105 protein-coding genes and 1 other RNA gene (1 of these 106 only partly in view) are annotated in these 114,228 nt (G+C 58.0%); 43 read left to right on the top strand and 63 right to left on the bottom strand.

Annotated elements, in window-relative coordinates; translation table 11 throughout:
* From IM304_RS00525 to IM304_RS00425, 22 genes are all read right to left on the bottom strand, one after another.
* Window positions 1-2,219, bottom strand: the 5' portion of a protein-coding gene (locus tag IM304_RS00525) for a phage tail tape measure protein (RefSeq protein WP_193355014.1). The gene continues 229 nt to the left of window position 1, outside the view; only the first 2,219 of its 2,448 coding nucleotides appear in the window; it begins with the start codon at window positions 2,217-2,219; the stop codon falls past the left edge of the window.
* On the bottom strand, window positions 2,212-2,367 hold the full coding sequence (locus IM304_RS00520) for a GpE family phage tail protein (protein WP_322091054.1): 156 nt from the start codon (window positions 2,365-2,367) through the stop codon (window positions 2,212-2,214). Before IM304_RS00520 ends, IM304_RS00525 begins: the two co-directional genes overlap by 8 nt.
* Window positions 2,364-2,672 (bottom strand): phage tail assembly protein, encoded by a 309-nt coding sequence (locus tag IM304_RS00515; RefSeq protein WP_038420626.1) that lies wholly within the window; start codon window positions 2,670-2,672, stop codon window positions 2,364-2,366. The genes IM304_RS00520 and IM304_RS00515 overlap by 4 nt, the downstream gene beginning before the upstream one ends.
* Before the next feature lie 55 nt (window positions 2,673-2,727).
* Entirely contained in the window at window positions 2,728-3,246 is a 519-nt protein-coding gene (locus tag IM304_RS00510) for a phage major tail tube protein (protein ID WP_014833332.1), read from the bottom strand.
* A gap of 11 nt (window positions 3,247-3,257) precedes the next feature.
* Window positions 3,258-4,451, bottom strand: a complete 1,194-nt coding sequence (locus tag IM304_RS00505) for a phage tail sheath protein (protein ID WP_193355015.1) — start codon at window positions 4,449-4,451, stop codon at window positions 3,258-3,260.
* 352 nt (window positions 4,452-4,803) lie between these two features.
* Window positions 4,804-5,235: a tail fiber assembly protein gene (locus tag IM304_RS00500; protein WP_148418424.1), complete on the bottom strand. Its 432-nt coding sequence runs from the start codon at window positions 5,233-5,235 to the stop codon at window positions 4,804-4,806.
* A gap of 1 nt (window position 5,236) precedes the next feature.
* Window positions 5,237-7,429, bottom strand: coding sequence for a phage tail protein (locus IM304_RS00495; RefSeq protein WP_193355016.1), 2,193 nt, complete (start codon window positions 7,427-7,429; stop codon window positions 5,237-5,239).
* Between the two features lie 11 nt (window positions 7,430-7,440).
* Window positions 7,441-7,971, bottom strand: a complete 531-nt coding sequence (locus IM304_RS00490; protein WP_176609451.1) for a phage tail protein I — start codon at window positions 7,969-7,971, stop codon at window positions 7,441-7,443.
* Window positions 7,964-8,872 (bottom strand): baseplate assembly protein, encoded by a 909-nt coding sequence (locus IM304_RS00485; protein WP_176609450.1) that lies wholly within the window; start codon window positions 8,870-8,872, stop codon window positions 7,964-7,966. The genes IM304_RS00490 and IM304_RS00485 overlap by 8 nt, the downstream gene beginning before the upstream one ends.
* Before the next feature lie 5 nt (window positions 8,873-8,877).
* Entirely contained in the window at window positions 8,878-9,228 is a 351-nt protein-coding gene (locus tag IM304_RS00480) for a GPW/gp25 family protein (RefSeq protein ID WP_193355017.1), read from the bottom strand.
* Window positions 9,225-9,866 carry a phage baseplate assembly protein V gene (locus IM304_RS00475; protein WP_193355018.1) on the bottom strand — a complete coding sequence of 214 codons (642 nt, stop codon included), beginning with the start codon at window positions 9,864-9,866 and terminating at the stop codon, window positions 9,225-9,227. Before IM304_RS00475 ends, IM304_RS00480 begins: the two co-directional genes overlap by 4 nt.
* Before the next feature lie 126 nt (window positions 9,867-9,992).
* Complete coding sequence (locus IM304_RS00470) at window positions 9,993-10,460, bottom strand: phage tail protein (RefSeq protein WP_193355019.1); 468 nt, start codon at window positions 10,458-10,460, stop codon at window positions 9,993-9,995.
* Window positions 10,423-10,668, bottom strand: coding sequence for an Rz1-like lysis system protein LysC (gene lysC / locus IM304_RS22200; protein ID WP_255517705.1), 246 nt, complete (start codon window positions 10,666-10,668; stop codon window positions 10,423-10,425). The genes IM304_RS00470 and lysC overlap by 38 nt, the downstream gene beginning before the upstream one ends.
* Window positions 10,568-10,981, bottom strand: a complete 414-nt coding sequence (gene lysB / locus IM304_RS00465) for an Rz-like lysis system protein LysB (protein WP_193355020.1) — start codon at window positions 10,979-10,981, stop codon at window positions 10,568-10,570. Before lysB ends, lysC begins: the two co-directional genes overlap by 101 nt.
* Entirely contained in the window at window positions 10,978-11,487 is a 510-nt protein-coding gene (locus tag IM304_RS00460) for a lysozyme (protein WP_148418415.1), read from the bottom strand. The genes lysB and IM304_RS00460 overlap by 4 nt, the downstream gene beginning before the upstream one ends.
* The gene (locus tag IM304_RS00455) at window positions 11,471-11,692 is read right to left on the bottom strand and encodes an HP1 family phage holin (protein ID WP_020689436.1); all 222 of its coding nucleotides are present in this window, start codon (window positions 11,690-11,692) and stop codon (window positions 11,471-11,473) included. Before IM304_RS00455 ends, IM304_RS00460 begins: the two co-directional genes overlap by 17 nt.
* Window positions 11,683-11,886 carry a tail protein X gene (locus tag IM304_RS00450; protein ID WP_176611170.1) on the bottom strand — a complete coding sequence of 68 codons (204 nt, stop codon included), beginning with the start codon at window positions 11,884-11,886 and terminating at the stop codon, window positions 11,683-11,685. Before IM304_RS00450 ends, IM304_RS00455 begins: the two co-directional genes overlap by 10 nt.
* A 178-nt stretch (window positions 11,887-12,064) precedes the next feature.
* Entirely contained in the window at window positions 12,065-12,505 is a 441-nt protein-coding gene (locus IM304_RS00445; protein WP_148418413.1) for a DinI-like family protein, read from the bottom strand.
* A 109-nt stretch (window positions 12,506-12,614) separates the two neighbouring features.
* Window positions 12,615-14,804 carry a replication endonuclease gene (locus IM304_RS00440; RefSeq protein WP_193355021.1) on the bottom strand — a complete coding sequence of 730 codons (2,190 nt, stop codon included), beginning with the start codon at window positions 14,802-14,804 and terminating at the stop codon, window positions 12,615-12,617.
* A 1-nt stretch (window position 14,805) separates the two neighbouring features.
* Window positions 14,806-15,027, bottom strand: coding sequence for a TraR/DksA family transcriptional regulator (locus IM304_RS00435; protein ID WP_148418411.1), 222 nt, complete (start codon window positions 15,025-15,027; stop codon window positions 14,806-14,808).
* Window positions 15,027-15,254 carry a DUF2732 family protein gene (locus tag IM304_RS00430; RefSeq protein WP_148418410.1) on the bottom strand — a complete coding sequence of 76 codons (228 nt, stop codon included), beginning with the start codon at window positions 15,252-15,254 and terminating at the stop codon, window positions 15,027-15,029. Before IM304_RS00430 ends, IM304_RS00435 begins: the two co-directional genes overlap by 1 nt.
* 67 nt (window positions 15,255-15,321) lie before the next feature.
* Window positions 15,322-15,660 carry a DUF5347 domain-containing protein gene (locus IM304_RS00425; RefSeq protein ID WP_148418409.1) on the bottom strand — a complete coding sequence of 113 codons (339 nt, stop codon included), beginning with the start codon at window positions 15,658-15,660 and terminating at the stop codon, window positions 15,322-15,324.
* Window positions 15,661-15,854: 194 nt separating this feature from the next.
* Between IM304_RS00425 and IM304_RS00420 the strand changes: the two genes are divergently transcribed.
* Window positions 15,855-16,463, top strand: a complete 609-nt coding sequence (locus IM304_RS00420; RefSeq protein ID WP_370627090.1) for a phage repressor protein CI — start codon at window positions 15,855-15,857, stop codon at window positions 16,461-16,463.
* 78 nt (window positions 16,464-16,541) lie between these two features.
* Here IM304_RS00420 and IM304_RS00415 read toward each other — a convergent pair whose 3' ends face one another.
* From IM304_RS00415 to IM304_RS00370, 10 genes are all read right to left on the bottom strand, one after another.
* Window positions 16,542-17,225, bottom strand: coding sequence for an outer membrane protein (locus IM304_RS00415; RefSeq protein WP_193355022.1), 684 nt, complete (start codon window positions 17,223-17,225; stop codon window positions 16,542-16,544).
* A gap of 165 nt (window positions 17,226-17,390) precedes the next feature.
* Window positions 17,391-19,520, bottom strand: a complete 2,130-nt coding sequence (locus tag IM304_RS00410) for a fimbria/pilus outer membrane usher protein (RefSeq protein ID WP_227009558.1) — start codon at window positions 19,518-19,520, stop codon at window positions 17,391-17,393.
* A gap of 63 nt (window positions 19,521-19,583) precedes the next feature.
* A complete protein-coding gene (locus IM304_RS00405) occupies window positions 19,584-20,012 on the bottom strand; it encodes a DUF1090 domain-containing protein (protein WP_193355023.1) in 429 nt (142 codons plus the stop codon).
* 62 nt (window positions 20,013-20,074) lie between these two features.
* Window positions 20,075-23,263, bottom strand: coding sequence for a transporter substrate-binding domain-containing protein (locus tag IM304_RS00400; RefSeq protein ID WP_193355024.1), 3,189 nt, complete (start codon window positions 23,261-23,263; stop codon window positions 20,075-20,077).
* Window positions 23,260-23,889 carry a response regulator transcription factor gene (locus IM304_RS00395; protein ID WP_193355025.1) on the bottom strand — a complete coding sequence of 210 codons (630 nt, stop codon included), beginning with the start codon at window positions 23,887-23,889 and terminating at the stop codon, window positions 23,260-23,262. Before IM304_RS00395 ends, IM304_RS00400 begins: the two co-directional genes overlap by 4 nt.
* A 264-nt stretch (window positions 23,890-24,153) precedes the next feature.
* Window positions 24,154-24,570, bottom strand: a complete 417-nt coding sequence (locus IM304_RS00390) for a hypothetical protein (RefSeq protein WP_193355026.1) — start codon at window positions 24,568-24,570, stop codon at window positions 24,154-24,156.
* A gap of 452 nt (window positions 24,571-25,022) precedes the next feature.
* Window positions 25,023-25,700, bottom strand: a complete 678-nt coding sequence (locus tag IM304_RS00385) for a hypothetical protein (RefSeq protein WP_193355027.1) — start codon at window positions 25,698-25,700, stop codon at window positions 25,023-25,025.
* A gap of 218 nt (window positions 25,701-25,918) precedes the next feature.
* On the bottom strand, window positions 25,919-26,119 hold the full coding sequence (locus IM304_RS00380; protein ID WP_193355028.1) for a hypothetical protein: 201 nt from the start codon (window positions 26,117-26,119) through the stop codon (window positions 25,919-25,921).
* A gap of 3 nt (window positions 26,120-26,122) precedes the next feature.
* Window positions 26,123-36,025, bottom strand: a complete 9,903-nt coding sequence (locus IM304_RS00375) for a hemagglutinin repeat-containing protein (protein ID WP_305038496.1) — start codon at window positions 36,023-36,025, stop codon at window positions 26,123-26,125.
* Window positions 36,026-36,037: 12 nt separating this feature from the next.
* Window positions 36,038-37,714 (bottom strand): ShlB/FhaC/HecB family hemolysin secretion/activation protein, encoded by a 1,677-nt coding sequence (locus IM304_RS00370; RefSeq protein WP_193355030.1) that lies wholly within the window; start codon window positions 37,712-37,714, stop codon window positions 36,038-36,040.
* A 261-nt stretch (window positions 37,715-37,975) separates the two neighbouring features.
* Between IM304_RS00370 and IM304_RS00365 the strand changes: the two genes are divergently transcribed.
* The gene (locus IM304_RS00365) at window positions 37,976-39,145 is read left to right on the top strand and encodes a DNA repair protein (protein ID WP_193355031.1); all 1,170 of its coding nucleotides are present in this window, start codon (window positions 37,976-37,978) and stop codon (window positions 39,143-39,145) included.
* Here IM304_RS00365 and IM304_RS00360 read toward each other — a convergent pair whose 3' ends face one another.
* Window positions 39,146-39,910, bottom strand: a complete 765-nt coding sequence (locus IM304_RS00360) for a siderophore-interacting protein (protein ID WP_193355032.1) — start codon at window positions 39,908-39,910, stop codon at window positions 39,146-39,148. It abuts the gene before it with no gap.
* Window positions 39,911-40,055: 145 nt separating this feature from the next.
* On the opposite strand from IM304_RS00360, the gene IM304_RS00355 reads away from it, so the two are divergent.
* A complete protein-coding gene (locus IM304_RS00355; protein ID WP_193355033.1) occupies window positions 40,056-40,550 on the top strand; it encodes a PadR family transcriptional regulator in 495 nt (164 codons plus the stop codon).
* Here IM304_RS00355 and IM304_RS00350 read toward each other — a convergent pair.
* Together IM304_RS00350 and IM304_RS00345 are read right to left on the bottom strand one after the other, a co-directional pair.
* Window positions 40,547-42,106: a methyl-accepting chemotaxis protein gene (locus IM304_RS00350; RefSeq protein WP_193355034.1), complete on the bottom strand. Its 1,560-nt coding sequence runs from the start codon at window positions 42,104-42,106 to the stop codon at window positions 40,547-40,549. The genes IM304_RS00355 and IM304_RS00350 overlap by 4 nt on opposite strands.
* Before the next feature lie 240 nt (window positions 42,107-42,346).
* Complete coding sequence (locus IM304_RS00345) at window positions 42,347-43,867, bottom strand: PAS domain-containing methyl-accepting chemotaxis protein (protein WP_193355035.1); 1,521 nt, start codon at window positions 43,865-43,867, stop codon at window positions 42,347-42,349.
* A gap of 433 nt (window positions 43,868-44,300) precedes the next feature.
* On the opposite strand from IM304_RS00345, the gene ygjG reads away from it, so the two are divergent.
* Window positions 44,301-45,680, top strand: coding sequence for a putrescine aminotransferase (gene ygjG / locus IM304_RS00340; RefSeq protein ID WP_176678680.1), 1,380 nt, complete (start codon window positions 44,301-44,303; stop codon window positions 45,678-45,680).
* A gap of 81 nt (window positions 45,681-45,761) precedes the next feature.
* Here ygjG and lsrG read toward each other — a convergent pair whose 3' ends face one another.
* Genes lsrG through lsrA form a run of 6 tightly spaced genes read right to left on the bottom strand, consistent with a single transcriptional unit; the run spans window position 45,762 to window position 51,447 of the window.
* On the bottom strand, window positions 45,762-46,055 hold the full coding sequence (lsrG, locus tag IM304_RS00335) for a (4S)-4-hydroxy-5-phosphonooxypentane-2,3-dione isomerase (RefSeq protein ID WP_193355036.1): 294 nt from the start codon (window positions 46,053-46,055) through the stop codon (window positions 45,762-45,764).
* Window positions 46,052-46,939, bottom strand: a complete 888-nt coding sequence (gene lsrF, locus IM304_RS00330; RefSeq protein ID WP_193355037.1) for a 3-hydroxy-5-phosphonooxypentane-2,4-dione thiolase — start codon at window positions 46,937-46,939, stop codon at window positions 46,052-46,054. Before lsrF ends, lsrG begins: the two co-directional genes overlap by 4 nt.
* Before the next feature lie 11 nt (window positions 46,940-46,950).
* Window positions 46,951-47,952, bottom strand: a complete 1,002-nt coding sequence (gene lsrB, locus IM304_RS00325) for an autoinducer 2 ABC transporter substrate-binding protein LsrB (RefSeq protein WP_193355038.1) — start codon at window positions 47,950-47,952, stop codon at window positions 46,951-46,953.
* 1 nt (window position 47,953) lies between these two features.
* Window positions 47,954-48,931: an autoinducer 2 ABC transporter permease LsrD gene (gene lsrD / locus IM304_RS00320; RefSeq protein ID WP_193355039.1), complete on the bottom strand. Its 978-nt coding sequence runs from the start codon at window positions 48,929-48,931 to the stop codon at window positions 47,954-47,956.
* Window positions 48,932-49,963 carry an autoinducer 2 ABC transporter permease LsrC gene (lsrC, locus tag IM304_RS00315; protein ID WP_193355040.1) on the bottom strand — a complete coding sequence of 344 codons (1,032 nt, stop codon included), beginning with the start codon at window positions 49,961-49,963 and terminating at the stop codon, window positions 48,932-48,934.
* Entirely contained in the window at window positions 49,960-51,447 is a 1,488-nt protein-coding gene (gene lsrA / locus IM304_RS00310; protein WP_193355041.1) for an autoinducer 2 ABC transporter ATP-binding protein LsrA, read from the bottom strand. Before lsrA ends, lsrC begins: the two co-directional genes overlap by 4 nt.
* A gap of 215 nt (window positions 51,448-51,662) precedes the next feature.
* Between lsrA and lsrR the strand changes: the two genes are divergently transcribed.
* From lsrR to IM304_RS00290, 4 genes are all read left to right on the top strand, one after another.
* Entirely contained in the window at window positions 51,663-52,631 is a 969-nt protein-coding gene (gene lsrR, locus IM304_RS00305) for a transcriptional regulator LsrR (protein WP_010435856.1), read from the top strand.
* Between the two features lie 35 nt (window positions 52,632-52,666).
* On the top strand, window positions 52,667-54,295 hold the full coding sequence (gene lsrK / locus IM304_RS00300; RefSeq protein ID WP_193355042.1) for an autoinducer-2 kinase: 1,629 nt from the start codon (window positions 52,667-52,669) through the stop codon (window positions 54,293-54,295).
* Window positions 54,296-54,414: 119 nt separating this feature from the next.
* A complete protein-coding gene (locus tag IM304_RS00295; RefSeq protein ID WP_193355043.1) occupies window positions 54,415-55,569 on the top strand; it encodes an IS481 family transposase in 1,155 nt (384 codons plus the stop codon).
* A 190-nt stretch (window positions 55,570-55,759) separates the two neighbouring features.
* Window positions 55,760-57,781: an NADPH-dependent 2,4-dienoyl-CoA reductase gene (locus tag IM304_RS00290; RefSeq protein ID WP_193355044.1), complete on the top strand. Its 2,022-nt coding sequence runs from the start codon at window positions 55,760-55,762 to the stop codon at window positions 57,779-57,781.
* On the opposite strand, the gene rlmG is transcribed toward IM304_RS00290, so the two are convergent.
* Entirely contained in the window at window positions 57,778-58,914 is a 1,137-nt protein-coding gene (rlmG, locus tag IM304_RS00285) for a 23S rRNA (guanine(1835)-N(2))-methyltransferase RlmG (RefSeq protein ID WP_193355045.1), read from the bottom strand. The two genes, IM304_RS00290 and rlmG, sit on opposite strands and share 4 nt — an antisense overlap.
* Before the next feature lie 85 nt (window positions 58,915-58,999).
* Here rlmG and IM304_RS00280 point away from each other — a divergent pair, with 85 nt between their 5' ends.
* The 4 genes from IM304_RS00280 to sstT all read left to right on the top strand — a co-directional run bounded on the left by IM304_RS00280 (window position 59,000) and on the right by sstT (window position 63,256).
* The gene (locus IM304_RS00280; RefSeq protein ID WP_176609421.1) at window positions 59,000-59,503 is read left to right on the top strand and encodes a M48 family metallopeptidase; all 504 of its coding nucleotides are present in this window, start codon (window positions 59,000-59,002) and stop codon (window positions 59,501-59,503) included.
* A gap of 70 nt (window positions 59,504-59,573) precedes the next feature.
* Window positions 59,574-60,572 carry a Gfo/Idh/MocA family protein gene (locus IM304_RS00275; RefSeq protein ID WP_176609420.1) on the top strand — a complete coding sequence of 333 codons (999 nt, stop codon included), beginning with the start codon at window positions 59,574-59,576 and terminating at the stop codon, window positions 60,570-60,572.
* Between the two features lie 252 nt (window positions 60,573-60,824).
* A complete protein-coding gene (locus IM304_RS00270) occupies window positions 60,825-61,793 on the top strand; it encodes a TerC family protein (protein WP_176609419.1) in 969 nt (322 codons plus the stop codon).
* A gap of 221 nt (window positions 61,794-62,014) precedes the next feature.
* Window positions 62,015-63,256, top strand: a complete 1,242-nt coding sequence (sstT, locus tag IM304_RS00265; protein ID WP_193355046.1) for a serine/threonine transporter SstT — start codon at window positions 62,015-62,017, stop codon at window positions 63,254-63,256.
* A gap of 91 nt (window positions 63,257-63,347) precedes the next feature.
* Here sstT and IM304_RS00260 read toward each other — a convergent pair whose 3' ends face one another.
* Entirely contained in the window at window positions 63,348-64,835 is a 1,488-nt protein-coding gene (locus IM304_RS00260; RefSeq protein ID WP_193355047.1) for a UxaA family hydrolase, read from the bottom strand.
* A gap of 17 nt (window positions 64,836-64,852) precedes the next feature.
* On the bottom strand, window positions 64,853-66,265 hold the full coding sequence (uxaC, locus tag IM304_RS00255) for a glucuronate isomerase (RefSeq protein WP_193355048.1): 1,413 nt from the start codon (window positions 66,263-66,265) through the stop codon (window positions 64,853-64,855).
* A gap of 474 nt (window positions 66,266-66,739) precedes the next feature.
* Between uxaC and IM304_RS00250 the strand changes: the two genes are divergently transcribed.
* From IM304_RS00250 to IM304_RS00200, 11 genes are all read left to right on the top strand, one after another.
* A complete protein-coding gene (locus IM304_RS00250; RefSeq protein WP_193355049.1) occupies window positions 66,740-68,038 on the top strand; it encodes an MFS transporter in 1,299 nt (432 codons plus the stop codon).
* Between the two features lie 129 nt (window positions 68,039-68,167).
* Window positions 68,168-68,944 carry a transcriptional regulator ExuR gene (exuR, locus tag IM304_RS00245; protein WP_148418376.1) on the top strand — a complete coding sequence of 259 codons (777 nt, stop codon included), beginning with the start codon at window positions 68,168-68,170 and terminating at the stop codon, window positions 68,942-68,944.
* A gap of 342 nt (window positions 68,945-69,286) precedes the next feature.
* On the top strand, window positions 69,287-69,949 hold the full coding sequence (yqjA, locus tag IM304_RS00240; RefSeq protein WP_022649475.1) for a DedA family general envelope maintenance protein YqjA: 663 nt from the start codon (window positions 69,287-69,289) through the stop codon (window positions 69,947-69,949).
* A 2-nt stretch (window positions 69,950-69,951) separates the two neighbouring features.
* Window positions 69,952-70,335, top strand: a complete 384-nt coding sequence (gene mzrA, locus IM304_RS00235) for an EnvZ/OmpR regulon moderator MzrA (protein ID WP_148418375.1) — start codon at window positions 69,952-69,954, stop codon at window positions 70,333-70,335.
* 143 nt (window positions 70,336-70,478) lie between these two features.
* Complete coding sequence (locus IM304_RS00230) at window positions 70,479-70,847, top strand: DUF1090 domain-containing protein (protein ID WP_148418374.1); 369 nt, start codon at window positions 70,479-70,481, stop codon at window positions 70,845-70,847.
* 29 nt (window positions 70,848-70,876) lie between these two features.
* Window positions 70,877-71,182 carry a YqjD family protein gene (locus tag IM304_RS00225; protein ID WP_003862645.1) on the top strand — a complete coding sequence of 102 codons (306 nt, stop codon included), beginning with the start codon at window positions 70,877-70,879 and terminating at the stop codon, window positions 71,180-71,182.
* A gap of 2 nt (window positions 71,183-71,184) precedes the next feature.
* Window positions 71,185-71,583: a phage holin family protein gene (locus IM304_RS00220; RefSeq protein ID WP_148418373.1), complete on the top strand. Its 399-nt coding sequence runs from the start codon at window positions 71,185-71,187 to the stop codon at window positions 71,581-71,583.
* On the top strand, window positions 71,580-71,876 hold the full coding sequence (locus IM304_RS00215) for a YqjK-like family protein (protein WP_148418372.1): 297 nt from the start codon (window positions 71,580-71,582) through the stop codon (window positions 71,874-71,876). Before IM304_RS00220 ends, IM304_RS00215 begins: the two co-directional genes overlap by 4 nt.
* 249 nt (window positions 71,877-72,125) lie before the next feature.
* Entirely contained in the window at window positions 72,126-72,518 is a 393-nt protein-coding gene (locus IM304_RS00210) for a DoxX family protein (protein WP_148418371.1), read from the top strand.
* A 72-nt stretch (window positions 72,519-72,590) separates the two neighbouring features.
* Window positions 72,591-73,577 carry a glutathione S-transferase family protein gene (locus tag IM304_RS00205; RefSeq protein WP_193355050.1) on the top strand — a complete coding sequence of 329 codons (987 nt, stop codon included), beginning with the start codon at window positions 72,591-72,593 and terminating at the stop codon, window positions 73,575-73,577.
* Window positions 73,578-73,683: 106 nt separating this feature from the next.
* On the top strand, window positions 73,684-74,049 hold the full coding sequence (locus tag IM304_RS00200; protein ID WP_176609415.1) for a DUF805 domain-containing protein: 366 nt from the start codon (window positions 73,684-73,686) through the stop codon (window positions 74,047-74,049).
* Window positions 74,050-74,090: 41 nt separating this feature from the next.
* Here IM304_RS00200 and IM304_RS00195 read toward each other — a convergent pair whose 3' ends face one another.
* Window positions 74,091-74,993, bottom strand: a complete 903-nt coding sequence (locus IM304_RS00195) for a LysR family transcriptional regulator (protein WP_193355051.1) — start codon at window positions 74,991-74,993, stop codon at window positions 74,091-74,093.
* Between the two features lie 104 nt (window positions 74,994-75,097).
* Between IM304_RS00195 and IM304_RS00190 the strand changes: the two genes are divergently transcribed.
* A complete protein-coding gene (locus IM304_RS00190; protein ID WP_176609413.1) occupies window positions 75,098-75,799 on the top strand; it encodes a pirin family protein in 702 nt (233 codons plus the stop codon).
* A 102-nt stretch (window positions 75,800-75,901) separates the two neighbouring features.
* Here IM304_RS00190 and IM304_RS00185 read toward each other — a convergent pair whose 3' ends face one another.
* The 11 genes from IM304_RS00185 to garL all read right to left on the bottom strand — a co-directional run bounded on the left by IM304_RS00185 (window position 75,902) and on the right by garL (window position 89,688).
* Entirely contained in the window at window positions 75,902-77,203 is a 1,302-nt protein-coding gene (locus IM304_RS00185) for a serine dehydratase subunit alpha family protein (RefSeq protein WP_193355052.1), read from the bottom strand.
* 20 nt (window positions 77,204-77,223) lie between these two features.
* Window positions 77,224-78,555 (bottom strand): amino acid permease, encoded by a 1,332-nt coding sequence (locus tag IM304_RS00180; protein ID WP_176609411.1) that lies wholly within the window; start codon window positions 78,553-78,555, stop codon window positions 77,224-77,226.
* 274 nt (window positions 78,556-78,829) lie between these two features.
* Complete coding sequence (gene pflB, locus IM304_RS00175) at window positions 78,830-81,124, bottom strand: formate C-acetyltransferase (RefSeq protein WP_193355053.1); 2,295 nt, start codon at window positions 81,122-81,124, stop codon at window positions 78,830-78,832.
* Between the two features lie 15 nt (window positions 81,125-81,139).
* On the bottom strand, window positions 81,140-82,348 hold the full coding sequence (gene tdcD / locus IM304_RS00170; RefSeq protein WP_193355054.1) for a propionate kinase: 1,209 nt from the start codon (window positions 82,346-82,348) through the stop codon (window positions 81,140-81,142).
* 30 nt (window positions 82,349-82,378) lie between these two features.
* A complete protein-coding gene (tdcC, locus tag IM304_RS00165; RefSeq protein ID WP_148418360.1) occupies window positions 82,379-83,710 on the bottom strand; it encodes a threonine/serine transporter TdcC in 1,332 nt (443 codons plus the stop codon).
* 10 nt (window positions 83,711-83,720) lie between these two features.
* A complete protein-coding gene (gene tdcB / locus IM304_RS00160) occupies window positions 83,721-84,710 on the bottom strand; it encodes a bifunctional threonine ammonia-lyase/L-serine ammonia-lyase TdcB (protein WP_148418359.1) in 990 nt (329 codons plus the stop codon).
* 96 nt (window positions 84,711-84,806) lie between these two features.
* On the bottom strand, window positions 84,807-85,727 hold the full coding sequence (gene tdcA, locus IM304_RS00155; RefSeq protein WP_148418358.1) for a transcriptional regulator TdcA: 921 nt from the start codon (window positions 85,725-85,727) through the stop codon (window positions 84,807-84,809).
* Window positions 85,728-86,394: 667 nt separating this feature from the next.
* An RNA gene (rnpB, locus tag IM304_RS00150) (RNase P RNA component class A) lies at window positions 86,395-86,771 on the bottom strand.
* A 32-nt stretch (window positions 86,772-86,803) separates the two neighbouring features.
* On the bottom strand, window positions 86,804-87,949 hold the full coding sequence (garK, locus tag IM304_RS00145) for a glycerate 2-kinase (protein WP_193355055.1): 1,146 nt from the start codon (window positions 87,947-87,949) through the stop codon (window positions 86,804-86,806).
* 56 nt (window positions 87,950-88,005) lie between these two features.
* On the bottom strand, window positions 88,006-88,896 hold the full coding sequence (garR, locus tag IM304_RS00140) for a 2-hydroxy-3-oxopropionate reductase (protein WP_193355056.1): 891 nt from the start codon (window positions 88,894-88,896) through the stop codon (window positions 88,006-88,008).
* Between the two features lie 21 nt (window positions 88,897-88,917).
* Window positions 88,918-89,688, bottom strand: coding sequence for a 2-dehydro-3-deoxyglucarate aldolase (garL, locus tag IM304_RS00135; protein WP_148418355.1), 771 nt, complete (start codon window positions 89,686-89,688; stop codon window positions 88,918-88,920).
* 364 nt (window positions 89,689-90,052) lie between these two features.
* On the opposite strand from garL, the gene garD reads away from it, so the two are divergent.
* On the top strand, window positions 90,053-91,624 hold the full coding sequence (gene garD / locus IM304_RS00130) for a galactarate dehydratase (protein WP_176609406.1): 1,572 nt from the start codon (window positions 90,053-90,055) through the stop codon (window positions 91,622-91,624).
* A gap of 70 nt (window positions 91,625-91,694) precedes the next feature.
* On the opposite strand, the gene IM304_RS00125 is transcribed toward garD, so the two are convergent.
* A complete protein-coding gene (locus tag IM304_RS00125) occupies window positions 91,695-92,504 on the bottom strand; it encodes a DeoR family transcriptional regulator (protein WP_176609405.1) in 810 nt (269 codons plus the stop codon).
* Between the two features lie 239 nt (window positions 92,505-92,743).
* On the opposite strand from IM304_RS00125, the gene kbaZ reads away from it, so the two are divergent.
* From kbaZ to IM304_RS00080, 9 genes are all read left to right on the top strand, one after another.
* Window positions 92,744-94,051, top strand: a complete 1,308-nt coding sequence (gene kbaZ, locus IM304_RS00120; RefSeq protein ID WP_193355057.1) for a tagatose-bisphosphate aldolase subunit KbaZ — start codon at window positions 92,744-92,746, stop codon at window positions 94,049-94,051.
* A 20-nt stretch (window positions 94,052-94,071) separates the two neighbouring features.
* Entirely contained in the window at window positions 94,072-94,545 is a 474-nt protein-coding gene (gene agaV, locus IM304_RS00115) for a PTS N-acetylgalactosamine transporter subunit IIB (RefSeq protein WP_148418351.1), read from the top strand.
* Between the two features lie 10 nt (window positions 94,546-94,555).
* Window positions 94,556-95,335, top strand: a complete 780-nt coding sequence (gene agaW / locus IM304_RS00110; RefSeq protein WP_193355058.1) for a PTS N-acetylgalactosamine transporter subunit IIC — start codon at window positions 94,556-94,558, stop codon at window positions 95,333-95,335.
* Window positions 95,325-96,203 carry a PTS N-acetylgalactosamine transporter subunit IID gene (agaE, locus tag IM304_RS00105; RefSeq protein WP_193355059.1) on the top strand — a complete coding sequence of 293 codons (879 nt, stop codon included), beginning with the start codon at window positions 95,325-95,327 and terminating at the stop codon, window positions 96,201-96,203. The genes agaW and agaE overlap by 11 nt, the downstream gene beginning before the upstream one ends.
* 16 nt (window positions 96,204-96,219) lie before the next feature.
* Window positions 96,220-96,654, top strand: a complete 435-nt coding sequence (gene agaF / locus IM304_RS00100; protein ID WP_148418348.1) for a PTS galactosamine/N-acetylgalactosamine transporter subunit IIA — start codon at window positions 96,220-96,222, stop codon at window positions 96,652-96,654.
* Complete coding sequence (nagA, locus tag IM304_RS00095) at window positions 96,651-97,784, top strand: N-acetylglucosamine-6-phosphate deacetylase (protein ID WP_193355060.1); 1,134 nt, start codon at window positions 96,651-96,653, stop codon at window positions 97,782-97,784. Before agaF ends, nagA begins: the two co-directional genes overlap by 4 nt.
* A gap of 245 nt (window positions 97,785-98,029) precedes the next feature.
* Window positions 98,030-99,178, top strand: a complete 1,149-nt coding sequence (locus IM304_RS00090) for an SIS domain-containing protein (protein ID WP_193355061.1) — start codon at window positions 98,030-98,032, stop codon at window positions 99,176-99,178.
* Between the two features lie 12 nt (window positions 99,179-99,190).
* Complete coding sequence (gene kbaY, locus IM304_RS00085) at window positions 99,191-100,063, top strand: tagatose-bisphosphate aldolase subunit KbaY (protein ID WP_193355062.1); 873 nt, start codon at window positions 99,191-99,193, stop codon at window positions 100,061-100,063.
* A 20-nt stretch (window positions 100,064-100,083) separates the two neighbouring features.
* A complete protein-coding gene (locus IM304_RS00080) occupies window positions 100,084-101,973 on the top strand; it encodes an enterotoxin (protein WP_193361515.1) in 1,890 nt (629 codons plus the stop codon).
* Window positions 101,974-102,027: 54 nt separating this feature from the next.
* Here the strand turns inward: IM304_RS00080 and rsmI are convergent, their stop codons facing one another.
* Window positions 102,028-102,891, bottom strand: coding sequence for a 16S rRNA (cytidine(1402)-2'-O)-methyltransferase (gene rsmI, locus IM304_RS00075; RefSeq protein WP_045284768.1), 864 nt, complete (start codon window positions 102,889-102,891; stop codon window positions 102,028-102,030).
* A 62-nt stretch (window positions 102,892-102,953) separates the two neighbouring features.
* Between rsmI and IM304_RS00070 the strand changes: the two genes are divergently transcribed.
* From IM304_RS00070 to dolP, 4 genes are read left to right on the top strand one after another with little or no spacing between them, the layout of a single operon-like run.
* The gene (locus IM304_RS00070; protein ID WP_193356511.1) at window positions 102,954-105,095 is read left to right on the top strand and encodes a penicillin-binding protein activator; all 2,142 of its coding nucleotides are present in this window, start codon (window positions 102,954-102,956) and stop codon (window positions 105,093-105,095) included.
* On the top strand, window positions 105,053-105,448 hold the full coding sequence (locus tag IM304_RS00065) for a YraN family protein (protein ID WP_193356510.1): 396 nt from the start codon (window positions 105,053-105,055) through the stop codon (window positions 105,446-105,448). The genes IM304_RS00070 and IM304_RS00065 overlap by 43 nt, the downstream gene beginning before the upstream one ends.
* 21 nt (window positions 105,449-105,469) lie before the next feature.
* Complete coding sequence (gene diaA, locus IM304_RS00060; protein ID WP_003861754.1) at window positions 105,470-106,060, top strand: DnaA initiator-associating protein DiaA; 591 nt, start codon at window positions 105,470-105,472, stop codon at window positions 106,058-106,060.
* A 9-nt stretch (window positions 106,061-106,069) separates the two neighbouring features.
* On the top strand, window positions 106,070-106,645 hold the full coding sequence (gene dolP, locus IM304_RS00055; RefSeq protein WP_006812102.1) for a division/outer membrane stress-associated lipid-binding lipoprotein: 576 nt from the start codon (window positions 106,070-106,072) through the stop codon (window positions 106,643-106,645).
* A gap of 47 nt (window positions 106,646-106,692) precedes the next feature.
* Here dolP and IM304_RS00050 read toward each other — a convergent pair whose 3' ends face one another.
* Both IM304_RS00050 and IM304_RS00045 read right to left on the bottom strand, forming a co-directional pair.
* The gene (locus IM304_RS00050) at window positions 106,693-107,730 is read right to left on the bottom strand and encodes a permease (RefSeq protein ID WP_193356509.1); all 1,038 of its coding nucleotides are present in this window, start codon (window positions 107,728-107,730) and stop codon (window positions 106,693-106,695) included.
* 40 nt (window positions 107,731-107,770) lie between these two features.
* A complete protein-coding gene (locus tag IM304_RS00045; RefSeq protein WP_193356508.1) occupies window positions 107,771-108,415 on the bottom strand; it encodes an NAD(P)H-binding protein in 645 nt (214 codons plus the stop codon).
* A 128-nt stretch (window positions 108,416-108,543) separates the two neighbouring features.
* Here IM304_RS00045 and IM304_RS00040 point away from each other — a divergent pair, with 128 nt between their 5' ends.
* Window positions 108,544-109,062 carry a type 1 glutamine amidotransferase domain-containing protein gene (locus tag IM304_RS00040; protein ID WP_015571965.1) on the top strand — a complete coding sequence of 173 codons (519 nt, stop codon included), beginning with the start codon at window positions 108,544-108,546 and terminating at the stop codon, window positions 109,060-109,062.
* On the opposite strand, the gene IM304_RS00035 is transcribed toward IM304_RS00040, so the two are convergent.
* Window positions 109,042-109,476 (bottom strand): YhbP family protein, encoded by a 435-nt coding sequence (locus IM304_RS00035; RefSeq protein WP_193356513.1) that lies wholly within the window; start codon window positions 109,474-109,476, stop codon window positions 109,042-109,044. The two genes, IM304_RS00040 and IM304_RS00035, sit on opposite strands and share 21 nt — an antisense overlap.
* Before the next feature lie 14 nt (window positions 109,477-109,490).
* Here IM304_RS00035 and IM304_RS00030 point away from each other — a divergent pair, with 14 nt between their 5' ends.
* A complete protein-coding gene (locus IM304_RS00030) occupies window positions 109,491-109,820 on the top strand; it encodes a GIY-YIG nuclease family protein (protein ID WP_193356507.1) in 330 nt (109 codons plus the stop codon).
* Here IM304_RS00030 and IM304_RS00025 read toward each other — a convergent pair.
* Both IM304_RS00025 and IM304_RS00020 read right to left on the bottom strand, forming a co-directional pair.
* Window positions 109,807-110,310: a GNAT family N-acetyltransferase gene (locus tag IM304_RS00025; protein ID WP_148418337.1), complete on the bottom strand. Its 504-nt coding sequence runs from the start codon at window positions 110,308-110,310 to the stop codon at window positions 109,807-109,809. The genes IM304_RS00030 and IM304_RS00025 overlap by 14 nt on opposite strands.
* Window positions 110,304-110,828: an SCP2 domain-containing protein gene (locus IM304_RS00020; protein WP_193356506.1), complete on the bottom strand. Its 525-nt coding sequence runs from the start codon at window positions 110,826-110,828 to the stop codon at window positions 110,304-110,306. Before IM304_RS00020 ends, IM304_RS00025 begins: the two co-directional genes overlap by 7 nt.
* Window positions 110,829-111,049: 221 nt before the next feature.
* On the opposite strand from IM304_RS00020, the gene IM304_RS00015 reads away from it, so the two are divergent.
* From IM304_RS00015 to IM304_RS00005, 3 genes are all read left to right on the top strand, one after another.
* The gene (locus IM304_RS00015) at window positions 111,050-112,045 is read left to right on the top strand and encodes a peptidase U32 family protein (protein WP_148418335.1); all 996 of its coding nucleotides are present in this window, start codon (window positions 111,050-111,052) and stop codon (window positions 112,043-112,045) included.
* A 7-nt stretch (window positions 112,046-112,052) separates the two neighbouring features.
* Window positions 112,053-112,931, top strand: a complete 879-nt coding sequence (locus tag IM304_RS00010) for a U32 family peptidase (RefSeq protein WP_193356505.1) — start codon at window positions 112,053-112,055, stop codon at window positions 112,929-112,931.
* 78 nt (window positions 112,932-113,009) lie between these two features.
* On the top strand, window positions 113,010-114,017 hold the full coding sequence (locus IM304_RS00005; RefSeq protein WP_148418333.1) for a luciferase-like monooxygenase: 1,008 nt from the start codon (window positions 113,010-113,012) through the stop codon (window positions 114,015-114,017).
* Window positions 114,018-114,228 lie beyond the last annotated feature (211 nt).

Below are 114,228 nucleotides of genomic sequence, written 5' to 3'. Positions count from 1 at the left end.
CCCGACGCAGAGGACGCTGCCTCTGCCTTCGCCGCAGCGGGCTCAATATTGTCCGACTCTTTTTTAATAAGACCGAGTTTATCCAGCAGCCAGGTCGCCTTGCCGCTCAGGCTGTTAAACAGATTAAGCGGCGCCATCAACGCATCTCCCAGCGCCTGGCCGAACGCCACACCCGCGTTTTTACAGCTGTCGAGGGTTTGCTGGGCTGCTTTGACAGGCGTAATCAGGTCGGTGAACCACTGCCAGATCCCGCTCAGTTTTTCCGAGATGTAATCAAACGCCTTCAGAAGCGGAGAAAACAGCTCGCCCAGTGGCGCGAAGACCACGGAAAGGCCTTCGACCACCCCGGCAAAGAAGGCGCTGACGGGTTCCCAGTATTTAAAAATCAGTAATGCACCCGCAGCAATCGCCGCACCAATGGCAATGATCGGCCAGCTGAGGGCACCGAGGATCGTCATAATGCTGCCGCCGACCACGCTAAAGGTGGTACCTAACATTCCCGCGGCGGTTATGACCAGGTTCAGGCCCGTCAGAATCGGTGCGACGACCATACCTAACCCGCCCACTATGCCGGCAAACGCCTGCGCGCCGACAACAACGCCGACCAGGCCTTGCGTCAGCTCCGGGTTGGCGTTCACCCAAAGCGAGAGCGTACTGAGCCATCCGGTCGCGGTGGTGGTCAGGGTGCGCAACGCGCCATCCGCCTTATCAAAGACGTCAATCTTCAGGCCGCTCCACGCCGCCTGGAGCTTGCTAACATCGCCGTCGAGGTTATCAGTCCGAATGGACGCCAGCCGCGCGGTACTGCCACTAGCCCCCTGAAGCTGCTGGCTTTTCTCAGCAAGCGTTCCGTTGCCCGCAGCCGAAACCAGTATTCCTGCTTCCCGCGCGTTACCCTGACCGAAAATGGCCTTCAGGTAAGCCGTCTGCTGCGCCGTGCCGAGCTCGCTCTTTTCGAAAGAGTCGGAGATAGCCTTAAGGATATTTTCCGCCGGTAGCAGATTGCCTTGCCCGTCATGGGTCTGCACGTTGAGTTCACCAAGCGCCGCAGAGCGCTGGCTATTCGGCAGCTGAAGCTGGTTCAGCACAGCGCTGACCCCGGCGCCGGCAGCGGTCCCTTTCACCCCCTTTTCCATCAGAATGCCCAGCAGGGCCGTGGTCTCTTCAAGGCTGACGCCTGCGCCGCTGGCGGCCGGTGCGGCAGAGGCAACGGCGGCCCCCAGCTCGGTGAGGCTGGTACCAGACGTGGTAAATCCGCGGGTGAGGACGTCTGCGATACGCCCGGCATCGGTGCTCGCCAGATTAAACGCGGTCTGTGCATCGCTGATGATGTCGGCCGCTTTTGCTGCATCAACATCTCCCGCAAGGCTGAGGTTGACCGCGGGAGCCGTAGCCGCAAGCACCCCATCGGCGTCATATCCTGAGCGAACCAGCTCGCGCTGCGCCAGAACGATAGTATCCGTTGAGGTTCCCGTACTGACGCTGACGTCCTTCGCCTGCTGGCGTATGGCCTCAAGCCTGGCGTCGCCCTTCTCCAGCCCCAGATTTGCCTGAATGGCAGACATCTGCTTTTCAAGGCTGATACCCGGCGCCATAAAACGGGACGTCTGGTCGAACCCCGCTTTTGCCATACCCACGCCCGCGCCGGCAAGCTGATGCACGCGCGAGACAACACGTTTGCCGGACTCGTAGCGGCTCTGAACGGCATTGAGCCGCGCCTGCTGCTGACTGACCCGGGCAAGCGCCTCTCTCTGCTCGTTGAGGTGCAGCGTTTTTTCGCTGATGCTCTTTCTTAAACGACGTTCATCTGATGCCAGGGTGCGCGTGTTAATCCCCGCCTGTGCAAGTTCGCCTCGCTGACGCTGCATGGACTGGCGCAACGTGTTGTACTCAAGCTTCAGGCCAGCTACGGATTGTCGTGCTGCCGCCAGCGCCTCGCTCTGCTCGCGGGTCGGGTTTTGCGTGTTTCGTAGTTCGAGCGCCAGCGCCGCCGTCTGTTGTTTCGCCTGGGCAAGCGCCTGCCCCGTGACGGCAAGCTGGCTGCCTGTTTTTCTGAACCCATCAACGCGGGCCGCCTGCTCGTCGAGCGCGCGCAGAGCCGCCTGCGAATCACGGATCGCGCTCTCAAGAGAGAGGCTGGCATTCTGGATAGCCTTAAGCGGTCGGCTTGCCCGGTCGACTGCATTCAGCAGCTCCTGAAGTCTGACATTATTACTCATGGTGGTTTCCGCTTCGCTGTAGCGCCTTTTCGCGCCATATGAGGAGCTCGGTCACGCTCAGGGAGTACAGCTCTGACGGCGGCCAGTGAAAAATCACCGCGATATCCGCCATCAGATCGTCGACCGACAGGTTTTCGGGAAATCTCAGCGAGCCGAAGTCGGTGACAAAAAACCGACCACCTTACCGGCAAACGAGAGCAGGTCGGAGGCATCCAGACGCGCAATCTCATGTTCGGTCAGCGCCGGAGAGGTCATTCGCGGCAGCACCTTAATCAGGGCATCCACGTCGGATTGCGCCAGCGACGCCAGCGATACGCCACGCAGGGTGCCCGCATTCGGTTTTGCGACGGTCACTTTTTCGATTTTTTGCTCGCCGCGCAGAACGGGGCTATCAAGCGTGACGGTGTTTGGATTTTCGCTTTCGTTGATAACGGTCTCGTTGATATTTTCCATTTCGTTACTCTCAAAAAGGGGAAGTAACCGGCCAGCAGCTGCGGCCGGTTAAGGGTTACAGGCCGATGGCCTTACGGTGTTCCGCCAGACGATCGACGCCGTCGACCTTCAGCACCATGTTGATGATGTCAATCTCGATGACCTCTTTGCCATCGATAGTGAGCTGGTAGTAGGCACACTCGGTCGACATCTTGGTGGTGCCGCTTTCGCCCTGCTTGTTCTCGCCGCCATCGAACTCTTTATGACGGCCGCGCATCACGATCTCCACCGCAGAGATTTCGCCGGTATCGTCACGCTGGAAGGATCCGGTAAAACGCAGCGGCACGCTGTCCGCGCCCGGAGAGGCATACTGTGCCCACAGCGCGACGTCCGGCAGACCACCAATAGTCCACTCCAGCGCCAGGGCGTCATCGTCCAGGCCGAGGTCGACGGAGACCGAGCCCGGCATACCGCCGCCGCGATATTTCTCCAGCTTGCGGGTGAGCTTCGGTAAGGTGACAGACTCAACAACGCCCATATAGCTCAGGCCATCGTTGAACATATTCAGATATTTAAGTTTGCGTGGTAACGCCATGCTTCAGCTCCTTAGCTGTTAACCGAATCTGACAGGTCTGCCAGATAGGTATCCGTGATGCGCTGGCGCAGGGTCAGATTCTCCAGCGGCGGAACAGGGGTGTAGTCGTAGTCGATATACAGTTTCCCGGCTTTGAGGGTCGACACGTCATTCGATTCCGGGTCATACCAGCAGGAGCCGTCAACGATATAGCCATTGGTTTTCAGCTCACGGAATTTGGCGTTGATACCGGAAATGATGTCGCGGATAAGCGTTGGGGTAATGGGTTTATCCATCGCCCATGCGTGCGCTTCCGCCATGGTGTCGGCCAGTACCTGTGCGGTACGGGTGTAGTTTTCAAACAGGAATAACGGATCGTCAGAGCAGGTACGGTTGCCCCAGAATTTGAAACCGTCATTGCGAATCAGCGTGGTCACGCCAGCCTGGTTCAGCAGGTTGGCATCGGTAGCCTGTTCCTGCAGATCCCAGGAGACAGAGGCGCTCACGCCGGTGACGCCGTTGACGCCCACGTTGGACAGGGTTTTATGCCAGCCGGTGGTCTGGTCGATCTTGGCGCGCAGGCCAAGCGCGCGCGCGGTCGCCCAGGCCGTTTTGGTGACGTTCGTCGCGGTATCCCACGCCAGGAAATCCGGGTGAATCACCATCAGCTCGCGCTGGCTGAAGTTTGTGCGGTAGCTGATCGCCTCAGGAATGGTTTTACAGCCCCATGCGCTGACATAGCCAAACGCGCGCAGGCTCTGGCACGTCGCTGCCAGCGCGGTCGCCACTTCCTGCGAATCCAGCCCCGGTACGCCGAGAATGCGTGGCTTAACGCCGGTCACCGTTTTGGCGGTGAGAAGCGCCTTCAGGCCGGTATATTTGCCGTTTTCGTCAGTGGTACCGATGATGTTAGAGATAGTCTGCTTCTGTGCTGCATCAGGATCTTCCGGGTTGTCGATACCTTCGGCAACGCGCACAACCACAACGACCGGCTTGCACTGGTCAGCGATAGCCTGCAGGGAGGCAGAGAGCGTCCCCTGTTTGCCGGCTTTCGCAATGGCGGATTGTACATTGGTAATGAGCACTGGCTCGTTAAGAGGGAACGTCTGTTCGTCAGCATCGCTGGCCGTACAGACTATACCGATGATTGCCGTCGAGACGGTAGAAATGGTGCGCGTGCCATCGTTGATTTCGATGACTTCCACGCCGTGGTGATAGTCGCCCATCCGTTTAACTCCGTGGTTTAGTGGTGAGGCTATTTTCACTTGAGTAGAGAAGGCTTGAAACGTAATGCCGTTGGAGGGAGGGCAGCACAACGCACAGTGGCCGGTTGAGCAGAGTTAAAACAAGAATTAATTAGTTTCAGCGATCGATTCAGAAGAAATAATCGCCATTGAATGTATCCACTGGATAGCTGAGCGAATATCGACGCTATCCTCAATAATGAGGAGAGGTGTTCAGGTAAAATCAGGAGTAATGACGATTTGGCAGCGAGAGGATGGGTGTACTGTTAAAAAAAATGCACCTTACTCTCTGGAGTATCCAAAGATTGGGGTGCAGCAGAGAATCAGGGTTTATTTACTCGCTGAGCGGTGTCTCAGGCCATTCAATATCCGGTGCATTGTTGACGTCAACACGGCTAAGTAGTACACGATACTTCTTCCACTCAGTCAGTAACGTGCTCTCTTTTTCTGTAGCCATTTCTAAATCAACAGCATCCTGCAGCGGCAAAATTGCCTGAGTAGCAACAGACATTAATCGTGATTTCAGTGAATCAGCATTGTCAACGGACTCTTCTTTCGAGGGTGGGGCAATATCGACCCATTCCATGCAGTTACGATTCACATTGAAACGAGGTGTTTTTCTGTCCGGAGAAACCATGAATTCTTCATATTCTGAGTCGGTTATTTTCACGAGATCTGAGGGAACGGGAATACCTTGTGCTTCGTATACCCGAACCGTTTCCTCAAGGTAAAAACTATTTTCTTCATTGCTAAAATATTTATTCATATCAATAACCCGAGACAATTAATGAAAATGCGCCGTTACAGTTATGGGTTTCAATTTTTACCTGATTTTTACCCACCGGAGTGCAAAGATAAAACGAGTCAGAGTTATTACCCCCAGATCCCCAATAACTGGCGCCTATTCCCAAAATACCATTAGGGAAGGAGGTAGGCAGAGTCACGGTGACAGCAGTGTTATTGCCTACTGAAATCCCCCTAACCGCCTGCATGAAAACAGCGCCATTGCCGTGCGTATAGTAGGCGTTATTGTTGCCGGTCGTTGTTTTACCCACCCCGTAACGTGCATCCGATTCAGCTTTGGTATAGGCCTGTCCTGCGGGAGTATAGTTTCCTTTAGGCTGATATCGTCCGTCACTCTCCGCTTTAGTATAGGCCTGACCAGCAGGGGTGTAATTACCTTTAGGCTGGAATCTCGAATCACTTTCCGTTTTGGTGTAATAGCGCCCATCAAAATTGGAATAATTGGTTGGTATTATTTGCCCAGTAAATGAAAAGGTTGTGGTATTCCAGTACCCCATGACTTTGGAATTAGCCCACAAGTCAACCTGACCATCAACTGTATTGCGCAGGCCTGAATCGTTATCACCAATATTTAAAACAGCAGACCCAACCGAACCAACTTGAATCGTATTTTTTACCGTGAGATTACCATTTAGCACCCCGCCTGCAAGTTGCAGATAGCGAGCATCAAAGTTTGCGTAATTTCCCGGTATCCATTGTCCGCTGGTCTGAGCCGTTCCGGCATCAGTGAACGTTAAACGATACTTGTAATCCTGTCCATTCAGGGTGCCGTCAGTATGTATGTCAATATAGAAATTTCCTGCCGCCCCCTTTAAATGCCCAATTTCCAGAGGCGCTCCGTCAGTTCTGGTGAATATCTGACTGCAATATTTTAATGCGGTGACTCTATCAACACTGCCATCAGAATTAAGTGGAACGGCACCTACATCCCCTGCGGAAGGTTTATTCGCAGCATCATACTGTTTTACCCAGCCAGACCACGTCGCACTATATAGCGTCCGAATGTATGAGCGGGAATTATTATAAATACGGTAAATCTGTGTAATACCTGCGTGTTTATAAACTTCAAGCGAGCCTGCATTGGCCTCGGGATAATTTTTACCTGTCTGTGCCTGCGCGTTAGCTGGTTGGTAATACAGTCCTGGCGTGGTAAAGGAATTTAGATCCGCAGCATTGCCAATCCCTACCGCCTGACCATTAAAAATATCCTGAGCAGTTACATTAATGTCACCTGTCAAAGCACGGCCATTAACCTTACGCCCGGACGGTACTCGTCCGTTGGCATTATCATTGGCTGCCTTCACCGCTTTCGGCGTTGCCGCCAGCACTTCAGATACGCTGTCAACCGCGCTGCTGAGCTGAACAATACCCTTGCGCGCCGTAGTCGCGTCCGCCGCCGTATATTTGCCGTTAGCCAGATCGTACGCCGCCTTCACCGCTTTTGGCGTTGCCGCCAGCACTTCAGACACGCTGTCAACGGCGCTGCTGAGCTGAACAATTCCCTTGCGCGCCGTAGTGGCGTCCGCTGCGGTATACTTCCCGTTCGCCAGGTCATACGCCGCTTTTACCGCCTTCGGCGTTGCAGCAAGCACCTCCGAGGTGCTGTCGACTGCACTGCTGAGCTGCGTAAAGCCCTTTGCAGTAAGCGTGGCGTCCGGATGACGGCGAGACTGCTCATGCTCCGTTAGCTTCCCGTCGACGTAGTCCTGTGTGGCCATCACCGTTGAGGTGTCAATTGTGAGCTCAACGGAGGCGATGTCGCTCACCATAATAACCATTCGCACGGTCTGCGCGCGACCTGACCCCTCCGCCAGGGCGGGCTTATAGCTTTCAGCCATATTCCCGATCGCGATTAGCGTTCCGGTATCGTCATAAAGCCCCATCTCGCGCATCCAGAAACCGCCGACCTCGGGCGGGATCAGCAGTTCCGCCACAACGTAGTTTTTGTTCTTCTTGTCCTGGCTGATTTTGTTCAGCGCGTGGCGCCAGACCTCGTTCACCAGCTTTGTCTTGCTGGCATCAGGAACGGGCAGCGCACCGCCGCCGTCGCCGACCGCCATTGCGGTAAAGTTAACTTTCTTCGCGTTCGGGACGGTTGCTGCCGCCAGTTTTTCTGCACCGGCTTTGGTGATAACCGTTTTATATTTCACTGTCATTGTGCTCTCGCTTATCCGGGGTAAACCGTGATGATGTCGCCGTCATAGCTCAGGGCTCCGGTATAGAGGTAACCCGGAATGTCCTGGATAATATTCAGGCCGATAAGGTGGCGGCTGGCAGGCTTTGCGTCAGCGATAAGCCTCTCCATCTCGTAATACATTTCTTCGGTGATACCGGTATCTAATACCCCGATATCAAGGCGGAAGGTGCCGGGCGGATCGTTGGTTTGCCACCACTCGGTGACGTTAATGAGATAGCCGAGCGGCTCCACCACGCGGCGAACGGCGCCAATCGTTCCCTTGTGGGCATGGATAAACCACGCCGCGCGGATCACGTCCCGCTTGGTGGCTTCCGGCCAGCTCTCATCCCAGCGATCGACCGACAACGCCCACGCCAGCCACGGCAGCAGATTTGCCGGGCAGGTATCCGCACTCCAGAGATGGCGCAGCGGTACCGGCGTTTTTTCTATCTCCGCACAGGCGCGGGCGGCCGCCACCTCAAGAGGCGACGAGCCAACCGGCAAAAGACGGGCGTCACTCATCGCTCCCTCCCACGGTTACGCTGTACTGGCTGCACCATGAGGCCTGAGTTGCATCGAGCACGATATCGGCTGCCGGGGCGGTCAGCTCCACGCGCTGCACCCCTTCAACGTGAAGTGCGGCGTAAATGGCTGACTTGCGGATATCGCGCCCCAGCCGGTGCTGCGCCGTGATATAGGCCTGCAGTCGGGCTCTGGCCGCGTTGAGCACCGGTTCACTTTCAGGTCCCGGGAACAGGTACAGCGAGGCCACAATGGTGTAGTCGACAATCCTGGCTGACTGCACGGTCACCCGGTCGGCGACGGGCCTGACGTCCTCATCGTTCAGCGCGTTACGCACAATGGTGAGCAACTCTTCAGACGCCACGCCGTTATTCTCCCGGGAGAGTACGGAAACCGTGACGTTCGCGGGCTGGGGGCTAATAACGGAAATGTCCGCCACCCGCCCGTCCGCGCTGCGGCCATGGAACTGATAGGCCCCTGTCGAACCGGCCACGCTCAGCCCTTCCGGTGCCTGCTGGATGCGCAGGCGAAAATCGGTATCGGACTCCATCACGGCAGGCGTGGGCGGGAACGTAGTGTCGTCGGCAGGGGTAATCACCAGACGTTCAAGATTAGCGTTTGCCCCAATCTGGTCGAGATCGCTGCCCGCGGCGTAGGCCAGCATGACCGCACGCGCAGCCTCGTTAACGCGCTGGCGCCAGATAACTTCCCGATACGCGTTTTCCTGAAGCAGCTTCACAATCGGCTCTGACTCTAAGGTCAGCGTGCGCGCGATCGCCTCTTGCTCCGCCTCAGGATACAGCGAGACAAAGGTGGCCTTTCGTTCTGCCAGCAGCGTCTCATAGTCCACCTCTTCCACGACATCAGGCGCGGCGAGCTGGCTCAGATCAACAATAGCCATAGCGTTTAACTCAGTGAAATGGTGATAGAAAAGGAGCTGTCGGAAGCCGATCGCGTGCCGGTGATATCGACATACAACGTCCCGTCATTCTCCGACCGTTCGAAAGCGATCGCCGTCAGGCTAATCCGCGGTTCCCATTTCTGGATCGCGGAGTAGCATGCGGCCATAATTTGCAGGCGCAGCGCCGGGCTCTGGGGCCTGTCGATCATCGCCGCCAGCAGGGAGCCATACTCCCGGCGCATAACCCGCGTGCCAACAGGCGTAACCAGAATGTCGCGCACGCTTTGCCTGATGTGTTCAGCCTCTGTAATGCTGAGCCCGGTCTGTCTGTTCATTCCCGTGTAGCGCACCGTCATTGCGTCCCCTTAGTCCAGCTTCCGCCGCTTTGCACACTGCCGTGAGCATGGTTATCCACCTGTACCCCATTTGAGGTGAACGTACCGCCGGCGTGTTCGATATTCCCGGCCATCACCCCGCCCTTCTGCACCTCCAGAGAGGCGGTAATCAACCTGTTGGTACACACCACTTCAGGCGCATCAAGGGTGATGCGGGTTTCTGAGTTGACCAGTACCACCGGAACGGTCGCGGTCAGTGAATCAGACGCGGTGATGGCTGCCGTTTTGATGCCGGTTGCCGTCAGCGCACCGCTGCCGGGCTCGTATTCGATAACCGCCCCATCAGGAAACGAAACGTGGAGGGCGTCAGGCGACTCAGACGGTGCCGGATGGTCGTCAGAGAAAATGCCAGGCAACACGAAGGCGGTATCCAGCTCACCGCCGATAGCCAGCAGCAGGACCTGTTCGCCCTCGGACGGTGCCCACCAGACGCGCGAGCGGCCTGCGCGGCAGGTCATCCAGTTCAGCCAGGTGGTTTTCATCCCTCCGGACTGGACGCGGCAGAGCCCTCGTTTGAGGTCGACATCGGTCACAACACCGATACGGATAAGGTTGCGGATCGCGCGAGCGATGCCGTGCATGGAAGTTAGCGTATTCATAAGAAGAGAATGCCGCTCGGGGCGAGCGGCAGCAACGAGGCGGGGTTTTATGCGGGATGAAACAACAAGCGGTATTGCCGAATGGCCAGCCGACGGGGCTGCGGGCTGGCCATCAGCGCGGTAAGGTTACGCCTCCCAGCGGCTGACCAGCTCACCGTTGACGTATAGCTCCATCGGACGCGTGACGGGTTCCGGCAGCGGCGGCTCCGGGGAATAGGTGGCGAGCAGGGTACCCTCATTCTGGGAAACCAGGATCCGCTCGGTCAATTGCAGGCTAAAGCTGATATCCGCCGTTTCATCGTCATTTAAGACAATCTGAAAGAGATACCCATTTTTTCGCCCCTCATCGAGGGTAAAAATATCCGGCTGGTTTTCCCGAAGCCAGGCCAGCACCGGGACGAAAATCCCCTCGCTGTACCCGGAAAAACCGCTGACCTTTGCCTTCAGCTCATATTGCTTTTCGAACGAGAGCGAGGACGCGAGGCGCGCGTCGATATTACCGCTCCCGACGGACATCTGTAAGCGCTCCGGGTTTGCGCGCAGCTGTGGAACAGCGTCAATTAATGCCTGACGCAGGCTCTTGAGTTTGTGCATCGAGTTTATCCTGACAGTCTTTAATAGTTTCAACCTGCAACGCGCAGGCGATAAGGGCATGCTCAAGCCTGCGAATATCGGCGCTCAGATCGCCGTTGGTAACAGGCTTACTTGCCGGCATCGGGCAGAGGCTCACCTTCGGGCAAGCGTGGTAAACAGCGTGCGGCGGAGGCGCAGGCGGCACGGACGTGCAGCCTGCGGACAGCATCAGGCAGCTGAGCGTGATACCAGCGGCGTAACTCTTCATTTTCATTTACCAGTTTCCCGAAAGCCGCTTCGCGCCTTGCCATCTCCTCACCGGCAGCGGCAAGCGCATCGCGGAGCCTGACCTGCGCATTTTCATTTTCTCTGGCCATCCGCTGCGTTACGGTAAGCTGATGGTTCAGCGCGTTAATGGTGTTTTTTTGTTCACCGGCGATCTGGCTGGCTTTAGCAAAGGAGCGGGACAGGTTGAGATTCTCATGACGAAACCACAGGGTAATGGCCGCCAGCGCGGCCAGCATCAGCAGGAGAGCTCTCATTCTGCCCCCTTCATGCACCAGGCCTTTTCGCGGGCCCGACGGTTTTCAAGCCCGGCGTTCTTCTTCCCGTTGACGTACACCCAGCGGGTCAGCTGATCGCAGGCCTGCGGCCACTGCTTGTGATTGATAAACGACACCAGCGTCGAACGGCAGGCGGCACCGGTTCCCACGTTAAAGGCAAAACTGACCAGCGCGTCATAGACGCGGGGCGGCATCTCCACCGGCGCGCATGCGGCAAGCCGTTTCTCAACCTTCAGGACGTCGGCAATCAGGTTCGCCGCCGCGTCGCGCTCGGTGATCTCCTTCGTCGGCACGACGCCTGCCGTGTGGCCAATGCCTGACGTCCATACGCCCGCGCTGCACCGGTAGGGCGACAGACGGCAGCCTTCCAGATCGGCGATTAACGCCAGCCCCTCGGGCGAGGTTTGCAGTAATCGAAAGTCAGGCAAGAGCACCGCCAGAGCGAGCACGCTGGCGATGCTGCAACGCTTAATGATTGAGTTCACGAATACTCTTCTTATCGAGGCCCAACGATTTGAGATAGCGCCAGGTTTTTCGCTTAAACCAGTAATTCGTCAGCGCGGTAAAGATGGCGCAGAGGCTTCCCACGTACAGCGCCACTTTTTCAGGAGACATCGCCCCGAACCAGGCCAGCGCCACGGCCAGCCAGTAGGCAATAAACGTGGTGACCTTCTCCAGACTCAGTCCCATAGGTTCACGGATTCTTTTCCGGGCGCGCTATCCACCTCGGGCATGTCCACTGCCGTACCGTGAGGTAAGACAACGCCCCACCCGGCAAGGCCAGGATTGGCTTTCAGAACGGTTTCAACTACGCCTGCCGTGCGCCCGTAATAACGGGCACAGATGGCATCAAGCGTATCCCCCTGCATTGCATAGATCTTCATCAGACGCTCCAACATCCGGATTTCCAGGTACTGTAGAGTTTCCAGAGCCGGCGCCCTTTCCGCTACCGCTGGCGGATGGACGATCGCGGACACAACAGGCTGACCGTGAGCAACGAGGCGCGGACTGGCTGGAGCAATAATCAGAATAAAGCGCGTAATGCCGGAAAACGATGCAGGGCTAGCGCCAGCTCTCGTCTTCCCAGACTTCCCGAAGAATATTATCTAACGCCTCGCGTTCGGCCTCGCCGTTAACGCCAAGCAGCTCGACGCCCGTCATGGATCCCTCCTTCACCGTCACCCGCGTAGAGGGAAACAGGGGCCTGATCCTGCGAGTAAGCTCGCACTGAAATGCTTCCACGACGGACGGACCAATGTGCTGATCCTTGTCCAGCGTAATGTTGACCCGCACGGTGCCTTCTTTTTTGATTCGTTCTGGAACGGGCGATGCGGAAAAAACAACGGTAAACGCGCTGTTTTTGATTAAGTTCCCTCTCGCAATCTCAGCAATCAAATTCAGGGCAATTTCACGATCTCTCTCCTGACACGTTCCTTCCGTCGTCAGCCGCGCGATCATTTCGACTCGTTCAATCATGACCTGCTCATTCAACTCTCTGTCCACACAACCTCCACCACGAGATACTGTATAAACATACAGTAGCACGTAATCATAAAAAGAGTGAAGCAAAAAATCAGAACCGCGTGCGGTATGTGCATGATATCGATGGAGATTAGCGTGCACGCTGGGTGAGCAGCTCCGTTAAATGCCCAATACGTTCAAGGATTTTCCGCGCCTTTTCCTGATAAGAACGCGCCGCCGGAAAGAGCGATCCGTCAGCTGCGCCCCGGCACCATTTGTCGTTAAAACGGCTCACGCCGCCCGCCATCAGATGCAGGGCCTCCCCACGGCCGATCGCAATGCCCGTAACGAGCCGTATTTCGTCAATCACCCTCTCCGGGACCCCGTTCTGCGGATCCCCCTCATAGACAAAGGGTGCCGATGCGCCGGGCCGGATGCGTTTGATGCGCTCGGTTAATGCCCGTCGCGCACGCCGGTTAAGAGGTTGAGAGAGATCGCTCACCGTACAGTTAATGACAGAACTCCGAGAAGGCGCAGGTGTATCCTTCAGCTCAACGGCACGCTTCGGCACAATTTTCCACTGCGTAAGCCGGGTTAATACCGGGCTGCCCGCACCGACGGCGGAATCGTACACGCCGCGGATGCAAACGGTCTCCTCGCCGTACTGATTGAATCCGGCGCGCGGCGCATACAGCGTGCGCACCTGTAAATCATCGCGACGCACAAAAGGCCCGCCCTGCGCGGTGACGTAGCCCGCCCAGTCACCGGCGTCCGCAGCGTCATGGACGGCGGCAAACTCGACGCTCAACCCGCGCGCGGCCTCGGTGTCCGCCAGTCGGCGCAGCTCGCGGTAGACCGTTACCGGCGCGCCGCCGATAAACTGAAACTGGCGAATGTGCCAGCGCCCTGCCCAGGCCGACACGGCGCACGCCGTCTCCTTCAGCAGCCCGCCGCCTTCATTATCGGTCTCGCCATCAAGCGCATAGCCGTCGATATTCTTTGAGATGTATTTGGCGATATAGCCGGTAGCACTGCCTTTTTGCGGATCGATCGCGTCCGCGTGAAAGCGCGCCTGTCTGGCACTTTCGTTCTGCAGCTCAGCGGCATCCTCCTCCCGCGCGTAGTCCCCTATAATCTGGCGTACGCATTCGACGTCTTCCGGCAGCATAAACATCAGCATGTGCCAGTGGGGCGTACCGTCATGATGGGGTTCCGCAACGCGGATACCAAAAATGCGCCGCCCCTCCCGGTGCAGCTTTGCGCGAATGCGCGCCCACAGCCGGGTGAAGTAGCGTTGCGTATCCGCCGGGCTGGCCCCGTTCCACTTCGCGTTGGGGTAGCCCGATTTCACGGTCGCGTGATACCGCGCGGGGGCGGTTAAGGTATAGAACTCGCCCACGTAGCCCAGCGCCTGGCAGATATTTTCAAACCCGCGAATGCGGGTCATCAGTTCACAGCGACGTATCGCCGGGTTGGCCACCGAGCTGTCGTATTTATCAATCAGGCTGATGCGGTTGCCCTCTTCATCTTCCAGCTCCATGCCCTTGAGAAATTCACGGGTGCGGCGCTTCTGCTCGCGCCATTCCGTGATGCAGCGCTTGCTCGCATACGCCGTTCTCTTTTTGCTGACGTTGCCGAGGGCAATCTGCACATGCTCGCGCCAGGCGGCCGCGATCCGACGCAATCGTCCGCGCCACCACGCCTCGGAAAACAGGCGGATCACCGCCGCGGCAACATCATCTTTGTTGAAAAACGTCTTCGACACCCGCTCCCAGTGCGGAGGCGACACGTTGAACTGCCGGGCGATTAGTCCGGCGCGCTGATACCAGACGTACAGCGTCTGGTATTCGCCCATGCCAGCATCGTTAATATTCGCCAGCTCGCCGCGAATAAAGCTGGCAATATCGGCGGCCAGCAGGTCGACATCGGCGCGGGACATATCGGGAAGACGGTTATAGCGGGCAACCAGTTCCACCATGCGCGAGGCAAGGTACTGCAGAAGCCGGGTGTCGAAATGGCCGTCAAACACGGCCCTGGAGACCGCGTCGTGCAGGCCCGCGCAGGCATAGCGTTCAGAGACGCGCTGCAGGCGGGGTAATATCCTGTCGCAGAAGCGGATCAAAAAAGCATTGGCCTGCGGGCTGCCGTGACGCTGTTCGAGGGCGTCAACCGTGCGCCAGACGTCGACACGCACGCAGTCAGGCTGTCGGGAGAGGGCATTTCTTGCCTGCTGTAGCGCCGCGAAAAGGCGATCGCGACGCTGCAGTTGGGCATGGGTAAGGTAAGGGCTGGCAATGGCTGACCGCGGAGCGTTCCACGGATACGCAAATGACGTAGCCAACTCATCCTCCCCGGACGTGTTTATTTTTCATCTCCGCGATCTCCTGGCAGGTGACGCACAGGGCCACGCCGGGCACCGCCATACGACGCGCCTCCGGTATCGGGGCCTCGCAGTCCTCGCAGAGGAAACGCGAAGGCGATGCGGGCCGTCTACGGGCGTGATGTATGTGCCGCTCTCTGTCTTCCTGCTCGCGCGCCTGCGCAAGATCGATATAATCGGCCATCAGTGCATCTCCTGGGCTTCGCGCTCGTAGCGGGCCGCCTCGTGGCACAGAAGTTCGGCAACGTCTTCTCCGCTCATACCGGTTTTAAAAATATGGCTCGCCAGCGCCTCCAGGCGCAGGGAGACCGCGCGGGCTCGCGCGCATCGTTCCTCAGTTTTTGCCTCCATCAGCAGGCGTTTCAGTTCTTCACTTCCGGTTGAATAAAAGCGGTTTTCACTGTTTCGCATCACGCGTCTCCTTGATTTCAGGCAACAGAATGCCCGGCGGGTTTACGCCATTAGGTTTTTGGTTGGGTTACACCGGCATGGTCAGCCGTTCAGGAAATAAACTCACAACAGCACGAAAATGGTTCATGGCGGTAATCAACGCCCTTTTCTCTTCAGTCGTCAGCTCGCTGATATCGCACTCATGGCGGGCGACGGGCAACCTCGCCAGGAAAAAGATGGCGGCCAGCGCCCTGCTGTTCTCCTCAAAACAGGGATCGCGCTTATCGCGCAGTTCGGCCATAAACCGCGCCAGCTCTTTTCCGCTATCGCTCCCGTATCGGGCGCGCAGTTCAGCAACGTGGTTAAGCCCGCGAAGACGCGCTCCCACGCTAAGTGGAACCCTTGCACGGGCAGCTTCTATCGCCATATCTCCCCTCGTGTAAATTCACCCATACTTTTGCGCTGAAAACGGGCAGAGCACGGCTTTTTCAGCCGTTTGATGATTGCGATTTCAGAAGCCATGCTGCATGATTCCCATTTTGATACTGTCTGCAATCATTAGCCTCTGTTTGCCAACGCCTGCCGCTGATTGCCCGAATTTGTAATGATACTAATACCCAAATGAGTATTAGTAAACACCCAAAGGAATATATTTTGATCTTGGATTCTCAAGTGAATAATGAAGAGTTACTCGATAGAATCTGTCAGGTATATGGTTTCACGCAGAAAATCCAGCTTGCCCGGCACTTTAATATCGCTGCCAGCTCGCTTCAGAACCGCTACGCGCGCGGCACAGTCTCTTACGATTTTGCGGTTCAGTGCGCGCTGGATACCGGCGCCAGCCTTCGCTGGCTGATGACCGGGCAAGGTTCTCAGTTTGAAGGTCAGCCAACCGAAGGGGATCCCTTATCGGTTGCGCTATTCACTCTTAGTGATGGTCGACTGGAAGAAAATACTACTTTGAGTATCGACTCCCATTTCTTCAGCAAGCCGCTCACTCGAGGCGTCGCCGTCCGGGCGGAGGGAAAACTTCACTTCGTTGAAAAAGACGCGTCGTTAACCGACGGGCTGTGGCTGGTCGAGATTGAAGGTACCGCCAGCATCCGCGAATTGACGCTCCTGCCGGGTAAAAAACTCCACGTCGCGGGTGGAAAGATTCCATTTGAATGCGTGATTGGCGAGATCAAAACGGTAGGTCGCGTGGTGGGTGTTTACAGCGAGGTGAACTGATAACGTGCAGGTACCTGCTCGTCATAAAAAAGCCAACCCCGCATTTCTACGGCGTTGGCCCTGTTTTACCGCACCCGGTCAAAACACGTAACGCATACCCAGCGTAAATTCGTCAGAGACAATATGCGCTTTCATCTGCTCATCTTTTAAGCCTCGCGCGTTTGTAAAATTGTTATATCCGCTCTCGATTTTCCCCATATCGATATAGCGATAGCCCAGATCGACATACAGACGCTCAACCGGCGTGTAGCTTATCCCCACTCCTAACGCGTAGGTCAGGTTGCTTTGGGTGGTTGAGCCGTATTCACGGCCAGGGTTGCCCTGCCAGCCGCCCGCTTTAATCTTGCTCACGCCAAGCCCTGCGGTACCGTAAACAGAGACGCCGTAGCCCAGTTCATAATCGCGATAAACGTTGAGCATCAGACGCTCGGCTTCCGTTTGCAGATGGTTGTAGCTGTTCGCGAACGTGCTGGAGCCGCTGGTGTACTCCGTCTTTTGCTTAAAGGTGTATTCACCTTCTGCACGCCAGCCGTTACCGAACTGATAGCCTGCGGCAATCGCCGCGCCATCAAGGTGCTCTTTCTCTTTACCGCCCACAAACTGGCCGACGCCCGGACGCGCGCTGGTATCCATCTCCTTTGCATGCTGTTCAGTTTGCAGGTATTTTGCCGAACCGTAATACCCTTCCTCAGCGTTTGCCGCCAGAACGGTAGCCGGGAGCATCGCAACCGGCAGGGCGACCAGGATAGCTTTCATATTCATCTACGCTCCGTTGAAAAAATATTCCGCTCGTCGAACCCTCGTTCGCCGATGCGAGGAAAAACAGTCAGTGAGACGAATCATAAGCAGTCCCGAAAGGGCAAACTATTGGGATGAATACGTGCATGACCTGGTAGTTTTACGTAGAGATTTGACCCGTTCCTGATGTCATTCAGCTTTATTGGAATGCGTAACAGGCTGAGGGAAACGCAGCAGAACGATCGCGCCATCGGTCGGGACTGATTCCAGCTCCGTCACATCCGGCGCGGTATTTTCCGGCAGGCTCAGGCTATCGACCGTAATCCGGTTTACCCGCCATGGCGTCAGGTAGCTCACCAGAAGTTCGCCGCTGGCATTGGTTGTTGAGCCAAACTGGTTATAGAAACCAATTCCCGGCGTGTCCGGCACGTCCACCAGCGCTGCGGTGCTGCCGAGCTGCTGCCCCAGCGTTACGCCGTCAGCGTGTACCAGAATGCTGCCGCTGGCGTCGGCATGATAATCACGGCGCGTTCCTCCGCGCACCATGCTGAGATTCAGCTCGCCCGCGTTGTACTGATAGCCCAGGCTCGCAGAGAGTTCGTCATTGCGGTGTACGGTATGTGTCGCCTGGAGATCGTAACGCAGGCTGTAATCACTCAGCGCCGACCCGTATACGTTCACCCCATGGCTATCTTCCCCCCGGCTGGCGAGCTCGGTGATATAGCCGACATTGCTCGTCGCGCCCCACAGGGATAAAGGCACGCTGATGTTGATCCCCACCGTGGCTTCATCCGGGTTTTTGCCGTAGCGCTCATAGCCGCCGTATACGCTTAAATCCACGTTGCGCAAGGTTGCGTCCAGGCTCAGCGTCACTCCCGCGCTGCCCGCGTCAGGCTCGCGTGACTTTAGCCAGTGCCACGACAGGCTCATGCTCGCGTCCTCGCCAAAATTCTGATTAAGCTCCAGCTGCCCGCGAAGCGCCCGCCGGGTGAGGTCATCGTCCCAGCCGTACCGGAGCAGTTCAGCCCGCGCGATTTTTTCTTCCAGCGAACGGTACTGCCCGCCGCGCGGATACCACTGGAGCTGAGCGGTGAGGCTGGTTTCGGTCGTGAAAAAGGCTTTGGCATAGCGCAGGCGCCAGACCCTGCCGCGCAGGGTGGCTTCATTTTGCGTATAGCGAGCCGCGGTGACATCGCCGGAAAAGGCGCCCCACAGCCCTAAGTTTCCGCCAAAGCCTGCGACATGGCTGAAGTAGTGCTCTCCCTGCTGTAGCCCGGCAAACGCGGTGACATGCGGGGCAATCCCCCACGAGAGTGTGCTCTGCCAGAAGCGGTCCTTATCCCTGTCGATACCGTGAAAAGGCCTGTAGCGGCCGGCGGCCAGCTCGTAGCTAAAGAGCCCGTGATGCAACAGATTGGGCATGCTCGAATAGGGCAGCAGGCGGGTACGCTCCGTTCCGTCGCTCTCCTGAATCGTCATTTCCAGGTTGCCGTCCGGGTCCGGTGGATAAAAATCACGAATGGTAAACGGCCCGGGCGGAACGTGAATACGGTAAACGCGTACGCCGTTCTGATGGATGGTCACTTCAGCCTCCGTGCGGGCATAGCCGTTGATCCAAGGCGAATAGGGTCGCCAGCTGTCGGGGTACATCGCCTCGTCGCTGGCGAGTGACGCACCGCGAAACGCCAGGCTGTCGAAGAGCGTTGAAGAGGTATTGCCGTCGCCAAAGGTCAACCGCGAACGCAGCGGCGTAATGCTGCGCCAGAGCGACATCGCGTTGCTGTACGAGCCGTGGTGGCCCCCTTTTTCACGCCAGAAGGTGTTTTGATAACGCAGCCGCCAGGGCCCCACGTTAAGGCCGTTGTCCAGGCTCAGCGTGGCGTCAGTGCCGGAACGCTCCCAGTCGTACTGCGCCAGGCTATTGTCCGCATCCAGACGATAGTTGATAAACAGCGCGTTGATGCCGTCATCCCAGCGGCTGGTGCTGACGCCATTCTGCTGAGGGCTGATGGCCTCGTCCGGGAACAGGAGCGTCAGGAGCTGCGCCTGCGGGCGGTACCAGTATTTGAGGTTAAACTGCTCCGCAGACTGCGGCGTCAGACAACCTCTGGCATCCCAGCCCAGACGCGCAAGCACCGCGTTACGCACGCCCCACTCCTCCAGCAGCGGCTGGCTGAGGCAAGGGCCGGAGGCTGCAACATCAAGCGAAATCGCGCCCTTATAGAGGTTATTGAGGATCACCCACGTCTTTTGGCTGCCCGCGCGACTTTCTGCCATCGCGAACAGCAGCATAAAGCAGAAAAGACGGAGTAACGTCATGGTGGCAGGCAGCGCAAAAAGGTGAAGAGGCAGAAGCCTCCTCACCTTTTTCAGATAAAAACGTTATTTCTGAAGGGATGCAAGCGCGGCGCGTGCGCGGTTCAGATCCTGCTGAATGTTGCTCAGATCGCTCTGTTTCTCTGCCAGCTTGCGCTGATATTTTGCCACTTTCTTGCTGTCACCTTTGGCTTTCGCCTCACGCAGGTCAGCCTGAACCTCGGCAATATCTTCACGCTTCTCGGCCAGCTTTTTCTCCAGCTTCTTCACGTCCTTCTGCGCGTCAGCCAGCACGCTTGCCGGGGTACAGTGCGCTTTAACTTCAGCCAGCGCCTTTTTCAGGCCGTTAACTTTATAGGTATTACCGTACTGCTGGGCAATACGGATCTCTTTTTCCAGCGCGGCGGCTTTCGCGGAGCAGCTTTCTGCCGCCTGTGCGGAGGTGAACATGCCAACAGCGGCAATAACGGCCAGCGCGGATACGAGTTTTTTCATTGGGATATCTCCTTTATGCGTGAATGTCCTCGAATCAAAGCGTACCCCGGCGGGCGGGACGCTTACGCTGTACGCCCGTCCTCATTCTGCTGTAGGACGGTCTTGCCCGGGTGTAGTCCCGTCTCGCGCCAGTGCTGTAATGCGCCCTTCAGGGCCTGAATATCCTCCTCAAGCTGACGGATACCGTCACGGCTAACGGCCTGCTCCTGCTCAAGGCAGCGAGCTTCCAGCGCCGGCATTCCGAGCAGTTGAATACCGCCCCGCAGCCGGTGCAGCGTTTCGGTCAATGGCGTGCCGGGATCGTCTCGCCACAGCGCGATATCGCGCAGCGTCTCCTCCAGCACGGTTATCTGAAGATCCAGAAACGTCGCCAGATGCTTGCCGTCCAGCAGCGCCGCGGGCAGCGTCAGGGAGGGATGAACAACCGCAGGGGAATTCCCGGACGGGATCAGGGAGGCGAGCAGGTTTTCCAGCGCCGCGAGCGTGACCGGTTTGAAGATACAGTCGCGCATCCCTGCTTCCCGGGCCTCATCCCGGACGGATTCGCGCGCGTCCGCCGTCATGCCAAACACCGCGACGTCCGGGTAACGTTCACTGATGATGCGCGACAGGGCATAGCCGCTCATTTCCGGCATATTGCAGTCCACGATCGCCGCGTCCGGCCGTCGGGTTGCCAGGCTCTCGATCAGCATTTTCGGGCTGTCGAACTGGGTGACGCCATGCCCCAGCCACTCAAGCTGCTGGGCAAGCAGCATCCGCCCAGCCGGATTATCGTCTACCACCATAACGCTCAACGCAGCGCGTTTGCCGGGCGGGACAGAAGCCTTAGCCTCTTTCTCCGGCAGTGCGGCCATGACGGGCAGCCTGAGCGTTACCGTGACCGTAGTCCCCTCGCCCGGCACGCTGTTCAGCGTGAGATCCCCTTCCATCATGTCCGCGAGCTGGCGGCAAATATAGAGCCCCAGCCCGCTGCCCTGAGCCCTGTTGCGGCTCTCTCCCTGGCTAAAAGGCCGGAACAGGCGCCGTTGCGTCTCGTCGTCCATGCCCTCGCCGGTGTCTGCTATCGTCAGCTCCAGCAGCATAAACTCGCCGTTCTGCCATTGCGGCTGCGCGCGCAGCATCACCTGACCGCGGTCGGTGAATTTTATGGCGTTACCCAGCAGGTTGGTGACGATCTGGCGAAAACGCATCACGTCTGTCAATACGTCCCCTTTCAGGGCCGCATCTATTTCCAGCAGCAGCTTCAATGATTTCCGGGCGGCCAGCCCCTCAAACTGCGACACGGTGCCTTCTATCAGATTTCGAAGCGAAGCGCGCTCCGGGCGAAGCACCAGACGGCCGGACGCAATCCGCTCCACATCAAGGATATTCCCGATAAGCAGCAACAGCGACTGCGCCGCGTCCCAGGCAACCCGTATCGACTGCGGGTTTTGCGGGGCATTGTCGGGGCGTTTCATCACCAGCTCCAGCATGCCGATGATGGCGCTGACGGGCGTGCGGATTTCATGGCTCATGGTGGCCAGAAAGGCGCTTTTTCCGCGACGGGCCCGCTCTGCGCGATGCTTCGCCGCGCGCAGCGTCTGAATAAGCTTCCGGATGCGCGCCTGCCGGATGCGCCGCCGACGATAAATCCACCCTGCCGCCAGCGCCAGCAGCGCCGTGCCTGCGAGGATGAACGTCACCGCCCACGCCTTCGACAGCGCGGACGCCGACACAGAGGCAAACACATTGCCCGTACTGCCGCCACGCGTCAGGGCATGGAGATCCTCGGGCGGGATGTTGATCAGCGCTTTATTCAGAATGCCGATCAGCGGCCAGGCCTCCCGCGACGCGCCAAACGCAAAGCGCAGCGGCTCGGCATCAATGCTGGCTAATATTTTCAGTGAGGCAAATTCTTTACGGCTGAGCTGGGCATTTGCAATGATAAGCGGCACAACCATCATGTCGTTTTTATCATTCAGCACGCTGTTAAACCCCTGCCACCAGGTATCGACCTTCGCCGTCTGCCCGCTGTTTTGCCTGCCAAGCCAGCCGTCCGGCGCCTCACCGCGCAGGCTCACCACGCGTGGCTGAAGCACCTCCTTTCCGGGAAGCGCGCGCCCAACCATAACCCAGGAGTTATACAGCCAGGTTCGGGTAGTCAGGAGATCCGCCTGCCAGATCCCCTCCTGAGTCACGCCGGCAATCAGCTGGGCCTCACCCCGGTTAACCGCCCTGAAGGCGGCTTCCTGGCTGGGATAACGGCGGATTTCAAAGGTAAACCCGGTGCGCAGGCGCAGCGCGGTCAGAAGATCCGCCAGGATGCCCCGCAGCTGCCCGCGCTCGTTGAAAAAGGCTATCGGGGCATTATCCTGCGCCACCGCGACGCGGATCCGGGAATGTTCTTTGATCCATTTATGTTCGAGCGAGGTATAGGGCGGTGGCTCCTCGCTGAGTGAGAGCGGGATCCCTCCGCTCCAGCGACGGTGGATCTCCACGCCCGCGTTCTCCGGCAGCGCCATCAGCATCTTGTCGAGAATCGCGATCCAGACCGCCATCTTCGGCATCGCGGCGAACGAGAAACCCGAGGCATCGAACGTGTCCGCCACCGGGCGAATGCTGAGATTGCTTAAAGCAGACTGGCTCGCCAGGTAGCGCGCGGTGATCGCATCGCTGAAGAACAGATCGATTTTGCGAAAGGCCAGCGCCTCCAGCGCATGCCGGGTGGAGGAGAATTTAACGATGCTGGCGCCCGGATAGCGGGCCAGCACCTCGCTGCTGCTGTAGACAGGGGAAACGGCGATCCTTTTCACCGGCTCATCGGGCGAGGCATCGGTGTTAATCACTTCAACCGCAATGTTGTCGCTGTAGGGCACGCTCAGCATCAGCCCCTGTTTCTGCTGTTGCCTCCCGGCCTGGGGCATAAAATCGGCCTTGCCTGCCCGCAGCGCGGCCAGGGCATCGTCATAGGTCGGATAGCGCACAACGTCAATCTCGATACCGAGGTTTTCCGCCACCAGCCCGGTGAAATCCGCATTGATACCGCCGTAATCGTTCAGCCCGGTGGTGATGTCGTAAGGGGGCATCATCGGCTCCCAGACCGCCATACGGATGTTGCGATGCTCGCGCACCCAGCGCCATTCGCTGCCGCTGAGTCCCGGCTCGATCACCTTTTCATGGCTTCGTGCCAGCAGGCGAAGAGTTGCTTCCTGCTGCGCGGCGCATGCGGTGAATGCAAGGCAAAAAAGCAGGATAAAGGTAACGGCTCTCACGTCTTTGACCCTGGGGTATCAAGAAGATCGAAAAGTTGTTCAAAATGGGTAACGCCGCTTTTTTTCATCATTCGCGCCTTATAGGTGCTAATGGTTTTATTGCTGAGCGCCAGCCGGTCGGCAATCTCCTTGTTGCTACTCCCCTGCTTCAGATAGTTCAGCACCGCAATTTCACGATCGGAGAAACGCGACAGCAGCGCCCGGGCGTCAGGTTTTACCTCAGTAGCCTCTGCGGCTTTCGCGAACGTCTCTTCCGGGAAACAGTGATAGCCGTCCAGCAGCAGCTGACAGGCAGGCTCGACGCGCTCCAGCGCCAGGCTTTTATTGATAAACCCGCTCGCCCCGGCCTTCAGCGTACGCAGCGCGTAGACCCCCGCTGGCTGGTTGGTGTAAACCAGCACCCTGAGCGCAGGGAAGTGGTGCTTGATGCGCGGAAGAAGATCCAGCCCGTCGGCATTTTTGAGCTCCAGGTCGAGGATCAACAGCGACGGCTGCTCCCGGTGCAGCAGCGCCAGCAGGTTCTCGCCGGAGGATGTCGTCACGGTAAAATCCGGATTTTTTTCCAGCAGCACCCTGAGGGCAAAGCAGATTGCCGGATGGTCATCCACGAGCAGTATTTTCGTCATTATTGTTTATTCTTTCCTTAGGCATTAACGGCTCCATAACGCGGTGTATACCATAGCCTATCATGTGATGAATCCGCAGAAGGTTTGTCTGGTTTGAGAATAATTCAGAAAATCCGAGGAAGAGGTAAGCTACCGATACGGCGAAAGGTGGGATGATGCAGTATTGCAGTCTCAACTAATACAAAATCGTTATCAATTGCGCATTATTCATAATAATCTCAGCAATGCGCTCAAAATAAAAAAACTGATATAAACGGGCTGTTTTTAATGCAGATAATCACTAAACCTACCCGTAATGAAAAAGGTTCTGGACACATCAGTCACAAAATCGAAATCCCCCGTCAGGTCACGAGGACGGTTCCAGGAGACAGGCGAAGCAAAGCTTATTTTCCTTTCAAAACAGGACCTTTGAATGCTTTTTATTTTTGTTTTATCGTCCTTACCATCAATTAAGGAGAGCAGAAAATGCTTACCATCAGAATGTATGCTGAGCGTTTTTTGATTATCAACGTCTTCAATATTGATGCTTCCAGTATTTGTCCTGAGCTGGTGAAGCGCATCGCAGACATCTGTCCATAAAGGAGAATCCTTTTTACTGTAACCCGTATCTTCGCAAAAAAAGGAAAGCTTCATATTCATCGTTTGTCCTTTAACAATGTTGTTTGCTACGTATTTTAACATGGAAGATGAATAATCCTGAGTAGGATAAAGTGATGTCGCTGGCAAATTACACATTTTAGGATTTTTATGGCAAACGGAGCGTAGCGGGCTGGGTAAGCTGAAAGACACCTGCGAACAAGCGCGGCAACGGGTAATGAGAGTGGGTGAAACAGCTAATAAAGCGATTTCAGCGCGTACGCAGGAACATTAATTCAATGATATTTTTCGAAGCCACTTCGCCATTCACATAATTATTTTTTAGAACCAGGTGGCTCGCAAATGCACGTTCGATCAACGGGATACCTTGAAGACATGAGCGTGATGATATCAATAAAAAAGAAAGTGGCACGGTGTTAAAAACTTTTCAGGAGCGCTGAGTAATTTGAGGAATGCACCGGTGATTCAGAAGGAGTAAATGACGTTTAAGAGATAACATCCCGGCGTTAAAACCGGGATGTTTTTTAATACAGATGCTACTTTTTCAGCAAACGCGGGAGTTGGTTATTTAGCTCAAGGATACACGCATCCATATATTTCTGGGTTTCAACAGTCACCTTCTTATAATTCTCGCTTTCCCATTCTGAAAGACTCGCTTCCACAGGAACTGGAGAACATTCAGCTACAGTATACGCAGAAAACATACTTCCACCCTCAGGTTTCTTATAGAAAATCACCTTATATTTCAGCTGATAAAGGGGATTTGCTGCTGTAGCATCTTTAAAAATCAATGCCCAGGTAGCATGGCCAATATAAAGTTGTTCTTTATAAATATACCCGCTAGATTGGGAGTCCATCCACTTACTGATACTTTTCTTTGCACCTTGAATGAGATAGGTATCAGTAGGGTTTTTGAGCGACTCGATGCTTTCCCCTTTATAATTTTCTTTATCAAAACTGCTGGGGTTTATATTTCCGGTTAACACAGATAAAACGGCCAACCCTTTTCCAACAGCGTTATGATTCGGAGTAACTACGCGCAGTGAATTATCTGCAATACGATTATTGTTAAGATCTGCCTGTGCTGATACAGCCATAATCTCAATTGAACTACCATTGGAAGAGGTTACTGTTTCAGGTTTTATTTTGCTGGCACAACCGGTTAGCGCTACAACGAATAGTAAAGTAGTTACTGTGAATGTTGTTACTTTCATTTTCTTTCCTTGAGATAAAATAATGAAGGAGAATATCCTTCTACTTGCTTACGCTTACCGCTCTTTCATACTTAGTTCAGGCCTAATTTGGCGTTTCCCTGCATTCTGCATTATCCACGGCCGTTAAATGTCAACAATCTGTCAGTGATCCAGCGCAGATACGGAAATTTCGATTAAAGCCTGAGAGAACGATCCCGGCCCGGTGGCCGGGATCCTTTTTAAGCGTTCATATTGTCTAGAATGCGGCCTATTTCATCAAGTAATGTACAGACTTCTTCTTTAGAAGCCCCTATTCTGGTTTCAAACTCAGGAACAGAGATACCATTACAAATCTCATTCAGAGCTGAATTCAGGATTAATAGCTCATTCTCACCAATAGTTAATTGAGCTTGTTTACCTGCAACAGATATTACGTCCATTCATCACCTTAAATTATCGAAGTATGCCCTACCGTTTACCGGTCTAAACGCCGTTCCGCCATCAGATGCTTTTGGATTACGAATTACAACAGTACCTGTAGATTGATCCCAATAAGCCGAACGACCATTACTCAACTCTTTGGTAGACGTAGGATTCTTAACAACATTTTCAATGTGTTGTGCAAACTGAGACCTTGTCCTTATACCCAGGCCTGTAAACTCTCCTTGCTGAAGGACGTGTTTCTCAAAAGCATGCCCTCCCGCAATTTCTTTACCAACTAATTCAGAATTTAAATTCTTCCCATTCGTTGAACTATGGGCTTCATTATTCCGCGCATTCTCCTCGTCCTGCGGCTCCCAGCCTCCCGGAGTGCCTGAACCCGCACCGCCCAGTTCTGCTTTCTCACTATCCGTCAGATCCTTGCCAATATTCGGATTCGAAGCACTCCCGGAACCGTACTTATCCTGAAGCGAACTGAGATATTTACTGGTGATCTCATCATTGCCCATCATTTCCAGGGTAACAAGGTGATCCAGTTCATCAGCAGTCAGCTTGTCGGCAAGTGTTTTCGCCACGGCGCCAGTAATACCGGCCTTGACCCCGATTTCCAACAACTGCTCTGCGACCTTCGTCCGGCAGGGCGCAGCAACCGCACAACCTCTGGCAACCAGTGCCAGCGAGTTATTCTCCGCCGCATTCTTCCCTGCCTGCCCCCCGGCCACCGCTGCTCCAGTACTGTCTCCAGCAAGCCCGCCAGCCATCCCGGCCGATATCGTTGCCAGCGCACTGACCGTCTGCTTCTGCTCCTCGCTCAGCTTCGACAAATCTTTGACGTCAGGGTACAGCATACCCGCTATCGCCTTCGCCGCAAGTTCACCGGTCGCCGCGCCCGCAGCCCCCGCTGCCGCATTGTTCCCCTGCAGCGCCGCAACGGCGCCGCCCAGGATGGCATGCGCCACCACCGCAGCCTCATCGCTCAGCCCGGAACCATGTCCGATATAGTTTGCCAGCTCCGGTGCCGATGCCCCCGCCAGCGCTGCCGTCAGGTCGCTGCCCGCCAGCCCCTGAAGCGCGGCCGTCGCCGCCTGGATACCCCGCTGCAGGTCGCTGCCCGTGCCGTATTTCGCCGTCGTGGTCTTATACGCACCGGTCGCGCGAAGGGCATTCTGATATGCGGCTTTAGCCTCGTCGCTGGCATCCGCCCCCGGCTCGGTTATCCCTTTATCTGCAAGCTCTTTTCTGCCTGCATTCAGCCCGTTTATCTCCCCCTGCGTGTTCGCAATATCCACCGCCTGCGAGCCTATCTCACCAATCAGCTGCACTTCCTGCAGGCGCTGCTGCTCCTTCTCCTTGTCAAATATCGGGCTGATGCTGCCGTTCGCATGCTCCGCATCGCGGCTCAGGCCAGCCACATCCTGCTTCTGGTTCTCCTTATCGCGGATGATGAGCGTCCCCTCGCTCACCGCCGCCTGCGTCGTACCTTCCGCATGGCCACTGTTACCGCCTCCGGCCAACAGAGCGTTCGCCATGTTCCCGGCAAACTGCTCGCCGATGCTGCCGCCCGAACTGATGCCTGCGCCCTGGTGCTCCGTCTTAAAGTCCGCCTGGTTATGGATATCGCTGAAGCCCAGCGTCCCCGTTTCGAGGCGATTTTTATCCGCCGTCGCCGTGGAAGCAATCACCCCGCCGTCGAGCTGCGTATGGTTGCCTACCGTCACATCAAAACCGCCGCTGCCTGCAAACAGCCCGCTCTGCTCCTGCACCGAGTCAAAGTCGCTGGTCATTTTGTCGCGGCTGACATTGATGCTGCCAGATGCCGTTCCTGCACCAAAGGTGTACCCCACGCCGCCGCTGACGCTGTTCTGCTTGCTGTTGTAGTGGTCGCTGTCCTGGGTGCTGGCAATGGTCAGGTCGCGCCCGATATCCGCTACCACGGCTTCGCCGCTCACCTGCGCCCCGGCAATCGTCGCGTCACGCCCGCTGTTGATGGTCACGCGGTTACCTGCATCCACCGTGGTCTCGTTCTGCCAGATGCCGTTACCCTTCTCGTGCCCCTTGCTGCTGTTGACGTTCGCCGAGATGCTGATGCCCGCCCCACCGGAGCCGACACCCACCCCGACACCCAGGCTGCCACCGCTGCTGCTGTTTTTACTCGTTGTCTGCTGCGTGTCCTGCGAAGCAATCAGGTTGACGTCCCGCGCTGCATCAAGCCGTACGTCCTTCCCGGCCTTAATCTGGCTGCCCGCTACGGTGATGTCGTTTCCGGTAGCCTTTATCGTGACGTTATTGCCCGCGCTCAGGGCGCTGCCTGTCGTCGTCTCGCTCTCCATATGCGATGAGGATTTGGACGACTGTGATCCAATCGACGCGCTGACGCCGATGGTGTTGTTATTGCGTTTGTCAGAGTCGCCCTTCGCCTGGTCCAGCGCCACGGCCTGACCGGCCTGTACGCCGGACAGCGCCGCCTGCGTACCCTGCAGTGCCGCCAGACGTGAGTCGCTGCTCTGCTTCGCGCTCTGTGCCGTGGTGACCGCATTATTCACCGCGCTCCCCGCCGCCCCCGACAGCGCCACCGTCAGCCCACTGCTCTTCTGCTCAAAGGTCTCATCGCGGGTGCGTTTATCATGGCCCGGCTCAATCACCACGCTGTCGCCGGTCAGGCTGATATCCTTCTGCGCGATGATATCCGCCCCGCCGATATGCGCTTGTTTGCCTGCCGTAATGCTGACGCTGCCGCCCGTTGAACCGACGGTGCTGAAGCTCTCGCTCTGGGTCGTGCCCTGCTCGCGAAGGTCGTGGGTGGTTTTGCTGCTGCCGATGGTAAAGCCGATGCCGCCCGTGCCCATCAGGCCGGACTTTTTGGTCTCCTTAAAGCGCCAGGAGGTGTCGGTGTTGGTGGCCGCCACGATGTCCACGTTGTTGCCTGCGGACAGGGCCACGTCGCCGTCTCCGGCGACCGCCGAACCTAACACCCGCAGGTTGTTGCCCGCCGATACCGTCACGTTGTCGCCGCTCAGCAGCGATCCCTTCTCCCGCGTCGCGCTGTCTTCCTCGATGGTGTGGGTGGTCTTTTTGCTGAGGAATCCTTTTTTGGTCTTCGTCTGCTCCTGGAAGTGGTAATCGCTTTCCGTTGCCGTCGTCAGGTTCACGTCGCGGCCTGCCGCCACGCCGATATCGCCCTGCGCCGTCACGTCAGCCGCCTGCGCGGTCACGTCACGCCCTGCAAGGATCGTGGTGTTGCCTCCGCTGGCAATCTCCGTTCCCTGCTGGCGTACGGATTCGTCGATAACGGTTTTTTTCTTCTCACGGCGGCTCGCGCTCTGCGAGCTGGCTTCCGCCAGCAGGTTCACGTCCCGACCGGCCTGAATCCCCACATCGCCTTCCGCAGCCATTGCTGCCGCACGGGCATTCACATCGTTACCTGCCTGCAGGGTGAGGTCATCGCCAGCGCTCAGGGTGCTGCCCTGATGCGTGACGGACGCCGTCTCCGTTGTCGCGCGGTTGCGCCCGGCACGTCCCTCGCTCGTCGCAATCTCGTTGGCGGTGATGTTGATATCATTCCCCGCCGCCATGGCCAGGCTGCCGCCCGCCGACACGTTTGCGCCGGTCACGTTGATATCCTGTCCGGCGCGCATCGTCAGCCCGTCGGTGGCGGTGATAGAGGCTACCCTGCCCACATCCGTGCCGCTAAAACGCACATTGCCCGCTTCGACGTTCCACTGCTGCGCGCGGGTAACGTTGTTAATGCTGCCCGTGACGCTCTCCAGCCCTACCGTTTTACCGCTGATGGTGGAGCCGATGTTGTTGATGTCCCCCAGCGCGCTCAGGTTCAGCCCGCCGCCTGCGCTCAGCAGCCCGGCGTTGAGGTTGCTCAGGCTGTTGCTGCTGTCAATGGACAGGCCATTCTGCGCCACGATCGTACTGCCGCTGTTGATAACGTTGCCGCCCGCCAGCTGGACGTTATTGCCGCTGATGACGCTGCCGCTGTGAACGGTGACATCCTTCGGCGACAGGTACACTTTCGGGATCATCACCGTCTGGCCGTTGATGGTTGCCGCTTCCCACCACAGCAGGCTGTGGTCAAGCGCGGCAACCTGGGCCGCCGTGAGCGCCACGCCAAATTTCAGCCCCAGCGTTTTCTGTTGTTCTGCGGCGCTGTCCATCAGGTAGCGCATCTGATCGAGATCGGAGCCGATGCCGTTGATATAGCGGCTGCCGGTCTGGTTCAGAATCGCGTTGCTGACGTAGCGGGTATCAAATGCCGCGTCGCCGAGGAAGCGGTAGTCGCGATCCGGGTTCAGGCCGAGCCTGTCGAGGAAATAGGCCGAGCCGAGGAACTGGTTCCGATCGGTGTACGCGGTGTTGGTTTCACGCGGTGCGTCGCCGGGCTTTATGCCGAGCAGGCCATGCAGTCCGTCAAACAGGCTGTCGTCCATATTGCCGAGGTCATCAAGCTTCGGGTTTACCGTAATCAGATACGGGCTGTCGGGATCGGTGGACGGCACGAAATAGCCGCTATTGCCGGACGGTAGCGGGTAGTTACCGCTGCTGCCGTTTTGATCGGAAAGTGATGAACCGCCGGAGATGTCTTTCAGGGCGTCGTTCACCGCATCACGCCACTGAGGGGAGTCGATCGCTACGGATCCCGCGTCCAGCAGTTCCGTCTTCGTCAGTGCGCCACTGATATTCTGCTGACTTAACGTATTCAGTTCGGGTGGCGCTATCTCAGGGCTAAAACTTCCGGCATGGGCTGTGGTGGTTCCATTATTAATGGTGCTGGCAAAGCTGAGATCCACGTTGCCACCAGCCACGATCGTCGAATAATACGTTTCGCCAGGCGTAAAGTCTTTTGCCTGTCCATCCAGCGTAAATTTTATGGTGTCATTTTCAAACTCCGGGAGTCGTGGCCCTAACTCCTCGAGCTTGCCGGTCGCATAATTTCCGTTCCAGTACGTTCCTTTTGGGTCATAGCGGTAGACCAGATACGTATTGTCTGTGCCCGTCTGCCAGCTCTGGTTATTCAAATGGTTACCCGTGAGAGTTATATCCCCATTTGCCAGGATGGAACTGGCCCTGTTTTCCAGCACTCCGGCCTGAGCCGTCAGGTTTTTGCCTGCGGCAATACGCCCGGCGGGATTGTCACCGCCGATCACCGTTGTGACGGTCTGGCTGTTCAGAAAATGCTGCGTCGCGTTTTCAGCAAACGGTGCGTAGTAGTAAAGCTTATCGATCGTGATGTTACACGCGCCATGACCGTTGCAGGGCGTGCCGTGCTGATTTTCAACTTCACGGATGAAATAGCCATAACTACCGTCAGGCATCAGAGAAAGCGGTACCTCAATGGTAACGCCGCCCATTCCGCTAATGGCTGAAGGGTTACTGGTGGTCGTTGTGTTTGCAAAAAAACCATCCCGCTCGTTCAGCAGCTGTCCGGTCTTCATGGTGATATCGCCCCGAAGGGTTTCGATGTTCCCGGAGGTATTAGTAATCTCCGTATTCGCTATGCCGGAGGTGTTTTTCTGCATCCAAAGACTGTCACCCGCCAGGATATCCCCCCAGCTGTTATGGATGCGGTCGGCAAACAACATCAGGTTGCTACCCGCATAAATCAGCGCCGTGTTAAGCAGCGTACCGGCGGCCGTCATCGTCAGACTGCCCGCCGTGCCGGTGAAGCCGTTAACGGTGATATTTTCACGTGAGGTAAGCTGCACATCTCCGCCCGCCTGAAGCGAGCCGGACGCGTTGAGGAGCAGGCTCTGCGCGCTGAAGGTACTGCTGCCGTTTCCGGCGGTGAGCGTACCGCTGTTCGTGAACGCGCCGCCCGCACTGAAGGCAATAGCATTGCCCTGCATTACGCCGCTGTTCGTCATGGCATTCTGCGATGAGACAGCCAGCGTTTTACCTGCTGCCAGGGTGCCGGTGTTAGCGAACGCGTTAATCAGTTTCAGCGTGGCGTCGCCCAGGGAAACTACAGCACCACTGCCGCTGTAATTACGCACGTCCAGCAGCAGATTATCCCCGCTGTAGAGCTTACCGCTCCCGGTATTATCAAGGGCGTCACCGTTTACCGTAAGCGAAGTGGCGCCAAATACCGTTCCGCTGTTGGTAACGTTTTGGTAATTTGCCTGCAAACCCGCACCCTGAAGCGTGCCGCTGTTATCAAGCGTGCTGCCGCGCAGTTCGGCGTTTCCGGTTGCAAGGATATTTCCGCCATTCACCGCATTCACCACATCCAGCAGCAGCCTCACCGCCTGTACCAGCCCACTGCTGCCGTTCGTAAGCTCCGGCGCGGTCAGCGTGAGGCTGCCACCGGAGAGTACCTTGCCGTCGTTCTGCACGCGGGTAGTGGCTTTCACCGCGGACTCCCCGCCGCCCTGTATCGTCCCCTGATTATTCAGCGTGGCAGCCGCCACCTTCAGCGCCTTCTCACTCAGCAGCACGCCGCCGGCGGTATTGCTCAGCGTCCCGGCGGCGTTCAGGGTCAGGCCTTCCCCCTGAAGCCGCCCGCTGTTGATAAGTTGCCCGGCGGTAACGGCGGTCGCTTTCCCCTGGATTTGCCCGGCGTTGGTCGTACTGCCCGCATCAAGCGTCAGCGCGCCTGCGCTAAGCAGTTTTCCACCGGCCAGATTGTTCAGATCCTGTTTCATGGCGACAGACAGCGCATCGACACCGGTAATTTCGCCGCCGTTGGCCAGCGAACCGGCCTTCAGCGTGAGGTGCTTCGCAATCCACTGTCCGCTGTTTGCCAGCGTCAGCGCTGAGAGCGCCAGTTCGCCATTGGAGGTAATTTTGCTCCCGGCCGTGCCGGTAAGGGTGCCGCTGATGTGCGCATCCAGTAAATCTGCCGCCTGGATCGCACCGCCGTTCGTAAGCGTCTGCGCATCAATAAATACCCGTTTCCCCTGCCATTGCCCCGCGTTGCGCAGATCGCCGCCCGTCACGGACACGTCGCCCGCTGACAGCAACGATCCCGACGCGTCATTGACCAGCGACAGCAGCGGCGCCGCCATCTCCAGGCGGGCTGCCAGCGTCAGGGCGGCAATCCCGGTAATCGTTCCGCTATTCGCGATGCTGTCCTGATGAGCGGATACCCGATTTCCCTGAACCGTACCGCTGTTGCGCAGCGTATTCCCCGCGAGCGAGAGATCGCCCGCCGACAGCAGGCTGCCGTTATTCACGGTATTGACGGCATTCAGCGTGGTGGCGCCCTGGCTCATCAGATCGCCGGTATTGCTGAGCGTTCCGCTGGCCGAGACGTCAAGCGAGCCGGTGGCGAGTGTACTTCCGCTGTTATTCCAGTCGCGACCACGGAGGCTGATGTTCTCTCCCTGCAGCTGGCCTGCGGTGGTGAGCGTGGTACCTGAAAGGCTCAGATCCCCGGCCGCAAGCGTGCGGGAGCCTGCCAGTAAATCCATCTCTTCAGCAGTCAGGGACAGGCCGGTATCGCCCTGTAACAGACCGGCACTTTCGAGGCGCCCGGCATTCAGGGCCAGCGTGCTGCCCACGATGCTGCCCGCGCTGGACACAGACCGCGCGGTGATGCGGTTTGTCCCCTGAGCCAGCAGCAGACCACCCGCGGCGTTATTCAGCGCGTCGTAGTCAACGAGAAGTGAAGCGCCGCTCAGCTCGCCGCTGTTGGTCAGGGCTGCACCGGACAGGGAAAGCGCGGCGTCGCTGGTGATAATGCCGGCGTTTTTCAGTTCTGGGAGCGAAAGCGACAGCGCCGCCGGGCTGTACAGCACCCCGCTGCTGCGGTTATCCAGCAGGCGGGTGACCAGTGAAAGCGTTTTTTCGGCGTGGATCAGGCCACCGTTAATGACGTCAGCGCCGTCAATCGTAAGGGAGGAGGCCGTCAGGGTTCCGCTGTTGTCGAGATGTCCGACGTCAGCCTTAAGCCCTGACGCCGACGATTTCCCCGCGTGGCTGAGGCTGCCAGTAGCCCTGAGGATCAGGTTATCTTTCGCGGCCTGAGTTCCCTCAAGCTGCGCGCGCTGTACGTCCACGCTGACGTTCCTGCCCTGCGTCTGCGCGGTGGCGGCGGTTTTCAGGCTGTCACCCAGCACGGTTACGGTGCCGCCGGCGCTGGTTTCACCGGCAAGCGCGGTATCGGTATTGTTCAGCGTCAGATCCCCATCGCTGTGGGTAACCGACCGTTCGCTGGCGGTGAATGTCCCTGCTGAGGCGCTGAGCTCCCGGGTGCCGGAGAGCGTGCCGCGGTTGACGATCTGCGCCGCCTTCAGCGTAAGCGCGTCGTCGCTGAGAAGGTTGCCGCCGTTGTCCAGCTTACCGCTCGCGGTCACGGTAGTTTTGCCCTTCGCGCCGGTGTCGCCGGAAAGGGTGATATTGCGGGCAGTAATGTCCAGCGTGGAGGCGCTGCTCAGCGTGCCGGTACTGACGATATCGGTGCCTGAAACCGTCAGGCCGTTACCCTGAACGGTGCCGGTATTGCTGAACGTGCCGGTGTTAATCCGGTTATCCGCAACGGCTGCAAGCGTGCCGTGGTTAGCGAGGCTACCCGCGCTGACGGCGAGGGATCGTCCGGCGGCATTGCTGCCGTTCAGCTGGCTATGGCCGGACGTGGTAAGCGTGATATTTCCGCTGGCACTGGTCGTGCTGCTGCTCTCCTGCGTCAGCGTTTTACCGCTGAGCGCAATCTCTGAGGCACTGAGATTTCCGCGCTGCACCAGCTCGCCGCCCTTAACCGACAGCCGCTGGCCTGCGGAGGCAGAGCCGTTAAGTACCGCGTTTTCAGCACTGTTCACGGCAAGGTGACGGCCGGCGCCCGCCTGAGCATCTGCGCTCTGGGTAAGGTTTTTTGCCGCAAGCGTCGCGTCGCCTGCCGCCATGAACGACCCGCCGTTCTGCGCCAGCGTGCCGCTGGTGGTTAACTGGAGGTTTTTATCGGCGGCAAGACGGGCCTGAGCGAGCGTCACGGCCTGCTGGCCGGAAACATTGATGTCGCCACCCGCTTTATGGTCGCCGCTTAACGTCACCTCCGACGCGGTAACCGTGGTGCTGCCGCTGGCAAGGGTGTTTTTAAGCACCACTTTTCCGGCGCTGTTGAGCGCAATATCGCCCTGACGCGCGTTCAGGTTGCCAAGGTTAACGCCCAGCCCCTTTTCGCTTGAGACAAGATGAATGCGGTTGGCGTACATACCGCCCAGCGCACCGGTGTCTACCGCGACCCTTGGCGCTTCACCTTCACCTTTCAGCCCGCTCACGCTGCCATCCGCCGCCACGCGGTTTGCCCCGGCGATAACCGTTAACGCTTTCGCATGCAGCCGGGCATTAATCTCGGTGGCGCGAGAAATGATTGATACCGCATCGCTCTGGCTGCCGTCCAGCCCGGCGCCCTCGATGGTGACGGCGCCTTTGGTCACGTCAAGCGATTGCAGCTTACCGCCGGCATCGAGCACCGGTTTACCCGTTGTGAGCGTTACATTCGGCGTGTTGATAAACCCGCAGCCGTTACAGGTAATGCCGTAGGGGTTCGCCACAATGACGTTGGCCGCCTTGCCCGCCACTTCGGTATAGCCCTGCAAATTCGAGCGGTTAGTCCCGGTGACTTCGTTGATGATGCCTTTGGCTTCCTGCCCGGCTTTCAGGTTGGGGTTATTCTGAATGATTCCGCCAAGCTGGGTCTGGTTGAGCTGCCCGGTGGCGTTATTGAGGATCATCCCCTCTTTCCCGACGTTGTAATCGTTGTACTTGTTATGGGAAATACCGGACTGATTCGGCGTGGCAATATTCACCACCGGCACGCCGTTGGCCGCCCTGTCCATCTGCGTGTTGCCGGACGGGGTGATGGTTGCGGCCATCGCGGGCAGCAGCGGCTGCGTTGCCAGCAGCACGCTCAGTAAGGCGCTCAGCGCGCGCTGCGAAAAACGAACCTGATCCTGTTTCATCATCCCTGTCCCTTAGAAAGCCACTGATACGCGGTAATAGATCGTGAGGCGATCCGGTGCCAGCCAGTCCGGATAATCCACGGGGGTACCCACGCTAAACTGGCTGGTTAACCATCGGTTAGCCGTGGTGATGCCCAGCGCGGTCCCCCAAAGGGTGCCGGAGGCATAGCGGTCAAAACCGTCCTTCTTCAGCCAGCCGCCGTCGAGCGCGGCCAGCACGCCAACGTCGCCCACCCACGGCAGCGTAAAGAGCGAATAATTAAGCTCGTTTCGCCAGTAGCCGCCGTTATCGCCGGAAATATACTGCTCCTTAAAGCCGCGCACGGAGGCTTCGCCGCCCAGCGTCAGCCGCTCGCTGCCGTACAGCCGGTCCGGCGACCACTGGAAGTAGACGCTGGTCAGCCACCACAGCCTGTCCGCCACGGGGCGCTGGAAGCTGCCGTTCACGCTCCATTTACGAAACTCGGCTTTCGGGACATCGCCATGCTTGTCGTTATCGTCTTCTGCGCCAAACCACGGTACTCCCTGAGTGAAGGTCGGGTTCAGGGTCGCCACGCCCGAGGCGATTTTTTGCGTGTGGTTAAGACCCAGCGAGAAGCTGGAGAGCTTGCGGCTGCTGGTGGCCAGCAGAACATCGTCGAGGTAGTTATGGTTGATGCGGTGCGTGATGCCCGCCGACACGCCGGTTTTGATATCGCCATTGCGGAACAGCACCCAGGAGCCGTTCAGCCGGTGGGTTTCGGTATCCCCCGTCGAACGCCAGAGATAACCGTTATTATCGATTGTGCTGAGGTAGTTGCTCCAGCTGTAGCTGTAGTCCAGCAGCCCGTAGCCGTAGGGCACGCTGATACCGGCTGCAAAATTTTGCGCATCGTGGCTGTTCGAAAAATCACTGCTGCGCCCGCCGCTGACAAACCACTTATCCGCCAGACCCAGCAGGTTATTGCCGTACAGCGCGCCGCTGAGCTGACCGGTACCGGTGCTCTTTTGCCCGCTGTTATCGAAGCTGGCCGATCCGCTTAGCGGGAACTCTGGCGAAGCCGTTAAATTGACGACAGAGTAGCCCTGCCTGTCGCCGGGCAAAATTTCAATTTCAACCGGCCTCTGGCGCACCCGGTTGAGCTGCTCCATGCCCTGCTCGATATCGCGCAGGTTGAGGATCTTGCCTTCAAGGCCGGGGAAGGTCATCGTCAGGGTGCGCGCCGGAACGCCTTCAAGGCGTATTTGCTGGAGCTTGCCTTCCAGAACCGCAAGCCGGAGAACGCCGCCGGAGAGGTCCTGCTCCGTCAGAAACGCGCGGCTGGTGATATAGCCCCGGCTGATGTACCAGTCCGACACGGCGTTGGTCAGGGTGTTAAGGCGGGCAATATCAAGGCACTGATTCAGCCACGGCGCGACCAGCCGCTTTTTAGCAGAAGGCGAAAGCAGGGTTGCGCCAGACAGCTCGATGCGGCTGATGAAGAAGCACGGCCCCTTTGACGCAGAGGTATCGTCTGGCCTGACGGGACGCGGTAATACCACGCTGCGCTCCAGCGCTTCGCGCTGACGCTGGTTCTCGTCCAGCAGCTGCTGCTGTTGCTGCTGAATGGTATTGCGGTCGGCCGGTGACAGCAGGGCGGCGAGTGCGGTGCCTGGCGCCAGCAGCAGGATGGCAGCCAGCAGGGTGCGTGCTGATGTTTTCCCTAACACTATTTACTCTCCGCTCAAAGTCCGGTTTCAGACTTGACTGTTAAAAAACGAGCAACTTATTTCAAAAAGTAAATAGTGTAAATATCAATAAAGAGAATAAGGATATTTCTGGCGCATTTTCAGAATTTTGCAGGGTTAAATCTGGGGCACTATTAAAGAAATCCCCCGTCGCGCCGATCATCATCCATGTGTATTATTTCCCGTAGCGTTTACAACAATTAACCTTATCTCAACTACTTAAGCGCCATAGCGAAAGGCATCATGAGCACACCGATTAAACGGCTAGAAATCATTAAAAATGCCATTGAGCTGGAAGATGACGACATCATCCTGAGCCAGCTGAAACGCCTTAAAGACGAAGCGTTTGACGAAGATCTGCTGGCCATCGTCGTGGCGCTTGAGCAAAAAAATTACACCGCGGCCCTGCGCGCCATCACCGACTGGCTGCAACGCCAGCGCGCCGTGACGCAGTGGCGCGACCCGCAGCTGGCGGCCAGCAAGCTGGAACTCAAAGCCCTGGAAGAGCGCCTGCGCGATCTGATTGACCGGCGTAACGCCCGGGTGCAGCAGCTTGATGAGTTTAACGACCTCTATTTCTCCCGCCTCGGGCCGCTGATGCAGCAGATCCTCGCCCTGCGCAAAACGCTCGCGGAGCTGAACCTGCGGCGTCAGCAGGCGGAGGCGCGTCGCAGGGCAGAAGATTACCGCCGCTGCCAGCGCTACATGGCGCAGGCCGTGGAGGTACTGTCGACGCTCACCCAGCGCTGGCGCGAGCTACCGGCGGATTCCGTTCAGGCGGCGGAGGCACGCAAGCAGCTTCAGCAGCAAAATCATCTGATTGCCACCCTGCTTGCCGAAGCGCTGGAGCTGGAGAGCGGCTTAACGCGTGAGGAAGAGCCGGCGCGTCAGGCGCGCGACGAGGCCAGCGACGAGTATGAGAAGTATCGCGAGCAGCACCACGATGCCGAAGTGCGGCTGCGCAAAGGCAAAAATCTTTCAGAAGAAGATCGGAGCGAGCTTAAGCGCCTGTGGCGCCAGGCGAGCAAGCTTTGCCACCCGGACCTGGTTGCGGACGATTTAAAAGAGGAAGCCAACGCGATGATGGTCCAGCTCAACCAGGCCAAACAGCGCGGCGACGTCAACGCCATTCGCTCGCTGGTCGCCCGTCTGCAGCAGGGCTTTGAGCCGCTGATGGCGAGCGACAGGCTGAACGACCTGGAGCGCATCCGCAAAAAGATGACGCAGGTGCGTGAGCAAATCGACACCTTAGTGAACGAGCTGGCCGAGCTTGAGAAGGAGGAATCCTGGCTGCTGGTTTCGTCGCTCAGCAATATGGAAGCCTATTTTGCCCAGCAGGAGAAAGCGCTGCACGACGTCCGCGCCTCGCTCGAACTTCAGGTGAGCGAAGCGCGGCTGGATCCCGCAGCCTGATTATTTGGCGTGCCAGTACGCGCTGGCACGCACCAGCTGCGGATCAATCGCGTTGGTTTCAAACTGGCTGCTCAGGCGTTTTACCACCTTTCCTTCCCCGGTCAGCCAGATAAAGTAGTCCTCTTCCGGCACGGTCAGCGCGGCCAGATGCTCCGCCACCGCCTGCTCGTCGTGGCCGATTGCCCAGGTGATGTTGAACCCGCTCAGGTGTGCCAGATAGTCCCTGAATGACGCATCGCCCACGGTAACGACGGCGTGGATCTCCGGGCGCACCGGCAGCTTAGCGATGCCTTCCAGGCGGCGGCGCAGCGCGGGCATGCCGGACTCGTCGCACACGTACAGCTGCCAGGCATAATCTTCCGGCACCACCAGCGATCCGCGCGGACCGCCGATGGTCAACTTATCGCCAGGCTTCGCCTCCAGCGCCCAGCGGCTGGCGATGCCGCCATCATGAATGAAGAAATCGAGCGCCAGCTCGTGATTTTCTGCATCGTACAGCGGCGTATAGTCGCGGGCCTGCGGGCGCACTCCGTCGCCCCAGTCGATGCCTTCATCCGTAACGACAGGCGGCACGAAGGCCGTGCCCGGTGCCGGGAAAAAGACTTTGGTATGGTCGTCGAAGCCGCGAGAGCTAAAGCCCTCCAGCGCCTCGCCGCCTAAAACAATGCGCTGGAACCCTGCGCCGATTCGTTCAGCGCGGAGCACGTTCAGCTCGCGAAAGCGCAGGTCGTTGCGGACGCGTTGAGGATAGCGGGTAGATGCCATGTTGATGCCCTTCTCAGGTGAATACGATATATCTAAATCATTTTTTAATGATAATGATTGCTATTCACCAAGAAAGCAAGATCTTTTAGATTGCATCTGAATATATCTAAGATATAGTTTAGATATATCAAATTGAGGAAAAAGCATGCGACACGAGCACGAAGGGGGCGGACGTCGGCCACGATTTTTTGGTCATGGCGATTTGCGGCTGGTCGTTCTGGATATTCTGACGCACGGCGCGAGCCACGGCTACGAGCTGATTAAGGCGATAGAGAACCTGACGCAGGGCCATTACACGCCAAGCCCTGGCGTGATCTACCCGACGCTGGACTATTTACAGGATCAGGCGCTTATCACCATTACCGAAGAAGAGGGTGGCCGGAAGCGGATTGCGATCAATGCCGCCGGGCAGCAGTGGCTGGATGAAAACCGGGAACAGCTGGCGCAGATCCAGGCGCGAATCAAGGCCCGCTCGGTGGGTTTCCAGCTGCGCAAAAACCCGCAGATGAAGCGGGCGCTGGATAACTTCAAAGCGGTACTGGATCTGAAGGTAAACCAGGGAGAGCTCAGCGACGCGCAGCTTAAGCAGATAATCGGCGTGATTGACCGCGCGGCGCTGGAGATCTCCCAGCTGGATTAAGCCGGCGCGTGCTCGCTCACGCGGAAGACGCGTACCAGCTCCTTCAGGTGCATCGCCTGCTCGTTCAGCGATGCCGCCGCCGCAACGGACTCCTCCACCAGCGCCGAGTTCTGCTGAGTGGTGGAGTCTATCAGGCCAATCGCGCTGTTGATCTGCGAGATGCCTTCCGTCTGTTCATGGCTGGCCTGGCGAATTTCGCGCAGAATGACGTCCATCTCCTCCACGTTGCCAACCATCCCGTTGATAAGCCCGCTGGCCTTCTCAACCAGGTTCATGCCGTCCTGCGTCTGGCTTGTCGAGCTTTCGATCAGCTGGCGGATTTCGCTCGCGGATGTCGCGCTTTTCTGCGCCAGCTGGCGCACTTCGCCCGCCACCACCGCAAAGCCACGGCCGTGTTCGCCCGCGCGCGCCGCTTCCACCGCCGCGTTCAGCGCCAGAATATTGGTCTGGAAGGCAATGGCGTCGATCAGGTCGATAATGTCGGACATACGGTTCGACGTTTCGTTTATCAGGCGCATTTTGCTGGTGACCTGCTTCATCATCTCGCCGTTGTTTTTCACCACCGCGGCGGCGTCTGCCGAAAGCGTGGTCGCTTCCCCGGTGTGTGACGCGGTGTTCTTCACCGTGGCGGTGATTTGCTCCATCGAGGCGGCCGTCTGTTCAACGGAACTGGCCTGCTCCTCCGTGCGCGCGGCCAGATCCTGGTTGCCGGCGACAATCTGCGCGGCGGCGCTGGAGATGTTTTCCGAGCCGGTCTGCACCTGCTGCACAATTTCCAGCAGGCGCGTTTTCATCTCCATCAGCGCCGCGAGCAGCAGGCCGGTTTCGTCTTTACCGTGCGAGGTAATGCTGCCCGTGAGATCGCCATCGGCAATGGCTTCCGCAAAATGCACCGCATCGTTCAGCGGGCGGGTAATGGATCGCACAATGAACCAGCCAATCAGGCTGGCCGCCGCGACGCTGAAAAGGGTAATCAGGATCAGCAGCAGGCGGTTGGTGTGGAAATCCTCTTCCACCTGCGCCCCTGCGCCCTGCATTTCACGGTCCTGGATTGCGATCAGCGCCTGCACTTTCGCTTTGTAGGACTGCTGCAGGCTCAGGGTGCTGGACATCATCTCGTGAATTGCGCCCGCGCGATCGTTATTCTGCACGGCCTGTAAGATGCGGTAGCGCGAGTCCAGGTACTGCTGGCGTACGTCGTGAATTTCTGCCAGCACCTGTCGGGATTGCTTATCCGTAAGAGCGCCGTCAAGTTCGCTCAGGATCGCGGTGATGCGCTCGCTGATGGCCTTAAGGCGCTGCTGCGATTGCGCCGTATACGTCCCCTGCTCGTCCAGCAGCATGAGCTGTTGTGTACCTATAAATTCCTGGAAATTGTCGATTAGCTGGTTGGCTTTTACGGTGGTGGGATAGACGCTCGAAATGATGGTTTGCATTCCGTTGTTTGCCCGATTCAGGCTCAGCAGAGACAAACTTGCGCTAACAACCATCAGGACAATAAATAACCCAAACGCCAGAAATAATTTCGTGCCGATCTTTACGTCATGTATAAACATATTTACTCCATCGATGTGATTATTTCTCAGACGATCGCTGTTATCGGTAAAGAACACCCTAACTTTATGACTTTGATCGTTTTTTTATTTTTACAGGCCGTAAAGCCGGGACGATGAAATAAAAAAAGAATGGCGCTTTTTTTAGTTATTTAATATTTCCTTAACAACTCTGCTTTTCAGAAATGAAAAAAGCCGCTTGTTCCCGGAGGAATAAACGGCTTTATCGACGGATAAATTGACTTAATGCAGCACGGTGACCGCATCTTCCAGGCGTCCGGCCCGGTGTTTCACCATCGCGGAGATATGGGCGCTCTCTTCGACCAGGTCTGCGTTTTTCTGGGTAATGCTGTCCAGCTCGGCCACGGCGCGGGTCAGCTCTGACAGCCCTGTAGCCTGCTCGGACGTAGAGTGGCTGATCTGCGCGATAAGCTGCGTGACGTTTTTCACCTGCTCGACGATATCGTCCATGGTGCGCCCCGCGGCGTGCACCTGATCGGCCCCCGACTGCACCTTGCTGGCGCTGGCGTCGATCAGCTTGCGGATATCGTTAGCCGCGTTTGCGCTGCGGCTGGCAAGATGACGCACCTCGCCGGCAACCACCGCAAAGCCTTTGCCCTGCTCGCCCGCGCGTGCCGCCTCAACCGCTGCGTTCAGCGCCAGGATATTGGTCTGGAAGGCGATGTCGTTGATAAGGGAGGTAATAGAGCCAATGCGCTGGGTACTGTCGGCAATGTCATCCATGGTTTTCACCACGGTCTGCATCACGGTGCCGCCCTGCGTGGCCGCGCTGCTGGCGGCTACTGACAGCTTATCGACTTCGGCCGCGGTCTCAGAGTTACTCTGCACCGACGCCGCCATCTGGTTCATCGTTGCCACGGTCTGCTGCACGTTAGCCACGGTCTGACGCGTGCGGTCGTTGAGATCTTCATTGCCCTGCGCCAGCCTGTCGCTGCCGTCACGCACGCTCACCACCTGGCTGGACACGTCGTTGATCAGCCAGCGGCACATCAGCCCCAGCTGCCCGACGGCACGCAGGGTCAGGCCCAGCTCGTCGCTACGGTTAAGGTGCTGAACGCTGTTTTGCTCTCCGGTAGCGACCTTCAGCGCCTGTCGCGCCACGTTTTCCACCGGACGGACAATCTGTTGCTCAAACAGCACGGTGCCAAGCAGCATCACCACGGCAGCAGCCCCCAGCGAAGCCCAGCCCGCAGCGCTGGCAGCCAGGGTCCCGGCCATCACCGCAAAAAGCGCCGCCATTACGCTTCGCACTCGCCAGCGCAGCGGCATTGACGGCACCTTGCCGAGCCAGCCCCTGCGCACCACCAGCCCTTTATGAATGCGTTTTTTACAGCGCCCTTCGTTGAGCGCCTTATAAAGCGGCTCCACGGCCGCAATCTCGTCCTCCGTGGCGCGGGTACGAATCGACATGTAGCCCGTCATCTGGCCGTTACGCACCATCGGTACCGCATTCGCGCGGACCCAGTAATGATCGCCATTTTTACGCCGGTTTTTGACGATCCCGCTCCAGGGTTCGCCCTTTTGCAGCGTGTACCACATGTCGGCAAAGGCCGCTTTGGGCATATCCGGGTGGCGCACGATGTTGTGCGGCTGCCCGAGCAGCTCCTGGAGCGTAAAGCCGCTCACCTGCACAAAGGTGTCGTTGGTGTGGGTCATGTAGCTGTGGAGGTCGGTCGTCGACATAAGCGTGGTGTCATCGTCCAGCGGGTATTCATTCTGGGTGACATAGTCAGGAGAGGACATAGTGAGCATCCCTTGCAGGTTATTTGAATGTTAATTTTGTGGCTTATGTTTTTTCGGCGATAAAAAATTTATCTTTAGTTGTTAAATATGATTGAGATCGCAAATCTCGGTTAAACCGCACTTTTCGTACGCTTTTCTAATTAATTGATTTAAAATACTTTCGAGTTGAAACTACTCCTAAAGCATGATCCCGTAGCGCACCCTTAAGTCGCATCCTCTGCCTCACGCCGGTGCAGTTGACGAAACGCAGCCCCTGCCCCGTCTCCGGCTCGCTATCCCTTATCCCGTCCGGCGCGCAATGGCATGATTAAATTTTGCGCAACATTAATTTAACCTGGCGTTTATCCCGATTTTTGTTAAGGCATCTGAGGTGGCGTAATCCCTGCAATACTTAACTCAGTATCATGTGATACGCGATCCCCGGGAGCATATTTTGAACAGGTTACCTTCCAGCGCCTCGGCTCTTGCCTGTACCGCGCACGCACTGAATCTCATAGAGAAGCAAACGCTCGATCATGAGGAGATGAAACAACTTAACCGAGAGGTCATTGATTACTTTAAGGAGCACGTCAATCCTGGTTTTCTTGAGTATCGCAAATCTGTTACCGCCGGCGGGGATTACGGAGCCGTAGAGTGGCAAGCGGGAAGTCTGAACACGCTTGTCGACACCCAGGGACAGGAATTTATCGATTGCCTGGGTGGTTTCGGTATTTTCAACGTGGGGCACCGTAATCCAGCAGTGGTTTCCGCCGTACAGAATCAACTTGCGAAACAACCTCTTCACAGCCAGGAGCTGCTCGACCCGCTTCGCGCCATGCTCGCGAAAACGCTGGCGGCGCTCACGCCCGGCAAGCTGAAATACAGCTTCTTCTGCAACAGCGGCACCGAGTCGGTTGAGGCCGCGCTTAAGCTCGCCAAAGCGTATCAGTCGCCGCGCGGGAAATTCACCTTTATCGCCACCAGCGGCGCGTTCCACGGGAAATCCCTGGGCGCGCTGTCGGCGACCGCCAAATCCACCTTCCGCAAACCGTTTATGCCGCTGCTGCCGGGCTTCCGCCACGTGCCGTTTGGCGACATTAACGCCATGCGCACGGTGCTGAGCGAATGCCGTAAAACCGGCGACGACGTGGCGGCGGTGATCCTGGAGCCGATACAGGGTGAAGGCGGCGTGATCCTGCCGCCGCAGGGCTATCTGCCCGCCGTGCGTCAGCTGTGCGACGAGTTCGGCGCGCTGCTGATCTTCGACGAAGTGCAGACCGGCATGGGGCGCACCGGCAAGATGTTCGCCTGCGAGCACGAGAACGTGCAGCCGGACATTCTGTGCCTGGCGAAAGCGCTGGGCGGCGGCGTGATGCCGATTGGCGCGACGGTTGCGACAGAAGAGGTGTTTTCGGTGCTGTTCGACAACCCGTTCCTGCATACCACCACCTTTGGCGGTAACCCGCTGGCCTGTGCGGCCGCGCTGGCGACCATCAACGTGCTGCTGGAGCAAAACCTGCCCGCGCAGGCGGAGCAGAAAGGCGACATGCTGCTGGACGGCTTCCGCCAGCTGGGCCGGGAGTACCCGGACCTGGTACAGGAGGCGCGCGGAAAGGGAATGCTGATGGCCATTGAGTTTGTTGATAACGAAATCGGCTACAGCTTCGCGAGCGAGATGTTCCGCCAGCGCGTGCTGGTGGCCGGCACGCTCAACAACTCAAAAACCATCCGCATTGAGCCGCCGCTAACGCTGACCGTTGAGCAGTGCGAGCAGGTGCTGAAGGCGGCACGTAAAGCGCTGGCGGCGCTGCGCGTGAGCGTGGAAGAGGCGTAAAAAACGCCGGGTGGCTAACGCTTACCCGGCGTACAAAATCAATACAACCGCCCGGTGAGCGCAGCGCCACCGGGCAAAGCGCTACGCCGGCAACAGCCCGATAAAGCTGCGTTTTTTGCGCGGCTCCGACATCAGGTCTTCAAGCTTATCCACGCAGGCCAGATAGTGCGGGGTTTGCTTATGCGCCAGCACCGCCTCTTCGTCCTTATAGGCTTCGTAGATAAAAAAACGGGTTTTCACCCTCGGATCCTGCAATACGTCAAAACGCAGGTTTCCCGGCTCCCGGATCGCCCCCTCGTGGTTGGCGCGAAACGCCTCGAGAAACTCGTCCACCCGTTCGGGCTTGATGTTGATCTCCACTAACGTCACGTTCATTTCGCTTCTCCCTGTTTCTCTTCCTGCCAGAACTGGAACGCCTCCCGGGCGCTCATGTTCTCGTGAACCACTTTCTTCACCGCCTTCAGCATGGCGAGCGGCGCGCTCGACTGGAAGATGTTGCGCCCCATGTCCACGCCGGATGCCCCCTGGTCAATCGCGCGCCAGCACATCTCCAGCGCCTCGTGCTCCGGCAGCTTTTTGCCGCCCGCGATAACAATCGGCACCGGACAGCTGGCGGTCACCTTTTCGAACCCCTCGTCCACGTAGTAGGTTTTGACGATCTGCGCCCCCATTTCGGCGGCGATGCGGCTGGCGAGCGAGAAATAGCGCGCGTCGCGCGCCATCTCCTTGCCCACGCCCGTCACCGCCAGCGTCGGCATACCGTAGCGCGCGCCAGCATCAACCAGCTTGATGATGTTGCCGATCGACTGATGCTCAAACTCGCTTCCGATGTAGACCTGCGCCGCGACCGCGCAGACGTTCAGGCGCAGCGCGTCCTCCATCGCCACCGCCACGCACTCGTTCGACAGCTCGCCCAGAATCGAGTTACCGCCGGAGGCGCGCAGCACCACCGGCTTATTGGCGGCCGCGGGTACCTGGCTCCTGAGGATGCCGCGGGTACACATCAGCACGTCGGTTTCGCCAAACAGCGGGGCGATAGAGAGATCGATACGCTCAAGCCCGGTGGTTGGCCCCTGAAAGTAGCCGTGGTCAAAGGCCAGCATTACCGTGCGGTTGCTTTGCGGGTTAAAGATGCGCGCCAGCCGGGACTGCATGCCCCAGTCCAGCGAGCCGCAGCCCTTCAGGGTGTACGGCGCGTTCACCTGCGGCGTGCCGATGCCAAAATCCTTGCCGTCTTTGATGTCGTCTAAATCAGCCATGTGCTCCCCCGTCAGAAATCGTATTTGCTGATGTTCTCTTTAGTGAACACCACCCGCTCCGGCAGCAGCACGATGCCGTTGCCCTTCGCCTCATACTGATAGCCCTGCACGCTGTTCGGCTCGACCCTCAGCGTGCCGATGTCCTTGACCTCCACGCTGTCGCCGACGTTAAGATCGCCTTTTTTCAGCAGACGATCGGCGACGTTGACCGCAATTTTGCCCTGCTGCACCACGTCCCACAGGCCGAAGGCTTTCACCGTGCCGCGCTCGACGTACGGGCGCATCACGTTCGGCGTGCTGAAGCCGACGATCGCCACCCCTTCCCGCTTCAGGTTCTCCGCCGCCTGCGCGGCGGCTGGCAGCGCGTTGGCGTCCGGTGCAATAATCGCATCCAGATCCGGGTAGGCTTTTAAGATCCCCTCGGCGGTTTGCAGAGATTTTGTGGCGTCGTTATAGCCAAACTGCGTGGTGACGACCTGCCACTGGGGATGATCTTTTTCGATTTTGGCCTTCGCCTCCTTCACCCACTGGTTCTGGTCGGTGACGGTGGGGCTGGAGTAGAAAAACGCCACCTTGGCATTCGGTTTGGTGACCTGCCCGCCCGCCATCTCCACCAGCAGGCCGCCCAGCTGTTCCGGCGTGCCCTGGTTGATGTAAATGCTGCGGCACTCCGGTTTGGTGTCGGAATCCCAGGTCAGGACCTTGACGCCTCGCTGCATCGCGCGCTTCAGCGCCGGGCAGAGCCCGTCCGGCGACACGGCGGAGACGATAATGGCGTTATAGCCCTGGTTGACGAAGTTATTGATGAGCTGCACCTGGCCGGAGACGCTCGGCTCGGTCGGGCCGTCGTAGGTCACGTCCACGCCAAGATCTTTCCCCGCCTCTTTCGCGCCGTTGCCGCCGCTGGTAAAGAAGCCCACGCCCACCAGCTTCGGGATAAAGGCAATGCGGTCCGCCGCCTGCGCCGAGGCGAAGCTGAGGGCCATTGCCAGGACGAACAGTTTTGTTTTCATCTTACGCTCCGGATAGTTTTCTAAAGAGAGATCGCACCCATTCGCGGTGCAGGCTCAGCGAACGTCCCATCACCACCACAACCAGCAGCGCCCCTGACAGCGCGCTCGACACCTGGTTGGGGATGCCGACCATCTGTAAACCCTGTTGCAGGTACCCCACCAGCAGCGCCGCCAGCGCCGTACCGATAACCGAACCGGACCCGCCGTAGATATTCGCCCCGCCGAGCACGGCGGCGGTAAGCGCGGGCATCAGCAGATCGCGCCCCAGATCCGAGCGCGCGGAGCCGAAATAGGAGACCATCACCAGTGCGGCAATGGCCGAGGCCACGCCCACCAGGCCGTACAGGGCGTAGGGCATGCCGTTGACCGACAGCCCCGCGTAGCGCGCCGCGCGCGGATTCTGGCCCATTAAAAACAGATGCCGGCCAAAGCGCCCGCGGTGGGTTATCAGCCAGAAAAAGAGAGCGATCGCCGCAAACAGCACCAGCGGGATCGGCAGCCCCAGCACCGTGAGGTTAGCGAAGGCGGTGAAGCCGTCCGGGAAGCCGCCGATGCCCTCGTAGCCCGTCGCGCCCGCCATGCCGGAGAGCAGCAGCGCCCCGCCGCCGTAGAGGTAGAGCGTGCCGAGGGTAATCACCAGAGGGCTGATGCCGGTGTAGTGGATCAGCGCCGCATTCACCAGCCCGCACAGCAGGCCGAGCAGCAGCGTCAGTGGAACGGCGAGCGCCATCGGCCACCCCGCCTGCATCATCACCCCCAGCGCGATGGCGCACAGGCCAATGGTTGAGCCCAGCGAAATGTCTATCCCGCCGCTGATAATCACCAGCGTCAGCGGCAGCGCCACGATGCCGATGCAGATGAAATCGCTGGTGCTGAACAGCAGCATGTTGACGTCGAGCATCCGCGGGTTGATGGCCCCAAAGAGCAGGATCTCCAGCACCAGCAAAACCAGCAGCGCGCTTTCCCAGCTAAGCTTCATTTATGCCACCTCTTTTTTGCGTTCGGGAAACGGAGCGACGTGCTTTCCCCCTTTATTACCCGGCTGGAAGCGGCCGTACTTCAGCCCCCGCTGGTGTCTTGAAAGCGCCTGGCGCAGCCGCCCGTCGAGCACCAGCACGCCCAGCAGCACCAGCCCGGCGATAAAGTCATTCCACCAGGCCGGCAGCCGGAACAGCACCAGCACGGTGTCGATTTGGGTGAGGAAGAACGCGCCGAGGAAGGCGCCGATCAGCGTGCCGGTGCCGCCCAGCAGCGAGATGCCCCCGAGCACGCAGGCGGCGATGGCCTTCATCTCCAGCCCGCTGCCGGTCTGGTTGGGAACAAAGCCAATCTGCGCGGCAAACACAATCCCGGCGCAGGCCGCCAGCATACCGTTGAGGGTAAAGGCGAGCATCCGCGTGCGGTTAACCGCCACGCCCAGCTGCCGCGCGGCGGCGAGGTTGTCGCCCACGGCGTAGAAATCACGCCCGAAGGCGGTACGCGAAAGCGTCCACGCGCCGGTGGCCACAATAAGCATCACCGCAATACCGAGCGGTGAAACGCCGATGACGGCTGGCTCAGAGAGGGATTTCAGCCCCGGCGGCAGCCCTTCAATCCACTTTCCGCCGGTCCAGAGGAGCATCGCCCCGCGGTACAGCCCCAGCGTGCCGAGGGTGGCGACGATGGCCGGAATACGCAGCCCTACCACCAGAAAGCCGTTGAACGCGCCCGACAGCGCGCCAATCGACAGCGCGAAGAGAATGGAAACGGGCAGGCTGTAGCCGCTGTTCAGCGCCACGCCAACGGCGATGGCGGAGAGCCCGACGATCGAGCCAACTGACACGTCAATATTGCGGGTCAGCATCACCAGCGCGGCACCGGTTGCCAGCAGGATCAGGATCTGCGAGCTGGCGAAGATCATCCCCAGCGTTTGCAGGCTGAAGTAGGACGGATTAAGCGCCACCAGCACGGCAAACAGCGCAAGGATGGCGAGAAAGGCGCTCAGCTCGCGGTTCTTCAGTAAGATCTTCATGACTGCCCTCCAAACGCCAGCGCCATCATCCGGTCGAGGCTGACGGCGTGGCGCGGTAGTTCACCGCTGAGTACGCCCTGATGCATCACCAGCACGCGATCCGCGAGGCCGGGGAATTCATCAAGATCGCTTGAGATCATTAATACCGCCACGTTCTGCGCCGCCACGCTTTTGAGCAGCTGGTAGATATCGGCGCGCGCCGAGACGTCCACGCCGCGCGTGGGTTCATCGACGATCAGCAACAGAGGATTGGCCTCCAGGCAGCGCGCCAGCAGCACCTTCTGCTGATTGCCGCCGGAGAGCGTGCGCACGGGCTGATCCGCGTGGTTGAGCCTGATCCCCAGCGCCCGGTGATAGCGCTCCACCACCGCAGACTCCCGCCCGCGCTGCTGCCAGATCGATGGCTCGTTCAGCGCCACGGTGTTCCAGCGGACGGGCGCGTCGAGGAACAGGCCGGACACCTGCCTGTCTTCCGGCAGGTAGACCAGCCCTTTGGCCAGCCGCGCCGAAACGGCATCATGGCTGATATCCTGATTTTCCAGCCAGACGCGGCCCCCGCGCGCGGGGCGCAGGCCGTAGAGCGTTTCCGCAAACTCGGTGCGCCCGGATCCCACCAGCCCGGCAAGACCGACGATCTCTCCGGCGTAGATCTCAAGGCTGAGATCGATAAATCCTTCCCCGGTGAGATCCTCAACCCGCAGCACCGGAAAATCCTGCGGCTGGGTGCGGCGGTTGCCCGGCAGCGCCAGCCACAGCTTTTGCGTATCGCTCAGGGATTTATCGCGCCCCACCGGCGTCATGGCGGCGATCAGGGCGTTATCGTCAAACTGCGCGGTTTCGCCGCTGAGCACCACCGCGCCGTCGCGCATCACCGAGACGTGGCTCGACAGCATGCGGATTTCCGGCAGCTTGTGCGAGATGAAGACAATGCCAACGCCGTGCTCCTGCAGGGCGCGGATCTGGAAGAAGAGTCGTTCGGTTTCACCGGGCGTGAGGGAGGCCGTAGGCTCGTCGAGGATCAGGATCGTCGCGTTGCGCATCAGCCCGCGCAGGATCTCCACCATCTGCTGATCCGCCACCTCCAGGGTGCTGGCAGCGGCGTCGAGGTTAAGCTGGCACCGCAGCTGTTCCAGCTTCGCGGCGAGGCGTTTATCCCGATCGCGCCCGCGCGGCAGGCGGAACAGGATGTTTTCCCGCACCGTCAGGTTGGGGAACAGCAGCGGCTCCTGCGGCACCAGGTAAATGCCGAGCCCGTGCGCCTGCGCGGGCGTAAGCCGTGCAAAAGACTCACCGGCGACCGACAGTTCACCCCGATCCGGCGTTTCGACCCCGGCGACGATCTTCATTAGCGTCGATTTTCCCGCGCCGTTACCGCCCATCAGCGCGTGCACCTGCCCCGCAAGCAGCGTGAAATCAATGCCTTTCAGGACCGGCACGCCTGAGAACTGCTTGCTGATATTTCGCGCCTCGAGAAGTGGTGTCATCATCGCTCCGCTATTGAACAAATGATTTTTAGATTTAATAATGTTCAAAAGCGTAGACGGTGAACTATATTTACAACCGTGCAGGGATCACAGTTTTATCGATTAAGATCCAGATAAAACAGAAACCATCTTAAAGATCCGTTTTGTCGCGTGGCTCACATTTTCACGTCGCGCCATTACGAACATATGATCTAAATTTTTATAAGAGTTCAACTATGAGCGATAAACGCACTGCGGAAGAAGGACGGTTTGCCGGGCTGGCGCTGGCGGAAGAGGAGCTGGTGGCGCGCGTGGCCTGGTGCTACTACCACGACGGGCTGACCCAGAACGATATTGGCGAACGGCTCGGGCTGCCGCGCCTGAAGATCTCCCGCCTGCTGGAGAAGGGCCGTCAGTCCGGGGTGATCCGCGTGCAGATCAACTCCCGCTACGAGGGGTGCCTGGCGCTGGAAACCGAGCTCCAGCAGCGCTTTGGCCTGAAGCTGGTGCGCGTGATGCCCGCCCTTAATACCCCGCCGATGAACGTGCGGTTAGGCATTGGCGCCGCGCAGTCGCTGATGGGCGTGCTGGAGCCCGGCCAGCTGTTAGCGGTGGGGTTTGGTGAAACCACCATGAGCAGCCTGCAGCACCTGAGCGGCTTTATCAGCTCGCAGCAGATCCGCCTGGTGACGCTCTCCGGCGGCGTGGGGCCGTATATGACCGGTATCGGCCAGCTGGACGCGGCCTGCAGCGTCAGCATGATCCCCGCCCCGCTTCGCGTCTCATCCGCAGAAGTGGCCGGGATCTTAAAGCGCGAAACCAGCGTGCGGGACGTGATCCTCGCCGCCACCGCGGCCGACGTGGCGGTGGTCGGGATTGGTTCGGTGAACCAGCGCCGTGACGCAACGATACTGCGCTCCGGCTATATCAGCGAAGGTGAACAGCTGATGTACGCCCGCAAGGGCGCGGTCGGCGACATCCTCGGCTATTTCCTCAATGCCGAGGGCGAGTGCGTCGAAGAGCTGGAGATCCACAAAGAATTACTCGGCGTCACGCTCGATGAACTGGCGCAGCTGCCCACCATCGTTGGCGTGGCCGGAGGAGAAGAGAAAGCCGATGCGATTTACGCCGCACTGAAGGGTCGCCGTATCAATGGCCTGGTGACGGAAGAGACGACAGCCCGCGCGGTGCTGGCCCTGACGTAACGGGGGATGCCCTGCGCTAACAGCGAGGCAAGCTCATGAGTTACCTTTTAGCGTTAGATGCAGGGACAGGCAGCGTTCGCGCCGTTATTTTCGATTTACAGGGCAGCCAGGTTGCCGTCGGCCAGGCCGAGTGGAAGCACCTGAGCGTGGAGAATGTGCCGGGGTCGATGGAGTTCGACCTCGACACCAACTGGCGGCTGGCCTGCCGGTGCATTCATCAGGCGCTGGAGCGCGCGCGCCTGAGCGCGGCGGATATTCAGTCCGTCGCCTGCTGCTCGATGCGCGAAGGGATCGTGCTGTATGACCGCAACGGCGAGGCCATCTGGGCCTGCGCCAACGTCGACGCCCGCGCCAGCCGCGAGGTGGCCGAACTCAAAGAGATCCACGACAACCGCTTTGAATCCGAGGTGTATGAGGTTTCCGGGCAAACCCTTGCCCTGAGCGCGATGCCGCGCCTGCTGTGGCTGGCGCACCATCGGCCGGATATCTACCGCAAGGCCGCCACCATCACCATGATCAGCGACTGGCTGGCGGCGAAGCTTTCCGGCGAACTGGCGGTTGACCCGTCCAACGCGGGCACGACCGGCATGCTGGATCTCTTCTCCCGCGACTGGCGGCCGGCGCTGCTGGACATGGCCGGGCTGCGCGCCGATATCCTCTCCCCGGTGAAGGAGACGGGGACGGTGCTGGGTGCCATCACCCGGGAGGCCGCACAGCAGAGTGGCCTGCGCGAGGGCACGCCGGTGGTGATGGGCGGCGGCGACGTGCAGCTGGGCTGTCTGGGGCTGGGCGTGGTCCGCGCCGGGCAAACGGCGGTGCTGGGCGGCACCTTCTGGCAGCAGGTGGTCAACCTGCCGCAGGTGCGCACCGACCCCGACATGAACATCCGCGTGAACCCGCACGTTATCCCCGGCATGGCGCAGGCGGAGTCGATCAGCTTCTTTACCGGGCTGACCATGCGCTGGTTCCGCGACGCGTTCTGCGCCGAAGAGAAGCTGATTGCCGACCGGATGGGGATGGACACCTATTCCCTGCTCGAAGAGATGGCGAGCCGCGTGCCCGCTGGCTCCCACGGCGTGATGCCTATCTTCTCCGACGCGATGCATTTTAAGCAGTGGTACCACGCGGCACCGTCGTTTATTAACCTCTCCATTGACCCGGAAAAGTGCAACAAAGCGACGCTGTTCCGCGCGCTGGAGGAGAACGCGGCGATAGTCTCTGCCTGTAACCTGGCGCAGATTTCGCGCTTCTCCGGCGTTAAGTTTGAAAGCCTGGTGTTTGCGGGCGGCGGTTCGAAAGGCGCCCTGTGGAGCCAGATTTTAAGCGACGTCACCGGCCTGCCGGTGCGCGTCCCGGAAGTGAAGGAGGCCACGGCGCTGGGCTGCGCGATTGCGGCCGGAACGGGCGCGGGGCTGTTCGCGGATATGGCCTCGACGGGCGAGCGGCTGGTGAAGTGGAGCCGGGAGTTCACGCCGAACCCGGCGCACCGCGAGCTGTACGACGGCATGATGCAGAAGTGGCAGGCGGTGTATGCGGACCAGCTCGGGCTGGTGGACAGCGGGCTGACGACGTCGATGTGGGAGGCACCGGGGTTAGTTAAAACCCACACCCCTCACCCTGCCCCTCTCCCCAAAGGGGAGAGGGAAAAGACCAGATCGAGCTAACTCTTTAAGATCGCACCGGCTAGTCCCCTCTCCCCTTCGGGGTGTACGGTCCGGGGACATCGTGAACACTTGTTCGGGGACATGGTAGACACTTACAACTAAGGCATAAGAACCCGCTTATGGAGTCGCTTATGCCCTGGGATGCGAGAGATACCATGTCATTACGTACCGAGTTTGTTTTGTTCGCCTCGCAGGACGGGGCGAACATCCGTTCCCTCTGCCGTCACTTTGGCATTTCACCTGCCACCGGCTACAAGTGGCTTCACCGCTGGGCGGAGGAAGGGGCCGCGGGCCTTCAGGACCGCCCGCGCATACCGCACCATTCCCCGAACCGCTCATCTGACGACATCACTGCCCTGCTGCGTATGGCCCATGGCCGCCATCAACGCTGGGGCGCACGCAAGATAAAGCGCTGGCTGGAAGACCAGGGGCACCATATGCCCGCCTTCAGCACCGTTCATAACCTTATGGCCCGCCATGGTCTGCTGCCGGGCACTTCACCGGGCATTCCCGTCACGGGACGGTTCGAACATGACGCGCCGAACCGCCTCTGGCAGATGGATTTTAAGGGCCACTTTCCCTTTGGCGGTGGCCGCTGCCATCCGCTCACCCTGCTGGACGACCACTCCCGTTTTTCCCTGTGCCTGGCGCACTGTACCGATGAACGGCGCGAGACCGTGCAGCAGCACCTGGTCAGCGTGTTTGAGCGTTACGGCCTGCCGGACCGGATGACGATGGACAACGGCGCCCCGTGGGGAGACACCACCGGCACCTGGACGGCGCTGGAGCTGTGGCTGATGCGCCATGGTATCCGGGTGGGGCACTCCCGGCCGTATCATCCGCAGACGCAGGGTAAGCTGGAGCGTTTTCACCGCAGCCTGAAGACGGAGGTGCTGCAGGGGAAGTGGTTCGCGAGCGGGGGCGAACTGCAGCGCGCCTTCGACCACTGGCGGACGGTCTATAACCTTGAACGCCCGCATGAGGCGCTGGATATGGCGGTACCGGGCTCGCGGTATAAGCCGTCTGCACGGCAGTACAGCGGCAACACACCGCCCCCGGAATACGACGAGGGCGTGATGGTCAGGAAAGTGGATATCAGCGGAAAGCTGAGCGTGAAAGGGGGAAGTCTGAGCGCAGGCAAGGCGTTCAGGGGAGAACGGGTCGGGCTGAAGGAGATGCAGGAAGACGGCCGCTACGAGGTATGGTGGTACAGCACGAAAGTGGGGGTGATCGACCTGAAGAAAAAGTCGATCACCATGGGTAAAGGATGTTAAAAAGTGTTCACCATGTCCCCGAACACCTGTCTACCATGTCCCCGGACCGTACACGGGGAGAGGGTTAGGGTGAGGGGCATTATTTGAATCCCATCACATTCACCGCATTCCCCTTTTCCCTTTTACTCCCCGCTGGCTAAATTAGTAACTCATCCGACCACATAACAATAATTTTACACTGGAAGAGACTATGAGCCGCTACCCGTCGTTATTCGCCCCCCTCGATCTGGGATTCACCACCCTCAAAAACCGCGTGCTGATGGGCTCGATGCATACCGGGCTTGAGGAGCGCCAGGACGGGGCCGAGCGTCTGGCGGCGTTCTATGCCGAGCGCGCGCGTCACGGGGTGGCGCTGATCGTCACCGGCGGCGTATCGCCCGCGCCCACGGGCGTGACGATGGAGGGCGGCGCGGTGCTAAATAACGCGAGCCAGCTGCCGCACCACCGCATTGTGACCGACGCGGTTCACCGCGAGGGCGGCAAAATCGCCCTGCAAATCCTGCACACCGGGCGCTACAGCTATCAGCCGAATCTGGTCGCGCCGTCGGCCATCCAGGCCCCCATCAACCGCTTCAGGCCGCATGCCCTCAGCCACGACGAGATCCTGGCGCTGATTGAGGACTTCGCCCGCTGCGCCGCGCTGGCGCGTGAAGCGGGCTATGACGGCGTGGAGGTGATGGGCTCCGAGGGCTATCTGATCAACGAATTTCTCGCCGCGCGCACCAACCAGCGCGAGGATGAATGGGGCGGCGACTATGCCCGCCGCATGCGCTTTGCGGTGGAGGTGGTGCGCGCGGTGCGCGAGCGCGCGGGTGCGGATTTTATCATCATCTTCCGCCTGTCGATGCTCGACCTGGTGGAGGGCGGCGGGACGTTCGATGAAGCCGTGCAGCTGGCGAAGGCCGTTGAAGCCGCGGGTGCTACCATCATCAACACCGGCATCGGCTGGCACGAGGCGCGCATTCCGACTATCGCCACGCCGGTGCCGCGCGCGGCGTTCAGCTGGGTAACGCGCAGGCTGAAGGGAAAAGTGTCTGTTCCGCTGGTCACCACTAACCGTATTAACGATCCGCAGGTGGCGGACGATGTGATATCACGCGGCGATGCCGATATGGTGTCCATGGCGCGGCCGTTCCTCGCGGATGCAGAACTGTTGTCCAAAGCGCAAAGCGGACGCGCGGATGAGATCAACACCTGCATCGGCTGTAACCAGGCCTGCCTGGATCGGATCTTCGTCGGCAAGGTTACCTCCTGTCTCGTCAACCCGCGCGCCTGCCACGAAACCAAAATGCCGATCGTTCCGGCGCAAAACAAAAAGCGCCTGGCGGTGGTGGGTGCAGGGCCGGCGGGCCTGGCGTTCGCGGTGAACGCCGCCTCGCGCGGGCACAGCGTGACGCTGTTTGATGCCGCCGGTGAGATTGGCGGGCAGTTTAATATCGCCAAACAGATCCCCGGCAAAGAGGAGTTCTATGAAACCCTGCGCTACTACCGGCGGATGATCGAGTTGACTGGCGTAGATCTGCGGCTTAACCAGCGGGTGACGGCGGCCGATCTGCTGGCGTTCGATGAGGCGATCCTGGCAAGCGGGATCGCCCCGCGCACGCCTGCGATCGAGGGCATCGATCATCCGAAGGTGTTGAGCTATCTGGACGTACTGCGCGATAAAGCGCCCGTGGGGGAGAAGGTGGCTATTATCGGCTGCGGCGGTATCGGCTTTGATACCGCCATGTACCTGAGCCAGCCGGGCGAGGCCACCAGCCAGAATATCGCCGAGTTTTGCGTGGAATGGGGAATTGATACCAGCCTGAGCCAGCCCGGCGGCCTGCGGCCTGAAGGGCCACAGCTGCCGAAAAGCCCGCGTCAGATCGTCATGCTACAGCGCAAAGCCAGCAAGCCGGGCGAAGGGCTGGGCAAAACCACGGGCTGGATCCACCGCGCCACCCTGCTGTCGCGCGGGGTGAAGATGATCCCGGCGGTGAGCTATCAGAAGATCGACGACGAGGGTCTGCACGTCACGATCGGCGGCGAACCGCAGCTGCTGCGCGTGGATCATGTGATTTTGTGTGCCGGGCAAGAGCCGAAGCGGGATCTGGCGGATCCGCTGCGTGAGGCTGGTAAAACGGTGCATTTGATAGGCGGGTGCGACGTGGCGATGGAGCTGGATGCGCGGCGGGCCATTGCGCAGGGCACCCAGCTTGCACTGATTATTTAGCGACGACGTCCCAGCTTCACCGCTTTCAGCACCACGAACTTGTTGTTGGTGGCAACGGTGACGCAATTGCCGAAAATCTTCTTCAGCTTGTGGAAGTAGTCCAGGTGGCGGTTCGCCACGATGTACAGCTCGCCGTTGATCTTCAGGCAGCGGCGCGCGTGGTGGAACATCTCCCAGGCGACGTTATCCGTCAGGGCGTGCTTCTGGTGGAACGGCGGGTTGCAGAACACGGCGTTGAAGCGGAATGGCTCCACGCCGGACAGCGCGTTGTTGATCATGAACTCGCAGCGGTCCAGCGCCTCCGGCATGTTGGTTTCCACGTTCAGACGGCTCGACGCCACCGCCATCGGCGATTCGTCGCTGAACACCACGCTGGCGTCCGGGTTCTTCGCCAGCAGCGTCAGGCCAATCACGCCGTTGCCGCAGCCCAGGTCGACAATTTCCCCTTCCAGATTTTCCGGCAGGTGTTCCATAAAGAAACGCGCGCCGATGTCCAGACCGGTGCGGGAGAAAACGTTCGCGTGGTTATGGATGGTCCAGTCTGTGCCTTCCAGCTTCCAGCTCAGGGTTTCTGGCGCGTCGGCCAGTTCCGGCGCGCTGAAGGTACAGTTGATCAGGCGCGCTTTTTTCCAGGCGAGCGTAGTGGTGGTCGGGCCCAGCACCTTCTCGAACAGCTCCAGCGTCGAGGTGTGAATGTCGCGCGCTTTGGCACCCGCGATGATGCGGGTTTCTGGCGTCACGACCTTGCGCAGCGCGCGCAGCTGCTGCTCCAGCAGCGCCATGGTTTTTGGCACCTTAATCAGCACCACGCCAGGCGCCTGCGGGTAGTCCGCGGTGCTGTCGAGGAACTTCACGCTGGACTCTTCGATATCGTTGTGACGCAGGTTTTCACGCGTCGCCAGCTCGCTCAGGTAAGAATCGCCGATGCTGTAAGGCGTGTGTGCCGCCAGCGCGCAGGCCAGCGCGCCAAACGCGTCATTCAGGATCAGCACCGGGCCGCTGATTTCAGCGTCATCCAACTGTTGCAGCAGATATTCATCCGCCGCTTCCCACGCCTGAAGCGGGTTAACGTCGTCCGTTTCCGGGAAACGTTTAAGGTTGAGTGAACGGAAACCGTTGTCTAAGTGGCTCATCGGCCCTCCTGAATGGTAAAATTTCGGCGTTATCCCTGAAAAGGGTGCGTGAGTATACCCGTTTTCAACTTATTTTGGGGTTTTGATGAACCAGCTGACTTATCTCCAGGGCTACCCGGAGCATCTGCTTTCCCAGGTCCGGACGTTAATTGCCGATCAAAAGCTGGGCGCGGTGCTGGAAAAACGCTATCCCGGCACGCACGATTTCGCGACCGATAAGGCGCTCTGGCAGTATACGCAGGATCTGAAAAACCGGTATCTGAAGAGCGCGCCGCCGGTCAACAAGGTGATGTACGACAGCAAGATCCACGTGCTGAAAAACGCGCTCGGCCTGCACACCGCCGTCTCCCGCGTGCAGGGCGGCAGGCTGAAGGCCAAAGCGGAGATCCGCGTGGCGACCGTATTTCGTAACGCGCCCGAAGCGTTTCTGCGGATGATTGTGGTGCACGAGCTTGCCCACCTCAAGGAGAAGGAGCACGACAAAGCGTTTTATGCCCTTTGCTGCCATATGGAGCCGCAGTACCACCAGCTGGAGTTTGATACCCGTTTGTGGCTGACGCATTTATCGTTAAAGAGTAATGCGCAGTAGCGCACGCGAAATGTCATGATGACGTGCTACAGTGGCTACAGGTTCCCTGCTACGGAGTACGTAAACGTTTATGATACGTTTCGCAGTCATCGGTACGAACTGGATCACGCGCCAGTTCGTCGACGCCGCCCACGAAACCGGCAAATATAAGCTCACCGCAGTCTATTCCCGCAGCCTTGAGCAGGCGCAGAGCTTCGCGAACGATTACCTGGTCGAACACCTGTTCACCTCGCTCGACGAGATGGCGCAAAGCGACGCTATTGACGCTGTTTATATCGCCAGCCCGAACTCCCTGCACTTCCCGCAAACGGCGCTGTTCCTCGGCCACAAAAAGCATGTGATCTGCGAGAAGCCGCTGGCCTCGAATAGTCAGGAAGTGGAAGCCGCCATTGCGCTTGCCCGCGAAAACCAGGTGGTACTGTTCGAAGCGTTCAAAACCGCCAGCCTGCCCAACTTCCTGCTGCTGCAGCAGTCCCTGCCGAAAATTGGCAAAGTGCGTAAAGCCTTTATCAACTACTGCCAGTATTCGTCGCGCTATCAGCGCTATCTGGACGGCGAAAATCCGAATACCTTTAACCCGGCCTTCTCTAACGGCTCGATTATGGATATCGGTTTTTACTGTCTGGCCTCTGCGGTTGCGCTGTGGGGGGAACCACACGGCGTGACGGCCACCGCCAGCCTGCTGGACAGCGGCGTGGACGCTCACGGTATCGTGGTGCTCGACTACGGTGATTTCAGCGTGACGTTGCAGCACTCGAAGGTCAGCGACTCCGTGCTGCCAAGCGAAATTCAGGGCGAAGACGGCTCGCTGGTGATCGAAAAAATCTCCGAATGCCAGAAGCTGAGTATCGTCCCGCGCGGCGGAAAAGCGCAGGAGCTGACGCAGCCTCAGCATATTAACACTATGCTCTATGAGGCAGAGGTCTTCGCCCGTCTGGTAGAAGACAATGAAGTGAACCACCCCGGGCTTGCGATAAGCCGCACCACGGCGAAGCTGCAAACGGAGATCCGCCGACAGACCGGCGTGGTCTTCCCCGCAGACGGCGTGAATGCGGAAGCTATCGCGTAAAGCTGTGTAATGAAACCGTGCAGAGCATTGACGAAATCAATGTTCTGACATATTTTGTTACCTGCAAAGGGGAGTAACTTCTTCGCCGGTGGATCGTCATTACGATGCGTGCAAAACCGCATCCGGTCGCCGGGCAACCTTCATGGTTGTAAGTGAGACCTTGCCGGAAGGCGAGGTCTATGCATAAAAAGCTAACGGCTATCGTCTTCTGACCATAGCCGTTTTTGTTTTTTTATGTGTAAGGAAAATAGTATGCATTCTGTCGGCACTCCAATGCTGTGGGGCGGATTCGCGGTTGTCGTGCTCATCATGCTGGCGATCGACCTCTTTTTGCAGGGCCGCCGCGGCGAGCACGGCATGAGCGTTAAGCAAGCCGCCGTCTGGTCGCTGGTGTGGGTATCCCTCTCACTCCTTTTCTGCGCCGCCTTCTGGTGGTATCTGGCCTCGACCGAAGGCCGCGCGGTGGCCGATCCTCAGGCTCTCGCCTTCCTCACCGGTTATCTGATTGAAAAAGCGCTGGCGGTGGATAACGTCTTCGTCTGGCTGATGCTGTTTAGCTATTTTGCCGTGCCTGCGGCTCTGCAGCGCCGCGTGCTGGTGTACGGCGTGCTCGGTGCCATCATCCTGCGTACCATCATGATCTTCGCCGGTAGCTGGCTGATTACCCAGTTTGAATGGCTGCTGTACGTGTTCGGCGCGTTCCTGCTGTTCACCGGCGTCAAAATGGCGCTGGCGAAAGAAGACGATACCGGTATCGGCGATAAGCCGCTGGTGAAGTGGATCCGCGGTCATCTGCGCATGACGGACAAGATCGAAAGCGAGCATTTCTTCGTGCGCAAGAACGGCCTGCTGTTTGCCACCCCGCTGCTGCTGGTGCTGATTCTGGTCGAGCTGAGCGACGTGATTTTCGCGGTAGACAGTATCCCGGCTATCTTCGCGGTCACCACCGACCCGTTCATCGTGCTGACCTCTAACCTGTTCGCGATCCTCGGCCTGCGCGCGATGTACTTCCTGCTGGCGGGCGCGGCGGAGCGTTTCTCGATGCTGAAATACGGCCTGTCGGTGATTCTGGTCTTCATCGGTATCAAGATGCTGATCGTCGATTTCTACCATATCCCGATCGCCATTTCGCTCAGCGTGGTGTTTGGCATTCTGCTGGTGACGCTGGTTATTAATACCTGGGTTAACCGCCAGCACGATAAAAAGCAACAGGCGGAGTAATCCCCTCTCCCCGGCCCTCTCCCCACAGGGGAGAGGGTGAACACACTTTTGTAACGCAATAGTTAAAAAATATGACGCAACACGTAAAATCCAGCATTTTACGCTTCCGCCTTTCCCCGCTTTCCGTGATACTCAACCAGGCAAACAAATATTTACATCCTGAAATAAATGTGACTTAGAGCACATCCAGGATGGAACGCAATTTCACTTAGGAATTTAGTATGAGCACACAATCTAAAGGCCTGCTTGCGCGTATCACGCAGGGCAGCCTGGTTAAACAAATCCTGGTAGGGCTGGTTCTGGGGATCCTGCTGGCACTGGTGTCAAAACCTGCCGCGGAAGCGACAGGGTTACTCGGCACCCTGTTCGTGGGCGCGCTGAAGGCCGTTGCGCCGGTGCTGGTTCTGATGCTGGTCATGGCTTCCATCGCCAATCATCAGCACGGACAAAAAACCAACATTCGTCCGATTCTCTTTTTATATCTGCTGGGCACGTTTTCTGCTGCGCTGACCGCGGTGGTCTTTAGCTTCCTCTTCCCGTCCACGCTGCATCTGACCTCTGCGGCGGGCGACGTCACGCCGCCTTCCGGCATCGTGGAGGTTCTGCGTGGCCTGCTGATGAGCATGGTGTCTAACCCGATTGATGCCCTGCTGAATGCAAACTACATTGGCATCCTGGTCTGGGCAATCGGGCTTGGCTTTGCCCTGCGTCACGGCAACGAAACGACGAAAAACCTGGTCAACGATATGTCCAACGCCGTGACCTTTATCGTGAAGGTCGTCATTCGCTTTGCGCCGGTCGGTATCTTTGGTCTGGTGTCGTCTACGCTTGCGACAACCGGCTTTGACGCGCTGTGGGGTTATGCACAGCTGCTGTTTGTGCTGGTAGGCTGCATGCTGCTGGTGGCGCTGGTGATCAACCCGCTGCTGGTGTTCTGGCAGATCCGCCGCAACCCGTATCCGCTGGTATTGACCTGCCTGCGCGAAAGCGGCGTATATGCCTTCTTTACCCGCAGCTCGGCGGCGAACATTCCGGTTAACATGGCGCTGGCGGAGAAGCTGAACCTGGATCGCGACACCTACTCGGTTTCCATTCCGCTGGGTGCGACCGTCAACATGGCGGGTGCAGCGATTACCATCACCGTGCTGACGCTGGCGGCCGTGCATACGCTGGGTATTCCGGTCGATCTGCCAACGGCGCTGCTGCTGAGCGTGGTGGCGTCGCTGTGCGCCTGCGGCGCATCCGGCGTGGCGGGCGGTTCACTGCTGCTGATCCCGCTGGCCTGTAATATGTTTGGCATTCCGAACGAAATTGCCATGCAGGTTGTTGCGGTCGGCTTCATTATCGGCGTCCTGCAGGACTCCTGCGAAACCGCGCTGAACTCCTCAACGGACGTGCTGTTCACCGCGGCGGCCTGCCAGGCGGAAGACGCGCGTTTGGCGAAGAACGCCCTGCGCGGATAAAGCAAAACGGCAACCCTGAGGTTGCCGTTTTTAGTGTTTGTCCCCTCTCCCCGTGGGAGAGGGTCAGGGTGAGGGCATCAGGCCGCACCGATTAGAGCGTCACACCACTCTTAAAGATCGCCAGCTCGCGGAAGTCGTTCTTCTCGTTACAGGTCTGCCTGCCGCTGGCGAACTCTGCGATAGCGTCCACGAACTCGGTCAGCAGCTGCGGCATCGCTTTGCCGTGGATCAGCTGCCCTGCGTCGAAATCGATCCAGTGCTTTTTCTTTGCCGCCAGCTCGCTGTTGGTGGCAATTTTAACCGTCGGCACAAACCCGCCGTATGGCGTACCGCGGCCGGTACTGAACAGCACCATGTGGCAGCCCGCCCCCGCCAGCGCGCTGGTGGCGACCGCATCGTTACCCGGCGCGCTCAGCAGGTTCAGGCCGTGGGTTTTCAGGCGTTCGCCGTAGCGCAGAACGTCCACCACCTGGCTGGCGCCCGCCTTCTGGGTGCAGCCAAGGGATTTCTCTTCCAGCGTGGTGATCCCCCCCGCTTTGTTACCCGGCGACGGGTTCTCATAAATCGGCTGGTTGTGGGCGATAAAGTACTGTTTGAAGTCGTTCACCATGGTGACGGTCTTTTCAAACGTCTCTTCGTCGCGGCAGTGGCTCATCAGAATACGCTCCGCGCCGAACATCTCCGGCACTTCGGTCAGCACCGTGGTGCCGCCGTTGGCAATCACGTAATCCGAGAAGCGGCCCAGCATCGGGTTGGCGGTAATGCCGGAAAGCCCGTCAGATCCGCCGCACTCCAGACCAAACTTCAGTTCGCTCAGCTTGCCCGGCTCGCGCCTGTCGTGACGCATCACCTCATACAGGTGATGCAGCTGTTCAACGCCCGCCTCCACTTCGTCATCCTGATGCTGACACACCATAAAGCGCACGCGCCCGGGATCGAAGTCGCCCAGCGTTTCGCGAAAGGCATCCACCTGGTTGTTTTCGCAGCCGAGGCCAATCACCAGCACCGCGCCCGCATTCGGATGACGCACCATGTTTTGCAGCATGGTGCGGGTGTTGATGTGGTCGTCACCCAGCTGGGAGCAGCCGTAGGTGTGGCTGAACAGGTGCACCCCGTCTGTGCCTTCGGCACCGCTGGTCTCTTTCAGGAAGCGCGCCTGGATTTGACGCGCAATCCCGTTCACGCAGCCGACGGTCGGGAGGATCCACAGTTCATTGCGGATCCCCACCTCGCCGCTGGCGCGGCGGTAAATCTGCACCTCACGATCGGCCGCCTGGGCTTCTTCCGTCTGAAAGTCAGGTTGATAACTGTACTCGTCCAGATCGCTGAGGTTGGTGCGGGTATTGTGGGAATGAATGTATTCACCCGGCGCAATATCCGCCAGCGCGTGACCGATGGGCAAACCGTACTTCACCACGTTCTCCCCTTTGGCAATGGGGATCAGGGCAAACTTATGGCCACGCCCAATGGCCTGGCGTAACGTCACCGACTGGCTGTCGAAGGTCACTTCCGTCCCTTCGGCTAAATCTGCCAGCGCGACGGCAACGTTATCCAGCGAATGGATTTTGATGTATTGCATATCAACCTCAAGCGGCCTTAGTTCAGTTCAATGGCGAAGTAGTCACGCGCATTGTTAAAGCAGATGTTTTTCACCATTTCGCCCAGCAGCTGGATATCCGCTGGCGCTTCGCCCGCGTGCACCCAGCGGCCAATCATCTGGCACAGAATGCGGCGGAAATATTCGTGGCGAGTGTAAGAGAGGAAGCTGCGGCTGTCGGTCAGCATGCCGACAAAGCGGCTTAACAGGCCAAGCTGCGCCAGCTGCGTCATCTGACGCTCCATGCCGTCTTTCTGGTCGTTAAACCACCAGCCGGAGCCAAACTGCATCTTGCCCGGCATCCCTTCCCCCTGGAAGTTGCCGATCATGGTGCCCAGCACTTCGTTATCGCGCGGGTTCAGGCAGTAGAGGATGGTTTTTGGCAGCAGGTTTTGCTCGTTCTGTTTGCTCAACAGCTTAGACAGCTCTTCCGCCAGCGGACGGTCGTTGATGGAGTCAAAGCCGACGTCCGCGCCCAGCAGCATAAACTGGCGCTGGTTGTTATTACGCAGCGCGCCGATGTGATACTGCTGAACCCAGCCGCGACGGGCATATTCCGCACCGAGGAACACCAGCACCGCGGTTTTAAACTGGGCGACTTCATGCTCGCTTAACTGTTCGCCGGAGAGACGACGCGCCAGAATGCTGTCCAGCTCGGCTTCGTTAGATTCCGCGAACAGCACCACGTCCAGCGCGTGGTCAGAGACCTTACAGCCGTGCGCGGCGAAGTGATCCAGACGTTTGGTGAGCGCCGTTTGCAGATCGGCGAAACGACGGATGTCGGTATCGGAGACTTCCGCCAGCTTCGCCATGTAGTCGTTAAAGGTTGCCTGCTCGATGTTGAAGGCTTTATCCGGGCGCCAGCTTGGCAGCACCTTGATGTCAAACGCGGCGTCTTTGGCGACCACCGCGTGGTGCTCCAGGGAGTCGATCGGATCGTCGGTCGTCCCCACCATCTTCACGTTCATCTGCTTCATGATGCCGCGCGCGGAGAAGTTGTCCTGCGCCAGCAGGTCGTTGCACTGGTCCCAGATTTCATCCGCGGTGGCTGGAGAAAGCAGCTTGCCGGTGATGCCAAACGGACGACGCAGCTCAAGGTGCGTCCAGTGGTATAGCGGATTACCGATGGTGTGCGGAACGGTAGCGGCCCAGGCGTCAAACTTCTCGCGGTCGGTGGCGTCGCCGGTACACAGGCGCTCGGCCACGCCGTTGGTGCGCATCGCTCGCCATTTATAGTGGTCACCCTTCAGCCAGATATCATACAGGTTTTTGAAGCGGTAATTTTCGGCAACCTGCTGCGGCGGTAAATGGCAGTGGTAGTCGAAAATCGGCTGGTCTTTTGCGTAGTCGTGGTACAGGCGGCGGGCAAATTCGGTATCTAACAGAAAATCGTCGGTCATAAACGGCGTCATTATCGTCTTCCTCATTACGGGAGCGGCAGAAAGCTTATGTTCAGATGCTGCAAAGTTATCACACCAATTTCCAGAGGCCGACGTTTTTTTCGTGAGTTAGATCAATAAACGTCGACAAATAAATTACCCTCAAAGGGGTAAACCCTCTCGCAGACCGCGCCAGCACTGGCTTTATCCGCGCCGCAGAATATCCCTACAAAGATTCACACTTTTGTGATGTCACTCACCTTTTAAAGTTGTATGACAAGTTATCGTTTCGCCGTCGCAAACACTATGCCGACGGATTGCATTACCGGTGCTTCACACCGGATTTAACGGTACGGAAACCGACTTAAGCACGATTACTTATGGCAAGGTTCGGGCCGTTCCGGGACACGCTCCCGGTTACGCCCCTCCCGTTACAGAACAGCTCCCGATAACGGTTGAGCTGTTGCCGTGTCCCGACACGGAAATAACATAACGATGAGGTTTTACATGCGTAAAATTAAAGGGTTACGTTGGTACATGATTGCACTGGTGACGCTCGGCACCGTGCTGGGCTACCTGACGCGTAACACCGTGGCAGCTGCGGCGCCAACGTTGATGGAAGAGTTACATATCTCCACGCAGCAATACTCTTACATCATCGCGGCGTACTCTGCCGCTTACACCGTAATGCAGCCTGTTGCAGGTTATGTTCTTGATATTCTGGGTACAAAAATTGGTTACGCCTTCTTCGCCGTTGCCTGGGCCGTCTTCTGCGGCGCGACCGCACTGGCAGGAAGCTGGGGCGGGCTGGCGCTGGCGCGTGGTGCGGTTGGTGCCGCCGAGGCGGCGATGATCCCGGCGGGGCTGAAGGCCAGCTCCGAGTGGTTCCCGGCAAAAGAGCGCTCCATTGCGGTAGGCTACTTCAACGTGGGCTCGTCCATCGGGGCGATGATTGCGCCGCCGCTGGTGGTATGGGCCATCGTGATGCACAGCTGGCAGATGGCGTTCATCATCTCGGGCGTACTGAGCTTTGCCTGGGCGATGGCGTGGCTGATCTTCTATAAACACCCGCGCGATCAGAGAAAGCTGTCTACCGAAGAACGCGACTACATTATTAATGGTCAGGAATCGCAGCATCAGACCGATAACGGCAAAAAGATGTCCGTCTGGCAGATCCTCGGCACCCGTCAGTTCTGGGGTATCGCCCTGCCACGCTTCCTGGCAGAACCGGCCTGGGGCACGTTCAACGCCTGGATCCCGCTGTTCATGTTCAAAGTTTACGGCTTTAACCTGAAAGAGATCGCGATGTTCGCCTGGATGCCAATGCTGTTCGCGGACCTGGGCTGTATCGTAGGCGGCTACCTGCCACCGCTGTTCCAGCGCTGGTTTGGCGTGAACCTGATTGTTTCCCGTAAGATGGTGGTCACCCTGGGCGCGCTGCTGATGATCGGCCCGGGCATGATCGGTCTTTTCACCAGCCCTTACGTTGCTATCGCGCTGCTGTGTATCGGTGGTTTTGCTCACCAGTCTCTCTCCGGCGCGCTGATTACGCTCTCTTCCGACGTGTTTGGCCGTAACGAAGTTGCCACCGCCAACGGCCTGACCGGCATGGCCGCCTGGACAGCAAGCACCATGTTCGCCCTGGTGGTCGGCGCGCTGGCAGACACCATCGGCTTCAGCCCGCTGTTCGCGGTACTGGCAATCTTCGACCTGCTGGGCGCGGTGGTGATCTGGACGGTGCTGAAAAGTAAATCCGCCGACGAACTGGCGAAAGAGTCCCTCGGGGGGCCGGCGACGCAGAGTTAGCGCTGCGCCACCACCCGGCAAAATCTTCGCAGAAGCCGCCTCCGGGCGGCTTTTTTGATGGCAAAATCTGGAGACTGGCACGCAAAAGTGGTATAACAAATCATTCGCGGTACCCTGCCTGGAGCGTATATGGAAATCACCGAATCACGTCGTTTATATCAACAACTTGCTGCCGAGCTGAAAGATCGCATCGAGCAAGGTGTCTATCTTGTCGGTGATAAACTTCCCGCCGAGCGTTTTATCGCGGACGAGAAAAGCGTCAGCCGCACGGTGGTGCGCGAAGCCATCATCATGCTGGAAGTGGAAGGCTACGTTGAGGTGCGTAAAGGCTCCGGCATTCACGTGATTTCCAGCCAGGCAAAGCACTCTCCGGCCCCGGACGAAAGCCTGGAGTTTGCCAGCTACGGTCCGTTCGAGCTTCTCCAGGCTCGCCAGCTGATCGAAAGCAATATCGCGGAATTTGCGGCGACTCAGGTGACCAAGCAGGACATCATGAAGCTGATGGAAATTCAGGATCACGCGCGTAAGGAAAAATGTTTCCGCGATTCCGAATGGGACCTGCAGTTCCACGTCCAGGTCGCCCTTGCAACCCAGAATACGGCGCTGGCGGCAATCGTAGAAAAAATGTGGACTCAGCGCGTTCACAACCCGTACTGGAAGAAACTGCACGATCACATCGATTCCCGCACGGTGGATAACTGGTGCGACGACCACGATCAGATTCTTAAAGCGCTGATTCGTAAAGACCCGCACGCGGCGAAGCTGGCAATGTGGCAGCATCTGGAAAACACCAAACAGATGCTCTTTAATGAAACCAGTGATGACTTTGAATTTAACGCAGACCGCTATCTTTTTGCCGATAATCCGGTCGTTCATCTCGATACTGCGGCCAATCTCGCAAAATAAGCCCCTGGGCTGCTGGCAGGCGCACCGCTGCGCCTTCCGGCGATGCAGGGTAAGAAAACCTCTATAGTGTCAGCCTTTGTAAAAAGTCTCGCTCCCCTTCATGGCTTACGCCAAAATCACGTTTCCCCTCAAATTCTGTGACGCAGAACGTCGGGCTTTGTTACAATTGGATTCACTTCGTTATTTTGTAAGTTAGTGCATGCTAACCAGCCAATTAACAGGGAACAGTGTTGGCCACGCATCAATGTGTCCGCGAGCGACCATAATGAAATCACTACAATGTCGCCGTGCTGTTTTTCCCGAATGACAGGCGTGACGTTAACCGATTTCCAGGAACACTGAATGGAACTTTTGACCCAACTACTGAACGCCCTCTGGGCTCAGGATTTCGAAACGCTGGCCAACCCGTCCATGATTGGCATGCTCTATTTTGTCTTATTTATGATCCTGTTCCTTGAGAACGGTTTGTTGCCTGCCGCCTTTTTACCGGGCGACAGTCTGCTGGTGCTGGTCGGGGTACTTTGTGCAAAAGGGGCGATGGCCTTCCCGCAAACGGTATTGCTGTTAACCATTGCCGCCAGCCTGGGCTGCTGGGTGAGCTATATTCAGGGGCGTTGGCTGGGCAACACGCGTATCGTCCAGAACTGGCTTTCGCATCTTCCGGCACATTACCACCAGCGGGCGCACCACCTTTTCCACAAGCACGGGCTTTCCGCGCTGCTGATTGGCCGCTTCATCGCGTTTGTTCGCACCCTGCTGCCCACCATTGCGGGCCTGTCTGGCCTGAGCAGCGCGCGCTTCCAGTTCTTTAACTGGATGAGCGGCTTGCTGTGGGTTCTGATCCTGACCACGCTCGGCTACGCGCTCGGCAAAACGCCGGTATTTATGAAGTATGAAGATCAGCTCATGTCCTGCCTGATGCTGCTGCCGGTCGTCCTGCTGGTGTTTGGTCTGGTAGGTTCACTGGTTGTGCTGTGGAAGAAGAAATATGGAGCCAGGGGTTAAGGATGGTTATCTCCCCGCTCGCCCTGCGCCGCTTCTCTTATGCCATCGTCGCGCTGATGATGTTAAGCACGCTCATCCTGCTGTGGTCTGCGCTACAGCATCAGGAGTCGACGCTGGCTATCCGCCCTGTGAGTCAGGGAGCCAGCGTGCCGGATGGTTTTTCCATCTGGCATCATCTGGACGCAAACGGGATCCGCTTTAAAAGCATCACGCCGCAAGACGATGTGCTGCTGATAAAATTTGACTCCAGCGCGCAAAGCGCCGCGGCAAAAGCCGTGCTGGACCGAACGTTGCCTCATGGTTATATCATCGCGCAGCAGGACGATGACAGCCACGTGGCCTCCTGGATGTCACGGTTACGCGACACGTCGCATCGATTTGGTTAACGACTACTATTCCGAATATTTTCACCTACTTTGGTGAAACTCCCGTTTACTTACTATGCTTAAGTACGCGGAGCACCCCTCAGATGTTCTCCGCATAGTTCTGGAACACGGCTTACGCCGTAACACAATGGAAGGTTTCTATAATGAAATACCGCATCACCCTGGCTCTGGCCCTTTTTTCGTTAAGCACAACTTCCTTCGCAATGTCTCTTTGTCAGGAGAAAGAACAGGATATCCAGCGCGAAATCAGCTATGCCGAAAAGCATAACAACCAGCACCGGATCGACGGTCTGAAAAAAGCGCTGAGCGAAGTGAAAGCCAACTGTTCCGACAGCAAGCTGCGTGCCGAACATCAGGAAAAAATCGCTGAACAGAAGGACGAGATAGCCGAGCGCCGTCAAGACCTGCAGGAAGCGAAAGAGAAAGGGGATGCGGAAAAGATTGCCAAGCGCGAGAGGAAGTTACAAGAGGCGCAGGACGAACTGAAAGCGCTGGAAGCTCGCGATTATTGAGTTAACGGAAATCTCAACAGGAGAGAATCATGTCAAAAGATACAACTTCAGAAAATCTGCGCGCTGAGCTGAAATCCCTGGCGGACACCCTGGAAGAGGTGCTGAACTCCTCTGCCGATAAATCGAAAGAAGAAGTGAGCAAGCTGCGCAGTAAAGCGGAGCAGGCGCTGAAAGAGAGCCGTTATCGTCTGGGTGAAACCGGTGATGCGCTGGCGAAACAGACCCGCGAAGCAGCAGCGCGCGCAGACGAATATGTACGTGATAATCCATGGACTGGCGTAGGTATTGGTGCCGCAGTAGGTGTGGTGCTGGGCGTTCTGCTGACGCGTCGTTGATTATGGAAGATCCTCGTCACGCACAAGGGCCTGCTAAAAACGTCCTCGGCATCGGCCAGCGTATTCTTACGACGCTGGTCGGGATTGCCGAAACGCGCGTCCGGCTGGCGGTAGTGGAGCTGGAAGAGGAGAAAGCCAATCTCTTCCAGATGCTGCTCATGCTTGGGCTTACGATGCTCTTTGCCGCGTTCGGGCTGATGAGCCTGATGGTGTTAATCATCTGGGCTATTGACCCGCAGTATCGTCTGAACGCGATGATTGCGACCACGGTGGTTCTGCTGGTTGCCGCGCTGATAGGCGGTATCTGGACTCTGCGTAAAGCGCGTACGTCGACCTTCCTGCGCCATACGCGTCAGGAGCTGGCCAACGATCGCGCCCTGCTGGAGGATGACAAGCCGTGAGCGACAAAGCCGAACGTCAGAAGCGAAAAGCGTATCTGCTGAGCCAGATCCAACAGCAGCGGCTGGACCTGTCCGCCAGCCGTCGCGACTGGCTGGAGCTGACCCAGCGTTACGACCGCGGCTGGAATACCATCCTGAGCCTGCGTTCGTGGGCGCTGGTTGGCAGCAGCGTGATGGCTATCTGGACGATTCGTCATCCAAATATGCTGATTCGCTGGGCGCGCCGCGGCTTCGGCGTCTGGAGCGCATGGCGTCTGGTGAAGGCCACGATTCGTCAGCAGCAGCTGCGGTAAAAAGCAAAACGGTAACTCAGGTTACCGTTTTTTGTTTTTGCGCCCTCTCTCTTCAGGACAGTGCTGGCGTGAGGGCAACAGCGCGCACTCCCTTACTCAATATCTTTGAAGAAGATTGACAGTTTTCCTTGCTAACAATTGCTACCCGCCCCGTTTACACTCCTCTCCATCGACAGCAAAGACGCGGTATCTACCCGAATTTGCACATAAATAAAGTTAAGCCGCTGATGTGGTTCCCTGGAGAGTAAAATGAAAAAATTAGAAGATGTTGGTGTACTGGTAGCGCGTATCCTGATGCCTGTTCTGTTTATCGTGGCAGGCTGGGGCAAAATCACCGGCTATGCTGGCACACAGCAGTATATGGAAGCCATGGGCGTGCCGGGGTTCCTGCTGCCGCTGACCATCCTGCTTGAGTTTGGCGGCGGCCTGGCGGTACTGTTCGGTTTCCTGACCCGCACCACGGCGCTGTTCACCGCCGGCTTCACCCTGCTGACCGCGTTCCTGTTCCACAGCAACTTTGCGGAAGGCGTGAACTCCCTGATGTTCATGAAAAACATGACCATCGCAGGCGGCTTCCTGCTGCTGGCCATCACTGGCCCGGGCGCATACAGCATCGACCGCCTTCTGAATAAGAAGTGGTAAGCACGCTATACTGACTGAACTGAAAGCGAGGAGATCTCTCCTCGCTTTTGCTATCTGACGGAGGAGAAAAGAATGGGACAACTCGTAGACGGCGTCTGGCAGGATGTCTGGTATGACACCAAATCCACCGGCGGACGCTTTAAGCGCTCTGTTTCGGCCTTCCGTAACTGGCTGACCGCCGATGGCGCCCCCGGCCCGAGTGGCGAAGGCGGTTTTGCGGCGGAGAAAGACCGTTATCATCTGTACGTTTCTCTCGCCTGTCCGTGGGCGCACCGCACGCTGATTGTGCGCAAACTTAAAGGTCTCGAATCGTTAATTCCGGTTTCGGTGGTCAACCCGCTGATGCTGGAGAACGGCTGGACGTTCGACAGTGATTTCCCTGCCGCGACCGGTGACGATCTTTACCACCACGATTTCCTTTACCAGCTCTACCTGCACGCCGATCCGCACTACACCGGACGCGTGACCGTGCCGGTGCTGTGGGACAAGAAAAACCAGACGATCGTCAGCAATGAGTCTGCGGAAATCATCCGCATGTTCAATACCGCGTTTGACGCGCACGGTGCCCGCGCCGGGGATTATTATCCGGTTGAGCTGCGCGAGAAAATTGACGAGCTGAACGGCTGGATCTACGACAGCGTGAACAACGGCGTCTATAAAGCCGGCTTCGCCACCAGCCAGGAAGCCTACGACGAAGCGGTCGGCAGCGTCTTTGCCTCTCTGGAGCGCCTTGAGCAGATCCTCGGCCAGCACCGCTATTTAACGGGCGATCGCCTGACGGAAGCGGACATCCGCCTGTGGACTACGCTGATCCGCTTCGATCCGGTTTACGTTACACACTTCAAGTGCGATAAACACCGCATCAGCGACTACCTGAACCTGCACGGTTTCCTGCGCGATATCTACCAGACGCCGGGGATCGCGGAAACGGTCGATTTCGATCATATTCGCACCCACTATTTCCGCAGCCATAAGACCATCAACCCAACGGGCATTATCTCTGTTGGCCCCTGGCAGGATCTGGATGAACCGCACGGGCGCGACGTTCGTTTTGGATAATTATTTAGGGAATCAATAGATTCCCTTTTTTAATTCACAGCATGCATCTATCCTTACCTCGATCGCTTAGAAAACAAGTGATTGACTGATTAATGAGGCAAGGAAAATGGACTGGTATTTAAAAGTACTGCGCAATTATTTTGGTTTTGGTGGTCGCGCCCGCCGCAAAGAGTACTGGATGTTCATTCTGGTGAACGCTGTACTTATGATGGTGCTGGGCATTATGGATAAGATTCTCGGCTGGGAGGATTCTGACGGAAAAGGGATCCTTACTGCAATTTATAGCGTGCTGGTTTTGATACCGTCATGGGCCGTGATGTTCCGACGCCTGCACGACACGGATCGTTCAGCCTGGTGGCTGCTGCTGCTGCTGATTCCGATTATCGGCTGGCTCGTGATTTTGGTTTTCCACTGTCAGAGCGGGACGCCGGGCGAAAACCGCTTTGGTCCGGATCCTAAGGTCGGCGCGTAAATTATTGCCCGGTAGCGCTTACGCTTACCGGGCCTGCCCGCTTATTTGTTGTGATGCGCAAAGAGCTTTGGAATTTCACGCAAACACCACGATTTGGCTTCGCCCATGCTGTCGCGACGCCACGCCATAATGATATCCACTTCGCTGGTGTACTCCGGGCTGACGACCCGCAGCCGCCCCTCCGCAATATCGTTTTCCACAAACGTGTACGGCATGGTTGCCACGCCCAGCCCCGCCAGCAGCGCCTGCCGCTTATCCTCCAGCGAGGTCACCGTCAGACGAGGCTGTTTATCGAGCAGCTGAACCGTCAGTACCGGACGCTCACGGGCGGTGTCCGCGACCGCCACGCCGCGGTACTTCACGCGCGTGACCTCGGAGAGCGGCTCCGGCTCCTGATGGATAGGATGATCCGGGGCGGCAACGTAGACGTTCATAATGCTATAGAGCTTGCGGGAGTTGATTTCCGACGAGGAGCGGAAGTGCATGTCCGGCGCAATGACGATATCCGCCCTGCCCGTCTCCAGACGCTCCCACGCTCCTGCCAGCACCTCGGTAATGATCGACAGCTGGGTATTGGCTTTTGCGGCCAGCCTGTCCACCAGCGGGAACAGCGCCTCGGTGGGCACCAGCGCTTCGGTAACTAACGTCAGATGGGTTTCCCAGCCGCGGGCCAGCGCTTCAGCATCCGTCGTCAGCTTGTCCGCCGCTTCCAGCAGCACGCGCCCGCGCTCCAGCAGCATCCGGCCAACGTTGGTGAATTTAGTTCGATGACCGGAGCGATCGAAGAGCACCACGTCCAGCTCTTCCTCCAGCTTCTGCATGGTGTAGCTCAGCGCAGACGGAACGCGCCCCAGTTCATCTGCCGCCGCGGCAAAGCTGCCACGCCTGTCAATTGCGTCCATGACGCGGAGCGCCTCAAGCGTCAATGCTCTCTCTTTAGCCATCTCGTTCTCATTCAGGAAATTTGAACATACCGGGCAGAATATCTGGCTAACAATGCAGCGTCCATACCTTTACCATTGATTTAGTGTAAAGAGAGGTCAAGTTTATGATTACGACAAGAACAGCTAAACAGTGCGGACAAGCCGATTTCGGTTGGCTGCAGGCCCGCTACACCTTTTCCTTTGGACACTACTTTGACCCTAAACTCCTCGGTTACGCTTCACTGCGCGTATTGAACCAGGAAGTGCTCGCCCCGGGCGCGTCCTTCCAGCCGCGCACGTACCCGAAAGTCGATATCCTGAACCTGATCCTGGAAGGCGAGGCAGAATACCGCGATAGCGAGGGCAATCATGTCCAGGCAAAGGCTGGCGAGGCGCTGTTAATTTCCACGCAGCCGGGCATTAGCTACAGCGAGCATAACCTCAGCAAAGACAAAACGCTGACCCGCATGCAGCTGTGGCTGGACGCCTGCCCCGAGCGGGAAAACCCGCTGGTGCAAAAGATCGATCTGAAGGGCGGTAAACAGCAGCTGATAGCGTCGCCTGACGGCAGCAAAGGCAGCCTGCAGCTGCGTCAGCAGGTGTGGCTGCATCATATTGAGCTGAAGAAAGGCGAACAGGCGAGCTTCCAGCTGCACGGCCCGCGCGCCTACTTACAGTCCATTCACGGTACGGTGCATGCGGTAACGCACGCGGAAGAGAAAGAAGCGCTCACCTGCGGCGACGGGGCGTTTATTCGCGATGAGGCGAATATCACCCTGGAGGCGGATACGCCGCTGCGCGCGCTGCTGATTGATTTGCCGGTTTAAAGAACACACTCGCCCCTCACCCTAGCCCTCTCCCCATAGGGGAGAGGGAACGATCGAGCCCCTCGCCCCTATGGGGAGAGGGGTTGGGGTGAGGGGAAATTTTTACACCTTACTCGCCATAATCTCAATAATCTGCCGATCCGTTGCCTGCATTGAGCGGCAGGCTAACGCACACAGGTTCGAGATCGACTGCTCCACGTCGTGCGCCACAATGCCCTCATTGCCCGTTACGGCAGTATCGTCCAGCGCCATCATCACGGCCTTCCAGGCGCTCCCCACGCTGGTCGACACTTTCATCGCGCAGCTGTTGGACGCCCCATCGCAGATCATCCCGCTGACGTCGCCGATCATACTGCCGATCGCCATTGCTATCGTTCGGTAGTTTCCGCCCATCAGCCATGCCATCCCTGCGGCTGCACCCATTGCCGCCGTCGTCGCCGCGCACAGTGCGGACAGGCGCGGAAGCTGATAATGGATATAAATTGCCGACAGATGCGAGAGCATCAGCGCCCTCGCCAGCCGTTCGTCATCAGCCTGAACGTGCTCAGCCACCACCACCACCGGCATGGTGGCGGTGATGCCCTGGTTCCCGGAGCCCGAGTTGCTCATGGCCGGCAGCGTCGCGCCGCCCATACGGGCATCCGAGGCCGCGCTGGTGCGGATAACAATGTCTGAGCCCAGATCCTGCGCCACCCATCCGCGCGTGCGCTGCCTGTTGAGGGTCGCGCCAACGCGCAGCCCCCAACGGCCACGTAAACCTTCCCGGGAGAGCGCATCGTTCAGGCGCCCTGCATCAAGGATGAAGCGGATCGCGCTGTACGGCACCTGCTCCACAAACTCCAGGATTTGCGACAGCGTGGTGTTCGCGAGTACCGCCAGCGGGTCATCCTTAGCCTGGCTCTGACGATCGTCAAGCGTGAAGCGGGTTTCCCCCTGGCAAACCACCTCTACCACCCGGGTATGCCCGCCCGCGATGGTTACCATGGCCGAGGACTCTCCGGCATAAACGCAGGCGCGTGAATAGAGGATCTCGTCGCAGGGTTCCTGCAATTTAATCTGCACCAGGCCCGCTTTCAGCATCGCTTTGGCGCGCGCCAGCGCATCGGCCGATACGTCTTTCAGCACCTCCAGCCCGGCCCGTGCATTTCCGCCGAGCGCGCCAAGCGCCGCCGCGATGGGCAACCCGACCATGCCGGTGCCGGGCACCGTTACGCCAAGCCCGTTTTTCATCAGGTTTGGCGATACCCACGCCTCAATTCGCGTCACCTCACCGGACAGCTGCCCGGCAGCCATCGCGCAGGCCAGCGCCAGCGAGACGGGTTCCGTACATCCCAGCGCGGGCTTTACCTCTTCCTGCACGGCGCGAATAAAATGGTTCCATAAAGGATTAATTTGCTCAGACATCGTTACGACCTTATTTAACCTCATGAGAAGGCGAGGAAAGGAGAAACACAAAGCAGCAGCCCGGTAATCACAATAATGACCAGCGAAACGCCTTTATATTTGTGAAGTGCGGGCACTTTGTAGACCAGCCACGCCGGAATTAAGCAGCCCACCATCCCGAAAATAGGGCTACAGATGGAGGTAAAGCTCAGCACCGGCGCGTTTAAGACAATGGCGCTCCAGGCGAGCAGAATGGCGAAAAGCATGATGCCGCGCTGGACGGTGCGTTCATTGATGCTTTCAGCCGGCATTTTGCGGCGCAGGATATTCATGACAATCCCCTGCGTCGCCTCGCGAAAGCCCAGATAAACGCCGAAGAAAGCGGTCATCACCGCAAAAATATTCAGGATAACGCTGACGATTTTGACCCAGCCCGCCCCCTCGCCGCTGATAAACTGTGCGGCAATCGCCAGGGCGGAAATATTCTGCTCATAGGCTTTTACCGCCTCGTCGTGGCCCATCGCGAGGGTAAAGGAGACGGCATAGAAGAAGACCGTTACAAACAGCACGCCAAAGGCAATGTTCATCGCCCGCAGCGCCTTATGTCGCGCGACCTCAACGGATTTTTCCCGCGAGCGATAAGAGATCACCATCGGGCTTAATGTCTGAATAAACAGAATGGAGGTTAAGGTAAAAGGCAGCGTGATGATGGCATTTTTAATCAGCAGCCCCATCGGCGGAAGCATACCCACGTTTGCTAAATGCCAAAGGCCAATCATCGACAGCCCCAGCGCGGCCACGACAAACAGTTTTGTGAGCACCATCAGGCTGGAGACTTTAAACAGCAGCTTTTCGCCGCGTGAAGAAATGGCGACCAGAATGCAGATCAGGAATAAACCGTAGAACGGGTTTTCCGACAGCAAACCGTCCGTTACGCCAAAGGTGTGTAAATAGGATGCGCTGTCGTTGGTGATAGCCGTGGAATAAACAAACATCCAGATAACCAGCATCACGAAATAAAGCGCGCCTAATAAGATGCCCCAGTTTTTACCCAGGTAACCGCTAATCACGCTCGGGTAGTCTTTGCATTCCGGGGATTCCGCCAGCGTATTAATAAACAGGCGCTGGAACATATACATTGCCGGATAACCAATTATCGACGAGAGCAGAAAGACCCACAGCCCCATTAACCCCACCTGCACCGGGAGAAAAACAATTCCCGCGCCGATGGCCATTCCAATACTCATGATGACCCAGCCCGTGTCGCTGCTGTCGAATTTAATCGCCTCTCGCCATTCGCTTTCGCTCATTCCCGCCCGCCTTGCCGCAGGGGAATCACTCACAATCACACTGCTTTTTGTTGCCGTATCCATTGGGCACTCGCTTAATTTGTAGGGTAAGTGTTTATTTTTTATATGTTTCTGTTCGCCAGCGATGGCGAGTCAGAGGGTGCAGGTGCGTGTTGTTAGCGTGAGAAAATCATAGCCGGAGAGAGGGAGAAAAAAGTCACAAAATAAATAGGGTTTTTCTTATGCTGGAGGAAGATTTGCTTTTGAAATACTCAATAAGGAGGATATTTTCTAAACGTGATGCTATTCACGAAATTAAAAGCCTCCCCAAAGGGGGGAGGCTCAGCCTTAGCCTGAATTACATCGCCTGCGTAAACGTCCTTGAAATCACGTCCTGCTGCTGCTCCCGCGTCAGGGCATTAAAGCGCACGGCGTAGCCTGAAACGCGGATCGTCAGGTTCGGGTAATTTTCCGGGTGCTCAATGGCATCCAGCAGCATCTCCCGGTTCATGACGTTAACGTTCAGGTGCTGCCCGCCCTCAATTGCCGCCTCATGGTGGAAGTACCCGTCCAGCAGCCCCACAAGGTTGGTTTTGCGCACCAGCTCGTCCTTGCCCAGCGCCTGCGGCACGATGGAGAAGGTATAGGAGATCCCATCTTTGGCGTAAGTGAACGGCAGCTTAGCGACCGACGTTAACGAGGCGACCGCCCCTTTCCTGTCGCGTCCGTGCATCGGGTTGGCGCCCGGCGCAAACGGCGTGCCGCCGCGGCGTCCGTCCGGCGTGTTACCGGTCTTCTGGCCGTACACCACGTTGGAGGTGATGGTCAGGATCGACTGGGTCGGCACCGCGTTGCGGTAGGTTGGCAGCGCCTGAATTTTCTTCATGAAGCGCTCCACCAGATCGCAGGCAATACCGTCCACGCGGTCGTCGTTGTTGCCGTACTGCGGGTAGTCGCCTTCAATCACAAAATCGACCGCCAGGCCGGTGTGGTCGCGCACCGGTTTCACCGTGGCGTATTTAATGGCGGAGAGAGAATCCGCTGCCACCGACAGCCCGGCAATGCCGCAGGCCATGGTGCGATAAACGTCCCGGTCATGGAGCGCCATCAGCGAGGCTTCGTAGCTGTACTTATCGTGCATGTAGTGAATGAGGTTCAGCGCGCTGATGTACTGCACCGCCAGCCAGTCCATAAAGTGATCGAGGCTCGCCATCACGGTGTCGTAGTCCAGCACCTCATCCAGCAGCGGCTCGGTTTTTGGGCCAACCTGAATCTTCAGCTTCTCGTCCACCCCGCCGTTGATCGCGTAGAGCAGCGTTTTCGCCAGGTTGGCGCGGGCACCGAAGAACTGCATCTGCTTGCCGATCACCATCGGGCTGACGCAGCAGGCAATGGCGTAGTCGTCGCTGTTGAAGTCGGCGCGCATAAGATCGTCGTTCTCATACTGCAGCGACGATGTAACGATCGACACCTGCGCGGCGTATTTTTTGAACGCGATCGGCAACCGTTCTGACCAGAGGATCGTCAGGTTAGGCTCCGGTGCGGGCCCCATGGTGTGCAGGGTATGCAGATAGCGGAAGCTGTTTTTGGTTACCAGCGTACGCCCGTCCAGCCCCATGCCGCCGATCACCTCCGTCGCCCAGATCGGATCGCCGGAGAAGAGGGTGTCGAACTCCGGCGTGCGCAGGAAGCGCACCATGCGGATCTTCATGATGAAGTGGTCGATCAGCTCCTGCGCCTGAACTTCATTCAGCCGCCCGGCCTGCATGTCGCGCTCAATGTAGATATCCAGGAACGACGCCGTGCGCCCCAGCGACATCGCCCCGCCGTTCTGGGATTTTACAGCGGCAAGATAGGCGAAGTAGACCCACTGCACCGCTTCCCGCGCGTCGATCGCCGGGCGTGAAATATCAAAGCCGTAGTTCGCCGCCATCTGCTGGATCTGGAGCAGCGCGCGCCGGTGCTCCGCCAGCTCCTCGCGCAGGCGGATCGTCGCCTCGAGATCTTCTCCACGCTCCAGCTTGCCCTGCAGATCGGCAAACTGCAGTTCACGCTCGCGCACCAGGTAGCTGATGCCGTAGAGCGCCACGCGGCGATAGTCGCCGATGATGCGTCCGCGCCCGTAGCCGTCCGGCAGGCCGGTGAGCACGCCGGATTTGCGGCAGCGCATCATCTCCGGGGAGTAGACGTCAAATACGCCCTGGTTGTGGGTTTTGCGCAGGTCGGTGAAGAGATATTCAAACTGCGGATCCATCTCGCGACCGTAGGCTTCAAAGGAGCTGCGGATCATGTTGATCCCGCCATACGGATGCAGCGCGCGCTTGAGCGGTTTGTCGGTTTGCAGGCCGACGATCGTCTCAAGCTCCCGGTCGATATAGCCCGGTCCGTGAGCGGTAATGGTGGTAGCAATATTGGTGTCAAAATCCACCGGGGCGTGAGTGGCGTTCTCCTGGCGGATGCCGACCATCACCTTCTGCCACAGCGCCGTCGTTGCTGGCGTCGCCTGTGCGAGGAAGGCTTCATCGCCTTCATAAGGGGTATAGTTATGCTGAATAAAATCGCGCACGTTAACGGCGTGTTTCCACTCTTCACCGCGAAACCCGGCCCATGCGTCGCTGTAAGGCGCGACGCTCGTATCGATTGTTACTTTCATCAGTTTCTCGCTTTATCAGGCGTAAGCCGCTGCCGGGGTAACCTTTCCAAGACGGAGGGCGTCCAGCGCGATCATTTTTTCTTCGTTGGTAGGGATCACCGCGCAGGCCACGCGGGACGATACGGTTGATATCACGCGCTCACCCGCGCTGCCCGGCAGGGCATTTTTTGCCTCGTCGAGCGCGATGCCAAAGACGCACAGGCGTTCCGCTACCAGCGCGCGGATAAGCGTTGAGTTTTCGCCAATGCCGCCGGTAAAGATCACCCCATCCAGACGGTGCAGGGATGCGGCGTGACCGGCGATATGCCGCGCAATGCGGTGAACAAAGGTGTGTATCGCCAGCTGCGCCCGCTCGTTGCCCTCGTGCCAGGCTTTCTCCAGCACACGCAGATCTGAGGAGATACCGGAGATCCCCAGCAGTCCTGACTCTTTGTTGACCACCCGCTCCAGATCGTCAAAAGACTGGCCGGTCTGCCGGGCGATCCACGCCATCGCGCCAAAATCCACGTCGCCGCAGCGCGTGCCCATCATCAGCCCTTCCAGCGGCGTCATGCCCATGGACGTATCAACGCTTTCGCCGTTGCGCACCGCGCAGATGGACGCCCCGTTGCCGAGATGGGCAATCACCAGACCGCTGTCATCGGGGGACAGCCCGAGAAGCGCGTGCGCCTGCCCGGCGACGTAGCGGTGAGAGGTGCCGTGGAAACCGTAACGCCGCACGCCCAGCGTTTCGAAATAGCGGTACGGCAGACCGTACAGATAGGCCTGCGGGGGCAGCGTCTGGTGGAAGCTGGTATCAAACACCGCCACCTGCTGCACGCCGGGAAACAGGCGCTCCGCCGCTTCCACGCCGCTCAGGTTGGCGTAGTTGTGCAGCGGCGCCAGCGGCGACACCTGGCGGATCTGCTCAATCACCTGTTCCGTGATCGGGGTCGACTCGCTGAAGAGATCGCCACCGTGAGCAATGCGGTGGCCAATAAAGGCCACGCTGCTCATCAGGTCGCGCTTCTCCAGCTCCAGGGCGATGGCGGCCAGCGCCCCTTCGTAGTCCTGGTGAGCCAGCCTGATCGGCTCACCCCCGTTCACGGAAATAAAGGCTTTTTCAGTGTTGATGCCGTCTGCAATGCCCGTCATCAGGGCATCGCAGCCTGCCGCGTCCAGCACTGAAAACTTAACGGAGGACGATCCGCAGTTAATAACCAGTACTACCGGAAACTCAATCATGCTATGGCTCCGCTCTTCCTGAGCTGTGGTTTAAAACAGTTTGTAGACGATGTTCAGAATGGTCAGCAGACCGACCACGGTAACGAAGATGTTCTCGGTCCGGCCTTTGTACTTCGCCAGCGCCGGTGCCTTGCGGATGGCGTACATCGGCAACAGGCAGAGCAGAGAGGCGATGATTGGCGCCCCCATGGCTTCAATAAGATCAAGAATGTTCGGGTTCGCGTAGGCCACCACCCAGGTGGAACCCATGATGAAGACCATGCTGATGGTGTTCAGCTTGCCCACGGAGACTTTCGTCTTATCGCCCTTGTAGCCAAACTTGACGATCAGGCCGTTCAGCCCCTCCAGCGTGCCCAGGTAGTGGCCGAAGAAGGATTTGAAGATAGCGACCAGCGCGATGATCGACGCGCCATACTCCAGCACCGTGGCAAACGTGGTTTTACTGCCTGACATCGACGCGAAATGGTTCGCCAGGTACGAGAGCACCGGTATGTTCTGCGCTTTGGCGTCCGCCATGTTCTGCGGAGAGAGCGTAAACAGGCAGCTAAAGGCGAAGAACATCACCACGGCGACCATCAGCATGCTGGCGCGGCCGATGATTTTGGAACATTTCTGCTCGGTGAAATCTTTACCGAACTCCGGCTCGTACTCTTCGCGCTTGGAGACCACGAATGAAGAGACGATCGGCGAGAAGTTAAAGGAAAAGACCATGATGGAGATCCCCAGCCACACCGTGACCAGAATGCCGTCATGTCCGGTAAAGGCGATATCGCTCAGGTTAACCTGGTCGATCACCGCCGAGTTCCAGTACGGGATCAGCGACAGGGAAATCAGGACCAGGCTGGCGATGAACGGGAACACCAGGTAGCTCATCACCTTCACCATCAGGTCTTTACCGAACCAAATCACAAAGGCCATCAGCAGCAGCAGGAACAGCGCCACCACGCCGCGGTTGAGCGCGGGCATCTGGAGCTGGTTTTCCCAGAAGGTCATGAAGGTGTTGGTAATGGTGACGCCGTAAATCCACAGCAGCGGGCAAATGGCAAAGAAGTAGAGGAAGGTGATCACCACCCCGCCGGTTTTACCGAAGTGCTCTTCAACCGTTTCGGTGATGTTGCCGGAGACGTTGCTGCCGGACAAACACAGGCGCGCCAGCGCCCGGTGGCAGTAAAAGGCAATCGGGAACGCAAGAACCAGCATCAGCAGGATAGGGATCAGGCCACCAAACCCCGCACGGATTGGGAAGAACAGCACGCCTGCGCCAATGGCGGTACCAAACAGGCCCAGCGTCCAGGTGGTGTCCGATTTACGCCAGGTGGACGTTTTTGACTGGCCAACGATAATGCTTTCTGTGTTGCTCATAAGTCATCCTTTATGCGTCAACGAAGCCGGTAATTTGGGAAACACGGGAGAGATCGATATTGCCGCCGGAGATAATGCAGACGGTTTTTCGGCCCTGAATATAGTGGTCAAGCTTGCCGCTTAATAACGCCGCGCAGGCCAGCGCGCCTGCGCCTTCCGTCACCACTTTATTTCGCTGAATAAGGGCAATCATGCTGTTGCGAATATCGTCTTCGCTGACCAGCACAATGTCGTCGACCAGTTCACGAACGATTTCGAAGGTTAATTTACCCGGGCGAGAAACGTCGCAGCCGTCGGCTAACGTGCCGGTGACGCGATGGTTTATAATTTCACCCGCCTGATACGATGCCGCCATTCCGTGAACGTTTTCGGACTGTACGCCGATAATATTGATGGTCGGGTTAATAGACTTAATGGCCGTTGCAATACCGGCAATTAATCCGCCGCCGCCGATGGGCACAATGACGTTATCCACGTCGTATAAATCTTCGAGTATTTCGAGGCCGATGGTGCCCTGGCCGGCAATGACTTTCGGATCGTCGTAAGGCGGGATAAATATACGGCCTTCCATCTCGACGATTTCGCTCACTTTGGCGATGGTGTCGTTGAAGTTCTCACCGTGCAGCACCACTTCCGCCGAGTAGTCGCGCGTGGCGGCGACTTTGGATTTCGGTGCCCCCATCGGCATCACCACTTTGCCGTCGATACCGAGCATGGCGCAGGAGAGCGACACGCCCTGCGCATGGTTTCCTGCGGAGCAGGCTACCACGCCTTTACGTTTTTCAGCGTCCGTTAACGAGCTTAACTTATTAAACGCCCCGCGTATTTTAAACGAACCGGTACGCTGCATATTTTCAAACTTCAGGAATATCTCGCCCTTACAGCGTTCGCTCAGGTAATTTGAGCGCGGCATACCGGTTTTATATATTTTTCCCGCCAGTCGTTTTCTGGCATCCTGAATATCGTCAATCGTCACCGGGAGATCGTAGGTAATGTGCATAATATCCTCGTTATAATAATTCATTGTTTTCAGGCAAAGTCAGGGTATCAGAGCGTTAAAAAGCGTCGCTCCGGGTGTTTTAAAACGTCATTATTTTTATCGTCGTCTTTCGATATTCATCGACGAATATTGTTTGGCCAGTTCAACCAGAACCGACGCCGATTTTTTAATACTGTAATTTTTCGACCACACGGCGGCATAACGCGCCACGGGTAATTCATCCTCAACCGGCAGAACGATAAACTGATCCGAACCGAATGGTGCAATCATGTCACGGGGGATCACCGTCAGATAATCGGCGTTAAGGACAAGGTTATAGATGGTGACGACGGAATCGGTCTGGACGATGTTTTCGATGCTGATGTGGTTGTCTTGCAGGGTATTCAGGAGTTCTTTGTAGTAGCCCATATCGGTTTGCGGCATCACCCACTGCTCATGCGTGAGCGATGCCAGCCTTGTCGGGCCGGTGCACGTTCGTGATTTACTCGCCACCAGCACAAACTCGGATTCAAACAGCGGCTCGACGTGAAGATCCTGAAGCAGCATGCCGTCGCTCAGCGTCCCAATGGCGAAATCCAGGCGGCCGTCGCGAATGGCGGGCAGGAACGACGAGAGCTGCGCTTCATACATCGAGACGCGCGCTTTCGGGAACACTTCCCTGAATTTCTTGATCATCTCAGACAGGAAGGTGAAGCCAATCAGCGACGGGTAGCCAAAGGAGACGTCCATGACGGTGCTGAAGCTGAGGCTGTTGATTTCGCTCACCATGTTTTTCATTTCGCGGGTGATTGACTCAGCGTAGGACAGCAGCACCTGGCCTGCGGCAGTGAGCTTGACGCCAGTATTTTTGCGCACCATCACTTCCACCCCGAAGTAGGATTCGATATCGCTGATGATTTTGCTGACCGCGGGTTGCGTCAGGCCCAGTTGTCTTGCAGCAGAACCTATCGAGCCACTTTTAATGACTTCCTGAAATACTACGAGGTGCTGAGTTTTCGGTAGAATAATAGTATTCATAATATTCTGCGCTTATTTCCCTGTGACGCTGCGAATTCTACCCAATATCGTTTCAGGGGGTATGTGCTGTTACTCACAATTTGCCAGAACGCCTTTCTTTCTGACTCCTGAGAACGCATTTATCACAATATAAATCAATAGTTTACCTTTATGAAAATACGCTATTCCGCTGATATCGATCAAGAAAAAAAGGCCGAATAAATTTATTTTATGGCAATAACCTTGAAGACGTTTTTCGCATTATAAATATTAATAAAGACTATCTTTCAGACAATTAAAGGTTAATAAAGCATCATTATTTCTTTAAAACATTTTTGTGGTTTATCAACTTCGGCAGGAATATTTAGTGTATCCTGGATGAAAGAGAGGGGCATGTCACATATTCACTAGGAAAATGTTTTTGGATTCAATATCTGATTATCAAATGCGAAAAGACTATTTATCACACCGACAACAACCGCAACATACCATCAACACTGAAATTTTCGAATTTTATAGCGTTAAATTTTGTGATTGAGATCGTCTGCGGAAGATGAATAAAAGAAGATGCCTGATTAATAGTGAAATGTGCTTAGCGTCGCAAAACCGGGAATTGATGTCGCCCAGCGCCTGCAAGGCCAGCAGGTGGCGGAAAGCAAAAACCCCGCCGAAGCGGGGTTTCTTAAGAAGTTGAAGCTGACCGATAAGCCGGGTTCTGTCGTGGACAGTCATTCATCTAGGCCAGCAATCGCTCACTGGCTCAAGCAGCCTACCCGGGTTCAGTACGGGCCGTACCATGTGAACCCCTATTTGGCCTTGCTCCGGGTGGAGTTTACCGTGCCACGGACTGTTACCAGCCGCGCGGTGCGCTCTTACCGCACCCTTTCACCCTTACCTGATCCCGCTTGCGCGGGCCATCGGCGGTTTGCTCTCTGTTGCACTGGTCGTGGGTTTCCCCCCCAGGCGTTACCTGGCACCCTGCCCTGTGGAGCCCGGACTTTCCTCCCCTCCGCCCGTCTCCCCCGAAAGGGACGACGACGAAGCGGCGACTGTCTGGTCAGCTTCGGCGCGCAGTATAGAGGGTTTGCGCCCCGCTGTCACCCCTGGCTGCGCATGCCCACCTGCAATGTCGCGGCGATATTGCGCGAGGCGCGATAAATGTTGTCATACGCGCCGCGAAACGCTTCATCCAGTGAGCCGATGCTGGTCAGCACGCTGAACACTGCGTCAATGCCGTGCTGGTGTACCACGCCCACGTCCTGCGTCAGGCTTCCGGCGATGCCAATCACCGGCTTGTGGTATTTTTTGGCAACGCTCGCCACGCCAACGGGCACTTTGCCGTTAACGCTCTGGCTGTCGATGCGCCCTTCGCCCGTCAACACCCAGGTGCAGTCGTGAATATGTTCCTCGAGGTTGAGCGCCTGGGTGACGATCTCAATGCCGCTTTTCAGCTCGGCACCCAGAAAGGCCATCAGCGCCGCGCCCATCCCGCCTGCCGCCCCCGCGCCCGGCACCTGGTTAACGTCGATGCGCAGCGATTGCCCGATAACGTCGGCATAGTGGCTAAGGCTGGCGTCGAGTTCGAGGATCATCGCCTCCGTGGCCCCTTTTTGCGGGCCAAAGATACGCGACGCGCCGCTTTCTCCCACCAGCGGGTTTGTCACGTCACAGGCAACGCGGATCGCGCATCCCTGTAGCCGCGGATCGAGCCCCGAAATATCAATGCTATTAAGCGCCATCAGGCTGCCGCCGCCGTAGCCGATCTCCGTTCCATTGGCATCCGAAAACCGCGCGCCCAGCGCCTGCATCATGCCAGCGCCCCCGTCGTTGGTTGCGCTCCCGCCGATACCGATAATGATATTGCGCGCGCCTTTATCCAGCGCACGGAGGATCAGCTCCCCCGTGCCGCGCGTGGTGGTAACAAGGGGATTACGCTGCGCGGGAGGAACGAGCACCAGACCGCTGGCGGCGGCCATCTCGATAAAGGCGGTTGTGCCATCCCCGGAGATCCCCCAGCAGGCGTTAACCTTCTCACCCAACGGGCCGGTAACGACCGCCTGCTGCCGGGTACCCTGCGTGGCGGCGATCATCGCTTCAACCGTCCCCTCCCCGCCATCGGCAACAGGGACAGAAACGTAGTGGGCATCGGGGAAGATTTCCCGAAATCCTTTTTCTATCGCCTGCGCAACCTCGGTAGCAGACAGGCTTTCTTTATATGAGTCTGGCGCGATTACGATTTTCATAGTGGTATGCCTGGACCGTAGGCCCGGTAAGCGCAGCGCCACCGGGCAGGACGTCATTAGCGAGCAATTTCAACCTTCGCCAGTTTTTCGTAATAGCACGCTAACGCGCTGTGATCGGCGGTGCCCAGGCCATCCGCACGCAGCGCCTGCATCATCTCCATGACGGCAGCGGTCAGCGGCAGCTGCGCGCCCACGCCATGGGAGGTATCCAGCGCGTTAGCCAGATCCTTAATATGCAGGTCGATGCGAAAACCCGGCTTGAAGTTACGTTCCATCACCATCGGCGCCTTGGCATCCAGCACGGTGCTGCCCGCCAGACCGCCGCGAATAGCCTGATAGACCAGGTCCGGGTTAACGCCCGCTTTGGTTGCCAGCGTCAGCGCCTCCGACATGGCCGCAATATTCAGCGCCACAATCACCTGGTTTGCCAGCTTGGTGACGTTACCCGCACCAATTTCGCCGGTATGCACCACGGAGCCGGCCATCGCCTTCATCAGGTCGTAGTATTTGTCGAACACGGCCTTATCGCCGCCCACCATCACCGACAGCGTGCCGTCGATGGCTTTTGGCTCGCCGCCGCTGACCGGCGCATCCAGCATGTCCACGCCCTTCGCCTTCAGCGCCTCGCTGATTTCACGGCTCGCCAGCGGTGCGATAGAGCTCATGTCGATCACCACCAGGCCCGGCTTCGCGCCGTCGATGATGCCGTTCTCGCCCAGCGCGACCTCTTTTACGTGCGGGGAGTTCGGCAGCATGGTGATGATGACATCACACTGTTCGGCAATCGCTTTTGCGGTCGACGCCGCTTCCGCGCCAGCGGCAATTACCTCTGCCACCGCGTCTGAATTACGATCTAAAACCACCAGCGAGTAACCTGCTTTAATAAGGTTTTTGCTCATTGGTTTGCCCATGATACCCAGGCCAATAAAACCTACTTTCAGCGTCATAATCTGTTTCCTCAATGATGGTTATTTTTTAAAAGCGTCCGCTAATCTCTGCGTCGCCGCGCGGAATACGCCAAGGTCACTACCCACGGCAACAAACGTTGCGCCCCACTCCAGGTAGCGGCGGGCATCGGCTTCCACCGGCGCCAGAATGCCGCACGGTTTACCGTGCGCTTTCGCGCGGGCAAAGATATGCTGGATTGCGCGCTGCACGTCCGGGTGGCCGGCATTGCCCAGGTGGCCAAAGGCGGCAGCCAGATCGCTCGGGCCGACGAAAATACCGTCCACGCCTTCGGTTGCGGCAATGGCGTCGACGTTATCGACCCCCTGCTGGCTCTCGATCTGAACCAGAATGGTGATATTCTTGTTGGACCGAGCGAAATAGTCCGGCACGGTGCCAAACATGTTGGCGCGGTGCGAGACGGACACGCCGCGGATCCCTTCCGGCGGATAGCGGGTAGCAGCTACGGCCAGCGCCGCTTCTTCTTGCGTTTCAACAAACGGGATCAGGAAGTTGTAGAAACCGATATCCAGCAGACGCTTGAGTATTACCGGATCGTTAGTCGGCACGCGCACTACCGGCGCGCTGTGGCTGCCTTTCAGCGCCATCAGTTGCGGAATAAACGTGCTGATATCGTTTGGCGCATGTTCGCCGTCCAGCACCAGCCAGTCGAACCCGGCCAGGCCCAGCACTTCGGTGCTGATGGGGTTTGCCAGCGCGGACCAGCAGCCAATCTGGATCTGGTGCGCCGCGAGGGCCGCTTTAAACTTATTCGGGAAGATATCGTTATTCATTTCTTATACCTTTTTAATTCCGCAGCTTTAGCCAGTATCTTTTTATTTATTCCGACGCAGCGTCAGCGTTATATTTATTTTTCTGTCTGAATTCCGGCGTTATAAAATCGTCATTCAGTATAATCGTCACCTCACGCCAGCACATTGTTTTATTGCTCAATTATCAGGTATTGCATGAACACTATTTTGAGCATTTGCACAATGCAGTGGGCGCTGATGCACAGAATCAAGGATTAGTGATTCGGGAGCGATCGCGATCACATTCTCGCTTTTCCTCTCCTGACATTCTTTATTTCTCAGATAAGAAACTATTAACCATCTGGCTATATTTAGAATCAGATATTTTGCTGGAGAAGCGTGAACAATGGCCGATATTGAAATTCGACAGGCATCGCCGACGGCGTTCTATATTAAAGTGCACGACACCGATAACGTGGCGATTATCGTCAACGACAATGGCTTAACAGCAGGAACCCGGTTCCCGGACGGGCTGGAGCTGATTGAGCACATTCCGCAAGGGCATAAGGTGGCACTGGTCGATATCCCGGCGCACGGCGAAATCGTGCGTTACGGCGAAGTCATCGGCTATGCGGTGCGCCCTATCCCGCAGGGCAGCTGGATTGATGAGTCGCTGGTTGAGCTGCCCACGGCCCCGCCGCTGGAGACGCTGCCGCTGGCGACCCGGGTGCCCGAGCCGCTGCCTCCGCTGGAGGGATATACCTTCGAAGGCTACCGCAACGCGGACGGGAGCGTGGGGACCAAAAACCTGCTCGGCATCACTACCAGCGTGCACTGCGTGGCGGGCGTGGTGGATTACGTGGTGAAAATCATCGAGCGCGATCTGCTGCCGAAATACCCCAACGTGGACGGCGTGGTGGGCCTGAACCACCTGTACGGCTGCGGCGTGGCGATCAACGCGCCGGCGGCGGTCGTACCGATCAGAACCATCCACAATATCGCCCTCAACCCGAACTTTGGCGGTGAGGTAATGGTGATTGGCCTCGGTTGTGAAAAATTACAGCCAGAACGCCTGCTGCAGGGTACTGAGGATGTGAAAGCCATTCCGGTTGACGATGCCAGCATCGTTCGTCTGCAGGACGAGCATCACGTTGGTTTTCGTTCAATGGTCGACGATATTCTTCAGGTGGCAGAGCGCCATCTCGACAAGCTGAACAGACGCCAGCGTGAAACCTGCCCGGCCTCTGAGCTGGTAGTGGGCACACAGTGCGGCGGCAGCGATGCGTTTTCCGGGGTCACCGCCAACCCGGCGGTGGGTTACGCGTCGGATTTGTTCGTGCGCTGCGGCGCCACGGTGATGTTCTCCGAGGTGACCGAAGTGCGCGATGCTATCCACCTGCTCACGCCGCGCGCGGTCAACGAGGAGGTGGGCAAACGCCTGCTGGAGGAGATGGCCTGGTACGATAACTATCTTGATATGGGCAAAACCGACCGCAGCGCCAACCCGTCACCGGGCAACAAGAAGGGCGGCCTGGCCAACGTGGTGGAAAAAGCCCTCGGTTCAATCGCCAAATCCGGCCAGAGCGCGATTGTAGAAGTGCTTTCTCCGGGCCAGCGGCCAACCAGACGCGGCCTGATCTACGCGGCAACGCCCGCCAGCGATTTCGTTTGCGGCACCCAGCAGGTGGCATCCGGCATTACGGTACAGGTCTTTACCACCGGGCGCGGCACGCCGTACGGCCTGATGGCGGTACCGGTGATCAAAATGGCAACCCGCACCGAGCTGGCAAACCGCTGGTATGACTTAATGGATATCAACGCGGGCACTATCGCCACCGGGGAAGAGAGCATTGAAGACGTGGGCTGGAAGCTGTTCCACTTCATTCTGGATGTCGCCAGCGGCCGAAAGAAAACCTTCTCGGACCAGTGGGGGCTGCATAATCAGCTGGCGGTGTTTAACCCGGCGCCGGTGACGTGATGCACCTACCCAACCGCACCGAACGGTTCCCTCTCCCCTGTGGGGAGAGGGTTAGGTGAGGGGATGAACGTTACCCCTTCACCAGCACCACATCGATCCCGCTTTTGCGCAACCCGTCCAGGCTCTCCGCCGGAATGCCTTCGTCAACGATGATCATATCAATCCGCTGCGTATCAATGATTTTATGCAGGCTTGAGCGGTTAAACTTGCTGGAGTCGGTCACAACAACAATACGTTCTGCAACTTCACACATCCGGCGGTTGAGGCGGGCTTCGTCCTCGTTATGCGTACTCACGCCGCGATCGAGATCGATGGCGTCAACGCCGAGGAACAGCAGGTCAAAGTGATAATTCTGTAACGACTGCTCCGCCTGGTCGCCATAGAAGGACTGTGACTGGCGGCGCAGGTGCCCGCCGGTCATCAGGAGTTCTACCCCTTCCGCTTCCAGCAACGCATTCGCGACGTTCATTCCATTGGTCATGGCAATCACATCCGTGTGCTGGCGCAGCATGCGGGCAATTTCAAACGTCGTGGTGCCGGAGTCCAGAATTATGCGGTGTCCGGGCTTCACCAGCGCGGCGGCGGCCTGCGCAATGCTGCGCTTCACCGCCGTATTAAGCGAGCTTTTGTCTTCCACTGAAGGCTCAGCGCCCGGTGCATTGCCCTCGCAGATTAGCGCGCCACCGTAAGCGCGCACGGCAATGCCCTGCTTTTCAAGGAAGGCCAGATCGTTGCGGATCGTGACCGTTGATACGCCATATAACTGAGAAAGATCGTTAACCTGTACGCTTCCCTGCGCCCGGAGCCGCTGAATGATCTGCTCTCGCCTTTCACTGGTGCCGGTGACGCGCTTTTCTGCGGATGGATCGGTGCTGCTCATGCGAGCTCCTTAGTAAAATCACTTTCGTTTTATTTCGTTTTACCTATTAACGCCTTTCTTTTGGGGGAATGCAAGCCCTGAAAGCCTGCCATTCACTCGCTTACGCTGCGCCGAAACCTTTCATTATGTTTCTTTTGTGAAACAGATCGGAAAACTATTATCTTTCGTTTTATTTTTAAATCACCATGATGCAGGATTAAATGAAACAAAACGAAAGATAAGCATCATTACCATCCGACATGGAGAGGAAAGTGAAATATCTGACAGAAATGGTGGAGCAACATAAACAAGGTAAGATGAACGGAATTTATGCCGTCTGTTCCGCACACCCGCTGGTACTTGAAGCCGCAATTCGTTACGCCAATACGCAACAGACGCCTCTGCTGATTGAGGCCACCTCTAACCAGGTCGATCAGTTTGGCGGCTATACCGGCATGACGCCCGCCGACTTTCACGGGTTCGTCTGCAGGCTGGCAAATTCCCTCGGATTCCCGGCGTCAGGACTTATCCTCGGCGGCGATCACTTAGGGCCAAACCGCTGGCAACACCTGCCCGCGCAGGAAGCGATGGCCAGGGCCGACGATCTCATTAAATGCTATGTCGCGGCCGGATTCAAAAAGATCCACCTCGACTGTAGCATGTCCTGCGAGGACGATCCGGTTCCTCTGACCGACGCGATCGTCGCCGAACGCGCCGCACGTCTGGCGAAAATTGCCGAAACAACCTGCCTGAAACAGTATGGTGAATCCGATCTGGTCTACGTTATCGGCACGGAGGTTCCGGTTCCGGGTGGCGCGCACGACACGCTCACCGAGCTTGAGGTGACCACGCCAGACGCGGCGCGCGCAACGCTTGAAGCGCATCGCCACGCGTTCGAAAAGGAAGGATTAAGCGACATCTGGCCGCGCATTATTGGCCTGGTGGTTCAGCCCGGCGTGGAGTTTGACCACGCGCACGTCTGTGACTACCAGCCGCAAAAAGCCATCGCCCTGAGCGAAATGGTAAAAGCTTACGATACGCTGGTTTTTGAAGCTCACTCCACCGACTACCAGACGCCACAGGCGCTTCGCCAGCTGGTAAACGATCACTTCGCCATCTTAAAAGTCGGCCCGGCCCTCACCTTCGCCCTGCGCGAGGCACTCTTTGCGCTGGCTGCCATTGAGGAGGAACTGCTGCCAGCAAAAGCCAGCTCGGGTCTGCGGCACGTGCTGGAAAACGTGATGCTCGATCGGCCGGAATACTGGCAAAGCCACTACCATGGCGACCGCAACGCGCGTCGCCTGGCGCGCGGCTACAGCTACTCTGACCGCGTTCGCTATTACTGGCCGGACAGCCAGATTGACGATGCCTTTGAACGTATGGTGCGCAACCTGGCAGACGAACCCATCCCGCTGCCGCTGATCAGCCAGTACCTGCCGGTGCAGTACAGCAAAGTTCGCGAGGGCGCTCTCAAGCCGACACCGCGAGAACTCATCATCAACCACATTCAGGACATACTCCAGCAATACGACGCCGCCTGCGAAGGCGTAACGACTCAACATGCATAATTAAAAAGAGGAAAAAGGCTATGCCAAATATTGTCTTATGCCGCATTGATGAACGCCTGATCCACGGCCAGGTGGGCGTGCAATGGGTGGGGTTCGCGGGGGCGAACCTGGTGCTGGTCGCGAATGACGAGGTGGCAGAAGATCCGGTTCAACAGAACCTGATGGAAATGGTGCTCGCGGAGGGGATCGCCGTGCGTTTCTGGTCGTTACAAAAGGTGATCGACAACATTCACCGCGCCGCCGACCGCCAGAAAATTCTGCTGGTCTGTAAATCTCCCGCGGATTTTCTGAAGCTGGTTGAAGGCGGCGTGCCTATCACCCGTATCAATGTAGGAAACATGCACTACGCCAGCGGCAAACAGCAAATTGCCAAAACGGTATCCGTAGACGCTGACGACATCGCCGCGTTTAACGGCCTGAAATCGGCCGGGGTGGAATGCTTCGTTCAGGGCGTTCCGACAGAGGCTGCTTTGGATCTCTTTAAACTGCTCTGAGGGTTTCAAAATGGAAATCAGTCTGTTGCAGGCATTCGCGCTGGGACTTCTCGCCTTCATCGCGGGTCTGGATATGTTTAACGGGTTAACGCACATGCACCGCCCGGTCGTTCTCGGTCCGCTGGTTGGCCTGATTCTCGGCGATCTGCACACCGGGATTTTGACCGGCGGGACGTTAGAACTGGTCTGGATGGGTCTGGCACCGCTCGCGGGCGCACAGCCGCCAAACGTGATTATCGGCACCATCGTCGGGACCACGTTTGCCATCACCACGGGCGTCAAGCCGGATGTCGCCGTCGGGGTCGCCGTGCCGTTTGCTGTCGCGGTACAGATGGGGATTACCTTCCTGTTCTCCGTGATGTCCGGCGTGATGTCCCGCTGCGACCGCATGGCGGCCAATGCTGATACCAACGGTATAGAAAGGGTTAACTATCTGGCCATGCTGGCACTCGGCATCTTCTACTTCTTGTGCGCGTTTCTGCCCATCTATTTCGGTGCGGAACACGCGAAAACGGCGATTGATGTTCTGCCGGCGCGTCTGATTGACGGCCTCGGCGTCGCGGGCGGCATCATGCCAGCTATCGGCTTCGCCGTGCTGCTGAAGATCATGATGAAAAACGTCTACATCCCTTACTTCATTATCGGCTTTGTCGCGGCGGCCTGGCTCAAGCTTCCGGTACTCGCGATTGCGGCCGCCGCGCTGGCAATGGCGCTGATCGACCTGATGCGTAAATCACCTGAACCGACGGCTCCAGCGGCCCAGAAAAAGGAATTCGAAGATGGCATCTAATCAAACCACGTTACCGGGCGTGTCTGAAGCTGAAGAGACCCTGCTGACCGGCGTCAACGAGAACGTCTACGAAGACCAGAGCATCGGTGCCGAGCTGACGAAAAAGGATATTAACCGCGTCGCCTGGCGTTCGATGCTGCTACAGGCCTCGTTCAACTATGAACGTATGCAGGCCTCCGGCTGGCTGTATGGGTTGCTGCCCGCGCTGAAAAAGATCCACACCAACAAGCGGGACCTGGCACGAGCAATGAAAGGCCATATGGGCTTCTTTAATACTCACCCGTTCCTGGTGACCTTTGTTATCGGCATCATTCTGGCGATGGAGCGCTCAAAACAGGATGTGAACAGCATCCAGAGCACCAAAATTGCCGTCGGTGCGCCGCTTGGTGGGATTGGTGACGCCATGTTCTGGCTTACCCTCCTGCCTATCTGCGGCGGTATTGGTGCCAGCCTGGCGCTGCAGGGATCGATTCTGGGGGCCGTGGTCTTTTTCGTGCTGTTTAACGTGGTGCACCTCGGCCTGCGTTTTGGTCTGGCGCACTACGCTTACCGGATGGGCGTTGCGGCTATTCCGCTGATCAAGGCCAACACCAGAAAGGTCGGCCATGCGGCCTCCATCGTCGGGATGACGGTGATCGGCGCGCTGGTGGCAACCTATGTCCGTCTCAATACCACGCTTGAAATCAAAGCCGGCGATGCGGTCGTTAAGCTACAGGCCGACGTCATCGATAAGCTGATGCCCGCGTTTCTGCCGCTGGTCTATACCCTGACCATGTTCTGGCTGGTGCGTCGTGGCTGGAGCCCGCTGCGGCTGATTGGTATCACCGTGGTGCTGGGCGTTGTCGGTAAATTCTGTCACTTCCTGTAAAAGCAAAGAGGTTGCGATGTTAGGCATTATTTTGACGGGTCACGGTGGGTTTGCCAGCGGGCTTGAGCAGGCAATGAAGCAGATCCTCGGCGAGCAGCCGCAGTTTATCGCCATCGATTTTCCTGAAACGTCCACCACGGCGCGGCTGACCGCTCAGCTTGAGCAGGCGGTGAGCGAACTCGACGCACAGCAGGATATTGTGTTTCTCACCGATCTGCTGGGCGGCACGCCGTTTCGCGTCGCGTCTACGCTCGCCATGAAAAGACCGGGCAGCGAGGTGATTACCGGCACTAACCTGCAACTGCTGCTGGAGATGGTGCTCGAACGTGAAGGTCTGAGCAGCGAAGCGTTTCGTCTGCAGGCGCTGGAGTGTGGCCACCGCGGCCTGACGAGCCTGGTGGACGAGCTTGGCCGCTGTCGTGAGGAAGCGCCCGCAGAGGAGGGGATATGAGCCAGCTGCTGCGCGCGCGTCGGGTGCTCACCGAACAGGGCTGGCTGGATGACCACCAGCTTCGTATCGAGAACGGCGTTATCGCGGCGATTGAGCCTGTCCCTGCGGGCGTTGTCGCCCGTGATGCCGGGCTACTTTGCCCGGCGTTCATCGATATTCACGTTCATGGCGGCATGGGTGTGGATGTGATGGATGAGGCCCCCGATACGCTGGATGTTTTAGCCATTCATAAAGCACGTGAAGGGGTGGGGGCTTTTTTGCCCACTACCGTTACCGCGCCGCTGGAGGCGATTCACGGGGCACTCACGCGGATCGCCCAACGCTGTCGGTCGGGCGGCCCCGGCGCGCAGATCCTTGGCAGCTATCTGGAGGGCCCGTACTTTACCCCGCAGAACAAAGGGGCCCATCCGCCAGCGCTGTTTCGGGAACTGGATCTCCCCGAGCTGGACGCGTTAATTACGCTCTCCCAAAACACGCTGAGGGTGGTGGCGCTGGCGCCGGAAAAACCCGGCGCGCTACGGGCCATTCGCCACCTGAAGCAGCGAGGTATACGCGTGATGCTGGGCCACAGTGCCGCCACGTACGAGCAAACCCTTGCCGCCTTTGACGCCGGCGCGGACGGGCTGGTGCACTGCTATAACGGCATGACGGGGCTGCATCACCGGGGGCCGGGAATGGTCGGCGCGGGGCTTACGGACAAACGGGCGTGGCTTGAGCTCATTGCCGACGGCCACCACGTCCATCCGGGAGCCATGCGTGTATGCTGCTGCTGCGCCAGGGACCGCGTGGTGCTGATTACCGATGCCATGCAGGCGGCAGGCATGCCGGACGGGCGGTATACGCTATGTGGCGAAGAGGTCACGATGCACCACGGCGTGGTTAAAACCGCCTCCGGCGGGCTGGCAGGGAGCACGCTGTCGCTGGATGCCGCCGTCAGGAATATGGTAGAGCACGCAGGCGTGACGGCCGAAGAGGCTATTCATATGGCCTCGCTGCACCCTGCCCGCCTGCTGGGGATCGATCGTCAGCTCGGATCCTTAGCAGCGGGTAAACGCGCCAATATCATTGCGCTGGATGGCGGCCTGCACCTTCAGCAGATCTGGATTCAGGGCCAGGCTCTCCCCCTTTAGCCCTTTCATTGCGTCACCTTGTGGCTTTACGGCCTCAACCGTAAGGCCTTTCTTTTCCTTTCCTTAAATCTGCCCTTTCCTTTCACGATCACACTTTTCGTTTTATTTCTTTTCTTTCATTGAACTTTCGATTTCTTTTCTATAGATTTTATTTAACTGTTTAAGTGAACAAGTGAAACGAAACGAAAGATAGCGACACGTTTGCCAGCGTCTGATGTGGAATTCACACGACTAAGGACTGAGTTATGCCACAAATCACTCCCGCCGCCACAACCGGCACCTGGACCGAAGAAGAGATCCGCCAGCAGCCTGCCAGCTGGATCCGCTCGCTCACCAATATCGATAATCTGCGCTCCACCATTGACGGTTTCCTGACGCCGCTGCTGCGCAAGCCCAATCTGCGGATCGTGCTGACCGGCGCGGGCACCTCCGCGTTTATAGGCGATATCATTGCGCCATGGCTTGCGAGCCACACCGGGAAAAACGTTTCCGCCATACCGACAACCGATCTGGTCACGAACCCGATGGATTACTTCAGCCCGGCACATCCGCTGCTGCTGGTTTCGTTTGCCCGTTCCGGTAACAGCCCGGAGAGCGTGGCGGCCGTAGAGTTGGCCAATCAGTTCGTGCCGGAGTGCTATCACCTGTCTATCACCTGTAACGAGGCGGGCAGCCTGTACCAGAATGCCGTCAACAGCGATAACGCTTATGCCCTTCTGATGCCTGCCGAAACGCACGATCGCGGCTTCGCGATGACCAGCAGTATTACCACCATGATGGCGAGCTGCCTGGCGGTATTCGCGCCAGACGCGATCGGCAGCCGCAGCTTCCGCGACGTGGCCGATCGCTGCCAGGCGATCCTCACCTCTCTCGGCGATTTTCGTCAGGGCGTATTTGGTAACGAACCGTGGAAAAGGATCGTCTACCTGGGAAGCGGCGGCCTGCAGGGCGCGGCGCGCGAAGCGGCGCTGAAGGTGCTGGAACTGACGGCGGGCAAGCTGGCGGCATTCTATGATTCCCCAACGGGCTTCCGTCACGGGCCCAAATCGCTGGTGGATAACGAAACGCTGGTGGTGGTGTTTGTCTCCAGCCATCCGTATACCCGTCAGTACGATCTCGATCTGCTGGCCGAACTGCGCCGCGATCGTCAGGCTCTTCGCGTTGTCGCCGTCGCCGCCGAAAACGATCCGGTGATTGAAGCGGGTCCGCACATCCTGCTGCCGCCTTCCCGCCCGTTTATTGATATGGAACAGGCGTTCTGCTTCCTGATGTACGCCCAGGTCTTTGCGCTTTCCCAGTCCCTCCGCGTGGGAAATACGCCCGATACGCCATCTGCCAGCGGAACGGTTAACCGCGTGGTACAGGGCGTTGTTATTCATCCGTGGCAGGCTTAAGAGGATCGCACCATGAGCATTATTTCAACGAAGTATCTCCTCCAGGACGCGCAGGCAAAAGGCTACGCCGTGCCGGCGTTCAACATCCACAATGCGGAGACGATCCAGGCGATCCTCGAAGTCTGTAGCGAAATGCGATCGCCGGTGATCCTCGCGGGCACGCCGGGCACGTTTAAGCACATTGCCCTGGAAGAGATCTACGCCCTGTGCAGCGCGTACTCGTTAACCTACGACATGCCGCTGGCGCTGCATCTCGATCACCATGAGTCCCTCGACGATATTCGTCGTAAGGTCAACGCAGGCGTGCGCAGCGCGATGATCGACGGCAGCCACTATCCGTTTGAACAAAACGTGAAGCTGGTGAAGTCGGTGGTTGATTTTTGCCACCTTAACGACTGTAGCGTCGAGGCCGAGCTGGGCCGACTGGGCGGCGTGGAAGATGACATGAGCGTAGACGCCGAAAGCGCGTTTCTCACCGACCCGCAGGAAGCGAAACGCTTTGTCGAACTGACCGGCGTCGACAGCCTCGCCGTCGCCATCGGCACCGCGCACGGCCTGTATACCAGGCGTCCCAAAATCGACTTCCAGCGGCTGGCTGAGATCCGTGAAATGGTCACCGTGCCGCTGGTGCTGCACGGCGCGAGCGACGTGCCGGATGAAGATGTTCGTCGCACCATTGAGCTGGGTGTGTGCAAAGTCAACGTGGCTACCGAGCTGAAAATCGCCTTTTCTGACGCGGTTAAAGCCTGGTTTGCCCAAAACCCGCAGGGTAACGATCCGCGCTTCTATATGCGGGTCGGTATGGACGCCATGAAAGAGGTGGTCAGAAGCAAAATTACCGTTTGCGGTTCGGCTAACCGCCTGCTGCTTCCGGCAGAAGCCTGATCAAAAAGGAGCTTACGCTGATGAAAAAAATCCTCACACTCTCCATGCTTGCCCTGTGCGTTTCCCATAGCGCGGCGGCAGCGAACTACACGCTCAATAACGACAATATTGCCCTGTCGTTTGATGATGCAAACTCGACGGTAGTGGTTAAAGACACCAGAACTCAACGTCCGCTCCAGCCGCAGGAGCTGTTTTTTCTGACGCTGCCGGACGAGAGTAAGATCCACACGGCGGATTTTAAAATCAGGCATGTCGAAAAGCAGGACAGCGGGATAGTTATCGATTTCACCCATCCGCAATTCAACGTGACGGTGAAGCTGAACCTGGTGAAGGGCAAATACGCCAGCATCGACTACACCATCGCAGCCGTTGGGCAGCCGCGGGATGTAGCAAAAATTACCTTCTTCCCGACCAAAAAGCAGTCTCAGGCACCTTATGTAGACGGGGCAATTAATAGCTCGCCGATCGTCGCAGACTCGTTCTTTATCCTGCCGAATAAACCCATCGTTAACACCTACGCCTATGAGGCGACGACCAACCTCAACGTGGAGCTGAAAACCCCTGTTCAGCCAGACGCCCCGGTCAGCTACACCACGTACTTTGGCACCGTCCCGGAGACCAGCCAGCTGCGCCGCAGCGTAAACCAGTTTATTAATGCCGTCCGTCCGCGTCCGTATAAGCCTTATTTACACTACAACAGCTGGATGGATATTGGCTTCTTTACCCCCTACTCCGAGCAGGATGTGCTGGGGCGCATGGATGAATGGAATAAGGAATTTATTACCGGGCGCGGCGTGGCGCTGGATGCTTTCCTGCTGGATGATGGCTGGGATGATTTGACCGGTCGCTGGCTGTTTGGCCCGGCTTTCAGCAACGGTTTTGGCAAGGTACGGGAGAAAGCGGACAGCCTGCACAGCTCCGTCGGCCTGTGGCTCTCGCCGTGGGGCGGATATAACAAACCGCGCGACACGCGCGTCTCGCATGCAAAAGAGTACGGTTTCGAAACGGTAGACGGGAAGCTGGCGCTGTCGGGCCCGAACTACTTTAAAAACTTTAATGAGCAGATCGTTAAGCTTATCAAAAACGAGCACATAACCTCGTTCAAGCTCGACGGGATGGGCAATGCCAATTCGCATATTAAGGGCAGCCCATTCGCCTCGGATTTTGACGCCTCTATCGCTCTGCTGCATAACATGCGCAGCGCCAATCCGAATCTGTTTATTAACCTGACGACCGGTACCAACGCCAGCCCATCCTGGCTGTTCTACGCCGATTCCATCTGGCGTCAGGGAGATGATATCAACCTGTACGGTCCCGGCACGCCGGTGCAGCAGTGGATGACCTACCGCGATGCGGAAACGTATCGCTCCATCGTGCGTAAAGGTCCGCTTTTCCCGCTGAACTCCCTGATGTATCACGGGATCGTCAGCGCGGAGAACGCGTATTACGGCCTGGAGAAGGTGCAAACGGACAGCGACTTTGCCGACCAGGTATGGAGCTATTTCGCCACCGGCACCCAGTTGCAGGAGCTGTACATCACTCCATCAATGCTCAACAAGGCGAAGTGGGATGTCCTGGCGCAGGCCGCGAAGTGGTCCCGGGATAACGCCAGCGTGCTGGTCGATACCCACTGGATCGGCGGAGATCCGACGGCGCTTGAGGTTTACGGCTGGGCGTCGTGGAGTCAAAACAAAGCCATTTTCGGTTTGCGAAACCCATCGGATAAGCCGCAAAGCTACTATCTGGATCTTGCCAGAGACTTTGAGGTCCCTATGGACGGCACGACGCACTTCGGTTTAAAAGCGGTGTACGGCAGTAACGATAGCATACCGGAGGAGTATAAAAACGCGGTGGTGATTACCCTGAAGCCGCTGGAAACGCTGGTGTTTGAAGCGACGCCTGTAAAGTAACAGGCGCAAAGCCGGGTAAGGCGAAACCGTCCCCCGGCAAAACAGCAGCAGGGATCACTCCCCCTGCTGCTCCAGCGCATACTTATACAGCGCATTTTTCTTCACGCCGTGGATTTCCGCCGCCAGTGCCGCCGCTTTCTTAAGCGGCAGTTCGGCCTGTAGCAGGGCCAGGGTGCGCAGCGCGTCGGCAGGGAGCGCGTCTTCCTGCGCCTTATGGCCTTCGACAATCAGCACCATTTCACCCTTGCGGCGGTTTTCATCTTCCTTCACCCACGCCAGCAGTTCGCCGACAGGCGCGCCGTGGATGGTTTCCCAGGTTTTGGTCAGTTCACGCGCCAGCACCACGTAGCGGCCTTCGCCCCAGACGGTGACCATATCTTCCAGGCTTTCCAGCAGGCGGTGAGTGGATTCGTAGAAAATCAGGGTACGCGGCTCAGCTTCAAGATCCTTTAATACGTCACGGCGGCCTTTGGATTTGGCGGGCAGGAAACCTTCATAGCAGAAACGGTCGGACGGCAGGCCCGCGGCGCTCAGCGCAGCAATCGCGGCGCACGGCCCCGGCAGCGGCACAACGCGGATCCCGGCTTCACGGCAGGTGCGCACCAGATGGTAGCCGGGGTCGTTAATCAGCGGCGTGCCCGCATCGGAGACCAGCGCAATGTTCTGCCCCTCTTTAAGCTTCGCCACCAGCGTTTCGGCCTTTTGTTGCTCATTGTGATCGTGAAGGGCAAACAAACGGGCGTTAATCGCGAAATGTTGCAGCAGTAAACCGGTATGGCGCGTGTCTTCAGCAGCAATTAAATCAACAGTTTGCAATACAGTGAGTGCACGTTGGGTAATATCAGACAAATTCCCGATAGGAGTAGGTACAATATAAAGCTGGCCTTGAGAATTATCTGCCGTTTCGTGTTGTTTCATTGTTTCGTCCGTATTGCCGATTTAATATTGAGCATTGCGTAAAAAAAATCACTGGATACAGTATGGTACCGTTAACGTTTCTTCGAAAAAAAGCCACGCGCGGCGTGCCGCTTCTGCTCGCAGCCCTGATCTTCGCAGGCTGTGGCACCCAGGCACCCGACCAGAGCACTGCTCATATGCAGGGATCCGCTCAGGCTGATTCTGGCTTTTATCTGCAACAAATGTCGCAGAGTTCAAATGATACCAAGACCAACTGGCAATTACTCGCCATTCGTGCACTGCTGAAAGAAGGGAAAACCCAGCAGGCCGCCGAACTGTTCAGCCAGCTGCCGCAGTCGCTCAACGACGAGCAGCGTCGTGAGCAGACGCTGCTGTCGGCAGAGCTGAAAGTGGCGCAGAAAGATTACGACGGGGCGAAGAAGATCCTCGGCAATATCGATCTGAGCGCGCTGGATAAAAACCAGCAGGCCCGTTTCTGGCAGGCCGGCATCACCGCTGAGCAGGGCCGCCCTTCCCTGACGCTGCTCCGGGCGCTGATTGCTCAGGAGCCTCTGCTCGCGGGTGCGGACAAGCAGAAAAATATTGATGCGACCTGGCAGGCGCTCGCCTCCATGACCCAGGAGCAGGCACGGGCGCTGGTCATTAACGCCGATGAAAACGTCCTGCAGGGCTGGCTTGATCTTCAGCAGATGTGGTTCAACAACCGCAGCGATCCGAACATGCTGAAAGCCGGCATTACCGACTGGCAAAAGCGCTACCCGCAAAACCCGGGAGCAAAAATGCTGCCAACGCAGCTGGTGAACGTGCAAAACTTTAAGCCCGCCTCCACCAGCAAAATCGCCCTGCTGCTGCCGTTAAACGGCCAGGCGGCGGTGTTTGGTCGCGCCATTCAGCAGGGTTTTGAAGCGGCGAAAAACGGCACCACCGCCGTTACCGGCAGCGCGGTGCCTGCACAAGCGGCGCAGGCGGCAAACGTGAACGACGTCGTCAGCCCGTCGGCTGCTGAAACCGACGACCTGACCACCGCGCAAACCCCTGCTCAGGGTACGATGCAGAATCCGGTCACTGCGCCAGCCACGCAGCCAGCCGCCACGCCAGCGCCCGTAGCGACGCAGGCACCGGCTGAAACCCCGGCCCCCGTCACGGCCGAACAGCCTCAGCCGCAAACAGTGCAGCCGGAACAGCAGCCCGCAGCGCAGCAGCAGGCGGTGGCAACCACCAGCGCTAACCCGGGCGCAGAGCTGAAAATCTACGACACCAGCGCTCAGCCGCTCGACCAGGTGCTGGCGCAGGTTCAGCAGGACGGCGCCAGCATCGTTGTCGGCCCGCTGTTGAAAAACAACGTGGAAACGCTGATGAAGAGCAATACCACGCTGAACGTGCTGGCGCTTAACCAGCCTGAGCAGGTTCAGAACCGCGCCAATATCTGTTACTTCGCCCTTTCACCGGAAGATGAAGCCCGCGATGCGGCGCGTCATATTCACGAGCAGGGCAAGCAGGCGCCGCTGCTGCTGATCCCGCGCAGCACGCTGGGAGACCGCGTAGCCAACGCGTTTGCTGAAGAGTGGCAGTCCCTCGGCGGCGGCGTAGTATTGCAGCAAAAATTTGGCTCCGCTTCCGAACTGAGAGCGGGCGTGAACGGCGGTGCCGGTATTGCCCTCAACGGTAGCCCGGTGTCCGCCAGCCTGCCGCAGCAGCAGAGCGTTACCATCGGCGGCCTGACGATCCCGGCACCGCCAACCGACGCGCAAATCAGCGGCGGCGGTAAAGTGGATTCGGCCTACATCGTGGCCACGCCTGAAGAGATCGCCTTTATCAAACCCATGATCGCCATGCGTAACGGTAGCCAGAGCGGCGCAACCCTTTACGCCAGCTCGCGCAGCGCGCAGGGTACCGCTGGCCCGGACTTCCGTCTGGAGATGGAAGGGCTGCAATACAGCGAGATCCCCATGCTGGCAGGCAGCAACCCGCAGTTGATGCAGCAGGCGCTGGGCGCGGTGCGCAATGATTACTCTTTGGCGCGCCTGTACGCGATGGGCGTCGATGCCTGGGCGCTGGCGAACCACTTCACCCAGATGCGTCAGGTACCGGGCTTTGAGCTTAACGGTAATACCGGCGATCTGACCGCCAACCAGGATTGTGTGATTAACAGGAAGTTATCATGGCTCAAATACCAGCAGGGGCAGATTGTCCCGGCAAGTTAAGCCGCAAACAGACCGGCGACGCGTGGGAGTTAAAGGCGCGCCGCTGGCTTGAAGGCAAAGGACTGCGCTTTGTCGCCGCCAACGTTCGCGGGCGCGGCGGCGAGATTGATCTGATCATGAAAGACGGTCAGACCACCGTGTTTGTTGAAGTACGCTACCGACAGTCGTCCCGTTTTGGCGGTGCTGCCGCCAGCGTGACGCTCGCCAAACAACATAAATTATTACAGACTGCCCACTTGTGGCTTGCCCGCCATAATGGGAGTTTTGATACTGTGGATTGCCGTTTCGATGTGGTAGCCTTCACCGGAAATGCGATCGAATGGCTTAAAAACGCGTTTGGCGAAGACGCTTAAATAAGATTTTAAAGGGATACCGTGCTCGAAAGAATTAAAGTGTGCTTCACAGAAAGCATTCAAACGCAGATCGCCGCGGCGGAAGCCCTTCCGGACGCGATCTCCCGCGCGGCGATGACGCTGGTTCAGTCGCTGCTCAACGGCAACAAAATCCTCTGTTGTGGCAACGGCACGTCCGCCGCCAACGCACAGCATTTTGCTGCCAGCATGATCAACCGCTTCGAAACCGAGCGCCCGAGTTTACCGGCCATTGCACTTAACACCGATAACGTGGTCTTAACTGCGATTGCCAACGATCGTCTGCATGACGAAATTTACGCCAAGCAGGTGCGCGCCTTAGGCCATGCCGGAGACGTGCTGCTGGCGATCTCCACGCGCGGCAACAGCCGGGATATCGTTAAGGCGGTTGAAGCGGCAGTGACCCGGGACATGACGATTGTCGCCCTGACCGGTTACGACGGCGGTGAGCTGGCTGGCCTGCTGGGGCCGCAGGATGTGGAGATCCGCATTCCTTCGCACCGTAGCGCCCGCATCCAGGAGATGCATATGCTCACGGTGAACTGCTTATGCGATCTGATCGATAACACGCTTTTCCCTCACCAGGATGATTAAGGAGTTCTCATGAAGGTTTTATCGGCCCTTGCAGTCGTGATGTCTGCATTACTGCTTCAGGGATGCATCGCCGCCGCTGTAGTCGGTACCGCAGCGGTCGGCACCAAAGCAGCGACCGATCCGCGTACCGTTGGAACGCAGGTGGATGACGGTACGCTTGAGCTGCGCGTGAACAGCGCGCTGTCGAAAGACGAACAGATCAAGAAGGAAGCACGCATCAACGTGACGGCCTATCAGGGCAAAGTGCTGCTGGCAGGCCAGGCGCCAAATCCTGAACTGGCGTCACGCGCCAAACAGATCGCGATGGGCGTAGAAGGCACGGCGGAAGTGTTTAACGAGATCCGCCAGGGCCAGCCGATTGGCCTCGGCACCGCGTCATCTGATACCTGGATAACCACCAAGGTTCGTTCCCAGCTGCTGGGTACTGACCAGGTGAAATCCTCAAACGTGAAGGTGACCACGGAGAACGGCGAAGTGTTCCTGCTGGGCCTGGTGACCGAGCGTGAAGGGAAAGCGGCAGCGGATATCGCCAGCCGGGTGAGCGGCGTGAAGCACGTCACCACCGCCTTTACCTACATCAAGTAAGCTGAACCTGACGGTAAGCCCGGTAGCGTAGCGCCACCGGGCTTTTTTTATACCAGCGCCATACTCCCCACGATCACCCCGCTCAACGCCACCAGCCCCGCCGTCAGCCACAGCGCTTTTGCCGGGAATGACTTACGCAGCATGATAAGCGACGGCAGGCTCACCGCCGGCAGCGTGATGAGCAGTGCCAGCGCCGGTGCGGTACCCATCCCGGCCATCATCATGGTCTGAATAATCGGGATTTCCGCCGCCGTTGGGATCACGAACAGGCACCCGGCCACCGCCATCGCAATCACCCACATCAGCGTGTTGTCGATAGCGCCATCCGCATGCGGGAACAGCCAGACGCGCGCTGCCCCTAACACCAGTACGGCCAGGATATAAACCGGAATGGTGCTCCAGAACAGCTGCCACAGCGCTTTGCCCCAGCGAGCAAAGAAACTGCCCTGCGGCTCGCTGACGTCCAGCTCAACGGAGGCAGACCCGGCCTCGTTGTCTTTCACCAGGTGCTGTACCAGCGTAGCGACAAGCACCACCGTCAGCAGGCCAGCCGCCAGCCGGATAAACGCGAAGTGCCAGCCGAGCACAAAGCCCATAAATACCAGCGTCGCCGGGTTCAGCAGGGGGTTACCCATCCAGAAGGCGAGCGCGCCGCCCATCGACACGCGCTGACGGCGCATGCCCGCCGCCACCGGTGCGGCGCAGCAGGAGCACATCATGCCCGGCAGGGAGAAAATCGTCCCCAGCAGCGTCCCCTGCAAGCGCGGCTGTCCTAAGGTTTTCACCAGCCAGTTACGCGGGATAAGTACCTGAATCAACGACCCCAGCAGCACGCCCAACACAGCGGCTTTCCACACCGCGAGAAAATAGACCATAGCGTAATCCCACGCCGCCTTTAGCGGGCTGGAATCTGGCTGAGCGAGAATAGAGTTGCCAATGCTGTGGGTGTCGGCGGCGGTGAAGGCTTTACCGTAGTACGGCTGCCATTTCACATACCAGAGGCCAATGATGACCACAAGAAAGAAAAGTGCGGGCTTCCACCACTGAACGGGTGTTGCCGCCTGAGATGAAGACTGACCAGTCATACCATTCCCCGGAAGGTGTTATTTAATAAGCCGGGGAAGTTTACGCCTCGCCCTGCGCGATTTCACGCAGTTTTGCCGACGGGATAATATTTACGCCCTCCTGCGACGGTGCCAGCGCCTCTTTCAGCATGGCCTGCGCGACGTCCCGCGCCTCGATGGACTTCCAGTTACCCGGCAGGATGCGAAAAAGCGGCGCGAAAAAAGACTCGTTAAAACGCCGCTCGTCACGGTGGCCCATCAGCATGGAAGGCCGCACGATGGTCAGGCGCTCCCACTTCTGCGCAATCAGCGCCTCTTCCATTTTGCCCTTCACCTTATTGTAAAAAAACGGCGAGCCGGCGCTGGCGCCGTGGGAACTGACCACCAGAAAATGCTTTGCCCCCAGCTTTTTCGCCGTCAGGGCGGTATCCACCACCAGCGTGTAATCCGCATGCACAAACGCCTCTTTACTGCCCGCTTCCCGTCGGGTGGTGCCCAGGCAGCAAAAGGCGATATCGACAGGATCCTGCACCTGCGCCAGCGCGTCGGTGAGCTGTGGATCGTGCGGGTTAAAGACGCCGGTGACGTCCAGCAGCGGCCGACGCGTCGGCGCGGCGATGTAGTTAATATGACGATCCTGGATCAGCAGCCGCAGCAGGTGTCCACCCACCAGCCCGGTAGCACCGGTAATCAGTACCTGACTCATCTTTTCCCCTTTACAGAATTGTCCGTTTGCGATCTGGGCCTGCTCTACCACACTTAAAAGTCTGTTACCGGTAAGTATTTACCACAAACGGGAAAAAAACAGTCTGAAGCGAAAACAACGGAGGAAGCATGGGTAAAAAAATCGCAGTCTTGATTACCGACGAGTTTGAAGATTCAGAGTTTACGTCGCCAGCAGAGGCATTCCGCAAGGCGGGCCACGAGGTGGTCACCATCGAGAAAGAAGCGGGTAAAACCGTGAAGGGCCACAAGGGCGAAGCCAGCGTGACCATTGACGAATCCATTGATAACGTCAGCCCGTCTGATTTCGACGCCCTGCTGCTACCGGGCGGCCATTCACCGGATTCCCTGCGCGGAGACGAGCGCTTCGTCACCTTCACCCGTGACTTCGTCGGCACCGGTAAGCCGGTCTTTGCCATCTGTCACGGCCCGCAGCTGCTGATCAGCGCGGAGGTGGTGCGCGGGCGCAAGCTGACCGCGGTGAAACCGATCGTCATTGACCTGAAAAACGCCGGCGCCGAGTTTTACGACCAGGAAGTGGTTAACGACAACGACCAGCTGATCACCAGCCGTACGCCGGACGATCTTCCGGCGTTTAACCGCGAAGCGTTACGCCTGCTCGGCGCGTAACCAGTGCAGCTTCTTGCCAAAGCCCAGCGTGTTGTCGGTAAATTTCAGCTCATCGAGGCGGATTTCCCACACCGGGGCTTTTAGCGCAGCGGCAACCGGGAAGCGGCGCGTGTAGCGTTTACGCTGCGCGTCGCTCTCCTCCCCTTCCAGACGACGGATTTCGCCCGTGAACTGAACCCCGCGGATCAGCGCAACGGTTTTAGGCTGACCGTTTACCGTGCCCGCCACGCTTGCCTGCGGGCCCGACATCTGCGCATGCCGCGTTTTATTTTCACTCATCACGTAAAAGGCGACGCGCTCGGGATCGTAGTAATAAAACGCGTTCGCGCACCACATCTCCCCGTCTTTACAGACGCACCAGGTGACGACGTGCTGCTTTGCCAGCCAGCGGCTGATGGCGGCCAGTGTTTCCATTTTCACTCTCTCTCATGCTATGGTGCGCTCACCTTAACATACTGAATCTGCTTACCGTGTGCTGGTTTCTCTATCTTGTCCGAACCGCCGATAACGCGCTCTACACCGGGATCACCACCGATGTGGAACGGCGTTTTTTACAACATCAAACGGGAAAAGGGGCAAAAGCGCTGCGGGGGAAAGGTGAGCTTAAGCTGGCTTTTTCAGCCGCCGTGGGCGACAGATCGCTGGCGCTCAGGCTGGAGTATCGCGTCAAACAGCTGACGAAGCGCCAGAAAGAGCGTCTCGTCAACGGGGACGGCTCTTTTGAGGCGCTACGCGACAGCCTGCTTAAAAGCGATTGAAACGATCGTGATACTCAACCAGGCCGCTAACGCCATCGAGCGCGTCGTCCGCCAGAGGATGGACCAGGAAGGACGCTTCCGTATCCGGCCAGCGGCAGTGCAGATCGTGTTTGGCCGCCGGCTCAAATCCCAGACGTTCGTAGAATGCCGGTTCGCCCAGTACCACGACGGCGGCATAGCCAAATTCATTCAGTGAATCCAGCCCTTCATAAACCAGCTGACGTGCCAGGCCCTGGCCGCGGTAGTTTTCATCCACCGCCAGCGGCGCCATGCCAACCCACTGCAACTCTTCGCCCTGAACAATCACCGGACTGAACGCCACGTAGCCGACCACCTGCCCTTCATCATCGGTGGCAACCAGACCCAGGGTAATCAGGCCATCTTCGCGAAGATCGTGAACCAGCTGCGCTTCGCCGTCCCCCGCAAAAGAGCGGCGTAACAACGCGTCGATGCCCGGCGCATCAATCCCAATTTCGACTCGAATCAGCATGGCTCACCTACTGAAGTGTGTTTACTGTCCGGCGGGGTTTTCAGCCCGGCCTCAACGAAATCTGCCATTTGCATTAGCATCACGCGCAGCGCCTTCGGCATCTGCTCAAGCTCAATGGCATCCATTAAATTTTTGACGTACAGGCCAAGCTCCGTATCGCCCTCAATCACCAGACGACGCTGGAAGAACAGCGTATCGGGATCCTGCTTGCGCGCGGCAATCATCAGCAGATCGCTGGCGTCGGCGCTAAAGCTTACATCCGCCTCGGCGGACTCACGAACGATCAGCCGATCGTTCTCAACGGAAGTAAACCAGCGCAGCCCGATATCGCGCACTTCGATGCTTAACCAGCGGCCTTCCAGGAACTCCAGTTCACCGTCCTGCAGCGCCTGACGGAACTGCCAGGTCAATACCTGTTCCAGCACCTGGCGCTTAAGCGCGAACGGCACCAGCTTTACCGGCACGCTCAGCATTGATGGACCAAATTGTACGAGACGTGAACGCAGTTTATCCAGCACGAGCTTTACTCCCTGATAGCTATAATCCTGCTATTTTGCCATATCCCGACAAGAAGATAGCGGCGTAAATCAACAAACCGTAGTCCGGTGCTCCTCATTATTGGTGCCATCAATACGCCATTAGCTGCCTTAAATCAAAAATTGTCGCGTATGGGTTAATTAAAATCCCAGCTCGTTAACATTTTTTACGATCCCTGCGATCGACAACATCGGGATAAATTATGGAGCTGCTCTGCCCTGCCGGAAACCTTCCGGCGCTTAAGGCGGCCATTGAAAATGGGGCCGACGCGGTCTATATCGGGCTGAAAGATGATACCAACGCCCGCCATTTTGCTGGCCTTAACTTTACGGAGAAGAAGCTCCAGGAGGCCGTTAACTTCGTTCACCAGCACCGCCGCAAGCTGCATATCGCCATCAACACCTTCGCCCATCCTGATGGCTATGCCCGCTGGCAGCGCGCCGTGGATATGGCCGCCCAGCTGGGCGCCGATGCGCTGATCCTGGCCGACCTTGCCATGCTTGAGTATGCGGCAGAACGCTACCCGCACATTGAGCGCCACGTCTCGGTTCAGGCATCCGCGACGAACGAAGAGGCGGTGCGTTTTTACCATCGACATTTTGACGTGGCTCGCGTGGTGCTGCCGCGCGTGCTCTCTATTCATCAGGTTAAGCAACTGGCGCGCGTCACGCCAGTACCGCTGGAAGTTTTTGCCTTCGGTAGCCTGTGCATCATGGCCGAAGGCCGCTGCTATCTCTCCTCCTATTTAACCGGGGAATCGCCAAATACCGTGGGCGCCTGCTCGCCTGCCCGCTTCGTTCGCTGGCAGCAAACGCCGCAGGGGCTGGAGTCGCGCCTGAACGAAGTGTTAATCGACCGCTATCAGGACGGGGAAAACGCGGGCTACCCGACGCTGTGCAAAGGCCGCTATCTGGTGGACGGCGAGCGCTATCACGCGCTGGAGGAGCCCACCAGCCTCAACACGCTGGAGCTGCTGCCGGAACTGCTGGCTGCCAATATTGCCTCGGTGAAAATCGAAGGCCGCCAGCGCAGCCCGGCCTACGTGAGCCAGGTCGCGAAGGTGTGGCGTCAGGCCATCGACCGCTGCATGGCGGACCCGCAGAATTACGCCGCGCAACCGGCGTGGATGGAGACCCTAGGCGCAATGTCCGAAGGCACGCAAACCACGCTCGGCGCGTATCACCGTAAATGGCAGTGAGATAACCATGAAATATTCATTAGGGCCGGTGCTCTACTACTGGCCAAAAGAGACGCTGGAAGATTTTTATCAACAGGCCGCGACCAGCAGCGCCGACGTGATTTACCTCGGCGAAGCGGTATGCAGCAAGCGCCGCGCCACCAAAGTGGGCGACTGGCTGGAGATGGCGAAAAGCCTGGCAGGCAGCGGCAAGCAGGTGGTGCTCTCCACCCTGGCGCTGGTGCAGGCGTCATCGGAACTGGGCGAGCTGAAGCGCTACGTGGAAAACGGCGAGTTTCTGCTGGAGGCGAGCGATCTCGGCGTGGTGAACATGTGTGCCGAGCGTAAGCTACCGTTTGTCGCCGGACATGCGCTGAACTGCTATAACGCGGTGTCCCTGCGCCTGCTGCTCAAACAGGGGATGACGCGCTGGTGTATGCCGGTGGAACTCTCCCGCGACTGGCTGGCAAACCTGCTCGCTCAGTGTGAAGAGCTTGGCATTCGCAATCAGTTTGAAGTGGAAGTGCTGAGCTATGGCCATCTCCCGCTGGCCTATTCTGCCCGCTGCTTCACCGCGCGTTCTGAAGATCGCCCGAAAGACGAGTGTGAAACCTGCTGCATTAAGTACCCTAACGGGCGCAGCATGCTGTCGCAGGAGAACCAGCAGGTGTTTGTCCTCAACGGCATTCAGACCATGAGCGGCTACGTCTACAACCTCGGTAACGAGCTGGCGTCGATGGACGGGCTGGTGGATATAGTGCGTCTTTCACCGCTGGATACCAGCGTGTTCGCGATGCTGGACGCCTTCCGCGCCAATGAAAACGGCGCGTCGCCGCTGCCGCTGACGGCAAACAGCGACTGTAACGGTTACTGGAAACGTCTGGCCGGGCTGGAACTTCAGGCCTAAAAAAGGCTCACTTTGTTAACAACGGTTAGTAAACTTTAATGCAGTATTAAAGATTCACCGTCGACAAAGTGAGCTGTTATGACTGATAAAACCATTCCGTTTTCGGTGCTGGATCTGGCGCCGATCCCACAAGGCTCCTCGGCAAGAGAAGCCTTCACGCACTCTCTCGACCTCGCTCAGCTTGCCGAAAAGCGTGGCTATCACCGCTACTGGCTGGCGGAGCACCACAACATGGTCGGCATCGCCAGCGCCGCCACCTCGGTGCTGATTGGCTATCTGGCGGCGAATACCACCACCCTGCACCTCGGCTCTGGCGGCGTCATGCTGCCGAACCACGCCCCGCTGGTGATTGCCGAGCAGTTTGGGACCCTGAATACCCTTTATCCGGGCCGAATCGATCTTGGGCTTGGCCGTGCGCCGGGCAGCGACCAGCCGACCATGCGCGCCCTGCGCCGCCACATGAACGGCGATATCGATAACTTCCCGCGCGACGTGGCGGAGCTGGTGGACTGGTTCGACGCGCGGGATCCGAACCCGCACGTTCGCCCGGTTCCGGGCTACGGCGAGCAGATCCCCGTGTGGCTGCTAGGCTCAAGCCTCTACAGCGCGCAGCTCGCCGCTCAGCTGGGCCTGCCGTTCGCGTTTGCCTCCCACTTCGCACCGGATATGCTGCACCAGGCGCTGCATCTCTACCGTACGAACTTTAAACCGTCTGCACGTCTGGAGAAACCGTATGCGATGGTGTGCATCAACATCATTGCAGCCGACAGCAATCGCGATGCGGAATTCCTGTTTACCTCCATGCAGCAGGCGTTTGTGAAGCTGCGTCGCGGCGAGACGGGCCAGCTGCCGCCACCGGTGGAGAATATGCATCAGCTGTGGTCCGCCTCCGAGCAGTATGGCGTACAGCAGGCGCTGAGCATGTCGCTGGTAGGCGATAAGACGAAAATCCGTCACGGGCTGGAAGCGGTACTGCGCGAAACGCAGGCGGATGAGATTATGGTTAACGGCCAGATTTTCGATCACCAGGCGCGTTTGCATTCCTTTGATCTGGCGATGCAGGTGAAAGAAGAGTTGGTGGGGTAGTTTTTTTGCCGGATGGCGGCTTCACCTTATCCGGCCTACGGTTTTCTCCCTCTCCCTTCGGGCTGAGGGATCCCCAGTAATTTTTTTACCGAAAGCGACGAATGTTGTTTCAGGAAAATAAATGAATTACAGCGACGCCCTGGTCCGGCTGTAAATCGCTGAGGCGTTTCCTGCAGGCCGGGGCGAGGCGCAGGGATGCGCCGAGAGGGCG

This window comes from Enterobacter cloacae complex sp. P40C2, assembly GCF_014930695.1.
Lineage (GTDB): Bacteria > Pseudomonadota > Gammaproteobacteria > Enterobacterales > Enterobacteriaceae > Enterobacter > Enterobacter pasteurii.
Note: the sequence above shows the minus strand (reverse complement) of the source record. Positions and strands in the feature narration are given on the sequence as shown.

What these genes read in the sequence shown, in the direction of transcription:
- IM304_RS00515 (WP_038420626.1), bottom strand. Translation starts at nt 2,672, where the DNA reads ATGGAAAATATCAACGAGACCGTTATCAACGAAAGCGAAAATCCAAAC.
- IM304_RS00510 (WP_014833332.1), bottom strand. Translation starts at nt 3,246, where the DNA reads ATGGCGTTACCACGCAAACTTAAATATCTGAATATGTTCAACGATGGC.
- IM304_RS00505 (WP_193355015.1), bottom strand. Translation starts at nt 4,451, where the DNA reads ATGGGCGACTATCACCACGGCGTGGAAGTCATCGAAATCAACGATGGC.
- IM304_RS00500 (WP_148418424.1), bottom strand. Translation starts at nt 5,235, where the DNA reads ATGAATAAATATTTTAGCAATGAAGAAAATAGTTTTTACCTTGAGGAA.
- IM304_RS00495 (WP_193355016.1), bottom strand. Translation starts at nt 7,429, where the DNA reads ATGACAGTGAAATATAAAACGGTTATCACCAAAGCCGGTGCAGAAAAA.
- IM304_RS00490 (WP_176609451.1), bottom strand. Translation starts at nt 7,971, where the DNA reads ATGAGTGACGCCCGTCTTTTGCCGGTTGGCTCGTCGCCTCTTGAGGTG.
- IM304_RS00485 (WP_176609450.1), bottom strand. Translation starts at nt 8,872, where the DNA reads ATGGCTATTGTTGATCTGAGCCAGCTCGCCGCGCCTGATGTCGTGGAA.
- IM304_RS00480 (WP_193355017.1), bottom strand. Translation starts at nt 9,228, where the DNA reads ATGACGGTGCGCTACACGGGAATGAACAGACAGACCGGGCTCAGCATT.
- IM304_RS00475 (WP_193355018.1), bottom strand. Translation starts at nt 9,866, where the DNA reads ATGAATACGCTAACTTCCATGCACGGCATCGCTCGCGCGATCCGCAAC.
- IM304_RS00470 (WP_193355019.1), bottom strand. Translation starts at nt 10,460, where the DNA reads ATGCACAAACTCAAGAGCCTGCGTCAGGCATTAATTGACGCTGTTCCA.
- lysC (WP_255517705.1), bottom strand. Translation starts at nt 10,668, where the DNA reads ATGCTGTCCGCAGGCTGCACGTCCGTGCCGCCTGCGCCTCCGCCGCAC.
- lysB (WP_193355020.1), bottom strand. Translation starts at nt 10,981, where the DNA reads ATGAGAGCTCTCCTGCTGATGCTGGCCGCGCTGGCGGCCATTACCCTG.
- IM304_RS00455 (WP_020689436.1), bottom strand. Translation starts at nt 11,692, where the DNA reads ATGGGACTGAGTCTGGAGAAGGTCACCACGTTTATTGCCTACTGGCTG.
- IM304_RS00450 (WP_176611170.1), bottom strand. Translation starts at nt 11,886, where the DNA reads ATGAAGATCTATGCAATGCAGGGGGATACGCTTGATGCCATCTGTGCC.
- IM304_RS00435 (WP_148418411.1), bottom strand. Translation starts at nt 15,027, where the DNA reads ATGGCCGATTATATCGATCTTGCGCAGGCGCGCGAGCAGGAAGACAGA.
- IM304_RS00430 (WP_148418410.1), bottom strand. Translation starts at nt 15,254, where the DNA reads ATGCGAAACAGTGAAAACCGCTTTTATTCAACCGGAAGTGAAGAACTG.
- IM304_RS00425 (WP_148418409.1), bottom strand. Translation starts at nt 15,660, where the DNA reads ATGGCGATAGAAGCTGCCCGTGCAAGGGTTCCACTTAGCGTGGGAGCG.
- IM304_RS00420 (WP_370627090.1), top strand. Translation starts at nt 15,855, where the DNA reads ATGAGTATTAGTAAACACCCAAAGGAATATATTTTGATCTTGGATTCT.
- IM304_RS00415 (WP_193355022.1), bottom strand. Translation starts at nt 17,225, where the DNA reads ATGAATATGAAAGCTATCCTGGTCGCCCTGCCGGTTGCGATGCTCCCG.
- IM304_RS00410 (WP_227009558.1), bottom strand. Translation starts at nt 19,520, where the DNA reads ATGACGTTACTCCGTCTTTTCTGCTTTATGCTGCTGTTCGCGATGGCA.
- IM304_RS00405 (WP_193355023.1), bottom strand. Translation starts at nt 20,012, where the DNA reads ATGAAAAAACTCGTATCCGCGCTGGCCGTTATTGCCGCTGTTGGCATG.
- IM304_RS00395 (WP_193355025.1), bottom strand. Translation starts at nt 23,889, where the DNA reads ATGACGAAAATACTGCTCGTGGATGACCATCCGGCAATCTGCTTTGCC.
- IM304_RS00390 (WP_193355026.1), bottom strand. Translation starts at nt 24,570, where the DNA reads ATGTTAAAATACGTAGCAAACAACATTGTTAAAGGACAAACGATGAAT.
- IM304_RS00385 (WP_193355027.1), bottom strand. Translation starts at nt 25,700, where the DNA reads ATGAAAGTAACAACATTCACAGTAACTACTTTACTATTCGTTGTAGCG.
- IM304_RS00380 (WP_193355028.1), bottom strand. Translation starts at nt 26,119, where the DNA reads ATGGACGTAATATCTGTTGCAGGTAAACAAGCTCAATTAACTATTGGT.
- IM304_RS00375 (WP_305038496.1), bottom strand. Translation starts at nt 36,025, where the DNA reads ATGAAACAGGATCAGGTTCGTTTTTCGCAGCGCGCGCTGAGCGCCTTA.
- IM304_RS00365 (WP_193355031.1), top strand. Translation starts at nt 37,976, where the DNA reads ATGAGCACACCGATTAAACGGCTAGAAATCATTAAAAATGCCATTGAG.
- IM304_RS00360 (WP_193355032.1), bottom strand. Translation starts at nt 39,910, where the DNA reads ATGGCATCTACCCGCTATCCTCAACGCGTCCGCAACGACCTGCGCTTT.
- IM304_RS00355 (WP_193355033.1), top strand. Translation starts at nt 40,056, where the DNA reads ATGCGACACGAGCACGAAGGGGGCGGACGTCGGCCACGATTTTTTGGT.
- IM304_RS00350 (WP_193355034.1), bottom strand. Translation starts at nt 42,106, where the DNA reads ATGTTTATACATGACGTAAAGATCGGCACGAAATTATTTCTGGCGTTT.
- IM304_RS00345 (WP_193355035.1), bottom strand. Translation starts at nt 43,867, where the DNA reads ATGTCCTCTCCTGACTATGTCACCCAGAATGAATACCCGCTGGACGAT.
- lsrG (WP_193355036.1), bottom strand. Translation starts at nt 46,055, where the DNA reads ATGAACGTGACGTTAGTGGAGATCAACATCAAGCCCGAACGGGTGGAC.
- lsrF (WP_193355037.1), bottom strand. Translation starts at nt 46,939, where the DNA reads ATGGCTGATTTAGACGACATCAAAGACGGCAAGGATTTTGGCATCGGC.
- lsrB (WP_193355038.1), bottom strand. Translation starts at nt 47,952, where the DNA reads ATGAAAACAAAACTGTTCGTCCTGGCAATGGCCCTCAGCTTCGCCTCG.
- lsrD (WP_193355039.1), bottom strand. Translation starts at nt 48,931, where the DNA reads ATGAAGCTTAGCTGGGAAAGCGCGCTGCTGGTTTTGCTGGTGCTGGAG.
- lsrC (WP_193355040.1), bottom strand. Translation starts at nt 49,963, where the DNA reads ATGAAGATCTTACTGAAGAACCGCGAGCTGAGCGCCTTTCTCGCCATC.
- lsrA (WP_193355041.1), bottom strand. Translation starts at nt 51,447, where the DNA reads ATGACACCACTTCTCGAGGCGCGAAATATCAGCAAGCAGTTCTCAGGC.
- lsrR (WP_010435856.1), top strand. Translation starts at nt 51,663, where the DNA reads ATGAGCGATAAACGCACTGCGGAAGAAGGACGGTTTGCCGGGCTGGCG.
- lsrK (WP_193355042.1), top strand. Translation starts at nt 52,667, where the DNA reads ATGAGTTACCTTTTAGCGTTAGATGCAGGGACAGGCAGCGTTCGCGCC.
- IM304_RS00295 (WP_193355043.1), top strand. Translation starts at nt 54,415, where the DNA reads ATGGAGTCGCTTATGCCCTGGGATGCGAGAGATACCATGTCATTACGT.
- IM304_RS00290 (WP_193355044.1), top strand. Translation starts at nt 55,760, where the DNA reads ATGAGCCGCTACCCGTCGTTATTCGCCCCCCTCGATCTGGGATTCACC.
- rlmG (WP_193355045.1), bottom strand. Translation starts at nt 58,914, where the DNA reads ATGAGCCACTTAGACAACGGTTTCCGTTCACTCAACCTTAAACGTTTC.
- IM304_RS00280 (WP_176609421.1), top strand. Translation starts at nt 59,000, where the DNA reads ATGAACCAGCTGACTTATCTCCAGGGCTACCCGGAGCATCTGCTTTCC.
- IM304_RS00275 (WP_176609420.1), top strand. Translation starts at nt 59,574, where the DNA reads ATGATACGTTTCGCAGTCATCGGTACGAACTGGATCACGCGCCAGTTC.
- IM304_RS00270 (WP_176609419.1), top strand. Translation starts at nt 60,825, where the DNA reads ATGCATTCTGTCGGCACTCCAATGCTGTGGGGCGGATTCGCGGTTGTC.
- sstT (WP_193355046.1), top strand. Translation starts at nt 62,015, where the DNA reads ATGAGCACACAATCTAAAGGCCTGCTTGCGCGTATCACGCAGGGCAGC.
- IM304_RS00260 (WP_193355047.1), bottom strand. Translation starts at nt 64,835, where the DNA reads ATGCAATACATCAAAATCCATTCGCTGGATAACGTTGCCGTCGCGCTG.
- uxaC (WP_193355048.1), bottom strand. Translation starts at nt 66,265, where the DNA reads ATGACGCCGTTTATGACCGACGATTTTCTGTTAGATACCGAATTTGCC.
- IM304_RS00250 (WP_193355049.1), top strand. Translation starts at nt 66,740, where the DNA reads ATGCGTAAAATTAAAGGGTTACGTTGGTACATGATTGCACTGGTGACG.
- exuR (WP_148418376.1), top strand. Translation starts at nt 68,168, where the DNA reads ATGGAAATCACCGAATCACGTCGTTTATATCAACAACTTGCTGCCGAG.
- yqjA (WP_022649475.1), top strand. Translation starts at nt 69,287, where the DNA reads ATGGAACTTTTGACCCAACTACTGAACGCCCTCTGGGCTCAGGATTTC.
- mzrA (WP_148418375.1), top strand. Translation starts at nt 69,952, where the DNA reads ATGGTTATCTCCCCGCTCGCCCTGCGCCGCTTCTCTTATGCCATCGTC.
- IM304_RS00230 (WP_148418374.1), top strand. Translation starts at nt 70,479, where the DNA reads ATGAAATACCGCATCACCCTGGCTCTGGCCCTTTTTTCGTTAAGCACA.
- IM304_RS00225 (WP_003862645.1), top strand. Translation starts at nt 70,877, where the DNA reads ATGTCAAAAGATACAACTTCAGAAAATCTGCGCGCTGAGCTGAAATCC.
- IM304_RS00220 (WP_148418373.1), top strand. Translation starts at nt 71,185, where the DNA reads ATGGAAGATCCTCGTCACGCACAAGGGCCTGCTAAAAACGTCCTCGGC.
- IM304_RS00210 (WP_148418371.1), top strand. Translation starts at nt 72,126, where the DNA reads ATGAAAAAATTAGAAGATGTTGGTGTACTGGTAGCGCGTATCCTGATG.
- IM304_RS00205 (WP_193355050.1), top strand. Translation starts at nt 72,591, where the DNA reads ATGGGACAACTCGTAGACGGCGTCTGGCAGGATGTCTGGTATGACACC.
- IM304_RS00200 (WP_176609415.1), top strand. Translation starts at nt 73,684, where the DNA reads ATGGACTGGTATTTAAAAGTACTGCGCAATTATTTTGGTTTTGGTGGT.
- IM304_RS00195 (WP_193355051.1), bottom strand. Translation starts at nt 74,993, where the DNA reads ATGGCTAAAGAGAGAGCATTGACGCTTGAGGCGCTCCGCGTCATGGAC.
- IM304_RS00190 (WP_176609413.1), top strand. Translation starts at nt 75,098, where the DNA reads ATGATTACGACAAGAACAGCTAAACAGTGCGGACAAGCCGATTTCGGT.
- IM304_RS00185 (WP_193355052.1), bottom strand. Translation starts at nt 77,203, where the DNA reads ATGTCTGAGCAAATTAATCCTTTATGGAACCATTTTATTCGCGCCGTG.
- IM304_RS00180 (WP_176609411.1), bottom strand. Translation starts at nt 78,555, where the DNA reads ATGGATACGGCAACAAAAAGCAGTGTGATTGTGAGTGATTCCCCTGCG.
- pflB (WP_193355053.1), bottom strand. Translation starts at nt 81,124, where the DNA reads ATGAAAGTAACAATCGATACGAGCGTCGCGCCTTACAGCGACGCATGG.
- tdcD (WP_193355054.1), bottom strand. Translation starts at nt 82,348, where the DNA reads ATGATTGAGTTTCCGGTAGTACTGGTTATTAACTGCGGATCGTCCTCC.
- tdcC (WP_148418360.1), bottom strand. Translation starts at nt 83,710, where the DNA reads ATGAGCAACACAGAAAGCATTATCGTTGGCCAGTCAAAAACGTCCACC.
- tdcB (WP_148418359.1), bottom strand. Translation starts at nt 84,710, where the DNA reads ATGCACATTACCTACGATCTCCCGGTGACGATTGACGATATTCAGGAT.
- tdcA (WP_148418358.1), bottom strand. Translation starts at nt 85,727, where the DNA reads ATGAATACTATTATTCTACCGAAAACTCAGCACCTCGTAGTATTTCAG.
- garK (WP_193355055.1), bottom strand. Translation starts at nt 87,949, where the DNA reads ATGAAAATCGTAATCGCGCCAGACTCATATAAAGAAAGCCTGTCTGCT.
- garR (WP_193355056.1), bottom strand. Translation starts at nt 88,896, where the DNA reads ATGACGCTGAAAGTAGGTTTTATTGGCCTGGGTATCATGGGCAAACCA.
- garL (WP_148418355.1), bottom strand. Translation starts at nt 89,688, where the DNA reads ATGAATAACGATATCTTCCCGAATAAGTTTAAAGCGGCCCTCGCGGCG.
- garD (WP_176609406.1), top strand. Translation starts at nt 90,053, where the DNA reads ATGGCCGATATTGAAATTCGACAGGCATCGCCGACGGCGTTCTATATT.
- IM304_RS00125 (WP_176609405.1), bottom strand. Translation starts at nt 92,504, where the DNA reads ATGAGCAGCACCGATCCATCCGCAGAAAAGCGCGTCACCGGCACCAGT.
- kbaZ (WP_193355057.1), top strand. Translation starts at nt 92,744, where the DNA reads ATGGAGAGGAAAGTGAAATATCTGACAGAAATGGTGGAGCAACATAAA.
- agaV (WP_148418351.1), top strand. Translation starts at nt 94,072, where the DNA reads ATGCCAAATATTGTCTTATGCCGCATTGATGAACGCCTGATCCACGGC.
- agaW (WP_193355058.1), top strand. Translation starts at nt 94,556, where the DNA reads ATGGAAATCAGTCTGTTGCAGGCATTCGCGCTGGGACTTCTCGCCTTC.
- agaE (WP_193355059.1), top strand. Translation starts at nt 95,325, where the DNA reads ATGGCATCTAATCAAACCACGTTACCGGGCGTGTCTGAAGCTGAAGAG.
- agaF (WP_148418348.1), top strand. Translation starts at nt 96,220, where the DNA reads ATGTTAGGCATTATTTTGACGGGTCACGGTGGGTTTGCCAGCGGGCTT.
- nagA (WP_193355060.1), top strand. Translation starts at nt 96,651, where the DNA reads ATGAGCCAGCTGCTGCGCGCGCGTCGGGTGCTCACCGAACAGGGCTGG.
- IM304_RS00090 (WP_193355061.1), top strand. Translation starts at nt 98,030, where the DNA reads ATGCCACAAATCACTCCCGCCGCCACAACCGGCACCTGGACCGAAGAA.
- kbaY (WP_193355062.1), top strand. Translation starts at nt 99,191, where the DNA reads ATGAGCATTATTTCAACGAAGTATCTCCTCCAGGACGCGCAGGCAAAA.
- IM304_RS00080 (WP_193361515.1), top strand. Translation starts at nt 100,084, where the DNA reads ATGAAAAAAATCCTCACACTCTCCATGCTTGCCCTGTGCGTTTCCCAT.
- rsmI (WP_045284768.1), bottom strand. Translation starts at nt 102,891, where the DNA reads ATGAAACAACACGAAACGGCAGATAATTCTCAAGGCCAGCTTTATATT.
- IM304_RS00070 (WP_193356511.1), top strand. Translation starts at nt 102,954, where the DNA reads ATGGTACCGTTAACGTTTCTTCGAAAAAAAGCCACGCGCGGCGTGCCG.
- IM304_RS00065 (WP_193356510.1), top strand. Translation starts at nt 105,053, where the DNA reads ATGGCTCAAATACCAGCAGGGGCAGATTGTCCCGGCAAGTTAAGCCGC.
- dolP (WP_006812102.1), top strand. Translation starts at nt 106,070, where the DNA reads ATGAAGGTTTTATCGGCCCTTGCAGTCGTGATGTCTGCATTACTGCTT.
- IM304_RS00050 (WP_193356509.1), bottom strand. Translation starts at nt 107,730, where the DNA reads ATGACTGGTCAGTCTTCATCTCAGGCGGCAACACCCGTTCAGTGGTGG.
- IM304_RS00045 (WP_193356508.1), bottom strand. Translation starts at nt 108,415, where the DNA reads ATGAGTCAGGTACTGATTACCGGTGCTACCGGGCTGGTGGGTGGACAC.
- IM304_RS00040 (WP_015571965.1), top strand. Translation starts at nt 108,544, where the DNA reads ATGGGTAAAAAAATCGCAGTCTTGATTACCGACGAGTTTGAAGATTCA.
- IM304_RS00035 (WP_193356513.1), bottom strand. Translation starts at nt 109,476, where the DNA reads ATGGAAACACTGGCCGCCATCAGCCGCTGGCTGGCAAAGCAGCACGTC.
- IM304_RS00030 (WP_193356507.1), top strand. Translation starts at nt 109,491, where the DNA reads ATGCTATGGTGCGCTCACCTTAACATACTGAATCTGCTTACCGTGTGC.
- IM304_RS00025 (WP_148418337.1), bottom strand. Translation starts at nt 110,310, where the DNA reads ATGCTGATTCGAGTCGAAATTGGGATTGATGCGCCGGGCATCGACGCG.
- IM304_RS00015 (WP_148418335.1), top strand. Translation starts at nt 111,050, where the DNA reads ATGGAGCTGCTCTGCCCTGCCGGAAACCTTCCGGCGCTTAAGGCGGCC.
- IM304_RS00010 (WP_193356505.1), top strand. Translation starts at nt 112,053, where the DNA reads ATGAAATATTCATTAGGGCCGGTGCTCTACTACTGGCCAAAAGAGACG.
- IM304_RS00005 (WP_148418333.1), top strand. Translation starts at nt 113,010, where the DNA reads ATGACTGATAAAACCATTCCGTTTTCGGTGCTGGATCTGGCGCCGATC.